The sequence below is a fragment of the Antrihabitans auranticaus genome, from assembly GCF_016481275.1.
Classification (GTDB): Bacteria; Actinomycetota; Actinomycetes; order Mycobacteriales; family Mycobacteriaceae; genus Antrihabitans.
This window is the reverse complement of the sequence record NZ_JAEMNW010000010.1, coordinates 1-113236: the sequence shown is the minus strand read 5'-3', so window position 1 is coordinate 113236 and position 113236 is coordinate 1. Positions and strand designations below refer to the sequence as shown.

The 113236-nt window shown below is 64.4% G+C and carries 115 protein-coding genes and 1 pseudogene (1 of these 116 cut by a window edge); 61 read left to right on the top strand and 55 right to left on the bottom strand.

Annotated elements, in window-relative coordinates; all coding sequences use genetic code 11:
• From JGU72_RS27820 to JGU72_RS27790, 7 genes are all read right to left on the bottom strand, one after another.
• Window positions 1-734: the 5' portion of a 3-methyladenine DNA glycosylase gene (locus JGU72_RS27820; RefSeq protein WP_199687532.1), read on the bottom strand. 157 nt of this gene lie to the left of the window's left edge; only the first 734 of its 891 coding nucleotides appear in the window; the start codon lies at window positions 732-734; its stop codon lies off the left edge, out of view.
• 3 nt (window positions 735-737) lie between these two features.
• Window positions 738-1844: a hemolysin family protein gene (locus JGU72_RS27815; RefSeq protein WP_199687531.1), complete on the bottom strand. Its 1107-nt coding sequence runs from the start codon at window positions 1842-1844 to the stop codon at window positions 738-740.
• Window positions 1837-3210, bottom strand: coding sequence for a hemolysin family protein (locus tag JGU72_RS27810; RefSeq protein WP_199687530.1), 1374 nt, complete (start codon window positions 3208-3210; stop codon window positions 1837-1839). Before JGU72_RS27810 ends, JGU72_RS27815 begins: the two co-directional genes overlap by 8 nt.
• A 226-nt stretch (window positions 3211-3436) precedes the next feature.
• Window positions 3437-4873 (bottom strand): GMP reductase, encoded by a 1437-nt coding sequence (guaB1, locus tag JGU72_RS27805; RefSeq protein WP_199687529.1) that lies wholly within the window; start codon window positions 4871-4873, stop codon window positions 3437-3439.
• A gap of 33 nt (window positions 4874-4906) precedes the next feature.
• A complete protein-coding gene (locus JGU72_RS27800; RefSeq protein ID WP_307828630.1) occupies window positions 4907-5770 on the bottom strand; it encodes a DMT family transporter in 864 nt (287 codons plus the stop codon).
• Window positions 5771-5790: 20 nt separating this feature from the next.
• On the bottom strand, window positions 5791-6732 hold the full coding sequence (locus JGU72_RS27795) for a M56 family metallopeptidase (protein WP_199687527.1): 942 nt from the start codon (window positions 6730-6732) through the stop codon (window positions 5791-5793).
• 39 nt (window positions 6733-6771) lie between these two features.
• On the bottom strand, window positions 6772-7173 hold the full coding sequence (locus JGU72_RS27790) for a BlaI/MecI/CopY family transcriptional regulator (RefSeq protein WP_199687526.1): 402 nt from the start codon (window positions 7171-7173) through the stop codon (window positions 6772-6774).
• A 114-nt stretch (window positions 7174-7287) separates the two neighbouring features.
• Between JGU72_RS27790 and JGU72_RS27785 the strand changes: the two genes are divergently transcribed.
• From JGU72_RS27785 to JGU72_RS27735, 11 genes are all read left to right on the top strand, one after another.
• Window positions 7288-8589 (top strand): alpha/beta hydrolase, encoded by a 1302-nt coding sequence (locus JGU72_RS27785; protein ID WP_199687525.1) that lies wholly within the window; start codon window positions 7288-7290, stop codon window positions 8587-8589.
• Window positions 8590-8737: 148 nt separating this feature from the next.
• Complete coding sequence (locus JGU72_RS27780; RefSeq protein WP_233533142.1) at window positions 8738-11197, top strand: bifunctional lysylphosphatidylglycerol flippase/synthetase MprF; 2460 nt, start codon at window positions 8738-8740, stop codon at window positions 11195-11197.
• 53 nt (window positions 11198-11250) lie between these two features.
• Window positions 11251-11955, top strand: a complete 705-nt coding sequence (locus JGU72_RS27775) for a hypothetical protein (protein ID WP_199687523.1) — start codon at window positions 11251-11253, stop codon at window positions 11953-11955.
• A 186-nt stretch (window positions 11956-12141) separates the two neighbouring features.
• Window positions 12142-12624 carry a PaaI family thioesterase gene (locus JGU72_RS27770; protein WP_199687522.1) on the top strand — a complete coding sequence of 161 codons (483 nt, stop codon included), beginning with the start codon at window positions 12142-12144 and terminating at the stop codon, window positions 12622-12624.
• Window positions 12625-12715: 91 nt separating this feature from the next.
• Window positions 12716-13018 carry an urease subunit gamma gene (locus JGU72_RS27765; RefSeq protein WP_199687521.1) on the top strand — a complete coding sequence of 101 codons (303 nt, stop codon included), beginning with the start codon at window positions 12716-12718 and terminating at the stop codon, window positions 13016-13018.
• Between the two features lie 5 nt (window positions 13019-13023).
• A complete protein-coding gene (locus JGU72_RS27760; protein WP_199687520.1) occupies window positions 13024-13338 on the top strand; it encodes an urease subunit beta in 315 nt (104 codons plus the stop codon).
• Complete coding sequence (locus JGU72_RS27755) at window positions 13335-15056, top strand: urease subunit alpha (protein ID WP_199687519.1); 1722 nt, start codon at window positions 13335-13337, stop codon at window positions 15054-15056. The genes JGU72_RS27760 and JGU72_RS27755 overlap by 4 nt, the downstream gene beginning before the upstream one ends.
• Window positions 15053-15685, top strand: coding sequence for an urease accessory protein UreF (locus JGU72_RS27750; RefSeq protein ID WP_199687567.1), 633 nt, complete (start codon window positions 15053-15055; stop codon window positions 15683-15685). Before JGU72_RS27755 ends, JGU72_RS27750 begins: the two co-directional genes overlap by 4 nt.
• 24 nt (window positions 15686-15709) lie before the next feature.
• Entirely contained in the window at window positions 15710-16381 is a 672-nt protein-coding gene (gene ureG, locus JGU72_RS27745) for an urease accessory protein UreG (protein ID WP_199687518.1), read from the top strand.
• Complete coding sequence (locus JGU72_RS27740; protein WP_199687517.1) at window positions 16374-17045, top strand: urease accessory protein UreD; 672 nt, start codon at window positions 16374-16376, stop codon at window positions 17043-17045. Before ureG ends, JGU72_RS27740 begins: the two co-directional genes overlap by 8 nt.
• Window positions 17042-17413: an ArsR/SmtB family transcription factor gene (locus tag JGU72_RS27735; protein WP_374101164.1), complete on the top strand. Its 372-nt coding sequence runs from the start codon at window positions 17042-17044 to the stop codon at window positions 17411-17413. Before JGU72_RS27740 ends, JGU72_RS27735 begins: the two co-directional genes overlap by 4 nt.
• Here JGU72_RS27735 and JGU72_RS27730 read toward each other — a convergent pair.
• Both JGU72_RS27730 and JGU72_RS27725 read right to left on the bottom strand, forming a co-directional pair.
• Complete coding sequence (locus tag JGU72_RS27730; protein WP_199687516.1) at window positions 17410-18843, bottom strand: NAD(P)/FAD-dependent oxidoreductase; 1434 nt, start codon at window positions 18841-18843, stop codon at window positions 17410-17412. The two genes, JGU72_RS27735 and JGU72_RS27730, sit on opposite strands and share 4 nt — an antisense overlap.
• Window positions 18844-18965: 122 nt before the next feature.
• Complete coding sequence (locus tag JGU72_RS27725; RefSeq protein WP_199687515.1) at window positions 18966-19754, bottom strand: helix-turn-helix domain-containing protein; 789 nt, start codon at window positions 19752-19754, stop codon at window positions 18966-18968.
• 257 nt (window positions 19755-20011) lie between these two features.
• On the opposite strand from JGU72_RS27725, the gene JGU72_RS27720 reads away from it, so the two are divergent.
• From JGU72_RS27720 to JGU72_RS27675, 11 genes are all read left to right on the top strand, one after another.
• The gene (locus JGU72_RS27720) at window positions 20012-20341 is read left to right on the top strand and encodes a hydrogenase maturation nickel metallochaperone HypA/HybF (RefSeq protein ID WP_199687514.1); all 330 of its coding nucleotides are present in this window, start codon (window positions 20012-20014) and stop codon (window positions 20339-20341) included.
• 3 nt (window positions 20342-20344) lie between these two features.
• Complete coding sequence (hypB, locus tag JGU72_RS27715; protein WP_199687513.1) at window positions 20345-21220, top strand: hydrogenase nickel incorporation protein HypB; 876 nt, start codon at window positions 20345-20347, stop codon at window positions 21218-21220.
• A 125-nt stretch (window positions 21221-21345) separates the two neighbouring features.
• Complete coding sequence (locus tag JGU72_RS27710) at window positions 21346-22401, top strand: NADH-quinone oxidoreductase subunit B family protein (protein WP_199687512.1); 1056 nt, start codon at window positions 21346-21348, stop codon at window positions 22399-22401.
• Window positions 22402-22431: 30 nt separating this feature from the next.
• Entirely contained in the window at window positions 22432-24231 is a 1800-nt protein-coding gene (locus JGU72_RS27705) for a nickel-dependent hydrogenase large subunit (RefSeq protein ID WP_199687511.1), read from the top strand.
• Entirely contained in the window at window positions 24228-25121 is an 894-nt protein-coding gene (locus JGU72_RS27700; protein ID WP_199687510.1) for a NifU family protein, read from the top strand. Before JGU72_RS27705 ends, JGU72_RS27700 begins: the two co-directional genes overlap by 4 nt.
• Window positions 25122-25132: 11 nt before the next feature.
• Complete coding sequence (locus tag JGU72_RS27695; protein WP_199687509.1) at window positions 25133-25777, top strand: DUF5947 family protein; 645 nt, start codon at window positions 25133-25135, stop codon at window positions 25775-25777.
• The gene (locus tag JGU72_RS27690) at window positions 25774-26409 is read left to right on the top strand and encodes a DUF6084 family protein (RefSeq protein WP_199687508.1); all 636 of its coding nucleotides are present in this window, start codon (window positions 25774-25776) and stop codon (window positions 26407-26409) included. Before JGU72_RS27695 ends, JGU72_RS27690 begins: the two co-directional genes overlap by 4 nt.
• Window positions 26406-27764, top strand: a complete 1359-nt coding sequence (locus JGU72_RS27685; RefSeq protein WP_199687507.1) for a hypothetical protein — start codon at window positions 26406-26408, stop codon at window positions 27762-27764. Before JGU72_RS27690 ends, JGU72_RS27685 begins: the two co-directional genes overlap by 4 nt.
• Entirely contained in the window at window positions 27761-27880 is a 120-nt protein-coding gene (locus JGU72_RS31475; RefSeq protein ID WP_374101163.1) for a DUF6893 family small protein, read from the top strand. Before JGU72_RS27685 ends, JGU72_RS31475 begins: the two co-directional genes overlap by 4 nt.
• Window positions 27881-28402: a hydrogenase maturation protease gene (locus JGU72_RS27680; RefSeq protein WP_307828629.1), complete on the top strand. Its 522-nt coding sequence runs from the start codon at window positions 27881-27883 to the stop codon at window positions 28400-28402.
• Window positions 28375-28620, top strand: coding sequence for a HypC/HybG/HupF family hydrogenase formation chaperone (locus JGU72_RS27675; protein ID WP_199687506.1), 246 nt, complete (start codon window positions 28375-28377; stop codon window positions 28618-28620). The genes JGU72_RS27680 and JGU72_RS27675 overlap by 28 nt, the downstream gene beginning before the upstream one ends.
• Here the strand turns inward: JGU72_RS27675 and JGU72_RS27670 are convergent.
• Window positions 28577-29578, bottom strand: a complete 1002-nt coding sequence (locus tag JGU72_RS27670) for an isopenicillin N synthase family dioxygenase (RefSeq protein ID WP_199687505.1) — start codon at window positions 29576-29578, stop codon at window positions 28577-28579. The genes JGU72_RS27675 and JGU72_RS27670 overlap by 44 nt on opposite strands.
• A 302-nt stretch (window positions 29579-29880) precedes the next feature.
• Here JGU72_RS27670 and JGU72_RS27665 point away from each other — a divergent pair, with 302 nt between their 5' ends.
• Entirely contained in the window at window positions 29881-31284 is a 1404-nt protein-coding gene (locus tag JGU72_RS27665; protein ID WP_199687504.1) for an HNH endonuclease signature motif containing protein, read from the top strand.
• Between the two features lie 20 nt (window positions 31285-31304).
• Here the strand turns inward: JGU72_RS27665 and JGU72_RS27660 are convergent, their stop codons facing one another.
• From JGU72_RS27660 to hypF, 7 genes are read right to left on the bottom strand one after another with little or no spacing between them, the layout of a single operon-like run.
• Window positions 31305-32066 (bottom strand): DUF6390 family protein, encoded by a 762-nt coding sequence (locus JGU72_RS27660; RefSeq protein WP_199687503.1) that lies wholly within the window; start codon window positions 32064-32066, stop codon window positions 31305-31307.
• Window position 32067: 1 nt separating this feature from the next.
• Window positions 32068-33198 carry a hydrogenase formation protein HypD gene (gene hypD / locus JGU72_RS27655; protein WP_199687502.1) on the bottom strand — a complete coding sequence of 377 codons (1131 nt, stop codon included), beginning with the start codon at window positions 33196-33198 and terminating at the stop codon, window positions 32068-32070.
• A 9-nt stretch (window positions 33199-33207) separates the two neighbouring features.
• The gene (locus JGU72_RS27650; RefSeq protein ID WP_199687501.1) at window positions 33208-33480 is read right to left on the bottom strand and encodes a HypC/HybG/HupF family hydrogenase formation chaperone; all 273 of its coding nucleotides are present in this window, start codon (window positions 33478-33480) and stop codon (window positions 33208-33210) included.
• Window positions 33481-33492: 12 nt separating this feature from the next.
• Window positions 33493-34578, bottom strand: a complete 1086-nt coding sequence (gene hypE / locus JGU72_RS27645; protein WP_199687500.1) for a hydrogenase expression/formation protein HypE — start codon at window positions 34576-34578, stop codon at window positions 33493-33495.
• On the bottom strand, window positions 34575-35276 hold the full coding sequence (locus tag JGU72_RS27640) for a D-sedoheptulose-7-phosphate isomerase (protein WP_199687499.1): 702 nt from the start codon (window positions 35274-35276) through the stop codon (window positions 34575-34577). The genes hypE and JGU72_RS27640 overlap by 4 nt, the downstream gene beginning before the upstream one ends.
• Window positions 35273-36019 carry a phosphoheptose isomerase family protein gene (locus JGU72_RS27635; RefSeq protein WP_199687498.1) on the bottom strand — a complete coding sequence of 249 codons (747 nt, stop codon included), beginning with the start codon at window positions 36017-36019 and terminating at the stop codon, window positions 35273-35275. The genes JGU72_RS27640 and JGU72_RS27635 overlap by 4 nt, the downstream gene beginning before the upstream one ends.
• Before the next feature lie 10 nt (window positions 36020-36029).
• Complete coding sequence (gene hypF, locus JGU72_RS27630; protein WP_199687497.1) at window positions 36030-38351, bottom strand: carbamoyltransferase HypF; 2322 nt, start codon at window positions 38349-38351, stop codon at window positions 36030-36032.
• Between the two features lie 521 nt (window positions 38352-38872).
• Between hypF and JGU72_RS27625 the strand changes: the two genes are divergently transcribed.
• Window positions 38873-39574 (top strand): M23 family metallopeptidase, encoded by a 702-nt coding sequence (locus tag JGU72_RS27625; protein ID WP_199687496.1) that lies wholly within the window; start codon window positions 38873-38875, stop codon window positions 39572-39574.
• 12 nt (window positions 39575-39586) lie between these two features.
• Window positions 39587-39964 (top strand): BlaI/MecI/CopY family transcriptional regulator, encoded by a 378-nt coding sequence (locus JGU72_RS27620; protein WP_199687495.1) that lies wholly within the window; start codon window positions 39587-39589, stop codon window positions 39962-39964.
• Here JGU72_RS27620 and JGU72_RS27615 read toward each other — a convergent pair.
• On the bottom strand, window positions 39961-40686 hold the full coding sequence (locus tag JGU72_RS27615) for a serine hydrolase (protein WP_199687494.1): 726 nt from the start codon (window positions 40684-40686) through the stop codon (window positions 39961-39963). The genes JGU72_RS27620 and JGU72_RS27615 overlap by 4 nt on opposite strands.
• Window positions 40687-40801: 115 nt before the next feature.
• A complete protein-coding gene (locus tag JGU72_RS27610; protein ID WP_199687571.1) occupies window positions 40802-41230 on the bottom strand; it encodes a hypothetical protein in 429 nt (142 codons plus the stop codon).
• Here JGU72_RS27610 and JGU72_RS27605 point away from each other — a divergent pair.
• Complete coding sequence (locus JGU72_RS27605; protein WP_233533121.1) at window positions 41229-41639, top strand: alpha-isopropylmalate synthase regulatory domain-containing protein; 411 nt, start codon at window positions 41229-41231, stop codon at window positions 41637-41639. The two genes, JGU72_RS27610 and JGU72_RS27605, sit on opposite strands and share 2 nt — an antisense overlap.
• On the opposite strand, the gene JGU72_RS27600 is transcribed toward JGU72_RS27605, so the two are convergent.
• A complete protein-coding gene (locus JGU72_RS27600; protein WP_199687492.1) occupies window positions 41640-42029 on the bottom strand; it encodes a DUF1761 domain-containing protein in 390 nt (129 codons plus the stop codon).
• A gap of 179 nt (window positions 42030-42208) precedes the next feature.
• On the opposite strand from JGU72_RS27600, the gene JGU72_RS27595 reads away from it, so the two are divergent.
• Window positions 42209-42589 carry a hypothetical protein gene (locus JGU72_RS27595; protein ID WP_199687491.1) on the top strand — a complete coding sequence of 127 codons (381 nt, stop codon included), beginning with the start codon at window positions 42209-42211 and terminating at the stop codon, window positions 42587-42589.
• Here the strand turns inward: JGU72_RS27595 and JGU72_RS27590 are convergent.
• Together JGU72_RS27590 and JGU72_RS27585 are read right to left on the bottom strand one after the other, a co-directional pair.
• Window positions 42586-42909, bottom strand: coding sequence for an AzlD domain-containing protein (locus JGU72_RS27590; RefSeq protein ID WP_199687490.1), 324 nt, complete (start codon window positions 42907-42909; stop codon window positions 42586-42588). The genes JGU72_RS27595 and JGU72_RS27590 overlap by 4 nt on opposite strands.
• Entirely contained in the window at window positions 42906-43589 is a 684-nt protein-coding gene (locus tag JGU72_RS27585) for an AzlC family ABC transporter permease (protein WP_199687489.1), read from the bottom strand. The genes JGU72_RS27590 and JGU72_RS27585 overlap by 4 nt, the downstream gene beginning before the upstream one ends.
• A gap of 97 nt (window positions 43590-43686) precedes the next feature.
• On the opposite strand from JGU72_RS27585, the gene JGU72_RS27580 reads away from it, so the two are divergent.
• From JGU72_RS27580 to JGU72_RS27545, 8 genes are all read left to right on the top strand, one after another.
• A complete protein-coding gene (locus tag JGU72_RS27580) occupies window positions 43687-44049 on the top strand; it encodes an ArsR/SmtB family transcription factor (RefSeq protein ID WP_199687488.1) in 363 nt (120 codons plus the stop codon).
• On the top strand, window positions 44049-44708 hold the full coding sequence (locus JGU72_RS27575) for an SRPBCC family protein (protein ID WP_199687487.1): 660 nt from the start codon (window positions 44049-44051) through the stop codon (window positions 44706-44708). The genes JGU72_RS27580 and JGU72_RS27575 overlap by 1 nt, the downstream gene beginning before the upstream one ends.
• A gap of 87 nt (window positions 44709-44795) precedes the next feature.
• Window positions 44796-45476 (top strand): DUF6230 family protein, encoded by a 681-nt coding sequence (locus tag JGU72_RS27570; RefSeq protein ID WP_199687486.1) that lies wholly within the window; start codon window positions 44796-44798, stop codon window positions 45474-45476.
• A 9-nt stretch (window positions 45477-45485) separates the two neighbouring features.
• Window positions 45486-45878 carry a DUF6114 domain-containing protein gene (locus JGU72_RS27565; protein ID WP_307828628.1) on the top strand — a complete coding sequence of 131 codons (393 nt, stop codon included), beginning with the start codon at window positions 45486-45488 and terminating at the stop codon, window positions 45876-45878.
• Window positions 45875-46627 carry a DUF6230 family protein gene (locus JGU72_RS27560; RefSeq protein WP_199687485.1) on the top strand — a complete coding sequence of 251 codons (753 nt, stop codon included), beginning with the start codon at window positions 45875-45877 and terminating at the stop codon, window positions 46625-46627. The genes JGU72_RS27565 and JGU72_RS27560 overlap by 4 nt, the downstream gene beginning before the upstream one ends.
• On the top strand, window positions 46621-47169 hold the full coding sequence (locus JGU72_RS27555; protein ID WP_199687484.1) for a DUF6114 domain-containing protein: 549 nt from the start codon (window positions 46621-46623) through the stop codon (window positions 47167-47169). Before JGU72_RS27560 ends, JGU72_RS27555 begins: the two co-directional genes overlap by 7 nt.
• Window positions 47166-47939: a hypothetical protein gene (locus tag JGU72_RS27550; RefSeq protein WP_199687483.1), complete on the top strand. Its 774-nt coding sequence runs from the start codon at window positions 47166-47168 to the stop codon at window positions 47937-47939. Before JGU72_RS27555 ends, JGU72_RS27550 begins: the two co-directional genes overlap by 4 nt.
• Window positions 47936-48610, top strand: a complete 675-nt coding sequence (locus JGU72_RS27545) for a hypothetical protein (protein WP_199687482.1) — start codon at window positions 47936-47938, stop codon at window positions 48608-48610. Before JGU72_RS27550 ends, JGU72_RS27545 begins: the two co-directional genes overlap by 4 nt.
• On the opposite strand, the gene JGU72_RS27540 is transcribed toward JGU72_RS27545, so the two are convergent.
• From JGU72_RS27540 to JGU72_RS27530, 3 genes are all read right to left on the bottom strand, one after another.
• Complete coding sequence (locus tag JGU72_RS27540; protein WP_199687481.1) at window positions 48586-49863, bottom strand: RNA polymerase sigma factor; 1278 nt, start codon at window positions 49861-49863, stop codon at window positions 48586-48588. The two genes, JGU72_RS27545 and JGU72_RS27540, sit on opposite strands and share 25 nt — an antisense overlap.
• A gap of 6 nt (window positions 49864-49869) precedes the next feature.
• The gene (locus JGU72_RS27535; protein WP_199687480.1) at window positions 49870-50214 is read right to left on the bottom strand and encodes a YciI family protein; all 345 of its coding nucleotides are present in this window, start codon (window positions 50212-50214) and stop codon (window positions 49870-49872) included.
• A gap of 97 nt (window positions 50215-50311) precedes the next feature.
• On the bottom strand, window positions 50312-50971 hold the full coding sequence (locus JGU72_RS27530; protein WP_199687479.1) for a TetR/AcrR family transcriptional regulator: 660 nt from the start codon (window positions 50969-50971) through the stop codon (window positions 50312-50314).
• Window positions 50972-51143: 172 nt separating this feature from the next.
• Between JGU72_RS27530 and JGU72_RS27525 the strand changes: the two genes are divergently transcribed.
• From JGU72_RS27525 to JGU72_RS27505, 5 genes are all read left to right on the top strand, one after another.
• A complete protein-coding gene (locus tag JGU72_RS27525) occupies window positions 51144-52679 on the top strand; it encodes a succinic semialdehyde dehydrogenase (protein ID WP_233533134.1) in 1536 nt (511 codons plus the stop codon).
• Window positions 52680-52718: 39 nt separating this feature from the next.
• A complete protein-coding gene (locus JGU72_RS27520; RefSeq protein ID WP_199687477.1) occupies window positions 52719-53549 on the top strand; it encodes an SDR family oxidoreductase in 831 nt (276 codons plus the stop codon).
• Between the two features lie 130 nt (window positions 53550-53679).
• Entirely contained in the window at window positions 53680-54471 is a 792-nt protein-coding gene (locus JGU72_RS27515) for an ArsR/SmtB family transcription factor (protein ID WP_199687476.1), read from the top strand.
• 109 nt (window positions 54472-54580) lie between these two features.
• A complete protein-coding gene (locus tag JGU72_RS27510; RefSeq protein ID WP_199687475.1) occupies window positions 54581-55339 on the top strand; it encodes a hypothetical protein in 759 nt (252 codons plus the stop codon).
• Between the two features lie 37 nt (window positions 55340-55376).
• Window positions 55377-56420, top strand: a complete 1044-nt coding sequence (locus JGU72_RS27505) for an alpha/beta fold hydrolase (protein WP_199687474.1) — start codon at window positions 55377-55379, stop codon at window positions 56418-56420.
• A 24-nt stretch (window positions 56421-56444) separates the two neighbouring features.
• Here JGU72_RS27505 and JGU72_RS27500 read toward each other — a convergent pair whose 3' ends face one another.
• The 3 genes from JGU72_RS27500 to JGU72_RS27490 all read right to left on the bottom strand — a co-directional run bounded on the left by JGU72_RS27500 (window position 56445) and on the right by JGU72_RS27490 (window position 60230).
• Complete coding sequence (locus tag JGU72_RS27500) at window positions 56445-57941, bottom strand: glutamate-cysteine ligase family protein (protein WP_199687473.1); 1497 nt, start codon at window positions 57939-57941, stop codon at window positions 56445-56447.
• Window positions 57942-57972: 31 nt separating this feature from the next.
• Complete coding sequence (locus tag JGU72_RS27495; protein ID WP_199687472.1) at window positions 57973-59412, bottom strand: SDR family NAD(P)-dependent oxidoreductase; 1440 nt, start codon at window positions 59410-59412, stop codon at window positions 57973-57975.
• Between the two features lie 74 nt (window positions 59413-59486).
• Entirely contained in the window at window positions 59487-60230 is a 744-nt protein-coding gene (locus JGU72_RS27490) for a thioesterase II family protein (protein WP_199687471.1), read from the bottom strand.
• 55 nt (window positions 60231-60285) lie between these two features.
• Between JGU72_RS27490 and JGU72_RS27485 the strand changes: the two genes are divergently transcribed.
• The 5 genes from JGU72_RS27485 (at window position 60286) to JGU72_RS27465 (ending at window position 64245) form a co-directional block, all read left to right on the top strand.
• Window positions 60286-60993: a cyclase family protein gene (locus JGU72_RS27485; protein WP_199687563.1), complete on the top strand. Its 708-nt coding sequence runs from the start codon at window positions 60286-60288 to the stop codon at window positions 60991-60993.
• A gap of 23 nt (window positions 60994-61016) precedes the next feature.
• On the top strand, window positions 61017-61787 hold the full coding sequence (locus tag JGU72_RS27480) for an NRDE family protein (RefSeq protein WP_199687470.1): 771 nt from the start codon (window positions 61017-61019) through the stop codon (window positions 61785-61787).
• 64 nt (window positions 61788-61851) lie between these two features.
• Complete coding sequence (locus JGU72_RS27475) at window positions 61852-63000, top strand: acyl-CoA dehydrogenase family protein (protein WP_374101162.1); 1149 nt, start codon at window positions 61852-61854, stop codon at window positions 62998-63000.
• A gap of 41 nt (window positions 63001-63041) precedes the next feature.
• Complete coding sequence (locus JGU72_RS27470) at window positions 63042-63680, top strand: TetR/AcrR family transcriptional regulator (RefSeq protein WP_199687468.1); 639 nt, start codon at window positions 63042-63044, stop codon at window positions 63678-63680.
• 112 nt (window positions 63681-63792) lie between these two features.
• Complete coding sequence (locus JGU72_RS27465; RefSeq protein WP_199687467.1) at window positions 63793-64245, top strand: DUF4396 domain-containing protein; 453 nt, start codon at window positions 63793-63795, stop codon at window positions 64243-64245.
• 1 nt (window position 64246) lies between these two features.
• Here JGU72_RS27465 and JGU72_RS27460 read toward each other — a convergent pair whose 3' ends face one another.
• The 9 genes from JGU72_RS27460 to JGU72_RS27420 all read right to left on the bottom strand — a co-directional run bounded on the left by JGU72_RS27460 (window position 64247) and on the right by JGU72_RS27420 (window position 75746).
• The gene (locus tag JGU72_RS27460; protein ID WP_199687466.1) at window positions 64247-65731 is read right to left on the bottom strand and encodes a TIGR03560 family F420-dependent LLM class oxidoreductase; all 1485 of its coding nucleotides are present in this window, start codon (window positions 65729-65731) and stop codon (window positions 64247-64249) included.
• Between the two features lies 1 nt (window position 65732).
• Window positions 65733-66185 (bottom strand): MaoC family dehydratase, encoded by a 453-nt coding sequence (locus JGU72_RS27455; RefSeq protein WP_199687465.1) that lies wholly within the window; start codon window positions 66183-66185, stop codon window positions 65733-65735.
• 25 nt (window positions 66186-66210) lie between these two features.
• The gene (locus JGU72_RS27450; protein WP_199687464.1) at window positions 66211-67044 is read right to left on the bottom strand and encodes an alpha/beta hydrolase; all 834 of its coding nucleotides are present in this window, start codon (window positions 67042-67044) and stop codon (window positions 66211-66213) included.
• Window positions 67045-67122: 78 nt separating this feature from the next.
• Window positions 67123-68127, bottom strand: a complete 1005-nt coding sequence (gene ligD / locus JGU72_RS27445) for a non-homologous end-joining DNA ligase (RefSeq protein ID WP_199687463.1) — start codon at window positions 68125-68127, stop codon at window positions 67123-67125.
• The gene (locus tag JGU72_RS27440) at window positions 68124-69206 is read right to left on the bottom strand and encodes an ATP-dependent DNA ligase (RefSeq protein ID WP_199687462.1); all 1083 of its coding nucleotides are present in this window, start codon (window positions 69204-69206) and stop codon (window positions 68124-68126) included. The genes ligD (JGU72_RS27445) and JGU72_RS27440 overlap by 4 nt, the downstream gene beginning before the upstream one ends.
• A 48-nt stretch (window positions 69207-69254) precedes the next feature.
• Entirely contained in the window at window positions 69255-70037 is a 783-nt protein-coding gene (locus tag JGU72_RS27435; protein WP_199687461.1) for a polyphosphate kinase 2 family protein, read from the bottom strand.
• Window positions 70038-70057: 20 nt separating this feature from the next.
• Window positions 70058-71377, bottom strand: a complete 1320-nt coding sequence (locus JGU72_RS27430) for a DUF2254 domain-containing protein (RefSeq protein ID WP_199687460.1) — start codon at window positions 71375-71377, stop codon at window positions 70058-70060.
• 124 nt (window positions 71378-71501) lie between these two features.
• The gene (locus tag JGU72_RS27425; RefSeq protein ID WP_199687459.1) at window positions 71502-75446 is read right to left on the bottom strand and encodes an AAA domain-containing protein; all 3945 of its coding nucleotides are present in this window, start codon (window positions 75444-75446) and stop codon (window positions 71502-71504) included.
• 102 nt (window positions 75447-75548) lie between these two features.
• Complete coding sequence (locus tag JGU72_RS27420; RefSeq protein ID WP_199687458.1) at window positions 75549-75746, bottom strand: hypothetical protein; 198 nt, start codon at window positions 75744-75746, stop codon at window positions 75549-75551.
• A 623-nt stretch (window positions 75747-76369) separates the two neighbouring features.
• On the opposite strand from JGU72_RS27420, the gene JGU72_RS27415 reads away from it, so the two are divergent.
• Window positions 76370-77557 carry a lytic transglycosylase domain-containing protein gene (locus JGU72_RS27415; RefSeq protein WP_307828626.1) on the top strand — a complete coding sequence of 396 codons (1188 nt, stop codon included), beginning with the start codon at window positions 76370-76372 and terminating at the stop codon, window positions 77555-77557.
• Between the two features lie 9 nt (window positions 77558-77566).
• On the opposite strand, the gene JGU72_RS27410 is transcribed toward JGU72_RS27415, so the two are convergent.
• A complete protein-coding gene (locus tag JGU72_RS27410) occupies window positions 77567-78004 on the bottom strand; it encodes a hypothetical protein (RefSeq protein ID WP_199687457.1) in 438 nt (145 codons plus the stop codon).
• 154 nt (window positions 78005-78158) lie between these two features.
• On the opposite strand from JGU72_RS27410, the gene JGU72_RS27405 reads away from it, so the two are divergent.
• Genes JGU72_RS27405 through ligD (JGU72_RS27395) form a run of 3 tightly spaced genes read left to right on the top strand, consistent with a single transcriptional unit; the run spans window position 78159 to window position 85367 of the window.
• Window positions 78159-80897, top strand: a complete 2739-nt coding sequence (locus tag JGU72_RS27405) for an MGH1-like glycoside hydrolase domain-containing protein (RefSeq protein WP_233533118.1) — start codon at window positions 78159-78161, stop codon at window positions 80895-80897.
• An 18-nt stretch (window positions 80898-80915) separates the two neighbouring features.
• On the top strand, window positions 80916-84377 hold the full coding sequence (locus JGU72_RS27400; protein ID WP_199687456.1) for a serine/threonine-protein kinase: 3462 nt from the start codon (window positions 80916-80918) through the stop codon (window positions 84375-84377).
• Window positions 84378-84407: 30 nt separating this feature from the next.
• Entirely contained in the window at window positions 84408-85367 is a 960-nt protein-coding gene (gene ligD, locus JGU72_RS27395) for a non-homologous end-joining DNA ligase (protein ID WP_199687455.1), read from the top strand.
• A 52-nt stretch (window positions 85368-85419) separates the two neighbouring features.
• On the opposite strand, the gene JGU72_RS27390 is transcribed toward ligD (JGU72_RS27395), so the two are convergent.
• Window positions 85420-85932, bottom strand: coding sequence for a YkgB family protein (locus JGU72_RS27390; RefSeq protein ID WP_199687454.1), 513 nt, complete (start codon window positions 85930-85932; stop codon window positions 85420-85422).
• 166 nt (window positions 85933-86098) lie between these two features.
• Between JGU72_RS27390 and JGU72_RS27385 the strand changes: the two genes are divergently transcribed.
• Complete coding sequence (locus tag JGU72_RS27385; protein WP_307828625.1) at window positions 86099-86581, top strand: GtrA family protein; 483 nt, start codon at window positions 86099-86101, stop codon at window positions 86579-86581.
• Between the two features lie 12 nt (window positions 86582-86593).
• On the opposite strand, the gene JGU72_RS27380 is transcribed toward JGU72_RS27385, so the two are convergent.
• The 4 genes and pseudogenes from JGU72_RS27380 to JGU72_RS27365 form a co-directional block, all read right to left on the bottom strand.
• Window positions 86594-87406 (bottom strand): pentapeptide repeat-containing protein, encoded by an 813-nt coding sequence (locus tag JGU72_RS27380; protein WP_199687453.1) that lies wholly within the window; start codon window positions 87404-87406, stop codon window positions 86594-86596.
• A gap of 111 nt (window positions 87407-87517) precedes the next feature.
• Window positions 87518-88329: pseudogene (locus JGU72_RS27375) on the bottom strand (SGNH/GDSL hydrolase family protein).
• A gap of 32 nt (window positions 88330-88361) precedes the next feature.
• Entirely contained in the window at window positions 88362-89441 is a 1080-nt protein-coding gene (locus JGU72_RS31355; RefSeq protein ID WP_307828624.1) for a Gfo/Idh/MocA family protein, read from the bottom strand.
• 16 nt (window positions 89442-89457) lie between these two features.
• A complete protein-coding gene (locus JGU72_RS27365) occupies window positions 89458-90330 on the bottom strand; it encodes a LysR family transcriptional regulator (RefSeq protein ID WP_233533117.1) in 873 nt (290 codons plus the stop codon).
• 160 nt (window positions 90331-90490) lie between these two features.
• On the opposite strand from JGU72_RS27365, the gene JGU72_RS27360 reads away from it, so the two are divergent.
• The 8 genes from JGU72_RS27360 (at window position 90491) to JGU72_RS27325 (ending at window position 97175) form a co-directional block, all read left to right on the top strand.
• Window positions 90491-90919, top strand: a complete 429-nt coding sequence (locus tag JGU72_RS27360; protein WP_199687452.1) for a hypothetical protein — start codon at window positions 90491-90493, stop codon at window positions 90917-90919.
• Window positions 90920-90929: 10 nt separating this feature from the next.
• Window positions 90930-91607 (top strand): DUF2510 domain-containing protein, encoded by a 678-nt coding sequence (locus tag JGU72_RS27355; protein WP_199687451.1) that lies wholly within the window; start codon window positions 90930-90932, stop codon window positions 91605-91607.
• A gap of 112 nt (window positions 91608-91719) precedes the next feature.
• On the top strand, window positions 91720-93162 hold the full coding sequence (locus tag JGU72_RS27350; RefSeq protein WP_199687450.1) for a form I ribulose bisphosphate carboxylase large subunit: 1443 nt from the start codon (window positions 91720-91722) through the stop codon (window positions 93160-93162).
• 68 nt (window positions 93163-93230) lie between these two features.
• Complete coding sequence (locus JGU72_RS27345) at window positions 93231-93662, top strand: ribulose bisphosphate carboxylase small subunit (protein ID WP_199687449.1); 432 nt, start codon at window positions 93231-93233, stop codon at window positions 93660-93662.
• Window positions 93659-94666 (top strand): AAA family ATPase, encoded by a 1008-nt coding sequence (locus JGU72_RS27340; RefSeq protein WP_199687448.1) that lies wholly within the window; start codon window positions 93659-93661, stop codon window positions 94664-94666. Before JGU72_RS27345 ends, JGU72_RS27340 begins: the two co-directional genes overlap by 4 nt.
• 118 nt (window positions 94667-94784) lie before the next feature.
• Complete coding sequence (locus JGU72_RS27335) at window positions 94785-95852, top strand: class 1 fructose-bisphosphatase (RefSeq protein ID WP_199687447.1); 1068 nt, start codon at window positions 94785-94787, stop codon at window positions 95850-95852.
• Window positions 95853-95878: 26 nt separating this feature from the next.
• Window positions 95879-96781: a phosphoribulokinase gene (locus JGU72_RS27330; protein WP_374101166.1), complete on the top strand. Its 903-nt coding sequence runs from the start codon at window positions 95879-95881 to the stop codon at window positions 96779-96781.
• A gap of 28 nt (window positions 96782-96809) precedes the next feature.
• On the top strand, window positions 96810-97175 hold the full coding sequence (locus tag JGU72_RS27325) for a hypothetical protein (protein WP_199687446.1): 366 nt from the start codon (window positions 96810-96812) through the stop codon (window positions 97173-97175).
• 144 nt (window positions 97176-97319) lie between these two features.
• On the opposite strand, the gene JGU72_RS27320 is transcribed toward JGU72_RS27325, so the two are convergent.
• From JGU72_RS27320 to JGU72_RS30900, 4 genes are all read right to left on the bottom strand, one after another.
• Entirely contained in the window at window positions 97320-97604 is a 285-nt protein-coding gene (locus JGU72_RS27320; protein ID WP_199687445.1) for a hypothetical protein, read from the bottom strand.
• Between the two features lie 127 nt (window positions 97605-97731).
• Window positions 97732-98958: a fatty acid desaturase family protein gene (locus JGU72_RS27315; RefSeq protein ID WP_199687444.1), complete on the bottom strand. Its 1227-nt coding sequence runs from the start codon at window positions 98956-98958 to the stop codon at window positions 97732-97734.
• Between the two features lie 23 nt (window positions 98959-98981).
• A complete protein-coding gene (locus JGU72_RS27310) occupies window positions 98982-99344 on the bottom strand; it encodes a hypothetical protein (RefSeq protein ID WP_199687443.1) in 363 nt (120 codons plus the stop codon).
• Window positions 99345-99389: 45 nt separating this feature from the next.
• Complete coding sequence (locus JGU72_RS30900; protein ID WP_233533116.1) at window positions 99390-99590, bottom strand: hypothetical protein; 201 nt, start codon at window positions 99588-99590, stop codon at window positions 99390-99392.
• Window positions 99591-99843: 253 nt separating this feature from the next.
• On the opposite strand from JGU72_RS30900, the gene JGU72_RS27305 reads away from it, so the two are divergent.
• Window positions 99844-100551 carry a TetR/AcrR family transcriptional regulator C-terminal domain-containing protein gene (locus JGU72_RS27305; RefSeq protein WP_199687442.1) on the top strand — a complete coding sequence of 236 codons (708 nt, stop codon included), beginning with the start codon at window positions 99844-99846 and terminating at the stop codon, window positions 100549-100551.
• 65 nt (window positions 100552-100616) lie between these two features.
• Here JGU72_RS27305 and JGU72_RS27300 read toward each other — a convergent pair whose 3' ends face one another.
• The gene (locus tag JGU72_RS27300) at window positions 100617-100835 is read right to left on the bottom strand and encodes a hypothetical protein (protein ID WP_199687441.1); all 219 of its coding nucleotides are present in this window, start codon (window positions 100833-100835) and stop codon (window positions 100617-100619) included.
• A 218-nt stretch (window positions 100836-101053) separates the two neighbouring features.
• Here JGU72_RS27300 and JGU72_RS27295 point away from each other — a divergent pair, with 218 nt between their 5' ends.
• Window positions 101054-101905 carry an SDR family oxidoreductase gene (locus JGU72_RS27295; protein ID WP_199687440.1) on the top strand — a complete coding sequence of 284 codons (852 nt, stop codon included), beginning with the start codon at window positions 101054-101056 and terminating at the stop codon, window positions 101903-101905.
• Between the two features lie 13 nt (window positions 101906-101918).
• Here the strand turns inward: JGU72_RS27295 and acs are convergent, their stop codons facing one another.
• The 7 genes from acs to JGU72_RS27260 all read right to left on the bottom strand — a co-directional run bounded on the left by acs (window position 101919) and on the right by JGU72_RS27260 (window position 110214).
• A complete protein-coding gene (acs, locus tag JGU72_RS27290) occupies window positions 101919-103862 on the bottom strand; it encodes an acetate--CoA ligase (protein WP_199687439.1) in 1944 nt (647 codons plus the stop codon).
• Between the two features lie 109 nt (window positions 103863-103971).
• Window positions 103972-105600 carry a solute symporter family protein gene (locus tag JGU72_RS27285; protein ID WP_199687438.1) on the bottom strand — a complete coding sequence of 543 codons (1629 nt, stop codon included), beginning with the start codon at window positions 105598-105600 and terminating at the stop codon, window positions 103972-103974.
• On the bottom strand, window positions 105597-105887 hold the full coding sequence (locus JGU72_RS27280) for a DUF485 domain-containing protein (RefSeq protein WP_199687557.1): 291 nt from the start codon (window positions 105885-105887) through the stop codon (window positions 105597-105599). The genes JGU72_RS27285 and JGU72_RS27280 overlap by 4 nt, the downstream gene beginning before the upstream one ends.
• A 212-nt stretch (window positions 105888-106099) precedes the next feature.
• Entirely contained in the window at window positions 106100-107854 is a 1755-nt protein-coding gene (locus JGU72_RS27275; protein ID WP_199687437.1) for a sodium/solute symporter, read from the bottom strand.
• A 1-nt stretch (window position 107855) separates the two neighbouring features.
• Entirely contained in the window at window positions 107856-108227 is a 372-nt protein-coding gene (locus tag JGU72_RS27270) for a hypothetical protein (protein WP_199687436.1), read from the bottom strand.
• On the bottom strand, window positions 108224-109012 hold the full coding sequence (locus JGU72_RS27265) for a LytR/AlgR family response regulator transcription factor (protein ID WP_199687435.1): 789 nt from the start codon (window positions 109010-109012) through the stop codon (window positions 108224-108226). Before JGU72_RS27265 ends, JGU72_RS27270 begins: the two co-directional genes overlap by 4 nt.
• A 26-nt stretch (window positions 109013-109038) precedes the next feature.
• A complete protein-coding gene (locus tag JGU72_RS27260) occupies window positions 109039-110214 on the bottom strand; it encodes a histidine kinase (RefSeq protein ID WP_374101165.1) in 1176 nt (391 codons plus the stop codon).
• Between the two features lie 117 nt (window positions 110215-110331).
• On the opposite strand from JGU72_RS27260, the gene JGU72_RS27255 reads away from it, so the two are divergent.
• Window positions 110332-112743, top strand: coding sequence for an excinuclease ABC subunit UvrA (locus JGU72_RS27255; protein WP_199687433.1), 2412 nt, complete (start codon window positions 110332-110334; stop codon window positions 112741-112743).
• Window positions 112744-113236 lie beyond the last annotated feature (493 nt).

Genomic DNA, 113236 nt, shown 5'->3' with positions numbered 1-113236 from the left:
CGCACGGGGGAGTAGCCGTACTCCGTCAGGTCGTACGGGCTCGCGCGCATGTCGAGTTCACGTGCGTCCAAGGCCAATCGGAAGCAGTCGAGGGTGAACTCCGAATCGATGAACGGCGTCAGTTTGAAACACCACTTGTAGAGGTCCATCGTCGCGTGGAGGCAGCCTGGTTGCTCGCGTTGGACCTGATGTTCACGCGTGAGGACCTCGACGTTGCGGGGTAGCGCCGCAGGCGTGAAGAAACGGAATGCGTCGTAATGTGTGCAGCGCAAAGACATCGACTCGACGACGGCATCGGTTCCGTCGTGTCCGAGCCGGAGTGCAACGTTCGAGTGCCTGACCTCCTCGGACTTGTAGACCATCGCCCATTCGTGGAGGCCGAAGCAGGACAGGTTCGCGGGCCGCGCGGCCGTGAGTTCCAATAACCGAGCGGTGAACTCCACCGCGCTTCGGCGGCGTTCCAGAAACGCGGGATCGGCGGTGGCGCCCTCGTCGGTACGGCAGTAGCCGCGGAAGCCCGGGTACTCGTCTGCATTCTCGAGGACCACGCCGAAACCGGGATGCCAGCGCAGCAACTGTGCCGGCCTGTGGCTGTAGTAGGTGAACAGGAAATCGATGACCGGATGTTTCTTACCGTCGGCGTGCCGCTGGACATGCGGACCGATGAGCGCGGACACGCTTTCCCGGTGGCGCTCGCGGCGTACCCGCCACTCGGATTCCGGCAGGACCTGCACGGTTCAGCGGTCCTCGCGTGGCACCGCGTTACCGGTTCCCGGTTCGACATCGGTACCGCGGTGCGTGCCGTCGCGAACGGTGCCGACAAATTCCTCGACCAGGTCCTCGAGTGCGACGATCCCGACGGTCTGGCCCTGCCCGTCGACCACGCGACCGAGGTGGCTGCTCACTCTGCGCAGCCTGCCTAGTGCCTCGTACAGCGGAGCACGGAGGTTGACGGTCGGCAGGGTCCGGATGCCGCTGCGCGGAATGATCGTGTCGGGTCCGGCCTGGTCGTCGGCGACCTCGTGCAGGACGTCCTTGAGGTGGATGTAGCCCGCGAGCGAACCGTCGGACGCGCGAACGGGATAGCGCGAGTAACCCGTTTCCACGACCGCGAGCTCGATCTCGCCGAGCGTCGTGCCGCCGCCGATCAGCGGCACCGAGCGGGCCTTGTCGAGCGGAATCAGCACGTCGGCAACGGTCCGTCCGGTCGTTTCGAGTGCCTGCGTCAGACGGCGGTGCTCCTCGGCGTCGAGCAGCCCCTCGGAGCGCGATTCGCCGATCACCTCCGCGAGTTCGATCGCCGAGACGGTTGCGTCGAGTTCGTCCTTCGGCTCGATCCGCAGAATCCGGAGCGTCAGGTTCGCGCAGAGGTTGTAGAACGCGATCAACGGACGCGCGATCCGCAACCAAGCGAGGTGAGTCGGCACGAGCAGCAATGCCGAGCGCTCCGGTCCCGCCAGCGCGATGTTCTTGGGGACCATCTCGCCGAGCAGGATGTGCAGCACCACAACCAGGGCGAGGGCGATCGTGAAGGCGATCGGATGCAGCAGTCCCTCAGGGACGTTCGCCCAGTCCAGCGGTCGTTCGATCAGGTGCGCGATAGCAGGTTCGCCGACCCGGCCGAGCAGGATCGAACAGATCGTGATGCCCAGCTGCGCAGCCGCGAGCATCAGCGACAAGTTCTCGCCCGCTTTGATGACGGTCGTCGCGCGTCGTTTGCCCTGTGCCTCCATCGCTTCGAGACGGTCGCGGCGCGCGGAGATGAGCGCGAACTCGGCGCCGACGAAAAATGCGTTGGCCAGCAGGAGAAGGACAGTAAGTCCGACACCGATGAAGTTACTCATCCGCGTCATCCCCCTTCACCAGCACCGAAGTGGGGACCGGGGTGAGGAGGACCCGATCGATTCGGCGACCGTCCATCCGTTCGACCCGCGCGACCCAGGTGCCGTGGTGCGGACGCCCGTTGTCGGTACCGATTCGCGGCAGCTCGACCTCGTCGCCCGAGGTCGGGATCCGCCCGAGTTGCGTCAGCACGAGCCCGCCGAGCGTGTCGTATTCGCCTTCGGGCGCGCGATACCCGGTCGCGCTGGAGACCTCGTCGATGCGCAGCAGGCCCGAGCAACTCCAGCCGTCGCCGATCCGTGCGACGTCGAGGCTCTGCTCGTCGTGCTCGTCACGAACATCTCCCAGGATTTCTTCGATGAGGTCTTCGAGCGTGATCAATCCCGCTGTGCCGCCGTATTCGTCGACGACGAGAGCCATCTGCATGCCGTCGGACCGAACTCGTTCGAGCACTTCGTCGCCGTCGAGACTGGCCGGAACTATCGGCACCAGCCGGGCAATGGAGTCCAGTGTCGTCGTCTTGCGCTTGGCTGCCGGGACCGTGAAGGCATGCTTGAAGTGCACGACGCCGATGTTGTTGTCGAGGTCGCCGTCGACGATCGGAAACCGCGAGAAACCGGTTCGCGCCGCGGCAGCGATGAGGTCGGCGACGGTATCTGTCGTCTCCAGCGTGACGATCTTGACTCGCGGTGTCATCAGTTCTTCCGCGCTGCGCTCGCCGAATTGCAGTGAGCGGTCCACCAATTGGGCGGTGCGCTGATCGAGGGCGCCCTTCTTGGCAGAGGTTCGGACGAGGGAGCCGAGTTCCTGCGGGGAACGCGCGGAGCGCAACTCCTCGGCGGGTTCGATCCCGAGGCGTCGCACAATCCAGTTCGCCGTGCTGTTGAGGAAATTGATCGCCCATTTGAACGTCGTCGAGAACATCGACTGGGCACCGGCGGTGAAGCGTGCCGTCGACAACGGTTTCGAGATCGCGATGTTCTTCGGCACGAGCTCGCCGTAGACCATCGACAACGACGTTGCGAGCACCAGCGCGATCGCCAGCGCGATGCCGCTGCCGACGGACTCGGAAACTCCGAACGCCGCGAACAGCGGCGAAATCAAGCGTGCGAGAACAGGTTCAGCGATGTAACCCGTGATCAGCGTCGTGATCGTGATGCCGAGTTGGGCGCCCGACAACTGAAACGACAGTGTGCGGTGCGCCTTCTGTACCTGTCGGGCCGGCAGGTCGCCGACGTCGCGAGCGTGCGCGTCCACCGTGCTTCGTTCCAGCGCGGTCAACGAGAATTCGGCAGCGACGAAGAGTGCCGTGCCCAATGTCAAGGCGATGAAGCCGACCAGGCTGAGAATCGTGATTGCTATGTTCATCGGCTATCGCCGCCTGGCGGGGGAGGTCGGGTGGTGCTCGCCGGGTTTCTCTCCCGGCTCCGTAGAGGAGCCCTCCGATGTCGAGCCCTCGTCACTGCGCTCGCCCCCGGAGGCAACTGCACCGGATGATCCTGTGGCGCATCCATCGGGTGCCTCAGGCACCTGGTTTCCTTTCGTAGGGAGACTCGAGAGCAATCATCTTACTAGGAATCTGGCTCGGGTCCGCTCACCAACCGGCCGGAAGCGGCCTGCCTTCCGCGAAGCCCGCGGCCGACTGGATGCCGACCAGTGCCTTTTCGTGCAGTTGGGGCAGGGTCCGCGCACCGGCGTAGGTGCACGTACTCCGCACTCCGGAACAGATATGGTCGAGCAGATCTTCGACGCTAGGACAATCCGGGTCGACGCGCATCTTGGAGCTCGATATACCTTCTTCGAACAGCGCTTTGCGGGCACGATCGAAACCGCTGTCGGACGCGGTCCGCGCGGCGACCGCGCGCTTGGACGCCATGCCGAAGCTCTCCTTGTAGGCATTGCCTTCGCGGTCGACGCGCAGGTCGCCGGGGGATTCGTAGGTCCCGGCGAACCACGACCCGATCATCACGTTCGACGCCCCTGCGGCGAGTGCCAGAGCCACGTCGCGCGGGTGCCGCACGCCACCGTCGGCCCACACGTGGGCGCCGACCTCCCGTGCGGCGGCGGCGCATTCGGCGACCGCAGAGAATTGGGGTCTGCCGACGCCGGTCATCATGCGGGTGGTGCACATGGCGCCCGGTCCTACGCCGACCTTCACGATGTCGGCGCCCGCGGCGACCAGATCCCGGGTACCTTCCGCGGATACGACGTTGCCCGCTACGAGCGGTATTCCCAGTTCGAGGGCGCGGATCGCACTCAGGGCGTCGAGCATCTTCTGCTGGTGACCGTGTGCGGTGTCGATGACGAGCACGTCGGCTCCCGCGGCGGCAAGGCCCTTCGCCTTGGCTGCAACGTCGCCGTTGATCCCGACGGCTGCGGCGACGCGCAGCTTGCCGTTGCTGTCCACCGCGGGACTGTAGATTCCGGCGCGCACCGCAGCCGTCCGGGTGACGACGCCCGCGAGGGTGCCGTCGGCGTGGCAGAGAATCGCTAGCCCGAGGTGGCTGGTTTCGAGCAGTTCGAACAGGGCGCGCGGCGACGCGTCGACCGAATCCTTGACGAAATCGGTTGTCGCGACGGCACGTAACCGGGCGAACCGGTCGACGTCGGCGAACGCAGATTCGGTGACGACGCCGACCGGCATGTCGTTGTCCACGACAACGACGGCACCGTGCGCGCGTTTGTGGAGCAGCGCGATCGCGTCCGACACCGAATCATCGGGGCGCAGGGTGACGGGTGTGTCGGCGACCAGGTGCCTGCTTTTCACGAAACTCACCGTCCGCGCGACCGCGTCGATCGGCAGGTCCTGCGGCAGTACGACCAGCCCGCCGCGCCGCGCAACGGTCTCGGCCATCCGCCGTCCAGCCACGGCGGTCATGTTCGCCACGACGATCGGAATCGTAGTACCCGAACCGTCGACGGTGGCCAGGTTCACGTCGAACCGCGACGTGACGTCGGTTCGGTTGGGAACGAGGAAAACGTCGTCGTAGGTCAGGTCGTACGGCGGGGCATGGCCCGTAAGGAACTGCACGCCTTCGAATTCTACGGGGTTGTCTCGACTGGACTAGTGGGCAGCAACCGCCTCGGCTTTTCCTTGCGACCTCGAGAGGGCAACGGTCGCCACGACGGCGATCGCGACAGCTACGACCGTGGCGGCGATTCCCACGTCGCTCGTGTCCAGGCGCTCATCGAGCACGCTCATGCCGATGAACACGGCGCCGAGGGGTTCGGCGACCGTCACCGCAGGTAGGGAAGCCGCGATATCGCCGACCTGAAACGCCTTCTGCTGCAGATACACCCCGGTTGCGCCGGCACCGACGAGGGCGTAGGTCTGCCAGCTCGACAGTAGTGCGGCGGGACCGTCGCCGACGAGGTCCGTGACGTACTTGGTGACAGCAGCTGCGAGACCGTACAGCAGGCCGCTGGCGACGCCGAGCGACAGTGCCTTCCACTGCCGGTCGACCGGCGCGAATCCGACCGCGGTCGCGATGGCAACGACGGTCAGCAGCAGGGTCAGTGGTATCGCCCACTCGTGCAGGGGTGCATCGGAGTTTCCCTCGGTCGGGTTGCCGATCACGAGAAACGCCGCGAGCGCAATCGTGAGCGCGCCCGCCAGCACCCATGACCGTGGCGTCACCCGCCTACCCGAGTACCGAGTAGCAAGTGGCAACGCGAAGACGAGCGCGACGACGAGTAGCGGTGCCACGACGAGGACCGAACCCAGTGCGAGGGCCAGCACCTGCATTGCGTAGCCACCGCCGTCGCCGACCAGTCCCGCCCACCAGCGCGGACTGCGCAGCAGACTGGTCACGAGTGGTGCGTCGTCGGGTACCTCCGCTGCGGCACTCTGTTGCGCGACGGCGGCGCAAGCGAAGAGAAATGCGGCGATGAGCGCGCACACGATCGAGGCTATGGGGAGTCCTGACACTCGAACAGTGTGCGCCGAGCTCAGAGTCCGTGGAACAACCTGTTCAATTCGACGAGCCATGGGACCGCTACGGCGATCGTAGGAACAACGAGAATCGTGGCTGCGGCGACGTACGCCGCGATGTCTATCCGCAGGTCTGCGCCGGGTCCGCTGAGGCGCTGCACCCGAATCAGCGTCGTCGCACCGCCTGCTGCCAGGGCGCCCGAAGGTGCGGCGGATTGCGCGCATGCGACGAGGGCGCGCGCGAGCGGGCGGCGGCCGGCGACCTTGACCGCCGAATCGTCGGCAAGAAGTTCGACGAGCAAAGTGACGGAACCGAGCGCGGATCCACTACGGACGAACCGCGGGAACGCCTCGTTCACCGCGGTGAAAGCCTCGAGCACCAGATCGTGCCGGGCGCGAAGATGGGAGCGTTCGTGACTGAGGACGGCGGCGATCTCGGAGTCCGAAAGGCTCGCGAACGTGCCCTCGCTCAGCACGACGCGCCGGCGAATTCCTGGAAGGCAATATGCGATCGGCTCGGCTGCATCGAGGACGCGGATGTCCGCTGCGGTTTTGGAACGGTCGCTGCGATCGAGCAGGTCGACCAACCTGCGATGACGGGCCCGCCGCCGCCGTGTCCGCACGCCGACTCGCAGCACCGAGACCATCAGGCGGGCACCGATGAAGAGCGTGATCAAGAAGACGACGACGTAGGTGAGCCACAGCGTGAAGCCGAGCGCGTCGATTTCTTTCGTGGGTGACGTGGTCGGCCGACCGTCGGGGCCGGGGACCAGGAGTTGGCTCGCAATGGCCAAGCCTGATCCGAATGCCGAGAGCACTGCCGCCAAGGCGATCGCCTGCCACAGGACCATGGCCGCGCGGGGTGCGCGAAATGGCCACCGGGCCCTGGCCAGCAATGCTGGAGCAGGACCCGCTAGCGCCAATGCTAGGACGGCGAATGCCACGGCGGTCGTGTTCATCGGTGTGTCGAACCCGCCGGACAGTGTCGGAGTGAGCGATCACCCATTAGTGCCACCGGACCCGGGCGGTGATTCGTGCGCCTTCTCGAGGTTTGCGAGCGCCTCGCGCAGCGCGGCGGCTTCGTCTTCGCCGACCTGGCCGACGAAATGAACGAGCGCGGCGGCACGGCCACCGGACTCGGCCTGCTGCAGAGCATCGACCATCAAGCTCGCCACCAGTTCGTCACGTCCCGACACGGGCGCGTACCGATGGGCGCGGTCGTCGCGTTCCTGAATCACAAGGTCCTTCTTCGCCAACCGCTGCAGGACGGTCATCACCGTCGTGTACGCAAGTTCGCGACGCGCGGACAACGCTTCATGTACCTGACGGACGGTCTGCGGCTCATTCGTCGACCACAAATGATCCATCACCGCACGTTCAAGTTCACCAAGGCCAGCCATCCTTCGAGTCTACGTAGTCAACGACGCAATCGCGTACTACGGGGTGTCGTATTTATGTATCAAATTGTGTGTTATCCCTCATAGTTGCATGTACCAGAATGTGAGGGGGTCGGATTGGGCTGGCTGACAGACCTTTCGCTGCTCGAAGGGTGGCTCCCGCCGCTCGTCACAGTCGCCGGGGTCGCAGGCGCGTGTTGGCTGCTCTTCGGCCGCCGGTCGTGGTGGCGCAGGCGAGCCGTACCGATTGCAACGACAGCCGCCGTCGCGGTGACGATCCTGCTCTTCTTCGTCGTCGAGAAGTGGTGGCGGCCCTTCCCCGACCCGATAGCCACGGAGGTCTACGTCTGGATCGGGATCGGGATCTGCGGGCTGGCCGCGGTAATCCCGCGCGCGCTGTCGGCGGGCGGGTGGGCAGGCCGAATCGCGTCGGTGCTCGCCATGGCGGCCGTCGTCACGATGGCCGCCGTGCAGGTCAATATCGTCTACGCCGAGTTCCCCACACTGCGCGATGCGCTGGGGCTACCCGAAGAAAACCGAATCACGTTTGCCGAGGTTCCCAAGCCGACCTCGACGACTGTCCAGGGGACACCGCTTGTTTCGGTCTGGCGCAAACCTGAGGGCTTGCCGGCGGACGGCAAGGTCACGGAGGTGCCGATACCGGGCGCGAAGTCGGGCTTCGACGCGCGGGACGCGCAGATCTATCTGCCGCCGGCGTACTTCGCGAACCCGCGGCCGTTGCTTCCGGTACTGGTCATGATGGCGGGCCAGCCCGGCGAACCCGCCGACTGGCTCAAGGGCGGCAAACTCGGCGCCACGATGGACGGCTTTGCCGCCGACCACGCCGGGCTCGCGCCCGTCGTCGTCATCGCCGACGCGACGGGGTCGGAGCTCGGCAATCCGATGTGCATGGACTCGCGGCTCGGCAACGTCGCGACCTATCTCGCGACCGACGTGCCCGACTGGGTGAAAGCGAACCTGCAGGTGAACATGGACCCGAAGGCGTGGGCGATCGGCGGGCTCTCCTACGGCGGAACCTGCGCGCTCCAGATGGCGACGAACTTTCCGGACCGCTATCCGACCTTTCTGGACTTTTCCGGCCAGGTCGAGCCCACTCTGGGCGACCGTACGCGTAGCGTCGAAGCCGCATTCGGCGGCGACGAGGCGGCGTACACGAAGATCAACCCGGCGGACCTCATGAGCTCGCGCAAGTATCCGGAGTCGGCCGGCGTCTTCGCGATCGGCTCCGACGATGCCGATTTCAAGCCTGGGCAGCAGAAGATGTTTCACGCTGCGCAGGACGCCGGTATGAATGTGCATTACGCGGAATATCCAGGTGGGCACAGTTGGACGGTGTGGTCTGCCGCCCTGAGCGCACAAATCGATTGGCTGGCACAGCGATTGGGGCTTATCGCATGAACTTGGCTCGTCTCATGAAGTCGGGGCACGTCGCATGAACACTGCTGCCGTGCGGGCGCGAGTCACCGCTGCCGTCGCGCCGATACCGAGATATGGGCGACTCGCTGTGGATACCGTCCGATCCGGCGCGCGTGGTGCGCCCGTCAGCATGGGCGCGCTCGCGTTGCTGTGGGTGCTCGCGATCGCGACCGTCAGCGTGCTGCACGTCTCGTCGTGGGTGGAACGCCACTTCGCTACCGGAATCATGCCCCTCGAGCACGGTCGCTGGTGGACGCCACTGACGGCCGGGCTGTGGGCGCCGAACCTCGTGGGATATCTGGTCGCTACTGTCCTGATCTTCTTGGTGGTTGCGCCGATCGAGCGCAAGATCGGTCCGCGCCGAGTTGCCTTGGCAGCGTTGATCACCCAGATCGCCGGCGCGGCACTCGGTCTGGGTGCGGCAGCGATCGCGAAACTCGTCGACGAGAGTTGGGGCTTCCGGCTGCATCTCGGCACAGCGGTCGGGCCGACTACCTGGATCTTCGGCGTCGTGCTGGTCGCGAGTTCACAGATGGGAACGCTGTGGCGCCGCCGGGTTCGGGTCGGGCTGTTCGCGTTGCTGATCACGCTGGCGTTGTTCGCAGGCCAACTGCAGGACATCATCCGCCTCGCGGCAGCGGTTGTCGGCCTCGCCGTCGGTGTGTGGCTCGTCGGCAAGTCCGAGCGCGGCGAACACATCACAGGCACTCGTCGTGAGGGCAGGGTTCTGGTCGCGCTGATCGTCGCCGCGACCGCGATCGGTCCGGCGCTCGCGGCCCTCTCGCCGCATGCGGTCGGTCCGCTCGCCGTCCTGCGCGACCTCTTCCGTGGTACGCCGTACTCGGCGGCCGAAGTGGCCGAGATCTGCCAGGGCGCACCGGATTCGCTGGATTGCCGGCGTGGAGAGCTGGACCTGCGGTTGTCCGGTGTCGGCCCGACGATCCTCAGCCTGATGCCGTCGCTGTTCCTGCTCGTGCTCAGTGACGGCCTGCGCCGCGGGCGGCGATTCGCCTGGTACGCGAGTGTGGCGGCTCAGCTTGTCCTGCTCGGGTTGTCGATCTTCAACTTCACGATCCGGTTCGTCGACGAACTCGACAGCGAATCGTCCTTCTACGGATTCGACCCGACGACGCACTACATGACGATCGCGCCGTTCCTGACGCCGCTCGCGGTCCTCATCGTCTTGCTCGTCACTCGCAAGTTCTTCGACGTGCGAGCGCCGCGCGCGACCTACGTTCGGCTCGCACTCGCGTTGCTCACCATGACCGTCGGCCTGGCCGTCGTCTACATCGTCGGCGGGCTCGTCGCGCGTAGTGGTTTCAAGCCCGAGCCGACGCTCGGCGGACTGATCGAGGACTTCCCGGACCGGATGCTGCCGCCCGTGTATCTGCAGTGGCTGAATCCGGAATTCCTGCCGGAGAGCTGGTTCGCGACCCTGCTCTACGAGTGGACGGGCGTGGTCTTCTGGCTGTCGGTGACGGTGCTGGTGATGGCTACCTTCCTGGCGCCCGCCTACGGCGCGCTGACCGGGGCGACCGGTCGGGCACGGGAGTTGTTGCGCCGCAGTGGTGGCACGGCGCTGTCGTGGATGACGACGTGGCGCGGCAACAACTATTGGTTTGCCGAGGACGGCGACAGTTTCGTCGCGTTCCGGGTGATCGGGGGAGTAGCGCTCACCACGGGTGATCCGGTGGGTCCGCGCGACCGCTTGCGGGCCAATGTCGTCGACTTCGCCGAGTACGCAGCGGGCAAGGGCTGGACGCCGTGCTTCTACTCCGTCAGCGACGGCGTCCGCCAGATCGCCGCCGATCTGGGTTGGGGTGCGATCCAGGTCGCCGAGGAAACCGTCCTCGATTTGCAGGCCATCGCGTTCACCGGGAAGAAGTTCCAGGACATCCGGACCGCACTCAACAAAGCAAAGAAGTCCGGCGTCGAGGCGGAGTGGGTCACTTTCCACACCGCACCGCTCGAGATCAGCGACCAGATCGTGGCCATTTCCGAGGAGTGGGTCGCTGACAAGGGCATGCCCGAGATGGGTTTCACCCTCGGCGGTCTCGAGGAGGTCGACGATCCGGACGTGCGCTGCCTCATCGCCGTCGACGCGGATCGGCACGTGCACGGTGTGACGTCGTGGTTGCCCGTCTATTCCGAGGGCAGGATCGTCGGCTGGACGCTCGATTTCATGCGCCGCCGCGCGGGTGACGGGTTCCGTCCCGCGATGGAGTTCCTGATCGCGTCCGCGGCACTCAAGCTCGCGGAGGAGGGCGCAGATTTCGTGAGCCTGTCCGGAGCTCCGCTCGCAAAGGTAGAGCAGCCGGAGGGTGGGGACGGCGCGGTCGCGCAGGACTCGCTGACGGCGGCCCTCGATCGTCTGCTCGACGTGCTCGGACGTACGCTCGAACCGGTGTACGGGTTCCGGTCGCTGCTGGCGTTCAAGTCCAAGTTCCAGCCGCGCTACGAACCGATGTTCATGGCGTTCCCGGACCCGGCGGCGCTGCCGAGTATCGGCAACGCGATCGGCCGTGCATATCTGCCGGAAGTGTCCCTCGGACAGGGCATGAAGCTGATGCGGACGATCATCGACCGGTAGCGCTCTGTATGGTAAGCCTAACCTTGCTAAAGGATAGGAACCGAGGAGCCTGGATGCATCCGTCTGCAACCGCTTTTTCGATCGATAGACCACGAGCGGCGTTCGCCGAAGCGGCGACCCGATTGCGTCGGCTGTCGCCGGACTACCCGCGCGTGTACGCGGTGGCTGCGATGGCCGAGCAGGGCAAACGACGCTGGTGGGGACTGCAGGAAGGGCTCGACAGCGGTCGTGTCGACCTGATGTACCGCCGCGCGACCGCCGAGATGTCCTCGGTGAGTGCCGCCGCCGACGTGGTTGCAACATCGCTGATTCATGCCGTGATCGGCCGCGTGGTCGCTTCGCTTGTGCTCGACGGCCGGGCCTGGGATCCGGGTATCGAGAACCTGTCGATCCATCTCGACAGCGACGGTGGCATCGACTGGGCAGGTGTCGACGACACGACCATTCGACTGCTGCCGGACGACTCCCTTGCCGGCCAGACCGGTACCGTCACCGTCCCGTGCGAACAGGCGCTTGCATTGTGGACCGCACATCGGTCCATGACGGCGCTGGACGCAATCTATGAGCGGCTGTCCATGTGCGCAGACCTCGACTATCGGCGTTTCTGGGGCATCGTGGGTGAGGCAGTGGTCGGCGCTGCGACCTACGTGCCGATGCTGGGCAGCGCTCCGGCGACGGTTGGAATGCGAAGGGGCCAGGCGGTTCTCGACGCGATTGCCAATGCCGGCCGTCCCGTGCGCGGCGTCAAGGCTGCGTGACGTGCCCGAAAACGTAGCAGTTGCAAACTTAGGAAAGGCTTGCCTATACTGATCATGGGACGCAATCGGACCGTGCCGGAGTCCAGAGGGCTGCTGAGACCCCCGGTCCTTCCCGCGATGGGCCCCATGCCGGGCAGGCAAGGGGCCCATCGCTTTTCTGGTTTGCGGGGTCGTGTAGTTGTGGAAATGAACTACAACGACAGGGAGAAGCCATTGACCGAGAACGGTGACGTCCGCTTCGAGCACGGCAGCGTGACGCCTGAGCAACTCACCGCATGGGTAGCTACGGGTTTCGACGGTCGCATCGGCCTGCGATACACGGAGTTGACTCCGGATCGTGTGCGTGCCGAATTCGAGGTCACCCCCGACCTGCACCAGCCGGCCGGGCTGCTGCACGGTGGTGTCCACTGCGCGGTGATCGAATCGATCGCCAGTTGCGCCGCCGGCCTGTGGTGGGGGTCAAGGGGCAGCGTCGTGGGCGTGAACAACAACACAGACTTTCTCCGGGCCGCACGCGAGGGCATGTTGTACGGCGAGGCAAGTCCGATTCACCGCGGAAAGACCCAGCAGATCTGGGTTGTGACCATCTCCGACGCTGAGCAGCGCCTGGTTGCACGCGGGCAGGTCCGGCTGCAGAACATTCAGGGGAGCAAGGAGCTGGGGCGCTAACCCGTGCGCGGCAGGGAGTCCCTGGACTCGCTAACCGCGCACGGGTGGCGTGGCGGCCCTACAATTCCCTCACCACGCAGGAGGAGAGGGAATGCGACTGTCGCCGCACGAGCAGGAACGACTGCTGTTGAGCTATGCGGCGGAGCTTGCGCGCCGCCGTCGTGCGCGCGGCTTGCTGCTCAATCACCCTGAAGCAGTGGCGATTATCACCGATCACGTGCTCGAGGGCGCGCGCGACGGTCGGACGGTTGCCGAGCTGATGTCGTCGGGGCGCGAGGTGCTCACGCGCGCCGACGTCATGACGGGCGTACCGGAAATGCTCAAAGACGTACAGGTCGAAGCAACGTTTCCGGACGGCACGAAGCTGGTGACCGTCCATCACCCGATCGGGTAGGACCCATGATTCCTGGCGAAATACTGTGTGCCGAAGGCACGATCGAACTCAACCCGGGGGCGCCGCGAACGGCCGTCGAGGTCCGCAATCTCGGCGACCGCCCCGTCCAGGTCGGTAGTCACGTCCATTTCGCGCAGGCGAACAAGGCGCTCGATTTCGACCGGGACGCGGCCTATGGCAAGCGACTCGACATCCCCGCGGGTACGGCGGTGCGCTTCGAACCCGGCCTGGGGCAGCTGGTTTCGCTCGTACCGCTTGGTGGAGCGCGTGCCGTCTACGGCCTCAGCCTGGACCCGCCAGGCAGATTGGACGACAAGTGACCAGCCTCCCGAGATCGCGTTACGCCGCACTGTTCGGACCCACGACGGGTGACCGCATCCGGCTGGCCGATACGGACCTGTTGGTCGAGATCACCGAAGACCGCTCCGGCGGGCCCGGAAAGGCCGGCGAGGAAGCCGTGTTCGGCGGCGGGAAAGTGCTGCGCGAATCGATGGGCCAGGCCCGTGCGACGCGCGCCGAGGGCGCACCGGACACTGTGATCACCGGTGCGGTGATCATCGATCATTGGGGAATCATCAAGGCGGACGTCGGAATTCGGGACGGCCGAATCGTCGCGATCGGCAAGGCCGGTAACCCCGACACGATGACCGGCGTGCATCCCGATCTCGTGGTCGGGCCCCCGACGGAGATCATCGTCGGCAACGGGCGCATCCTCACTGCCGGGGCGATCGACTGTCACGTCCACTTCATCTGTCCGCAGATCATGGACGAGGCTCTGGGCGGCGGAATCACGACGCTGATCGGCGGCGGTACCGGACCGGCCGAGGGCAGCAAGGCCACGACCGTCACCCCCGGCAGCTGGCACCTCGCGCGGATGCTCGAAGCGACCGACGGGTGGCCGATGAACATCGCGCTGCTCGGCAAAGGTAACACCGTCAGCGCCGAAAGTATGTGGGAGCAATTGCGCGGTGGCGCTTCGGGTTTCAAACTGCACGAGGACTGGGGATCCACGCCCGCGGCGATCGATGCCTGTCTGACCGTCGCTGACGCGGCGGGCGTCCAGGTGGCGCTGCATTCGGACACGTTGAACGAGGCGGGCTTCGTCGAAGACACGATCGCCGCGATCAAAGGCCGCGGAATCCACGCCTATCACACGGAAGGTGCCGGCGGCGGGCACGCACCGGACATCATCACGGTTGCCGCGCACGCGAATGTCCTTCCCAGCTCTACCAATCCGACGCGACCGCACACTGTCAACACGCTCGACGAACATCTCGACATGCTCATGGTCTGCCATCATCTGGACGCGTCGATTCCCGAGGACCTCGCCTTCGCGGAAAGCCGAATCCGGCCGTCGACGATCGCGGCCGAAGATCTGCTGCACGACCTCGGTGCCATTTCGATGATCGGTAGCGACTCGCAAGCGATGGGACGGATCGGCGAGGTCGTCATGCGAACGTGGCAAACCGCGCACATGATGAAACGGCGCCGTGGCGCGCTGCTCGGCGATACGCACGCCGACAACGCACGCGTTCAGCGCTACATCGCGAAGTACACGATCAACCCCGCGATCGCACACGGGCTGGAGTCCGAGATCGGGTCGGTGGAGGTCGGAAAGCTCGCCGATCTGGTCTTGTGGGAGCCGGCGTTCTTCGCGGTCCGTCCGCACCTGGTGATCAAGGGCGGCATGATCGCGTGGGCGACGATGGGCGACGCGAACGCATCCATTCCAACGCCGCAGCCTGAGCTGCCACGCCCGATGTTCGGCGCATCGCCGAAGGCGGCCGCCGCAACGTCGGTGCATTTCGTCGCGCCCCAGGCCATCGAGGACGGGCTTGCCGACCGCCTGAAATGTGATCGAAAGTTCGTTCCGGTCAACGACGTTCGCAGGCGGGGCAAAGCCGACATGCCGCACAACGACGCGCGCCCGACGATCGAGGTCGATCCCGATACCTTCACGGTCCGGATCGACGGCGAAGTCTGGGAAGAGCAGCCGGCCACCGAACTGCCGATGGCGCAACGGTATTTCCTGTTCTGATGCGCCTATCGACGTTGCTGACCTTGGCCGACTCCCGATTGCCGATCGGCGGGCACGTTCATTCGGGCGGCGTGGAAGAGGCCGTCACATCAGGCCTCGTTCGCGACATCGTGACCCTGGAAGCGTTCTTGCGCAGACGGATTCGCACATCGGGTCTCGTCGCCGGCTCGATTGCGGCGGCAGTGTGTGCCGGCCTGGAACCGGCGCTCGCCGACCTCGAGGCGGACGCGCGCACCCCGTCACCGGCGGCACGCGACGCGTCCCGCGCGCAAGGCCGCGGACTGCTGCGATTGGCCAAACAGGTCTGGAGTGGACCGGATTGGTCGAGGCTCGGCGCCCGGCCGCATCTGCCGGTCGTCTGCGGAACGGTCGGGCGAGCCGAGGATGCGAGTCCGTCGGAGACCGCGCTCGTTCTGGTTTATACGACGATGACCGGGTCGGCGACCGCCGCTCAGCGCCTGCTCGCACTCGACCCCGCCGATGTCGCATCCTGCACGTTCCGGCTCGCCGGACTGTGCGACGACACGGCGGACCTCGCTGCGAAAGCCCTCGCAGATCTGTCCGATCCGCTGCTCGACGTGCTGGCGCAGCGCCACGTCGAACGTGACCGCCCACTCTTCGTCTCGTGAATGTCGTTACCGATTGGAGTTTCCATGCCACCGCACCTGATCGACGGCCTGCCGCACACACACGCCCACGACCGGCCGAAACGGGTCCGGCAGGAGGGTGAACCGTTACGGGTCGGCGTTGGCGGGCCGGTCGGGTCGGGCAAGACGGCGCTCGTGGCAGCGCTGTGCCGGCAGTTGCGTGACGAGTTGTCGCTGGCCGTCCTGACCAACGATATCTACACCACCGAAGATGCGGATTTTCTGCGGCGCCATGCGGTGCTGCCGGACGAGCGCATTGCGGCTGTGCAGACCGGCGGTTGCCCGCATACGGCGATCCGGGACGACATCACAGCGAATCTCGACGCGATCGACGACCTCATCGAGGCCAATCCTGGCCTCGACCTGATCCTCGTCGAATCGGGGGGTGACAACCTGACGGCGACGTTCTCGTCGGGGCTGATCGACGTGCAGATCTTCGTCGTCGATGTAGCGGGTGGAGACAAGGTGCCCCGGAAGGGTGGTCCGGGCGTGACCTTTTCGGACCTTCTGGTCATCAACAAGACCGACCTGGCACCGATGGTCGGCGCCGACCTCGTCGTGATGGAAGGCGACGCGGTCCGGGTTCGGGAAGGCCGCCCGACGGTCTTGTTGTCGCTGACCGAAGATCCTGCGGCGAAGCCTGTACTCGAATGGCTGCACCAAGTCAGACATGCGTAGCTGTCTGCGCATCGTCGCGGAGAAGGGCCGACTGCCGCGGATCACTGCGCACGGCGCACTCGCGGCGCGGGTGACCGGCCCGGAAACCGTCCACCTGATCGGTGCTGCGGCGACGCCGCTCGGCGGTGACGTGATCGAGGTGCAGGTCAGCGTTGCGGCGGGCGCGCGGCTTGTGCTGCGCACGGTCGCGGCCAGCATTGCGCTGCCGGGTTCGTCGACAGTGGTCTCGCACAGCGAATGGCGGTTCGACGTAGCCGACGGCGCAACACTCGACGTCGATCCGGAACCGACCATCATTGCGGCTGCCGCCGAGCATCACGCGAAAACCATTGTGCAGCTTACTGAATCGTCCGTGGTCCGAATTCGGGAGCGTGCCCAGATCGGTCGGGCGGGGGAGGGTGAAGGACGCTGGAGCGCGACGTTGGCCGCCGACCTCGCCGGCCGGCCACTCGTCCGGCACCGCCTGGAAATCGGTGCGGGCAGTCCGGGTGACGACGTGATCTCCGCACCGCGGGCCGCCGTCGGCGAGCTCGTCTATCCGGACATACGGCCTAGTGAGGTCCGGGGTATCGACGGTGTGCGGTTGCCGCTCGCGCTCGGTGGCAGCCTGTCGACGTGGCAGGGCTCCCGTCTACCCGCCGACGTCGCTACGGTAGTCGTATGACAGATGGCAGTCGCATGCCAGACGGCCCCGATGAACAGCGGATCTTCGACGCGCACCACGTCGAGCAGGCGCGTGCCGCCGTCGACGCCGCACCCGAACTCGGCCATTGGGTCCGTCGTTTCGAACTGCTCGGAGACCCGACGCGACTGCAGATCCTGCTGGGAATGCACCGCGCGCCGGGAATCTGCGTATCGGACCTCGCGGCCGCGTTGTCCATGAGCCAGACGGCGGTATCGCAAGCGCTACGCCTGCTGCGCAACCAGGGGTGGGTCGCCGTCGAACGGGACGGCAAGAAGATGACCTACAGGCTGGACGACGAGATCGTGCATCGACTGTTGCACGATCTCGGCGCCACGCACGCGCACTAGCCCGCTGCCTGCTCCTTCGTCAGAGCCGCCGGCTCCCCGTCGGCCGATTCGACCGGTGGTGTGCCAGGTTTCGGCCCGACTGCGCCGGCCGCCTTGGCCGATTGCAGCTGCTCCATGGCGAGCCGTGAGTAGATCCAACGCTCGGTGATGGCCAGTTGACCACGTCCGCTACCGATGAACGTGATGAACCACGCGACGACCGTCGTGAAGCGGTTCTTGTGCCCGACCAGGTAGAAGAGGTGCAGGCCGAGCCACGCGAGCCAGGCGAGGAAGCCGCCGAACTCCAGCTTGCCGACCTTGCAGACCGCATTGAAGCGGGACACGGTGGCCATGCTGCCCTTGTCGAAGTACTTGAAGGGCTTGCGCTCGGCAGGGGTGTCGTTGCCCTTCAGGGACGCCTTGATGTGGTTGGTCGCGTACTTGGCGCCCTGAATCGCACCCTGTGCCATACCGGGGACGCCGGGAACCGACATCAGGTCACCGACGACGAAGACGTACGGGTGGCCTTTGACCGTGAGGTCCGGTTCGACGACCACGCGACCTGCGCGGTCCACCTCGGTGCCGTCGGATTGCTCGGCGATCATCTTGCCCAGCGGGTTGCCTTGAACGCCCGCGGACCACACCTTGCACGCACACTCGATGCGCCGCTCGGTGCCGTCCTTCTCCTTCACGGTGATGCCCATGTAGTCGACGTTGGTCACCATCGCGTTGAGCTGGATCTCCACGCCCATCCGCTCGAGCCGGTGCTGCGCCTTCAAACCGAGCTTCTCGCCCATCGGCGGGAGTACCGCGGGAGCCGCGTCCAGCAGGATCACGCGGCAATCGCGTGGATCGATGTTGCGGAACGCGCCGTCCATCGTCCGGTCCGCGACCTCGGCGATCTGTCCGGCAAGCTCGACGCCGGTCGGTCCCGCGCCGACCACCACGAACGTCATGCGCCGATCGCGTTCCTTGGGATCGGTCGTCACCTCGGCAGCTTCGAATGCACCCACGATTCGGCCGCGCAGTTCGAGGGCGTCGTCGATCGTCTTCATGCCGGGTGCGTAGGCGCCGAAGTGGTCGTTACCGAAGTACGACTGCTGTGCACCCGCGGCGACGATGAGGCTGTCGAACGGCGTGACGGTATTCATCTCCATCAACTTGGACGTGACCGTCTTGTTCGCCAGGTCGATCGACTTGACCTCGCCGAGGAGTACTTCGACGTTCTTGTTCTTCCGCAGGATCACGCGCGTCGAAGGCGCGATCTCGCCCTCGGACAGAATTCCGGTCGCCACCTGGTACAACAGCGGCTGGAACAGGTGATGTGTCGTCTTGGCAATGAGTGTCACGTCGACGTCGGCCCTCTTCAGCGCCTTCGCTGCCGTCAAGCCGCCGAACCCCGATCCGATGACGACGACACGGTGCCTTTTCTGCGTAGCTTCTACGCCCATTCTGTGACCCTCCTCCACGATCAAGCGCCGCCACACATGGGACGACCTTTGACAAAACCGTAGTCGGGATCATCCCAAACGTCCTGCCAACGTCCACATCTGCCCGTCGACAAGACGTTTCGTCACCGTTTGAATGCAGCGACCGTAGTTTCGTCTGCGGGGTAGAAGGATTCGACCGCCAATTCCGCCAACGTGACGTCCAGTGGTGTCCCGAACACCGTGGTCGTGCTGAAGAAGGCCAGCTCGGGGCCATCGCCGTCCGGGGCGAGCCGGATCGGAACGACGAGTGCCCGGGTGTCGTGCACGGTGTCGAGGTCGTCACCCGGATAGGTGCGCAGCTCGCGGTGGAGGTCGCGAAGAGCGGCGTCGCCGGTTGCCGAGATCTGGTGGGCGAGGCGGTCGAGGAGGTGCGCCCGCGTCTGCCCAAGATTTTGTATGCGGCGTGCCATTCCTTCCGGGTGCAGCGCCAGCCGCAAGACGTTGATCGGCGGCTCCAGCAGATGCATTGCGCACCCCGCCGTGAACAGCGCGACAGCCTCGTTCCCGTCGACCATGTTCCAGTGCCGGTCGACGACGACGGCGGGGTAGGGCAGGTGGCCGCGCAAAATCTTGCCTATGGCATCGGCGACTGCGGCCATCGGGATGTCGCTGAGTTGATGTTCGGCGTACGCGGGCGCGTACCCGCCTGCGAGCAGCAGCGAATTACGTTCGCGCAGTGGAATATCCAGCTGTTCGCTCAGCTTGAGCAACATCGTCTGCGTCGGCTTGGACCGGCCCGTCTCGACGAAACTCAGGTGGCGTGCCGAGACCTCGGTCCGCGTCGCGAGTTCGAGTTGACTCAGCCGCCGCTGCTCACGCCAATGCTTCAGCAGCACGCCGACCGGTTGGGGTGGGTCCTGGACCATCGTCATGCACCCGAACGTAGTCAGCCGAGGGAAGCAGCGCCATTACCTCGGAGGTAATGACATGCGGGCAGGGGGTCGGGGCCCCGAACACGTCGCTGCTCATCGAGTGCACGGTTCTTCAGGCCCGGGAAGCCGAAAACGGCTGAACAACTATGCGTTCGATGGATGAGCCACTCGACGCATCCGGTCGCCGATCTTGAATTCTCGTTGTGCGTGGTCCGGCCGAGTCCTACTGTGGCACCAGGGGCTGAAACGAGGCCGGAATGCACGAGATGTCGATTACACAGAGTGTTGTCGATGCGGTGTGTGAAGCGGCCGAAGGTCGCAAGGTGCAGTGCGTACGGCTACAGGTCGGAAAACTGTGTGCGGTGGTCCCGCACGCCATGCAGTTCTGCTTCGAACTCGCAACGGCCGGAACCGTCGCCGAAGGTGCAACCCTCGAGATCGAGGAGCCACTCGGCCGGGCGCACTGCCGTGGCTGCGATTCCGATTTCACCCTCGCCGACCTCATCCTTCTGTGTGCATGCGGAAGCGCCGATGTCGAGGTCGTTTCAGGCCGCGAACTGCGGATCACGTCTATGGAAGTGAGCTGAATCATGTGTGCTACCTGCGGATGTGGCGAAGACGAAGCGGTCATCACGGTTCTCGACGAGCGCGGCCACGGTCACGGCCACGAACACGACCACGACCACGGGCAGGTGCACGACCACATTCACGACCACTCGCACGAGCACGGACATGTGCACGACCACAGCCGGGAGCACAGCCACACACACGAGCACAGCCACACGCACGACCACGACGACCACGACCACGCTCCCGAGTTCGTCACGGTCACCCTCGAACAGAACGTCCTGGCCAAGAACGACCTCCTGGCCGAACGAAACCGGGGGTGGCTCGCCGGCCGCGGGATCGTTGCGTTGAACCTGATGAGTTCACCCGGCGCCGGCAAGACGACGTTGCTCGAGCGGACGATTCGGGAGATGCGGGGGGAGCGTCCGGTTGCGGTCGTCGAAGGTGATCAGGAGACGATGCTCGACGCCGACCGGATCAGGGCGACCGGGTGTGCTGTCGTCCAGGTCAACACTGGGGCGGGGTGTCACCTGGATGCTGAGATGTTGCAGGATGCCATGACGGCACTCGATCCGGCGTCCGGTTCGTTGCTGTTCGTCGAGAATGTCGGAAATCTGGTCTGCCCCGCTTTGTTCGATCTTGGCGAGCGCGCCAAGGTTGTCGTCATCTCTGTGACGGAAGGGACGGACAAGCCGCTCAAGTACCCCCATATGTTCGCTGCGGCTGATCTTGTCGTCGTCAACAAGATTGATCTTCTCCCGTATGTCGACTTCGACGTCGAAATGTGCGAAAAGTACGCTCGCTCAATCAATCCCGGCGTGGAAATGATCAACTTGTCGGCAACCACCGGTGCGGGAATCGACGCGTGGTACGAGTGGGTTGCAAGTCGCGCATCATAACGCCTGGATAGCGTTGACAGAACCGATCTTGAGTAGGAGATTAGTGATCAACGCCACACAAGAGGGCCGAAAATCGACTCCGGTGGCGCAGGGACCCCAGCCCAAGTCCCGGAAGGCAGCCAATCATGCCGACAAAGGAAGCAATCAAAGCCGAAGAAACCCTGATTCACGTCCTGTGGATCAATGCGGGTCTCAGTTGCGACGGCGATTCGGTGGCTCTGACAGCCGCCACTCAACCCAGTATCGAGGAGATCGCGCTCGGCGCGCTCCCCGGTTTGCCCAAGATCGCGGTGCATTGGCCGTTGATCGATTTCGAGTGCGGTCCCCAAGGCGGCGCGGACGACTTCCTGGAGTGGTTCTGGAAAGCCGATCGCGGCGAGTTGGAACCGTTCGTTTTGGTCGTCGAGGGGTCGATCCCCAACGAGCAGCTGCACGGCGACGGCTATTGGTGCGGGTTCGGTAACAACCGGGAGACCGGTCAGCCGATAACTACGAGCGAATGGCTCGACAAACTGGCGCCGAAGGCGACCGCGATCGTCGCGGTCGGCACATGCGCGACGTACGGCGGCATTCATGCAATGGCCGGTAACCCGACCGGCGCGATGGGTGTTCCCGACTACCTCGGTTGGGATTGGAAGTCCAAGGCGGGCATACCGATCGTGTGTGTTCCCGGCTGCCCGATCCATCCGGACAATCTGTCCGAGACGCTGACGTATCTGCTCTACATGGCGACCGGCCAGGCTCCCATGATTCCGCTCGACGACGCGCTCCGGCCGCAATGGCTCTTCGGGTCCACCGTGCACGAGGGCTGCGACCGCGCGGGCTACTACGAGCAGGGCGATTTCGCCGACGAGTACGGTTCGCCGAAGTGCATCGTGAAGCTCGGCTGCTGGGGACCCGTCGTCAAATGCAATGTGCCGAAACGTGGTTGGATCAACGGCGTAGGCGGATGCCCCAATGTGGGCGGTATCTGCATCGGCTGCACGATGCCTGGATTCCCGGACAAGTTCATGCCGTTCATGGACGAACCACCCGGTGGGAAGCTGTCGACGAGGGCCTCTGGACTTTATGGGTCTGCGATTCGCAACTTGCGCAAGATCACCAAGAAGACCCTCGACCAAGAGCCGCACTGGCGTGCCAAGGGAACCCAACTCACTACCGGCGCCAAGCGCACCTGGTAATTCCCTGCGCTGAAGATAGGGCAAATTCGAATGACAACGATAATTCCTAACGCTTCCAGTAAGTCGATGGGCGAAGACGGCCTTGTGGAGATGGCCTGGGACCCGATTACGCGCATCGTCGGCAGCCTCGGCATCTACACGAAGATCGACTTCAAACAGAAGGAAGTCGTCGAGTGCCACAGCACGTCGTCGATCTTCCGCGGCTATTCGATTTTCATGAAGGGCAAAGACCCGCGCGACGCGCATTTCATCACGAGCCGCATCTGCGGTATCTGCGGTGACAACCATGCGACGTGCTCGTGCTATTGCCAGAATATGGCCTACGGCGTCCAGCCTCCGGCCCTTGGCGAGTGGATCGTCAATCTCGGTGAAGCCGCTGAATACATGTTCGACCACAACATCTTCCAAGAGAACCTGGTCGGCGTGGACTTCTGCGAGAAGATGGTCGGCGAGACCAATCCGGGTGTGCTCGAGATGGCCAATCGGACCGAATCACCGCATGCCGGTGAGCACGGGCTGAAGACAATCGGCGACATCATGCGAGCGTTGAACCCGTTCACCGGCGAGTTCTATCGCGAGGCCCTGCAAGTCAGCCGCTATACGCGAGAGATGTTTTGCCTCATGGAGGGTCGCCACGTGCACCCCTCGACCCTGTATCCGGGTGGCGTCGGAACCGTTGCGACGATTCAATTGATGACCGACTACATGACCAGACTCATGCGCTACGTCGAGTTCATGAAGAAGGTCGTCCCGATGCACGACGACCTGTTCGACTTCTTCTACGAGGCAATTCCCGGTTACGAGAAGGTCGGCTTGCGGCGGACGTTGCTCGGCTGCTGGGGGTCGTTCCAGGACCCTGCTGTCTGCAACTTCAGCTACAAGGACATGGAGAAGTGGGGCCGGGCGATGTTCGTCACGCCGGGCGTCGTCGTCGACGGCAAACTTGTCACGACATCCCTGGTCGACATCAACCTCGGGATCCGAATCCTCTTGGGTAGTTCGTATTACGACGACTGGACCGACCAGGAGATGTTCGTCAAGAAGGATCCGCTCGGCAATCCGGTGGACCGCAGGCATCCGTGGAACCAGCACACGAATCCGCATCCGCAGAAGCGCGATATGGACGACAAGTACAGCTGGGTCATGTCGCCGCGCTGGTTCGACGGCACGGATCATCTTGCGCTCGACACAGGTGGCGGCCCGCTGGCGCGGCTCTGGTCGACCGCTCTGGCCGGCCTGGTCGATTGCGGGGGGTACGTCAAGTCGACCGGCAACAGTGTGCAGATCAATCTGCCGAAGACCGCGCTGAAGGGACCGGTGTCCTTCGAATGGAAGATCCCGGTGCACGGGAGCAACACGATCGAACGCGACCGTGCCCGTACCTACTTCCAGGCCTACGCGGCGGGCTGTGCGTTGCACTTCGCGGAGAAGGCGCTCGAAGAGATCCGGGCAGGCCGGACCAAGACCTGGGAGAAGTTCGAGGTCCCGGACGAAGGAATCGGCTGCGGGTTCACCGAAGCGGTCCGCGGCGTGCTGAGCCATCACATGGTGATTCGTGACGGCAAGATCGCCAACTACCACCCGTATCCGCCGACGCCGTGGAACGCGAACCCGCGGGACAGCTACGGCACTCCGGGTCCGTACGAGGACGCAGTTCAAGGTCAACCGATTTTCGAGGAGAACGACCGCGAACACTTCAAGGGCATCGACATCATGCGAACGGTGCGGAGCTTCGATCCGTGTCTGCCGTGCGGTGTTCACATGTACCTGGGTGAGGGAAAGACACTCGAGAAGCTGCATTCGCCGACGCAGTCCGTCACCGGCGAATGACAGGGGAGAGCGACTGGCGCACCGCCGGCGAACGCATCGAGTCTTTGCTCGACGCCAGTTCCGCCGGCGGTGTCGTCGCGCGTGAGCGAGCCGAAGAGTTGGTCCGCGAGGTCGTCGATCTGTATGGCGGCGGCCTCGAACGCATGATTGCGATCGCGCGCGACAACCCAGATCTGATCAGGAAGTTCGCTTCCGACGATCTTGTTGCCAGCCTGTTGCTCGTCCATGGTCTGCATCCGGAGGACGTCGAAACGAGGGTGCGTGCAGCGCTCGACAGCGTTCGGCCCTACCTTGGGTCGCACGGTGGCGACGTCGAACTGCTCGGCGTGCACGGCAGTGTTGTCCGATTGCGGCTGACCGGAAGTTGCAAGAGCTGTCCGTCGTCGTCGGTCACGTTGGAGTTGGCGGTCAAGGATGCCGTGCAGGCCGCTGCTCCGGAAACGGACGAGATCGAGGTAGTGGGCGCGGAACCGGCACCGAGCCTGATCTCGGCGGAGTCGCTGATGTCGAAGGTGCACTCGGCACCGGTGCACGTCGCGGGCTCCTGGTATGCAGTCCCCGAGCTTGCCGACCTGCTTCCAGGTGAGGTCGGCGGGTTCGTGGTCGGGGGGTTACCAATCGTGGTGTGCCGGTTGACCGACGACCTGTTTGCCTACCGGGACCGCTGCCCGTCGTGCACGAATTCGATGGCGGGTGCGGTCATGGCGCGCCGGGCCGGGGGAGCGGCCGGTGATGCGATTCTGCGGTGCCCGATCTGTCGGGCGCACTACGACATTCGGCATGCGGGCGCCGGTGTGGACGATGGGACCGACCACCTCGATCCGCTTCCGGTACTTGTCCGCGACGGTGTTCTGTCCATTGCAGTGCCGGTGACGGAGGCCGCCGGGTGACACAGAGCCGGGTGACACAGCAGGCGGGTGGTTCGCCACTCGCAGTGTTGCGGCGGATTGCCAAAGGCCCGCCGAAAGTCGCTGCGGGCGAACGTTGTGAGATGTGTGCTGTGCCGATCCAGGCCGAGCATCAGCACGTCGTGAGCATCGAGAGCCGGCAACTGATGTGTACCTGCCGCGGGTGCTATCTCTTGTTCTCGGATCAGCACGCCACGCTCCGATACCGCGCGGTACCGGAGCGCTACTTGTCTTTTCCTGATTTCGCACTCGCCCCCGGCCGCTGGGATGCCCTGGAAATCCCGGTGGCGTTGGCGTTCTTCTTTCACAATTCGGCAATGGGCCGCACGGTCGCGTTCTATCCCGGTCCGGCGGGCGCGACGGAATCCGAGCTACCGCTCGATGTCTGGAACGACGTCTGCGCCGAAAACCCCGCGCTGGCATTACTTTTACCCGATGTCGAGGCATTGCTGATCCGGGTACCGGAGCGCGGTGGCGATCCGGAGTGCTACCTCGTGCCCATCGATGCCTGCTACCAGTTGGTCGGGAGCCTGCGAAAGGTCTGGCGCGGGTTCGACGGCGGCCAGGACGCGCGTCGCGAGATCGATTCCTTCTTCGCCGATGTCGCGGGGCGTAGCCGAGTCGCGAGGTTGTCGTGACGGCACTGTCGTTCGATGTCCTCGATGTGGCACCTGCAGCTTATGCGGCGACACCGATTCTCAACGCGCGCTTACGCATTGCAGAAACCAGCGGTGCACAGATCCACACGCTTGCGCTGCGTTGTCAGGTGCGGATCGACCCGCACAAACGCCGGTACGACGACGCAGAAGCCGAAGGCTTGCAGGACCTGTTCGGGCCGCGGGAACGTTGGAGTTCCACGGTCCGGAACTTTCTGTGGATGCACGCCAGCGCAATGGTTCCCGGCTTCACAGGATCGTGCGAGGTCGATCTGCCGCTGCCGTGTACCTACGATTTCGAGGTCGGTGCAGCCAAGTACCTGCACGCGCTCCAGTCGAAGGGTGTGCCACTCGAATTCTTGTTCAGCGGCACAGTTTTCGCGAAGGGCGAGACTGGATTCAGCGTCGCGCAGGTACCGTGGGACCGGCAGGCGGCCTACGACATGCCGGTCTCGATCTGGAAAGACCTTGTACGCGAACACTTTCCGAACACGGGCTGGGTGCGGCTGGACCACGAGACGATCGCTGCGCTGGCAAAGTTCAAGTCCGACAACGGCATGCTCAGCCTCGACGATGCCATCACGCATCTGCTTCCGAAGGAAGTGACCGCATGACGACACGGGTGGGTTTGGCGAACGTTCGGGCGGTCGCAGACGCTGTTCTGTACGAGGGCTACCTCCTGTACCCGTATCGATCCACGTCGGCGAAGAATCAATCGCGTTGGCAATTTGGCGTTCTCGGCCCGCCCAGTGCCGCAGCCGACGGACTCGGCGAAGAGTCCGGTATGCGAACGCAGGTGCTGCTGCGGGGGACGGGTCGATTCACTGTCACCTTGCGATGTCTGCAGTTACAGCAGCGTCTGATCGAGCAAGCAGTCGATGGGGGATTTGTGCCGGTTGCCCAGCTGACGGTCGGTGCGACGCAGTGGGTTACGTGGGACGAGGCCGTCGAATGCGAGGTCGAGATCGGTCCCTTCGAACTTGCCGAGATGACGTCGACCTTGGCGTTGCCCGTGCAGTTCCAGGGTGGGTCGGAGTCCGAGCTACTCGCCGATGGGGCCGGACGTGTGGTGCGGCGCCGCTGGCCGTTGCGTGGTGAGGTGAACGTCAGCGCGGTTCCATGCGGCGACCTGACCCGTCTCACCGTCGCCGTGCACAACTCGGCGGTACGGGCGACGACCAAGGACGAGGCGATCAGGACGTCGTTCATCGGCGCACACATGATCATCAGTGCCGAAGGGCCGCAGTTCGTTTCGCTGCTGGAACCGCCGGACGACGCAGCGGCCGCCGTCGCCGGCTGCACCCAGCAGCGTTGCTTTCCCGTCCTCGCGGGCAGACCTGGCGATACCGACGTGATGCTCGCGTCGCCGATCATCCTGTACGACTATCCGGAGGTCGCCGAGCAGAGCAGCGGAGCGCTGTTCGATTCGACCGAGATAGACGAGATCCTCAGCCTTCGCATCATGACGCTCACCGAAGAGGAAAAAGCGCAGGCGCGCGCAACCGACCCCAAGGCAGCGGCGATCATCGACCGCTGCGAGGCCATGACGCCGCAGGACATGGCCGCACTCCACGGAGTGTTGCGCGACCCGCACGCGCGTTTGGTCCCTGAACTGGACGACGAGATCCCATGGTGGTCGGAGGAAGCCGACGGGTCCGTGCAACCGGACGTGGACGGCGTCGTCGTCGATGGTGTTCGGATCGCCAAGGGCAGCCTGGTCACGCTTCGCCCTTCGCGTCGTGCGGATGCGCACGACATGTTCTTCGCAGGTCAGACCGCCAGGGTCGCGCTCGTGCATGGCGACGTCGACGGCGAAATACACGTCGGCGTAATCCTTGTCGACGACCCCGCATCGGAGATGCACGATTGGTACGGCAGGTACCTCTACTTCGCACCGGACGAGCTGGTCCCCTTACAGGGAACTGGAACAGCGTCGGGTGAGAACACTGGAAAGGAGAGTCGACAGTGAGGATCATCGGAGAGATCGCCACCGCTGTCGTGGCGGTCGTTCTTGTCGCCGGCGTAGCGATCGGCATCAGCTCGGTTCCCGACATCAAGCGATATATGCGTATGCGGAAGATGTAAGTGGCCCAACCACTGGGTGAGTCCACACCCGATCGCCGCATTCTTGTCGCCGGCATCGGGAACATCTTCTTGCGCGACGACGGGTTCGGGCCGGAAGTGTTGCGCCGGCTCGTCTCTCGAGATCTGCCTGAAGGTGTGCGGGCGGTCGATTTCGGTATCCGGGGAGTCCATCTCGCCTACGAGTTGCTCGACGGCTGGGACGGGCTCGTGCTCGTCGATGCCGTGCCGAATCGTGGTGCCCCGGGAACGGTCCGGGCGTTCGAAGTGAACGACAGCACCAATATCGGCGTCGGCCAGTTCGATGCACATGCGATGGATCCCGGCGCCGTCTTCGCCAGTTTGCGCGCGCTCGGTGGCGAGCTGCCGCCGACCGTCGTGGTCGGCTGCCAGGTCGAGAGCGTCGACGAGGGAATCGGGCTGTCGCAAGTCGTCCGTGACTCGGTCGAGACTGCTGTGGACGCGGTGTTCGACGTCGTCGAAAGGATGGTGGCGGGATGTGTCTCGGAATCCCCGGCCAAGTAGTCCGCATGCTCGAGGGCTACGGCAACCAGTTGGCTCTGGTCGACGTGGTCGGCGAGCAGCGGCGAGTGAACATCGGGATGCTCCCTGAGGAGGTCACCCTCGAACCGGGGGACTGGATCGTCATTCACATGGGTTTCGCCATGGAGAAGGTCGACAAAGCGGGCGCCGACGCAGCTATGGCGGGTTTGGAGATGATGGGGCGCCCGCGGGACCAGTGATTCCGTGTTGCGCGAGCGCGACGTCGGGGTGCGCACGGAGTCGGCTCTTCCACGCGTTCTCGCCGTAGGTCGAGAAGATCGGATTGTCCGGGTCGTCGGTGATACCGGTTGCCCTGCGCCGAAGTGCTTTCGGTAGGTCCATTTCTGGAATCCGAGCATCGAGGGCGGGATTGAAGAAGAAAGGAATCGAGAGCCGCTGCGCACCTCTGGGTGGCGAAGAGACTCTGTGGCGTGTGGCTTTGAGGTAGCCGCCGGTCGCAACTTCAAGCAGTTCGCCCGTGTTGACGATGAATGTTCCCGGAAGTGCAGGGGCGTCGATCCATTGGCCCTGCGCCTCCACTTGGAGGCCGGTCGAATCAGGCTCCACGAGCAGGAGGGTCAGAACTCCGGCGTCCTTGTGTGCGCCGACGCCCTGCTCGCGACTATTGCTGCCCGGGTAACGGACGACTTTGGTGAGGGTCGCCGGTGCCGTCGCGAAGGCAGCGTCGAAGGTCGACGCGGGTGCGCCGAGCGCAGTTGCCCATGCGCGCAGGAGACGGAGCCCGATCGCGGCGAGCCTGCTGTTCCACTCTTCGATGGCCGGACGGAACTCGGGAAGCTCGACCGGCCACTGGTTCGGTCCCTGTAGATTCCAATAGCCTTGGGCTGCAGGCATAGCCGGACGGTCAGGTCCGATGTCGATCTGCTCCCGCCAATCGATCTGTCCGCCCGTGAGTTCGCGGCCCAGTCGCGTGTACCCGCGAAAATGCGGGCTGTGGCGCATTGCGATCCGGTCTTTCGCGTCTTGCGGAAGCTCGAAGAACCGGCGGGCGAGCTTCAGGACGTCCGTGCTCTCATCTTCGCCGACCCCGTGACCAGTGAGGTAGAAGAACCCGACCTCGTGCGCGGCGTCGCGGAGGTCGGTCCGCGTCGACTCGGAATCCAGCGTTCTCAGGTCGATGACCGGCAATTGCGTCACCCCTCGAACCTAGCCCCGGTTCGGTGGGGTGCCACCCCATGGGATCGGCTCGAGGGTAAGCCTTCCTGTCGGGTGGGTTTGACTGGCGACGACACGCGGGATGGGCCGGCAACGCCCTCTCGACGCGTGCACCCACGCCGCCCGCACCAAGACGCACCCGTTTCAGTCATCCGCAACGTCTGCAGTTGTTGTGTTTGGCTGGAGTCGTTGTGGCTGCGGATCGCTGAATCGCTTGTGCCACAACAGTATCAATTGTCACGGGGTCAAGTTTCTTGTCGGACCCCCGGCGTAGTGTCTCGAATATGAGTTCGAGTGGGGGAATCGACTGCGAGAAGGTGGACGAGCTGCTGTCCGCACTGGATGCGGTGGTCGACTCCCTGTTCGCGACCCGCACCGACACCCTGAGCACACCGGAGCGGTTGGAGTTTCTGCGCCGCGTCGAAACCGTGGCACGCCGGTTGCCCGCACTGGGCCACGAACCGATCATGCGACTGCTCGACACCCCCAGTATCGAAGTCGGGCACCGCCGCATCAAGAACGTCCTCGCCGACCTACTGCGCATCACCCCACCCGACGCCCACAAACGCATCCGAGACGCCGAAGCCCTGACCGTGCGCACCGCGATGACCGGGGAACGACTCGACCCGATCCGACCACACACCGCCGCCGCCCAATCCGCGGGCAGTATCGGGCGCGAGCATGTGAAAGTGATCGACGACTTCTTCCGCCACCTCCCCCGGGAGATCGATCTCCCCACGCGCGACGCGGCCGAGAAAACCCTGGCCGACCTCGCCACCACGCTGCGGCCCGACGAACTGCACAAAGCCGCCGACCGGTTGGATGCCTACCTCAACCCGGACGGCAGCCACGACGAACACGAACGGTCCGTGCACCGCAGCTTCCACCTCGGTAAGCAGGGTGCGAACAAACTGTCCCACGGAACGTTCACGGCCGACCCCGAACTACGCGCGTACCTGGAGGTCATTTTCGCCAAGTACGCCAAGCCTGGGATGTGCGATCCGCGTGAGGAACACCCTGTGGTGGATACCGAACCCACGCAGGAGGCGGCACGCCGGGATTCCAGGACGGTGGCGCAACGTCAGCACGATGCGTTGAAATTGGTGTGCCGCAGCATGCTCGCGTCCGGTCAGATGGGGCAGCATCGGGGGTTGCCGGTGACGGTGATCGTGACGACCACCCTCGATGATCTGCACACCGCGTCGGGGCACGGTGTCACCGGTGGTGGATCGTTGTTGCCGATGCGGGATCCGATCCGGATGGCGAGCCACGCTCTGCATTATTTGGTGGTGTTCGACAACGCGGACGGGCGCCCGCTCTACCTCGGCAGGGACAAACGGTTGGCGAGTGCGGATCAGCGGATCGTGTTGCACGCCTGCGATGGTGGGTGCACGTTCCCCGGTTGTGAGAAACCCGGGTACTGGTGTCAGTGTCATCATTGTCAGGAATGGGTAGAAAAGCAGGGCCACACCGATATTGATCAGTTGACCTTCGCGTGCGATCACCACCACTCCCTGATCGGGGATCACGGCGCCGGGTGGGCAACGATCAAAACCAACGGCCGCACCACCTGGATCCCACCCGCCTACCTGGACCCGGACCAGAAACCGAGGGTGAATCACTACTTCCACCCACACGAATACCTGACGGGCACCGACGACGATGAAGAGCAATCACGTGCGAGCTGAAGGCTTTCGTCGAGTAGCGCCTACATCGTCAGGTGCGCACCGCGGTCTGCGGCAAGGCGACGATTCGTCTGCTCCAGTTGCCAGTGGGTCCAGTACGCCAACTCGTCGGCTTGCTGTGGGGCAAGCCAGTCGCAGACGAAGTCCCAGTGCACGGCAACGATGTCACCGACGTGCAGGTGAGTCACGAACGCGCCCTGCTCGACTCGGTATCGGACTTGGCGGTCGACCGCCTCGTCGAGATACAACTGGCCGTCGAACCCAAGCGGCTTGGATCGAACCGCGAGCAGGTCGTCGCCGACCTCGAGGACCGTGCCCCAGCTGATGCGGCACGAGTCGAGGACCTGCAACGGCTGCGGCATTCCGCTGTCGAGAAGCCGCGACCACGGATAAACACCGAACACATGGAACGCGTGCGTCGGCGCCGCCTCGGCGAGGAGATTCTCGTTCAGGTGTTTCCAGTAGCTGCCGGCCTGCGACGCGAACCGGGTCAGCAGTTCGCTGCCGAACCTGGCGCGGTCGAGGTCGCAGGTCAGTTCGCTACCGGTCCAGTACGCGCGGACCACATGGTCGTCGAGTGGGTCGTCGTTCCCGCTGAGGTCGGCGATCAGCTTCTGGTACGGCCACGCACCGCTGAACTTTCGCGCGATGGCGGTGACGTCGAGGTCGACGTCGCGGCCACACGCGACCGCTTCGAGAGCTTGGGCGTCGGCAGGACCGCAGTAGCCCAAGGCATTCGGGGCATACGCATACTTCGCGAACAGGCGATGGCCCGGGGGGTGCACGTCAGACTCCTGCGCGTTGTCCGACCAGTAGCGACGTTTCGCGGTGCAGGCGGCCGAAGTTGTAGTACGCCGCACAGGCACCCTCCGGCGACACCATGCAGGTGCCGATCGGAGTTTCGGGCGTGCACGCGGTGCCGAACACCTTGCACTCCCATGGCTTGATGACGCCCTTGAGGACTTCGCCGCACTGGCAGGCCTTCGGATCGGCGACCCGGATGCCAGGCATCGAGAACCTCTCCTCGGCGTCGAACTCCGAGTAGTTGCGATGGACCTTCAGTGCACTCTGGGAGATGAAGCCGAGTCCGCGCCATTCGAAATGCGGTCGCAGTTCGAATGTTTCGGCCATCAGCTGCAATGCGGCTACGTTGCCCTCCGTCTTCACGACGCGCGTGTACTGGTTCTCGACCTCGCAGCGGCCGTCACGAATCTGCTCGAGCAGCATGTGCACCGAGGCAAGGATGTCGAGCGGCTCGAAGCCCGCCACGACCATCGGCTTTCCGTAGACCTCCGGGACGAACCGGTACGGGCGGGTGCCCACGACCGTCGACACATGCCCCGGCCCGAGGAACCCGGACAGGCGCAGGTCGGGCGATTCGAGGATCGCCTTGATCGGCGGAACGATAGTGACGTGGTTGCAGAAGACCGTGAAGTTCTTCACGCCCAACTGTTTCGCGCGAACCAGCGTGACCGCGGTCGACGGAGCAGTCGTCTCGAAGCCGACGGCGAAGAACACGACCTCCTTCGACGGGTTGTCGACCGCGATCTTGAGTGCGTCGAGCGGCGAGTACACGAACCTGACGTCCGCACCGCGGGCCTTGGCCTCGATGAGGTTTCCGCGCGAGCCCGGGACGCGCATCATGTCTCCGAACGTCGTGAAGATGACGGCGGGATGCTCGGCGAGCGACATGGCATCGTCGACCCTGCCCATCGGGATCACACAGACCGGACAGCCTGGGCCATGGACCAGTTCGACGTTGGGCGGAAGCAGGTGCTCGATACCGTGCCGGTAGATCGTGTGCGTATGGCCGCCGCAGACTTCCATGAACTTGTACTCACCGGTGGCAAGTTCGTTGATGGACTTCACCAGTGCGCGCGCGGCAGCCGGATCGCGGAATTCGTCGACGAATTTCATGTTGTGCCCTCACGCAATCTGGGAGGAGTTGAATGCGTCGATCTCGTTCACGTAATCGGCGCCCATTTTCTGGACTTGGTCGAGCGTCAGCTGGGCTTCCCGCTCGTCGATCTTCGACATTGCGAAGCCGACGTGGACCAGCACCCAGTCACCTATTTGCAAGCCTTCGTTCACGAGCAGTCGAACGCTGATGATCCGGCGAACTCCATTGACGTCGACTTTTGCGAGGTGTTGTTCGGCGTCGACGATATCCACGACTTGCCCCGGGATTCCCAAGCACATCGCGGTCTCCTTTCAGCAAATACGGGGTAGGGGGTCGCCGACGAGCATGTCGACGATTCGGCTGCCGCCGAACGAGGTCCGCAGGGCGACAATGCCTTGCGGCTCGGCGAGCAACTCACCGATCACAGCGGCATTCTGGCCGAGCGGATGCGCCTGCAACGCGGCGAGCGCCGCGGCGGTTTCTTCAGCCGGAACAACGGCGATGAACTTGCCTTCGTTGGCGACGTAGAGCGGATCGATCCCCAGCATGTCGCACGCGCCGAGGACCTGCGGTTGCACCGGCAGTGTGTTCTCGTCGAGAACGACTGCGATGCCGGCAGTTTGGGCCAGTTCGTTGGCGACGGTGCCGACGCCGCCGCGCGTCGCGTCTCGCATCCAGCGCGTCGAGGGTGCTGCTGCGAGCATTGCCTCGACCAATCCGTTGAGCGGTGCCGTGTCGGAGACGATGTCGGCCTCGATCGCTAGTTCGCCGCGAGCCAGCATCACTGCCATGCCGTGTTCACCGATCGTGCCCGACACGATGACTCTGTCACCGGGCCTGACCGACAACGGTGACAACGATCGGCCCGCGGGCACGAGACCCATTCCGGCAGTGGATATGTAGACGCCGTCCGCGGCGCCCTTGCCGACGACCTTGGTGTCGCCGGTGATGATCTGGACCCCGGCCGCCGCCGCAGAATCGCGCATGTCGTCGACGATCTGCCGCAGGCGCCCTATATCGAAGCCTTCCTCGATCACGAATGCCGCCGAAAGCCATTGCGGGACAGCGCCGGACACCGCGAGGTCGTTGACGGTTCCGTGCACGGCAAGATTTCCGATCGAGCCGCCGGGAAATTCGATCGGTTGCACGACGTAGGAATCGGTCGAGAACGCCATGCGCTCACCCGAAGGCAGCGGGACGACAGCGGCGTCCCCGAGTTGCTCGAGCTCGGGATTGCGGAACGCCTCGAGGAACACAGAATCGATCAACGCCGCGGACGACTTTCCGCCGGCGCCGTGGGCAAGGGTCACGACCGTGTCCAGTAGCCGGGGTCGGCGTTTGCGGAACTTGTCGATTCGCTCGAGGACCCGGCCTTCGCGATCGGCGGTACTCGTCATCGATGCGCCCCTGTCATGGTGTTCGATCCATTTGCTTCGGCTTTGGCTCGAGTGAGTTCGTTCATTCGTTCCTGCATTGCCAGCCACAGGCGGTAGCCCACGACCGCGTGGCTTTCCTGGATCCGGTGGATGCTCTGCGACCGGATGGTGAAACAGAAGTCGAGGTCTTCGGTTTCCGCCATTCGACCGCCGTCGTGTCCGGCGAAGCCGATCGTGAGCAGTCCGCGTTTTTTGGCTTCGGCGAGTGCTGTCAGCAGGTCGTCCGAGTTGCCGGAGGTGGACAGCGCGATCGCGATGTCCCGTTCCTTCGCGTGCGCGATGATTTGTCGTTTGAAGATCAGGTCGAAACCCACGTCGTTGCCGAGAGCGGTGACCACCGACGTGTCTGCTGCCAGCGACCAGGCGGCGACCGGCCTGCCGAGCGCGGGCCGGCTGAACAGTGAGGCCAGCGTTGCCGCATCGGTCGAGCTGCCCCCGTTACCGAGGGTGTACAGGCGCCCGCCGGCGGCGAACCGCTCCGCCATCTTTCGTCCGGCTTCGCGAACGTCGGACCCCCACTCGTCCAGCGAAACGCGTTGCAGCCGTGCGCTTTCGCCCGCTTTCCCGCGCGCGGAAGAAGCGAGGTCGGTGAGCAGCGCAGTCGCGTCCTTTTCCTCGGCGTCGATGAACGGGTAGAGGAAGTTCGTGTTCTCGGTCATGGCCGAGCCTCCGCGCCGGTCGCGATGCGCGTTATCGCGGAACCGCCGTGCAGGAGGATCAGGTCGTCGACGGCGACATCGCCCAGCACGGTGACGTCGGCCAATTCCTCACCGTTCGAGGTCCTGACCAAGGCGCGATCGAACGCGGTCTCGGGCGGCAGTATCACTTCGGCGAGCCGGCCCTCGTCGCTGCATGTCACGCAGACGTCGTCGGTGCACTCGGTCTCGATCGCGGTCATCAGCCCGGGATGTTCGAAGCACACGTGGGTGAGCTCCCACAGCAGGTGATACATCAGCACGAACCGTCCGGTAGCCGGAACCATCGGATCGTCGGATTTCACCCAGAGCGTGTGCGTTGCACTGCCCGCCGCGGGCCGGTCGCCGTAACCGATCCAGATCGTGTCCACGCCCCAGGCCGGTGCGCGGCGCATCGCATCGATCACCTGCAAGTTGTCCGCGGAAGCGACTGCGATGACGACGTCGCCCGGCCGGGTCGCGACTCTGCATTGCGCGACGGGGTCGGGTTCCACCAATGCGACAGACGGTAGGGCGCGTTTACCCATGATCACGGGATGGACGAATTCGACGGCAATGTGGTGGGCGTGGGGTTCCCACTGGGGTGAGATGGTCCAGAGCGTCGCGCCTGCGTTGAATCTTCGGGCCAGGGCCAGCGCGGCTGTGGCGAGATCGGCTGCGAGTTCCTCGTCGATGAGTTCGAGTTCGACGTCTGCGCTGGCTGTCATGGCGATCTTCCTATCCTCGCGATGTCATCGCGATGCCGAGCACGGCTTGGCCGAGGCACAGTCCACCGTCGTTCGACGGCACGGTGTTGTGCGTCAGTACTTCGAATCCGCTGTTCTCCAGCGCGGTCTGCAGTAGGCCCGAGAGCAACCGGTTTCCGAACACCCCGCCCGTCAGTCCGATGGTCGGGATGTTGCGTTCGCGGGCCGATCGGGTCGCAAGCTCGGCAGTCGCCGTAGCGAGGGCATGATGGAAGCCGAGCGCCAGTTCCGCGGCGTCGGCACCCGCGCGGATTGCGGTGAGCAGGCCGTCGAGCATGGGAGCGAAGTCGAGGACGTCGCTTGCCACAGCGATGTCGAGTGGGATCGGTCGGGCGGCGGACCGCGCGAGTGCCTCGAGCTCGATCGCTGCCTGCGCCTCGTAGGAGGCGCGTTGGCACACACCCAAGAGTGCGGAGACGCCGTCGAACAGCCGTCCGACACTGGTCGTGCGGGCGCAGCCCGTACCTGTGCGCAACTGCGAGTCGACGAGTGCACGCTCAGTGTCGTCGAGTGCGCGGCTGCATGCCAGTTCTGCGGTTGCCGGGATCCCGGCTTCGGCCAGGAGTGCGAGCGCGACCCGCGCGGGCGTTCGTACAGCCACGTCCCCACCCGGAAGCCAGAACGAGCGCAGATGCCCGGCGCGCTGCGCGTCGAGAATGTTCGGTCCGACTGCGAGGAATTCTCCTCCCCATACCGTGCGATCGCAGCCGTAACCGGTGCCGTCGAAGGCGACGCCGAGCACCGCCGTCCTGGTCCGGCCGTGTTCGGCCAGCAGGGATGCGATGTGCGCGTGGTGATGCTGGACCGTTCGCAGCGGCACGTCGAGGGCGTCGCTGTAGCGCTGCGCCCAGTGCCGCGTCGAGTAGCCAGGATGGTCGTCGGCCACGACCAACTCCGGCGTCACGGCGTGCATGGCAGTCATCTGCTCGACTGATCTCTCGAACGCGCGCTGACTCTCCAGCGAACCCATGTCGCCCAGGTGCGCCGAGCAGAATGCATAGTCCTGGCGGGTCAGGCAGAACGTGTTCTTGACCTCGGCACCCACCGCCAGCACGACCGGACCCGGGGCGGGTAGCGCCACGGGTAAGGGCGCGAATCCGCGAGATCGGCGGATCGGCACGACGCGACCCCGCGACGTGGTCAGTACCGAGTCCTCGCACGGGACGGCGATCGGTCGATCGTGCAGAAGGAAAGCGTCAGCGATATCGGACAGCCGGTGCAGGGCATCGTCGTTGTCGAAACACAGCGGCTCGTCGGTGCGGTTGCCCGATGTCATCACCAGCAGCGGGGGTGTATCAGGCCCGAACAGCAAGTGGTGCAGCGCGGTGTAGGGGAGTAGGACGCCCAGTTCATCGAGGTGCGGGGCTACCTCGGGTGCGACGAAAGCCTTTGGCCTGCTTGGCAGTAGGACGATGGGGCGCGCGGGCGAGGTCAGCAGGTCGGCCGCCACGTCATCGACCCGGCAGATAGTGTCCACAGTCCGCAGGTCTCGGGCGAGGACGGCGAAAGGCTTGTGCTGCCGACGCTTTCGATCTCGCAATCGCGCCACTGCGGCGGAGGATGTCGCATCACAGACAAGATGGAAGCCGCCGAGTCCCTTCACTGCGACCGTGCGTCCCGCGGCGAGCTCGTCCTGAACGGATCGAAGCACGTCGGCGTCGCCGGTGACCGATGTCCCGTCTTTGCGGAAGCTGATCCGCGGTCCGCAGTCGTGGCACGAGATCGGCTGCGCGTGATACCGGCGATCGGCGGGGTCGTCGTATTCGAGCCGGCAACGCGCGCACATTGGGAAGATCGCCATAGTCGTCGCGGGTCGGTCGTAGGGCAGGTCTGTGATGACCGTGAACCGCGGTCCGCAGTTGGTGCAGTTGACGAACGGGTGGCGGTAGCGGCGGTCTGCCGGATCCGTGAATTCCAGCAGACAGTCAGTACACGTTGCGACGTCCGGCGGGATCAGCGTGCGTGCGTTGCCGAGGTGCCTGCTGTCGACAATCCTGAACCCGCGATCGCCACGGGGTGTAATCGAATCGATCTGTATGTCGACGATCACCGACAGCGGTGGTGCTTCGTTCCGCAGTCGTCGACACATCGAATCGACAGCAGAACGGGGACCTTCGACCTCTATGAAGACGCTGGAATCGTCGTTCCCGCAGTGGCCGCTCAATTCCAGGGCGGCAGCGAGGCGTGCGACGAACGGGCGAAACCCGACACCCTGCACAATCCCACGGACGATTATTCGACGGCGGTCGACCTTGTTGCCGACGACGAGTGCTGGATCCAACTGCGCTGTCATACGCGAGTCCACATCGTTCGAGTCGCCTCGCCGATGGGGCTGAGTCGGCGAAAGCCTCGAACTCGATCTTGCTCCTGTCGACCGAAAGCTGCAAGGGCGCCGGCGTGCCCTACGCTCGGCGTCCCGCCGTGGATTTCCCCCGTGCCGGCCGATTGTTCGGATACGCAAAGTCGAGTAATCCGATGGCTGCCGACACATAGTTTTGCGGGGTGTGTCGCGCATTACGTGACCCGCGTCTCGTCAATCATTTTGTATTGGCTTTGTATTGCATTGTGATCGTATTGAGATGCAACTGCGTTTACCGAAGGAGTCGCGCGTTCTACACCTGTTTGTGACCCGAATTACAGGCGGCTTCTGCTAACGAATGCAATTGATCTTGTAAACGTGCTGGTAAGAGGGCATAAATGATCCGAGAATTCGTCTTTGAATTGGCATCTAAAAGTCCGGATTCACGGCCCGAATCCGCTCGACTATCACGGTCCTATTACAGAAACTATGTTGGTTAGTAGTACGGTCATTTCATGTTTGAAACCGTTTCGTTACCCAGTCGAATTCGTGCAACTGCCGACAACACGCTTGGAAATCGCGCAAGCCGCAGGCGGGCAGGTCGCGTAATTGCAGCGACCGTCGTCGCAGGCGCACTTCTTGGCGCATCGTCTGCCGGCGCGATGCCGATCGGTGCCGCAGAGCATGAGGGGGACGCACCGGTTGTCGACACGCAGGTGCTGCGTAACGATCGCGCCGAGTGGGCCGCGTGGAAGATCGAGCAGGTCGCCGAGGCCACACGTAAGGCGATCGAGGCAGAGGCCATGCGCCCGCACACCGTTTCGCCGGCCATCGCGATCTTGACGTCGGGCTTCGGTGAACGCTGGGGCTCGTTGCACGCAGGTATAGACCTCGCGGGCCCGATCGGAACGCCTATCGGCGCCGTCATGGACGGAACCGTCATAGAAGCTGGACCTGCCTCCGGCTTCGGCCTGTGGGTCCGTGTCCAGCACGCGGACGGCACGATCTCCGTCTACGGACACGTCAACGACATTCTCTCGACTGTCGGCCAGCATGTGCGTGCAGGCGATGTCATTGCGACCATCGGTAACCGCGGTCAGTCGACCGGGCCGCACCTCCATTTGGAGATCTGGCTGCCGGGCGGTCAGAAAATCGATCCGCTGGGATGGTTGGCCGAGCACGGCGTCATGCTCGGACCCGTCGACGCGGCCCACTGATAGGGGCCCGGCATGTTCGAACTCGGAGAACTCGAAACCGAAGTAATGGACAGATTGTGGGCGGCGGACACCATGTTGTCGGTCCACGATCTCGTCGAACGCCTGAGTGAGTCCCGGCGGCTGGCATACACAACCGTCTTGACAGTGGTCACGCACCTGCACGAAAAAGGCTGGGTCGAGCGCGAGAAGCGCCAGCGTGCGTACTTCTATCAGCCGACGAGGGGTCGTGCTGAAGCTGTATCGAACGCAATTCGCGAGATCCTCGACCAGAGCAATTGCTCGATCGTCGCGCTGGAGCATCTGGCCGGCACGCTGTCACGCGAGGAATTCGACGCGGTGCAGCGTGGCTGGGAATCGCGTTCGGCGCAGGTCCCGGGCTCGCTCGGCTAGTCGGAACTTCTGCCCGCAAGTAGTAACTCGGCGAGTGTGGATTCGGTCGCGACACCGTCGTCGTAATCGCCCTCGCCGTTGAGCGAATTCATGATCGCCAGCGTGTAGCGCTGACCGGGACCCGCGAAGCCCACGCTGTTGATGACCCAGCCGGTGTCTTCCTCGGACCAGCCGTCCTTGTTTCCGGGTTGGGCCTCGGGCCCAGCGCCCCAGACGCCCCACTGTTGATTCCAGTCGACCTGTTGCATTTCGCCGATGACGAACGTCCGGTGTTCGGCGTCCATCGACGTCAGGACGTATTGCATCAGTTGGTCGAGATCGTTGGGCGTGCACTTCTGGAAGCCCCAGTAGGGGTAGAAGTCCTCGAAGCCGGGTTGTGGTTCCAGGCCGGTCATGCCCAGCAGCGAGAAGTCGTTGTTGTAGGCGAAGTGATCGTCACCGGCATAGCGGAACCACAGGGCGTCGGCGGCATCGTTGTCGGAGGAATGCAGCATCTGCTGCATCAGATCCAGATCAGAACTACTCAGCGTGATCTCGCCCTCGCTCGACCGTTTGAACAGCGCGGCGACCATCGCGAGCTTGATCGTGGATGCCGTCCAGACCTGGTCGGCCGCACGCTCGTTGCGGTAGACCCCGCCCGTTCGGCGATCACGCAGTACGTAACCGACGGTGCCAGGCCGCGTTTCGAGGTACTCGTTCGCCGCGGCGATTCTTTGCTGCATGTCGCAGTCCAGCCCGGATGCCGCTGCCGCGCACAGTGCCGCGGTTGGCGTGGGAAGCGACAGGGTGGTGGTTGCCGACGAGGTCGACGTTGCAGGCGGCTGAGTGGTCGAGATGTCATCGCGCGTCGTCGGCACTGTCGAGGAGGGTGCAGGCGTGGACGAATTGGCCGCGCGGTCCGAATCGGTCGGAATCGTGCAGCTGGTTGCGAACAACGCAGCGCACGCGGCTATCGCCGCGCAAAGCAGCCAACGATGTGGGGGACGAGCCTGCATAATCGTCGAGTTTTGCACGATCCAAAGCCAGTTGCGTATCGGCACGCTGATCTCTATTGTCGACTTCCATGAAGCGCGTGCTCGTAGTACACCGCCGCAGCGGGGTCTGATTCGGACCGACCCCTCGCTGCGGGTCGTGTGCTACCCCTTCGGTCCTTCCTTCGCTTCGGAAGACCACTTCGATGCAAACAATTTCGCGTATCACTGATTGCCGTCCCTCGATCAGCTCGTCCACCTCGGACCCATTCACCGCGCGCTTCGGCTGCGGCATGCCGCGGGGGCTACGCGCGCAGGCCCAGGGGATGTCGTGGACGGACTTCGTCGATCGCTACAGCCCCAGCCCCAGCTCAGGCGGGCTTCGCCTCGGTTCGTGGTCGATGACCGAAGGCCGCGCGGGCCTGCACGACTACGACGCAATACTCGAATTCGACGGCCGGACGCGCGCGTTTCGCACGTCCGGTCCCGGTCCGATCGGTGCCCTGACCGCTGTTCTGCACGAAGCCGGACGCAGCATCGAGATTCTGTCCTTCCATCAGCAGCCGGTTACCGAAGGCACCGCGACCTTCGTGCATTGCGAGCACGACGGCCGGCGGCACTGGGCGATGGCCATCTCGGACCGCCCGACCGACTCCGCGCTCCGTGCCGTGATCGCCGCCGCGAATATCCTCACCGACCGCTAGCTACCGCCAGACTCCGACGATCGCGCCGATCAACAGGAGCTTCAACAGCCAGTCGCCGCCGTGGAGTGCTGCCAGCTTCCACGGCGTCTTCTCCCACAGGATCGCGCCGGTCCACAGCACGAGCGGGAAACCGGCGAACAATGCGAGGGCGAGCAGCAGGGACGATCCGACGTTGTCGACTCCAATCTCGTTCGCGATTCCTGCGAAGACGAGCGCGACGACGAACTCCCGCACCAGTTCGACGAGCATCTTCCACACCGGCGGTCGCGTTTCCGCTGCTGCGGCGCTGACGGTCTGCAGTTGCGCGGCAAAAATGCTGTAGAACACCGACGCCGCGACGAACCCGGCGAGTGCCGAGACCGCGACCGCCCAATAGTTGATACCGCTCATCGTGGCTCTGCCCTTCGCTCGTTTATTGATCTTTCGGGGAACGTCGTAGCCGCCGGACCGGTCTCGACATATGAGGGGATTGGCAGTCCGGTGCCAGGGTTCGCCCAGGCTTCGCACGTTGACTGAGGTCAGCACGTGCTCAGCGTGTGCACCGTCCGACATGTGAAGGAATGATCGACATGGACATCAAACCCGACAGGGACATCCAAGCTCGGCCCCGACGCGCACGTCGTCTCCTGGCACGACTTGCGGTCACCGGCGCGTTGGTCGCCGTTCCGGTGGCGGCCTTCGCCGCTCCGGCGCTCGCGGACACGACGTCGAGCGTCGTCGCGGTCGACCGGAACTGGCAGGGCCAGGGTGACGACCATCGGGACAACGGCAATCGCGGTGACCAGTGGCGAGACGGCAATCACCGCGACGGCGACTGGAACCAGGGCGATTGGAACCAGGGCGATTGGCAGCAGAACGGCTATCCGAATCCGCCTGCGCCCCAGGTCGCGGACCCGTTCGGAGGACTTTCAGGCTTCCTGAACGGTTTGCTGCCCAGCGGCAGCGGCTAGGCCACACCGAGATACCGCAGGCCGGCGGCGGTCGCTGCCGCGGCGATGACGACGAGGGCGAAGGGTGCCTTGCGCCATGCGAGTACGCCACCGACAGCGACGCCGACCGGCCTGGCGACTCCCGCGAGATCGTGCCCCTCGAACAGGGCTGACGTCACGGCGAGGCTGAGGAGCATGACGACCGCCGCAGTCGCCAGGATCATTTCGAATTGCGGAGAGAGCTGAATCCGGGCACGTAGAACGGGCCCGGCGAACCGAGCGGCGTAGGTGCCGACTGCCAAGGCACAGGTGGCGACAACGAGCGTCGTCGTGGAGATCATGCCGTTGCCGGCTTCGAGCGACGCGGTCGAACGACAAGGAGAACGCCGGCGAGGGACAGCAGTATCGGCAGGCCGGCCGGCGCGAACGACGCAGCGGCGACAGCGACGACGGAACCGGCCAGCGCGGCGTTGCGAGTATGCCGATCGCGCAACGCCGGCAACACCAGAGCAAGCAGGACGGCCGGAAATGCTGCGTCCAAACCGAGGGTGTCGGTGTCTTCGATTGCGGTGCCGCCGAAAGCACCCGCGAGCACTCCTACGTTCCACGTGAAGAACAGCCCGACACCGCAAGCCCAGTAGGCCTTGCGGCGGCGTCCGGCGTCTTTCTCCGCAAGTGCGAAGGCAACCGCTTCGTCGATCATCAAGTGACTGCCGATGATTCGCCGTGGCCAGGATGTGCCGATCGAAGGTCCGACCGCCATGCCGAAAGGGATGTGGCGTGCGTTGACGACCACGCCGGCCAGCACGGCAGCGATCGGGCTACCACCTGCGGCAATGATGCCCACGAACAGGAACTGGGCCGCGCCGGCGAAGACCAGCACGGACAGCAACATCGGGAGCCAGATCGGCAGGCCGGCGCCAACGGTGATGGCGCCGAACGAGATTCCCACCAGTCCGCTCGCGAAGCAGACCAGCGCGACATTGCGGGTGAGGTCACGATCCTTCGGTGCAGACTCCATGACAGCGATGCTTGTCAGGGCGTGTGCGGCCGGTCAAGCCGATTTAGGTTGATTTCATCCGTTGCTTATATAAGCAACGCCTGATATGCTTTCCCTCGTGCACGCATTCGACGTCCTGGGGGATCCGGTGAGACGCCGGATTCTCGAGCTGCTCGCAGAAGGTGAACTGACTTCGGGCGCAATCTGCGCTGTGGTGCGGGACGAGTTCGGGATCAGTCAACCGGCCGTCTCACAGCACCTGAAGGTGTTGCGAGAGAACGGTTTCGCCACTGTCAGGCGCGATGGTGCGCGACGGCTCTACGCCGTCGACGCCGGCCCCCTGCGTGACGTCGATCAGTGGTTGGACGGGTTCCGCAGATTCTGGGCACCCCGTCTGGCGGCGCTGGAGACCGAGCTCGCGCGTGGTAAGCGAGAGCGCCGGCTGCAACAAGAAGAAGACCGAAACCGAGGAGATTCGTGATGACCGACGTAACCGACCAGATCAATTCCGTCCGACGCGTGGTCGGCAGCCGAACGCTCGAGTCGGGCGAAGCGCGCGTGACCAAGATCAGTCAGTCCTACAATTCCGCGATCGACGATGTCTGGGACGCATGTACCAATGCCGAGCGGATTCCGAGGTGGTTCCTTCCGGTTACCGGCGAGTTGCGAATCGGCGGTCGGTATCAGTTGGAAGGCAACGCGGGCGGCACGGTGCAGACCTGTAATCCGCCGGAAAGCTTCACTGCTACTTGGGAATACGGTGGCGATACGAGCTGGATCGAGCTGCGGCTCGTATCCGAGGGTGCGGAGCGGACGCGATTCGAACTCGAACACATCGCGCATGTCGACGACGAGAGATGGACGCAGTACGGGCCCGGCGCGGTGGGGATCGGCTGGGAATTGAGCGTGCGCGGGCTGGCCATGCACCTGGCTTCCGGTGCTGCCGTCGACCCCGCGGCATTCGAGCAGTGGTCGATGAGCCCCGAAGGAATCGAGTTCATAACGGCGAGCGGTGTGGGTTGGAGTGACGCCGATATCGCTTCCGGAACCGATCCTGAGCATGCGCGGACGGTCGGGAACCGGACCATCGCCTTCTACACCGGCGCCGAGAACGACCAAGAGGTGTCTGAGACTCGCTGACCCAGGAAAATAATCAGCAATCGCCACGGCGGGGTGGGCTTGTGCGATAGTTTGTCGGCTATCTGCGACCGACCGCGAGGGGGCACAATGCAAAAAGCAGACCGCGGCCGTACGCGGTGGCGACAGGCGTTGATGCTCTTCATTCCAGCAATTCTGGGCGTACTCGCGCTGACCGTAATGACCATTCAGGGCGTACTTCCACTGCACCTCGCGATTTCCGGTCAGCAATTCAAGCTCACCTCGAACGGCGCCGCTGCGATTGCGCCGCAAGGGCTTTCCGCATATCCGAGCTCGATCAAAATGAAAGACGGTTCGCAGGCGCCTGTCTTGATGGCCGGCCTGCCGGAGGCGGAGCTCACGGAGGGAATGTGTATTTCCCTCGTGCTGACGTTGCCGATCGTCGGAACAAACACGCTGCAGATCAGTAGCAGCGGAAATACGACGGTCAAAGACATGGAGGCCGCGGCCGACAAGATGTATATCCGTGGCGCGTCGCTCAGTGCGTCGACGAACAACGGCGAAGCTCCGGCTACCGACGCGGCCAACGTCGACGCACCGGTGTTGATCAACAAGGACGCTTCCGAACTCAACGACCTGTCCGGCGGGCCTTCGGGAGCCCTCGGGCTCGAGGTGCCGGGGCTCGTCAAGATGGGTGAGTTGCGCGCCTCCGCGAGCGGCGCGACCATCTCGGGAACAGCGCAGCTGAACGGAATCGGGATTCCGAAGATCGGTCACGGCAGTGGCACCGAAAACGGCGAGTGCTACTGAGGTGACAGAGTGAAGAAATTGCTGACGCGTTTCCGCGAGTTCCGCTGGACCAGGCCTTTCTGGGGCGGGCTTTTCATGATCGTCGGCGGCGCAATTATCGGCTGGCTACCGCTTGGCCCGATAACTGAAATCGTTCATCTCGGTATCGGCGGAATCGGCGGCTACCTTTGCAGCCTGCTGCTCATGGCAATGGGTCTGACCGTCTGGTTTCGGTCGGATCTGCGACGGGCTGCGGGCGTCGTCGCCGTGCTCGTCTCGCTCGTCTCGTTTCCCGTGTCGAATCTCGGCGGATTCGTCGTCGGGATGATGCTCGGAATCGCCGGTGGCTGCATGGCCTTCGGCTGGCGGCCGGCCGACATCGAAACACCTGCTCCACGCACGCTGGAAGGATCCACCAAATGAAACTCTCAGTCCCGCGCCTGGCCAGCGGCATCGGCGAAGCGGTGGCCGATCGCGCGCGCGCCTCCCGCGAGCGAGCCACCGCCTCCGTCCATTCCTGGAGCGATCATCTGCTCGAGGAATCCGAAGGCAAAGCCAAGGCTGGGACTCGGTGGGGCCGAGGGTCGCTGGTCTTGATCCCGACCGGTGCGGCGGTTGTCGCGATCGGCACCGCGATCAGCCAAGGTGCGCTCGCCGCGAACTTCAACGTTGCCAATCAGCCGATCGATCTGCACATCAACAAGGTCACGGCCCAGGGCCTCGGGATCGTGATGGCCTCGGCGAGCGTGAAGGACGACCAGGGCAACAGCACGCCCAAGGGCATTCTGCACGCGGCGCTCGGCAGCGGTGAGATCGACGGAATCTGCATGATCGCCAAGCAGTCCCTGATGGGCGTGACGTACTCGGTGGTCCTCTCCGTGCCGGAAGGCGAGCAGAAGGCAACCGGAGCGAACGTGCAGTTCGACGTCGAGGGTCTGGTCGCCCATGACGTGGCGCTGACAAATGCTCTGCTCGGCAAATCCGCGGACGAGATCTCGTTGAACGGGCAGTCGCTCGGTGGCCAGCCCGGTGGCTTCGGCCTCGACGCGACGAACGGCACCGCCGTGCTCAACGACGTCTCCGGTAGTGCCTACGGCGCGAGCATCCTCGGCTCCCTCGAGGCGCCGGTGTTCGAAGCGTCGATCCAGGCGGGGGAGGTCACGAGTTGCTGAGCGCCCACGACACCGAGCAAAGCGACGCGGAGCAGAGCGAAACGGAGTCGGCGCCGGCGAAGAAACTCCCGACCGTCGCTGCCATCGTCGCGCTGGCGAAGCCGCGAGTCGCCCTGGCCAGGGCATGGTTTCGCGGCTTCCGCCGGACCCGGCCGTTCTGGGGCGGCCTCTGGATGATTCTCGGCGGCTGGTTCATCCTGCGGATGTCGATGGTCGAACTGCAGATCATGATGTCTGCCGGTTTGACCGGGTTCGGCGGCTGGCTGTCCGGTGGCGGGCTGATCCTCTGCGGTGTTGCCGCGTGGCTTGCGCCGAGTCAGCGCTTCTTCGCAGGACTCATCGGGCTTCTGCTCGCGGTCGCCTCGTTCGTTATCTCCAATCTGGGCGGCTTCTTCATCGGCATGTTCTTCGGGATCATCGGCAGCGCCATGACGCTGAGCTGGGGTGCGACGAAAGCTCGTCGGCGCGGATTGCGCAAGACGGCGAAGGCGAAGCAAGCCGAGGCCGGGGCGGCGAAGGAACCGAGCGAGTCGACCGCATGATCGGTGAGAAGACATCGAGGTGCGGCAGCGTTCGGCGAAAAGCCACGATCCTCGCAACCGCATCGGTAATCGCGGTCTCCGCGTACGGCCCGGCCAACCTTGCGTCCGGCCTCGGCTTCAAAGAGGCTCCCGCGGACCCGCCCGCATCGATCGGTTATGTGCCGAGCTCGGTTCCGGTCCGGATCGAAGCTCCGACGGCCCGCGTGTACGGACTACAGAAAATCGCAGTCAACCAGGTGCTGCAGCTTGCGGACGGGAGCTTCTCGCCGCCGAGTGTGTACCTGCGCGTGAACCGAATCGACCTCGACGACACGATCATCAGCCACACGGTCGGCGGTCATCGCTTCGCAATCACGAATCCGAACAAGGGTGATCCGGCGCAGGCTGCTATTGCAGGCAACGACCAGGGGTCGATCGTCGAGATGTGGCTTTCCGTCGAGGGTTTCGACCTCTGCGTCACGCCGGACACGTTCTATGCGGTCGCGGTGGGGTACGCGGGAGTTTTCGGCGGCAGATTGAATTCGGTCCTTGCGACGATCGCGCAGATATTCGCGCAGTTCCAGGGCACTCCGCTTGCTGACTTTGGACCGTGTCTCCCGTTGAAGACACTGCTGCCGCTGCTCGAGGTCTTCATCGATGCCGGGGTCCCGCTGCCTGCGATGCTGCCGGCCGAGAACCTCGACGTCTATGCGTACACGATCAAGGTGACGACCGAACCCGGTCTGCCCTCGGTGACCGCCCCGCTGGCGGGCGTGGCGGTGACCCAGTGACCGACCGAGAATCAGCGACTCAGCCGTCGGAATCCGTCGAATACCGGACCCGCTGGGGCCGAGCTTCGATCGCGATAGGCACCGCGTTCCTGCTCGTGTTCGGCATGGCCTACAGCATGGCGACAGGAGCGTTCGGCTCGACATACGTCGCAACGACAAGCCGAGGGCAGTTGGCCGCCGATGGCTTGACCACGGACCACGTCGCAGCAATCGTGCGAAAGGTGCCGGTCAAGAACGTCGACGGCAGCATCTACGACGAGTACGTCGCCTCTTTCCTGATCGGAACCGGCCAAGCGAACGGGATCTGCCTGACCGAGAAAGCGTCGCTGCTCGGTCAGACGGTGACGTTGTTGATCGAGGCGGGCGACGACGATCCGTCGACCGATGAGATCCAGGTCAACGGGCTGGTGCTGAATGTGTTCGACGCGAATGCATTCCTGCAGGCTCAGGGGAACACCTACGTCAACAAGAATCCGCTCGACATCGTGATCGACGGCGCACCGACTGCGCCGGGTTCCGGGACCTCGGAGTTCGGGCTCGAGGCGCAGGGCGTTGTCCTGCAACGTGCGACTGCCACTGTTCAGGACGGCGAGTTGGTCGAAGTACCACCGGGCATCAGCCTCAAGGCCCAGATGCTCATGGGCGACTACGAATGTCCGCCGCCGGGCTGAAGTGCGTGACGCTTCCCTTCCAGAAACCTTCGCTCGGAAGCATTTTCGGCAAGTGTGATCGCCTCGTCGTACTCGGCAGCGGCTTCGGGAATGCGGTCCAGGCGTGCCAAGAACTCGGCTCTCGCGGCGTGGAGCACCTGGTAGCGCGGTAGTTCCAGTGCGTCGACGATGGCGAGTGCGGCTTCGGGGCCGTCGACCTCACCGACCGCTATCGCGCGGTTCAGCGCCACGACCGGCGACCGATCGACCGCAGCGAGTTGGTCGTACAGCGCGAGGATCTGGCGCCAGTCCGTCTGCGCCCCGGTCGGGGCATCACTGTGCACGGCGTTGATCGCCGCTTGGATCTGGTATTGCCCTGGTCGATTGCGGCGCAAGCACTCTCGGACGAGTGCCTGCCCCTCCGCGATCAGGTCGGCGTCCCACAGTCGACGGTCCTGCTCGGCGAGTGTGATCAGGTCGCCGTCCGCGTTCGTGCGGCTATCGCGTCGGGACTCGATGATCAGCAAGAGAGCTAACAGCCCGGTGACCTCCGGCTCGTCCGGCATCAGGGTTGCGAACGCACGACCGAGTCGGATTGCTTCGCCACACAACTCGGCGCGGACCAAGCGATCACCGCTGCTCGCCGTGTAGCCCTCGTTGAAGATCAGGTACACGACCGCCAGCACCGAACGCATGCGGTCCGGGAGGTCGGCGTCGCGGGGGATCCGGTAGGGAATCTTCGCCGCCTTGATCTTGGCTTTGGCGCGAACGAGTCGCTGTGCGACCGTCGTCTCCGGCACCAGGAACGCGCGGGCGATCTCGGTCGTGGTGAGCCCGCCGAGCAACCGTAAGGTAAGCGCCACTTGGGCATTCACCGAGAGCGCCGGGTGGCAGCAGGTGAACATCAGGCGTAACCGTTCGTCGCGCACCGGTCCCTCCTCGGTCGATTCGTTGGCCCCATACAACCCAGGCCCATACAACCCAGGCCCATACAACCCAGGCCCATACAACGCGGCGGCTTCGGCCTGCCGGTCTGTTCGCGTTGCTTCACGACGTAGTTTGTCGATCGCACGATTGCGTGCGGTCGTGATGATCCAGCCGGCCGGACTCGGCGGGAGGCCGGTCGTCGGCCATCGTTCGACGGCGACGGTGAATGCGTCCTGGACGGCGTCTTCAGCGGTGTCGATGTCTTTGAAGACGCCGACCAGAACGGCCACTGCCCGTCCGTGTTCGGCGCGGAAGATGCGTGCGATGTCGGCCTCGGTAACGGGCACGGTCGATCAGGCGCCCTGGAAGGGACGCACCTCGATCGGCAACGGAATCGTTTCTGCGAGCCTTCGTCCCCAGTCGAGGGCGGCATCCAGATCGTCGGCATCGATGATCGTGAAGCCGCCGAGAAATTCCTTGCCCTCTGCGAAGGGGCCGTCTGTCATGAGTACGTCGTTGCCGTTCGGGCGCAGGACGGTCGCGGTGTTCGGTGGGTGCAGTGCGCCCGCGAAGACCCACACGCCCGCCGCCTTCATCTCGGCGTTGAGCGCGTCCAGGCGCGCGCCGATCTGCTCCAGTTCGTCGGCGGGCGGAATCGGCCCTGCCGGCTGAACGACACTGAGTAGGTACTGAGCCATGGTGACTCCTTCGTGGGAATGCCGTACCGGCTGTCTGCCGGTCTCACCCTCTATACGAATGAGTCAACGGTAGATCGACAGTTCACCCGTGATGCCGTCATCGAAAGATGCCGGGTACCGAAAGCGCACGAACCAGGTCGTCGGGCTGGCCCAATGTCGCGATCGCGACGCGAATCATCGCTGACCGGGCGCGGGCAGTGAGGTCGGCATCGGGATTCTCGGTAGCGGCGATGCGATAGACGATGAACTCGCAGGCGTTGAGCAGAGTATCGAGATCGAGTGGATCGGGAACCGGTCGCCCGAGTTCGACCATCCGCGCGACGGCGAGTGTGCGGACCTGATCGAGTGCGCGTTCCCGGTGGACCGATACGGGGGAGGCGGGGTCGTACAGCTCACTGAACAGTGGGCGCAGCGCCGGACCGAAGTGGTCGGCCCACTCGAGGTAGGAATCGATAACGGCGATGGCCATGGCGACGTCGTCGTCAGCTTCGCCGATTGCGCCGACGATGCCTCTGACGAGTGCTTGGTCGGTGCGGTCGAGGAAAACGTTGAGCGGCTCGTCGGCATTGCTGAAGTACCGGTAGAAGGTGGGGCGGGCTATGCCTGCGCGCTCGAGGATCAGCGCGACGCTCATGCCGTGCGACCCGTGTTCGGCGAAAACCTCGGCCGTAGCCGCGACGATGCTCTCGCGGACACGCTCGGCGTCCTCTGCCGATTGTGGCGGTCGGCCACGCTTGGGCTGGCTCTTGACTTCCATCACACCTCCGTGTTTAAACTAACACTAGTGTTAGGTGAACAGCAATGTTCATTAAATGCAGTTCGATCACAAGATCTCGAGAGGCACGAACGTGACCAGCACAGTTGATTCGACCAGCGCAGTGAGTACAGAAACGTCGGTTGCCGAGCTTTCGCAGGTCGCCAGCGGCGGCTTGCGCGTGGAGCTCGTAGAGCGACTCATCGCACGCGCAGTCGCAGGCGGCGCATCGGCGGTCGAGGTTTTCGCTCCCGCGACAGGCGTCAAGTTCGCAGATCTCCCGCAGTCGTCGGTCGCCGACGTCGAAGACGCGTTCGCAACTGCTCGCGCAGCTCAGCAGGAATGGGCGGCTCGCCCGGTCGCCGAGCGTGCCGCGGTTTTCCGTCGCTTCCACGACCTTGTACTCGCTGAGCAGAGCCAGATTCTCGACATCGTGCAGACCGAGACCGGTAAGGCCCGCTCGCATGCATTCGACGAGGTCGGCGACGTGGCGGTCAACGCGCGGTACTACGCCAAAGTCGCGAAGTCGCTGCTCGCCTCGCGCCGCCGCAACGGCGTCATCCCGGGCCTGACCCAGGTGAGCGAGGAGCGCCTGCCCAAGGGCGTCGTGGCCGTGATCTCCCCGTGGAACTACCCGTTGGCACTGTCGGCCTCCGACGCACTGCCCGCGATCATCGCCGGCAATGCCGTCATCTCACGACCCGACAACCAGACCGCGCTGACCACACTGTGGGCCAACGAGGTTGCCGAGCGGGCAGGTTTGCCCCGCGGTGTGTGGCAGGTCGTTCTCGGTCGTGGCGCATCCGTCGGGACAGAGCTCATCTCGCGTGCCGACTACGTCGACTACACCGGGTCGACAGCGACCGGTCGCAAGGTTGCGTCGCAGGCTGCCGAACGCCTGATCGGCTACTCGCTCGAACTCGGCGGAAAGAACCCGTTGCTCGTGCTCGACGACGCCGACATCGCCAAGTCGGCCAAGGGTGCTGTCCGCGCTGCGTTCAGCTCGGCGGGTCAGTTGTGTGAGTCGATGGAACGCATCTATGTCCACACAGACATCTACGACGAATGGGTTGCTGCGTTCGTCGCCGAGGTCGAGAAGATGAAACTCGGCGCGGACCTCGCCTTCAACAGCGACATGGGCTCGCTGACCTTCGATCGCCAGCTGACGACCGTCAGCGCGCACGTCGAGGAAGCCCGTGCCAAGGGTGCGACAGTTCTCGCGGGCGGCAAGGCGCGACCCGATCTCGGACCCTACTTCTACGAGCCGACGGTGCTGGCCGACGTCACGCCAGGCATGGCCGTGTACCGCGACGAAACCTTCGGACCCGTCGTATCCGTGTACCGCGCCACCAGCGATGACGATGCGGTGGCGCAGGCCAACGACACGAGCTACGGACTCAACGCGAGCGTCTGGACGCGCAACGTCGGCCGTGGCCGCGCAGTTGCGGCGCGCTTGCGTTCGGGCGCAGTGAACATCAACGAGGGTTTCATCGCGGCTTGGGGCAGCGTGGATGCGCCGTCGGGCGGTCTCGGTGATTCCGGCACGGGTCGCAGGCACGGCGCGGACGGCATCCTGAAGTACACCGATTCGCAGACGATCGCCGTCCAGCGGCTGCTTCCGATCGCGCCGCTTCCCGGTATGTCGGACGAGACCTGGGCCGCGACCATGACTCTGGCTTTTCGGGCCATGCGCCTGGTCGGCCTCAAGTAATCTCCCAAACGGGCTATCGAAGAACGGACAAGAAACCTTATGAAGAACGTCGCCGACAAGACCGTCCTCGTCACCGGTGCGGCAATGGGCCTCGGCAAGCTTTTCGCCACGCGCGCCGTTGCCGAGAAGGCCAAAGCCGTTGTGCTGTGGGACATCAACGCTGAAAACCTGAAAGAGACCGCAACCGAGCTCGAAGCCGCGGGAGGGACCGTCCACACGTACGTCGTAGACGTGTCCTCGCCGGAGTCGATCGCCGAGGCGGCCAAGCTGGTGCGCGAGAACGTCGGAACCATCGACATTCTGTTCAACAATGCGGGCATCGTCCGCGGAAACTCGTACTTCTGGGAGACCGCGAACCGTCGCGACATCGAGCAGACGGTCGCGATCAACTCGCTCGCGCCGATGTACGTCGCGCTGGAGTTCCTGCCGGGAATGATCGAGTCCGGCAACGAGTCTCGGCTCATCAACATCGCGTCCTCCGCGGGTCTCGTCGCTAACCCGCGCATGGCCGTGTACGCGGCATCGAAGTGGGCAGCTGTCGGCTGGTCGGATTCGGTGCGCTTGGAGCTCGAGCAGGCCAAGCACGACCACGTCCGAGTGACGACGGTCTGCCCGACCTACATCAACACCGGCATGTTCGACGGTGCGAAGAAGATGTTCCTGACGCCGATCCTCGAGCAGGACGACGTGGTGAACGCAGCGTGGGAAGCCATGCAGAAGGGCGAGCCGTTCGTCATCCTGCCGTGGACCTCGCGCCTCAACAAGGTGCTCGGCGGGGTGCTGCCGGTCAAGGTTCGCGACGCCTTCCTCAACCTCGTCGGTGTCTACAGCTCGATGGAAGAGTTCAAGGGGCGCGAAGACAAGAAGTGAGCTGATTCGCGTCCGCGTCGGACGCGATGTCGTGAGTGACCAGGTCGGGTACTTCCGCGGGCAAGAAATGTCCGCCCGGAGTGCCCGACCTTTCGCGTGCTGGAGAGTCGTCGCATTGACATGCAGGTAAATGCCTGCATATTGTGGGGTAGTGCCGGACGAGCTGAACGTCGTATTCAAAGCTCTTGCGGACCGAACGCGGCGCAAGCTTTTGGACAGCCTGCACGAAAGCAATGGGCAGACTCTGGCAGAGCTGTGCGAGCGGGTCGACATGACGCGACAGTCTGCGACGCAACATCTGGACCTGCTCGAAGCCGCGAATCTCATCACCACGGTCCGGCGGGGGAGGGAGAAATTGCATTATCTCAATCCCGTTCCGCTCCAAGATATTCAAGAGCGGTGGATCGACAAGTTCGAACGGCCGCGGCTACGAATGCTCAGCTCGGTCAAACGACTAGCGGAGGAAGAAATGACTGACAAGCCGTCACACGTGTACGTGATCTATATCGAAAGCTCGCCCGAAAAGGTGTGGGATGCGTTGACCGACGCGGACCTCACCGCCCGCTACTGGGGTCACAGCAACGTGTCGGATTGGGCCGAGGGATCACGCTGGGAGCATCGCAGGACCGACGGATCGGGAACGGCCGACGTGGTCGGGACGGTTGTCGAGAGCGCTCGCCCGACCCGCCTCGTCACGACCTGGGCCGATCCGGACAGCGAGTCGGCGGAGGGCACCTCGCGGGTGACCTTCGACATCGCGCCGTTCGGCGATATCGTCCGGCTCACCGTCACACATGAAGACCTAGCTGACGAGGACGAGCGGGCGGATGCCGCGAGCGGCTGGGCGGCGGTACTTTCGAACCTGAAATCGATCATCGAGACCGGCCACCCGCTGCCGCAGGCACCGTGGGAGATGCCGTAGGACCGCCCGATGGCCCGTTCGGGCCAGCGGGATTTGGCCCCTTTGCGCGATGCGAGCGGCCGCCGCGGTGCGGTCAACTTGATGCAACCACAACGCAATCGGAGGCATCATGTACGACGGAATCGCAAGTCACGCAACGGCCCAGGTCGATGCTGGAATCGGTGCGCTCGTCGGCACGCTGGTCATCGACGACCGCTACAACGGCCCCCCGGCGAGCGCGAACGGCGGATACGCCTGTGGTCGGATCGCGGCCTTCGTCGACGGACCGGCACGGGTCACGCTCCGGAAGCCACCGCCACTGCACACCGAACTCCAGGTGCGCGGCGGTAGCGACGGTGTGCTTCGTGTGATCGCCGACGACGTCGTCTATGCCGAAGCAGTCGCCGTCGATCCCGGCGTAGTGGTTGTATCGGCACGACCGACGATGGAGCAGGCACGCGCCGCCCGTGAGAGTCATCCGTGGCTGGGTTCTCGGCACCTGCTGTCGGACTGCTTCGTCTGCGGCCCCGAACGAACGAACGGTCTGCACGTCACCCCCGGACCGCTAGCGGGTGCCCCCGGGGTCAATGCGACGCCGTTCGTTCCGGACGCCTCGGTCGCCTTCAACGGCGTGGTCCGGCCCGAAATAGTCTGGGCCGCACTGGACTGCTCGAGCTATCCACCGGAAGTACTTGCCGCGGGACCGCTCTGCCTGCTCGGCCGGCTGACTGTGGTGCAGCGCAGGCCGATACACGTGGGAGACCAGTTGGTCGCCGTCGGCTGGACTCTTTCGATATCGGGACGCAAGTACCATACGGCCGCTGCGCTGATCGACGGTGCCGGACACACGGTCGCGCAGTCCGAAGCCGTCTGGATCGCGCTGACCTGAGCCGCAGCAAACGGCGCGGGCGTTCTACACTCGCGGTGTGCATGCGGCGGAGCAGCGACTCTTTCGGACCGAGGTCGCGGGACGCGACCTCGCATGGTCCGCTATCGGTAGCGGTCCGCCGCTCGTCGTCGGTGGGTGGTGGTGCAGCCATCTCGATTTGGATTGGCAGAACAGCCTTTTCCGCAGTTTCGTCGGTCGAATCGCAGAGCAGCGCACCGTGATTCGTTACGATCGCCCAGGTATCGGTCTGTCGGGGCCGGCTCCCGGTTACCGAGTCACACTGGCTGCCGAGGTCGACAATCTGAGCGCTGTCATCGAGGCAGCTACCGCAGAATTCGGGTCGTCGCGGTTCGACCTGGCGGGAATGTCGTCGGGCGGCGGTGTGGTGGCCTGCTACGCCAGCCGCAATCCCGATCGGGTTGGGAATCTGGTCATCTACGGTTCGTATATTCGCGGAACCGACATCGCCGATGCGAAGGCCCGGGATGCCATCGTCGCGCTCGTCGCCGAGCACTGGGGTGTTGCGTCGAAGTACTTGGCGGACATCTTCCTGCCCGACGCATCTGCCGACGATCGGCGCGATTTCGTCGAGTTTCAGCGCGCCTCGGCGACTGCGGAGGTCGCTGCGGAGACGTTGCGTGCCGTCTACGATTTCGACGCCGGTGCCTGTCTGACGAGCATCGACGCGCGCACGCTCGTCATGCATCGCAGGCAGGACAAAGCGATTCCCTTCGGACTCGGCCGAAGATTCGCGAGCAGTGTTGCCGGTGCACAGTTCCTTGCGCTCGACGGTCTCGATCACTACCCGTGGCGCGGCGACTCGGTCGCGATCACGGACGCCATCCTCGAATTTCTCGGGGCACCGCGGCAATCCGAACCTTCGGTGCCGAAGGACCTATCCGGACGCGAGCGTGAGGTCGTCGTCCTGATCGCACAGGGATTGACCGACCAGGAGATCGCCGCGCGTCTGACGCTGAGCACCCACACCGTCCACCGCCATGTCGCGAACATCAGGACGAAGCTCGGCGTCTCGTCGCGAGCCGCGGCCGCTGCCCATGCGGTTCGCAGCGGCTGGGTCTGACCCCGAGAGCTCTGACCCCGAGAACTACCAACCCCAGGTGTGGACAGGCTCGCCCTCGGACATATTGGTGACGTAGTCGGCGAGCATGCCCGCGAGGGCGACCTCGCGCGAGTCGCCAGCGCGCTCGCGGGCGACAACCGCTTCTCGCTGCCACCCGGAGCCGGACCGCCTGCTCAGGCATCGGGCCTCGATGACGCCGAGGTAGCGGTCGATGACGTCGGAGTCGACGCCGTAGGCCGCAAGACCCGCCTGCGCCATGGGAAGTAGGCGCCGCAGGACCAGTTCCTGCGGGCTGACCCACCCGACCTCCGGCCAGTAGAGGCGGGCGTCGAAGCTGCAGCGTGCACCGGCGCGGAGGTTCTCTCCCGCGGCGTCGAACGACATCTGCGTCCAGACGGGCCGATCGGCGTGTGCCAGCGAGTGCACGGCACCGTAGTAGAACGCGGCGTCGGCAAGCGTGTCGATTATCGACGGGCAGGCAGGCAGGACGCGATTTTCCAGGCGCAGATGATACTTGCCGTCGACCATGTCGTAGATCGGCCGGTTCCAGCGATACACAGTTCCGTTGTGCAGCTTCAGTTCCGCCAGCCGCGGTGCCTCGCCGCGCTCGAGCATGGCAAGCGGGTCCTCGTCCGAGAACACGGGTAGCAGGGAGGGAAAGTAGCGCGAATTCTCTTCGAACAGATCGAATATCGAGGTGATCCACCGTTCACCGAACCAGACGCGCGGCCGCACGCCCTGGTTTTTCAGTTCCTGGGGACGAGTATCGGTTGCCTGCTCGAACATGGGCAGCCGAGTCTCGTGCCACAGTGCCTTGCCTGCAAAGAACGGCGAATTGGCTGCCAGGGCCACCTGCACACCGGCGAGCGCCTGCGCGGCATTCCAGTGTGCGGCAAAGGCTTCCGGTGCGACCTGGAGATGCAACTGCATCGACGTGCACGCTGCCTCGGGCAGGATCGTGTCACAGATCGTCGAAAGCTCTTCGGTGTCAGTTGCTCCGGGCAACTTCTCGCCGGCGATCTGCAGCTCGATATCTTCGCCCCGTGCGGCGAAAATTTGCTGATTGAGCAAGTCGTACCGGGGATTCGCGGAGATCCACTTGTGTTCGAAGTGCTGCTCGGTCAGCGTCGGCAGCATGCCGATCATCGCGAGCCGGCTACCGACCGACCGTGCCCGTTCGTCGGCGGAATTGAGCGATTTCCGCAGATCGCGCTCGAGTTCGCGAACGTGGTTGCCCTGCAAAAGTCTTGGCGCCACGTTGATTTCAATGTTGAACTGGCCGAGTTCGGTCTGGAAATCGGGGTCCGCGATCGCATCGAGAACCTCAGCGTTCGCCATCGCGGGCTGCATCGCCTCGTCGACGAGATTGAGTTCGATCTCCATCCCGATGCGCGGATCGCCGACCTCGAACTGGCCGTCGGCGAGCATGGAACCGAGTGCCTCCAAACACTGGTTCACCTTGGCCCGGAACCGTTGCCGGTCCTGGCGAGTGAACTTGCGTACCTCGACGTCCTCGCCCATACCCAGGACGGTACCCATGTTTGGTGCGGGTCTACCAGGGAGACGGCTGGAAATCCTTCAGGAAGCACCCGTGCAGGTCGTTTCCGTGCTCGCCCTGGACGATCGGGTCGTACACGCGGGCTGCGCCGTCGACCAGATCGAGCGGAGCGTGAAAACCCTCGTCCGCCAGGCGCATCTTCGTCGGATGCGGGCGTTCGTCGGTGATCCAGCCCGTGTCGACGGCCGTCATCAGAATGCCGTCGACGTCCAGCATCTCCTTGGCGCTCGTCCGGGTGAGCATGTTCAGCGCGGCCTTGGCCATGTTCGTATGCGGGTGGCCCGGGCCCTTGTAGGCACGACTGAACTGACCCTCCATCGCGGAGACGTTGACGATGTACTTGCGGTGCGCAGCTGCGGCCGCCATGACTGGCCGCAACCGCGAGACGAGGATGAACGGCGCGACCGAATTGCAGAGCTGCACTTCCAGAAGTTCGACGGGATCGACCTCGCCGACGGTCTGGACCCAGCTGTTGGTGTGCGCAAGATCGGGGACCAGGCCACCGGCATCGATCGCGATGCCCTTCGAAATGCGTTCCGGTGTAGCGGATTTGGCGACCAGTGCGAGATCGGTGACGTCGAGTACGGATGACAGCGAACTGGTCAGAGATGTCGGGTGGGCCTGCATTGTCTTGCCGAACGTGAGAATGTCCGGCAGTGCGCCGATCGGCATCGGACCGGACTCCGCGTCGACGAGCGCTCCGTAGGAACCCGGTGAGCGTTTCACCGTCTGGGCGGCATTGTTGATCAAGATGTCCAGCGGACCGTGTGCGGCGACGCTGTCGGCCAGAGCGACGACCTGTGCTGGGTCGCGCAAGTCGATTCCGACCACGTGCAGCCGATGAATCCACTCGTCGCTGTCCTCCATCGCCTTGAAGCGGCGGACCGCGTCGTTGGGGAAGCGAGTGGTGATCGTCGTGTGCGCGCCGTCGCGCAGCAGGCGCAGCGCGATGTACATCCCGATCTTGGCCCTGCCACCGGTCAGCAACGCCCGCCGACCGGTGAGGTCGGTGCGAGCGTCGCGCTTCGACCGGCTCAATGCGGCGCAATCCGGACAGAGTTGGTGGTAGAACGCGTCGACCCGCGTGTACTTGGTCTTGCAGATGTAGCAGGGCCGTGGCCGGATCAGGGTGCCGGCGATGGCGCCTTCGGCGTTCGAGGTGAGTGGGATTCCCGCGGTCTCGTCATCGATTCGCTCGGGGGAACCTGTGGCGGTCGCCGCGACGACCGCGCGGTCGGCGGCGGACACCGCATCGCGCGCTGCGTCTCGTCTGCGCTTCTTGAGTTTCTTGAACATGTGCCCGACGGCGCGTTGCACCGCGATCGAATCGGGGTGGTCGTCGTCGAGGAGGGCGGCGGATTCCAGCACTCGCAGACAGGTGTCGAGGTCGGCCGCGTCGATGGTGGCAGGTGCTTGCGGTGTTGTCTCGGCCATCGACTTGGGTGTTCATTCCTCGGCTGATCAGGGCGGATGGGTGCGAACCAGTATCCCATGCCGCCCGCTGTGCTCTAGGCCAGCAATCGTGTGGTGATCGTCTCGGCGACCGCGGGCAGGTTGTCGTCGATGTAGAAGTGCCCGCCGGGAAACTTGACCAGCTCGAAAGCGCCTGTCGTGCGGTCGCTCCACGCCCGCATCTGGGGTTCGGAGGTCGTAGGGTCCGAAGTCGAGAGGAGCGCGGTCAGCGGGCAGGAAACATCGGGTCCCGGGACGAAGGTGTAGGTCTCGACAGCCTTGTAATCGCTGCGGACGAACGGCAGGACCATTTCGGCCAGATCGGGGTTGGCTGTCAGCACCTCGACGACCTGCGAGTCGGGTCCGCCAAGACGGCGCATGTCGTCGAGCAGCGCAGTGTCGGACGCGAGGTGCAGGCGCGCAGCTTCGGGGATCTGTGGCGCGGGCCGACCGGACACGAACAGCGAGGTCGGGTGGGTGCCGCGCTGCTCGAGCAGGCGGGCGGCCTCGAATGCGACGGTTGCACCCATGCTGTGGCCGAACACACCGAGTCGTCGCGTGGGATCGACCTGCAGTTCGTCGGCGACGGCGGCGGCCATGGCCACGAGGTCGGCGACCATGGGATCCATGAGGCGATCCTGCCGACCGGGATATTGGACCGTCAGCACCTCGACCTTGGGTGTCAGCGCCGCAGCCAGAGCCCGGTATGCCCCGGCAGTTCCACCGCCGTGCGGGAAGCACAGCAGCACGCCGCGAGCCGATGGGAGGGACTGGGCGGTGCGAATCCACTGTGACGTCACGGATCAACGTCTACCAGGGGTTGGCAACGCACCGCATCTGGGATTGGATCGCGTGATGAAGCCTGGACAGGTTTTCGACCTCACACACACCCTTCATACGGGGTTTCCGCTGTGGCCGGGCGATGCGCCGTTCGAGATGACCGAAGTCGCGTCCGTTGCCGACGACGGCTTCGAGATGAACGAATTGCGGTACTGGGAGCATGTCGGCACCCATGTCGACGCGCCTTCGCACCGTGCCGCCGACGGACTGTCCACGGACCTCATTCCCGCCGCAGACCTGGTCGCTCCGCTGGTCGTCATCGATATCTCCGGACGCGCGGCCGACGATGCCGACACCGTCCTGACGGTCGGTGACATCGCCGACTGGGAGCGCGCCAACGGCTGTGTGCCGAACCGCGCCTTCGTCGCCATGAACTCGGGGTGGGATGTGCGGCTCGGTACTCCCGGCGCGTTCGTCAACCTCGATTCCGAAGGCATCGCACACGCGCCGGGCTTCAGCGCGGAAGCGGTCCGATTTCTCGTGCGCGAGCGCGACATCGTCGGATTAGGTGTCGACACGTTGAGTATCGATTGTTCGAGCAGCCGCGAATTCGGCGCTCATTCGGCGCTACTGAGCGCAGGCCGGTACTGCGTCGAGGCTCTGGCAAATCTGTCGGCCGTTCCTGCGATCGGCGCACTTGTCGTGGTCGGCGCGCCGACGCATCGTGGCGGGTCCGGCGGACCGTGCCGGGTACTCGCGATCGTCGACGCCGACCTGGGGTAAGGCCGATGGTGTAGACAGGCGGTATGTGTCTGATCCTGGTTTCGTGGCACGCGCACCCGGACTATCCGCTGGTGTTCGCCGCGAACCGAGACGAGTTCTACGCGCGCGAGTCGGCTCCGGTGCATTGGTGGGATACGCAACCGCCCGTTCTCGCGGGTCGCGATCTTGCTCCCGGCGCGCACGGCACCTGGATGGGAATCACGGCGGACGGGCGAGTCGCCGCGGTGACGAACGTACGCGAGCCGGGCCGGGAGGTCGCCGATCCCCGTTCGCGCGGGGAACTCGTTGCGAATTATCTACTGTCGCAGGATGACCCGGCGACGTACCTCGAGCGGGTGCAAGCGGCGGGGGAGCAGTACAACGGATTCAATCTACTTGTCGCCGATCACGACGAATTGTGGTGGTACAGCAACCGTTCCGGGGATCCGCAGGTGGTGAAGCCGGGTGTGCACGGAGTCTCGAACGCGGCTCTCGATACCCCCTGGCCGAAGGTGGTCAACGGGATCGCGGGTTTCACATCGGTGCTCCAGACCGATCACGGTGACGGGCCTGTCGACCCGTACCTCGGGCTGCTGGCCGACGACACCCCGGCGCCGGATGCCGAGCTACCGGCGACAGGCATTCCGCGTGAGTTGGAACGCGCCGTCTCGTCGCTGTTCATTGCGACGCCGGAGTACGGGACCAGGGCGAGCACAATCCTGCGGATCCGGAACGACGGGTCGTTCGACATGACCGAGCGGGTGCATTCGAATACCGGGGAAGCGGTGACCAGAGACTTCCGACAGGGTTATTGACGGATTGCCAATAGCGTGTCACGCTGGTGTTCATCAACGTCGATGAATGCAGTGGAGGTTTTCCGTGTCGGTACGTGCGCCGTGGAGTGACGACGAGGTAGAGGCAGTTCGCGATCTTGCGCGCAGCTTCTTCGTCAAAGAGGTCGTCCCGAACGAAGAGAAGTTCGTCAAGCAGGGCTATCCGGATCGGAACCTGTACAACCGTGCCGGCGAACTCGGCCTGCTGTGCGTGATGATCCCCGAGGAGTACGGCGGCGGTGGCGGCACGTTCGCGCATGAGGCGGCAATTCTCGAAGAGCAGATGTACAGCGGCGACGGATCGCTCGGCATCGCTGTCCACAGCGGCATCGTCGCGCCGTACGTCTACCACTACGGTTCCGAAGAGCTGAAGCGGAAGATCCTGCCGAAGGCCGCATCGGGGGAGTACGTGCTCTCGATCGCAATGACCGAGCCCGGTACCGGATCGGATCTGCAGAACATCCAGACTCGCGCGGTGCGCGAGGGCGACGAGTACGTCATCACCGGTTCGAAGATGTTCATCACCAACGGTTTCCACTGCGACGCTGTGATTATCGCCGCGAAGACGGACCCGTCCAAGGGCGCGGCGGGTGTGTCGTTGATCCTCGCCGAGGTTTCCGATGACACTCCGGGCTTCCAGCGTGGCCGCGTGCTGTCGAAGATCGGTGGCAAGAGTCAGGACACCGCGGAACTGTTCTTCGACGGTCTCCGGGTGCCGGTCGGCAACCTGCTCGGCGAGGTCGAAGGTCAGGGCTTCGTCCAGCTCATGCAGCAGCTGGTCCAGGAACGTCTGATCACCGGGTTGATGGCGGTGCCGATGATGGAAGAGGCGGTCCGCATGACCGTCGACTACACCAAGGGTCGCACCGCCTTCGGTAAGCCGCTGTTCGCGCTGCAGAACACCAAGTTCGAGCTTGCGGAATGCAAGACCATAGCCACGATCAGCCGCACGTTCATCGACGACTGCGTCCAGAAGCACCTGGCGGGCGAGCTCGACGTCCAGAAGGCCGCCATGGCCAAGTACTGGCTGACCGACCAGCTGGGTATCGTCGCGGACCGCTGTCTGCAGCTTTTCGGTGGCTACGGCTACATGACGGAATACCCGATCTCGGGCATCTACACGGGCGCCCGCATTCTGCGCATTCTCGCTGGTAGCAACGAAATCATGAAGGACCTCATTTCGAGGACCCTGTAGCCGGTCGGGAATCTCGGTGATCGCTGTGCGAACGTAATGCCATGAGCACGACCGAGACGCAACGCCTACCCGAGACCAAGCGGCGCAGGCTCGAACCCGACGAGCGCAGAGGGCAGATTCTCGACTGCGCCATCCGGATGTTCGGCGAGCGCCCCTACGCTGCCGTGTCGACATCGGACCTCGCCAAAGAGGCCGGTGTCGCACGAGGGCTGATCAACCACTATTTCGGCACCAAGCGCGACCTGTATCTGGTCGTCGTCCGAAAGATGGTCAAACTGCCCGACGACGACCGGACCGAACTCCCGGCAGGGTCGCTGCGCGGGCGGATCGAGGCCATGATCACCTGGCTGCTCGACAACATCGAGGAACACGGCCGGACCTGGGTGGTCGCCGTCGGTGCCGAAGGCGTCGGCGACGATCCCGAAGTGCAGCGAATTCTCGACGAAGCAGACGAAGTCGCCGCCGAACGGGTCCTGCAGTTGCTCGGGCTCGCCGGAAGCGAGCAGGCAGACGAGCTGCGCGCGATGACCCGCGCCTACGGTGGGCTCGTGAAAGCTGCTGGGCGCGAATGGATCGCGCGTGGCTCGCTGACCCGCGACCAGGTGCACCTGCTGCTGTCCGATGCCGCTATGACGCTGTTCAGCGTGACCGCCGCTAAGGTCTCCGGCCCGGCGCAGTAGAAAATTTGGATACCCCCCTGGCGTATGCCGCCAGGGGGTGCTATCGTGCGTTCGTGGATACCCCCCATGGGTACGCAAATCTACGAATGGTGGTGACGCGTTGGCTTCTGAGATGACTCATATGCAGCACGGCAGTTCCTGGTCGATGGCGATATCGGCAACGCTGCACTGCTTGACCGGTTGTGCGATCGGTGAAGTGCTCGGCATGGTCATCGGTACCGCGCTGGGTTGGCCCGGTGCCGCGACCGTTGTACTCGCCGTGGCGCTTGCCTTCGTGTTCGGCTACGCGCTCACGATGCGCGGCGTGCTCCGCGCCGGAGTCGGCTTCAAGCAGGCGGTGAAGGTTGCGCTCGCTGCCGACACGGTGTCGATCCTCGTAATGGAAATCGTCGACAACTCCATCATGGTCGGAGTACCGGGCGCGATGGATGCAGGAATCGACGGCTGGCTCTTCTGGACCGCGTTGGCGTTCTCACTCGCCGTCGCCTTCGTGGTCACAGTGCCGGTCAACAAATGGATGATCGGACGTGGCATCGGGCACGCGGTGGTGCACCAGTACCACTGAGTCAACGAAAAGCGTTGATGACGTGAGCAATACGTTCGAGTGGCGCGGGGTCGGTGAGGTCTGCAACACGCACGATGACCTCACTGGCCCCGGCTTCCCCGAGTTCGCGAAAGCGCCCGATGTGGTCGGCGACTGTCCCGGCGTTGACGGATGCCGCGTACCGGCCCGGTGTCCAGCGACGGGGCCGCAACTTCTCTACGAGGCCGGTCACTTCCGCCTGATCGGCACCCACGAGAACTGTCGACAGATGCGTCATGGCGACGTCTGCGGGATCGCGGTCGACCGCCCTGCAGTGCTCGACCAAGATTTCGCGCTTGTGGCGAACGTTCGCCAGGTCGCCGAAAACGTTTGCGGCGTCGGCATATTGTGCGGCCAAGCGGAGCGTCTTGCGTTCGCCGGAGCCGCCGATCACGATCGGGATGTGGTCCTGCAGAGGCCGCGGATAGCAGCTCGTGTCGGGTAGGGCGAGTTTCGCACCGGCGAACGGCTTGCTGCCGGGACCCCACAGTCGACGCAATGCCACTACGGCGTCTTCGAGGATGACGTAGCGCTCCCGCTCGGAAGGAAACTCCCACCCGTAAGCCGCATGTTCTTCGGCCCACCACCCCAGGCCCAGTCCGCAGACCGCGCGCCCCTGGCTGAGTACATCCAGCGTGGCGACGATCTTGCCGAGGTGGCCGACATTTCGGTAGGTGATGCCGGTGACCAGAGCGCCGAGCCGCACGCGGTCGGTGTGCGCCGCAAGGTAAGCGAGCGTCGTATAGCTCTCCAGAAAGTCGTCCCAGGCCCGCCCGATCTGCGGGATCTGGCGGAAGTGGTCCATGACGTAAACGGCGTCGAAGCCGGCATCCTCGGCCGCGCGGGCGATGTCACGAAGGTTGCCGGCGGTTGTAGCGGCACCGCCCGGAAACGTGTAACTGCCCAGATGCAGGCCGAACTTCAACACGGTCGGGTCGGTCGCCTGTCGGGTCGCCGCAGCCGTCGCGGTCTCGAACGGCTTCGCCACGATACGGAGCGGTTCCGGAGTGAGGACCTCGTCGAAGCCTTCGGTGTCCAGCGTCGCGCGCACCGCGCGCCACGATCGCAGCTGCGCGGTGAGTGCTTCCGCCGGAATCTTCTTGTCCCGCTGCCGGTTACGGCTGCGCGCCTCGTCGGCTCCGATGTCGAACGCGACTGCGATGCACGGAACTTTCGCCTGTCGCGCTGCATCGAGCCACGACTTGCGGCGCTTCGGATCGAGGCCCAGTGTGTCCACGACCGTGGTGAGCCGACGACCGATCCGTTGCGCGACGACGGTGTCGAGAAGTGCGAAAGCATCGGTGCTGGCCGCGATGTCGTCTTCACCGGCACCGACGAGTGCACGCAACCGGTCGCTCGACACGATCGCGTCCGCTGGGAAATGCGCCGCGGCCCAGGTCGATTTCCCGGCCGCGCCTGGACCGACCAGAACGATCAGAGCCGGGTCGGGAAAGGTCCGTGTGGTCACGTCACCCGATGAGGCGGACGATGGACTCCGCGATGCACGCGGGCTTCGCGGCGCCTTCCAGTTCGATGGTCACGTTGATCTGCGCCTGCACGCCGCCGGAGACCTGGGCGACAGGTCCCACGATCGCCGATGCACGCAGTCGGGAGCCGGCGGGCACCGGTGTGATGAACCGAACCTTGTTGAGTCCGTAGTTGATTGCCATCGCAACGCCGTCGACCGAATACAACTGGTGGACGAAGATCGGCAGCAACGACAGCGTGAGCAGGCCGTGCGCGATGGTCGTGCCGAACGGTCCGGCGGCGGCTTTCTCGGGATCGACGTGGATCCACTGATGGTCGCCCGTTGCTTCAGCGAACGTGTCGATCCGTTTCTGGTCGACGGTCAGCCACTCGGTCGTGCCCAAGTCCGTACCTTCGGCGGCCGCGAACTCCGCGATGCTGGAAAAGGTCTTCATACTTTGGAGGCTACTTCCCCCTCGCTCAGTTGTGCGCCTTCAGCCACGCGACGACGTCGTCGATGACGGCTTCTTTCTCCGGCTCGTTGAGGACTTCGTGGTAGAGACCCTCGTACTCCTTGTGGGTGAGGTCCGTGGACGCCACATTGTCGGCGACGATCTTCGAGCTGCTCGGCGAAACGAGTTTGTCGTCGGAGCCGTGGAGCACGAGCAGTGGAAGCGTGACGTTGGACAGGCGAGATTGGAGCTTCTGCGCGGTAGCGAGGATCTCGGCGCCGGTGCGGGCGGGTAGCTTGCCTCGAAAATTCAGCGAGTCGTTGTCGTAGTCTTCGACGACTTGCGCGTCCCGGCTGACTTCGGACGAATCGAGCTTCAGCACACCGAGATTCGGGAGCAGGCGTGACAAGATCGGTGCCGCGGTAAGCGTGACGATGTTGCCGACCTCGACCTCTACGGCGGGCGCGATGATGACCGCGCCCCGCAGGTCGTATGCCGATCCGGACAGATACTGCAGCGCGATCAAACCGCCCATGCTGTGGCCGAGCAGGAAGACGGGAACGTCAGGGTGCTTCGCAGCGGTAGCGCGGATCAGTGTGTCCAGGTCGGCGACCACACCGCTGACGCGATCGATATTCGACCGCACGCCCTCGGACTTGCCGTGGCCGCGATGGTCGATTGCGTAGACCGCGTAGCCGTTCTCCGTGAGGCGGGTGCCGACGTGCTCGTAGCGGCCGCCGTGCTCGGCGACGCCGTGCGAGATGACGACGATGCCGATCGGCGCGCTGTCCGGTAACCAGCCCTGCCAGTAGATCCGGCCGCCGGCCGAACCGGTGAAGCCACCCTCGATATGTTCGCTCACGTTGCACTCCGTTCTGAATCTGCCGCCCACCCAGCGAGCGCAGCGAGCCATGACACGGCAAACTGCAGCGCCAACAGGTTACGTCTTCTTCGCGCGACTGGGTGCAACACGTGGTGGTTCGTTCGGCATCTTGGGATACACGGGCGGCCACGGCGCGTCCATCATGCCGGCGGCCATGTCGCGGTCCGACATTTCCAGAAGCGGTGCGATCGACTGCGGATCCTCGGCGATGCCCGCCCATGGGTCGCCGCGTTCCGCAACCAGCGCAGGCACGGTGGCCAGCGTCAACTCTTCGGGTACGACCGTGTCCAGCTCGTCCCACGAGATCGGTGTGGACACCTGTGGCGACACCCGAGGCCTGACGCACCAGGCGCCGAAGACTGTCTTGTGGGGCGCATTCTGGTTGAAGTCGACGAAAACACGAGTGCCGCGCTCCTCCTTCCACCATCCGGCTGTCATCTTCGTCGGGTGGCGACGCTCGAGTTCCCGCGCCAACGCGACGGCCGCGGCCCGGACCTGATAGCTGTCCCAATTGGGTTGCAGGGCCGCATAGATGTGGAGCCCGCGGGAGCCGGACGTCTTCACCTGCGCCCTGATGCCCAACTCGTCGAGCAACTCGCGGGTCAGCACGGCGCCCTCGCGGAGTTGGTCGAAGCCGATTCCCGGTGACGGATCGAGGTCGATCCGAAGCTGATCGGCGAACTCGGGCGTAGCCGCGTGGTAGGGCCAAACGTGAAATCCGATGCAGCCCTGATTGACTCCCCACACGATGTGTGCGAGGTCGGCTGCCACCAGCGCATCGCTTTCGGTGCCGTTCGGTGTCGAGACCACCGTCGTCTGCAACCACGCCGGTGCGCTTTTTGGTACTCGCTTCTGGAAGAACGACTTTCCGCCCGCGCCCTCGGGATAGCGCTCGAGCAACAGCGGCCGACCGCCCAGTGCGGCGAGCAACGGACCCTTCACGGCCTCGTAGTAGCGGACGACGTCGAGTTTCGTATGCCCGGTCTTCGGGAAAAACACCTTGTCCGGATTAGTCACGGTTGCTTCGTTGCCGCCATCGGCTATAACCACCGAGTCGGTCATGGCTGCACCTCATCGAAGATGGCCGCCAATTCCGCGGGAGCTACCTCGTCGAGCTGCGCATAGGTACATGAATCGGGCGTCCGATCCGCCCGGAACCGGGAGAGTCTGCCGCCATGGCGGAATCGTCCCGATTGCACGTGCTCGTACCGGACCTCTGCGACCAGCTCGGGTCGCAGTGCCTCCCACGAGAGGTCCTTGCCGCCTGTCCAGCGGCTCATTCCGCCGGGCATCTTTCCCGAGGACTGGGCCTGTGCCATGGCGTCGGCCCAGTCGCGCCACGGATGGTTGTCGAGCGCGTTCTCCCGCAACGGCGCCAGCTCGGTGAGCAGCGACTTCCGCTTGGCGGCGGTGAAACTGCTCGCGACTCCGACGTGATGCAGGTTGCCTTCGTCGTCGAACAGACCGAGCAGCAAAGACCCGACCCCTTCGCCGTCCTTGTGCATCCGATACCCGGCCACGACGCAATCGGCGGTGCGCTCGTGCTTGACCTTCAGCATCACGCGTTTGTCCTGGAGGTAGGCCTGATCGAGCGACTTGACCATCACACCGTCGAATCCAGCACCTTCGAAGCGCGTGAACCAGTCCTGAGCGACGTCGGGATCGGTGGTCAGCGGCGTCACGTGAACACGGGCGAGCTTTGTATCGACGATCCCTTCGAGCAGATTGCGACGCTCGGAGAAGGGTTGCGGGGTCAGGTCCCGGTCGTCGAGCGCGAGCAGGTCGAACGCGACGAAACTCGCCGGAGTTTCCTTGGCCAGCTTGCGAACCCGGGAATCGGCGGGGTGCAGGCGTTGCTGGAGGGTGTCGAAGTCCAGCCCGTTGTCGGTGACGATGACGATCTCGCCATCGACCACACAGCGCTGCGGAAGCGCGTCCCTGAGCAACTCGACAAGTTCGGGGAAGTATCGCGTCAGCGGCCGGTCGTTGCGAGAACCCAGCTCGATTTCGTCACCGTCCCGGAAGACGATGCAACGGAATCCGTCCCACTTGGGTTCGTAACTGAGGTTCTCGCCGCGCGGAACTTCGGGCGCGGCTTTCGCGAGCATCGGCTTCACAGGGGGCAGCACGGGGAGGTCCACCAGTCGATCGTATGCAAACGCTCCGACAAACCGGTCGAGATGGCCAACCTAGGACGGGCGCTTCGGCACCTCGAGCCCCCGCGCGGCCATTCCGTCCTCCATTGCAGCGGCAACGGATTCGACGACCTTCACACGGGCCCAACGCTTGTTGTCGCCCTCGATCAGGGTCCACGGGCCCGCTTCGTGGTCGGTGCGCGCGAGCATTTCTTCGACCGCTTCCTCGTAGGCGGGCCGCTTCTCGCGGTTGCGCCAGTCCTCTTCCGTCAGCTTCCAGCTCTTCATCGGATTGTGTTCGCGCGCTTCGAAACGCTTCAGTTGTTCCTTGGGGGACAGGTGCAGCCAGAACTTGACGAGGATCATTCCTTCGTCGGCGAGCGTGCGCTCGAATTCGACGATCTCGCGGTACGCGCGCTGCCACTGCTCGACCGTTGCGAAGCCCTCGACGCGTTCGACGAGCACCCTGCCGTACCAGGAGCGGTCCAGCACCGCCATCCCGCCCCAGCCCGGGAGCACCTTCCAGAAGCGCCACAGGAAGTGATGCCGTTTCTCGTCGTGTGTCGGCGCTGCGAACTGAACGACGCGGACGTGACGCGAATCCAGCGGCGCGACGAGGCGTTTGATCGCACCGCCTTTTCCTGCTGCGTCCCAGCCCTCGAAGACGATGCACAACGGCGGACCGAGCGTGCCCTCCGGATCCAGCTGCCCGCCGAGCGCAAGGCGCAGGTGCAGTAGGCGATCCTGTGCCGCGGCCAGTCGTTCGGCTTCTTCCTCGCGGCTCAGTCTCGCCGACAGATCGAGCGCGTCGAGGCGCAGTTTGTCCGATTTGCCCATGTGCGACTGACCTTTCCGGTTCAGCAAGCAATCTGGCGTAGTGCCGTCTGCGCTTCAGTCTGCACCCGCGCGACGTCGGCGGCGTCAGGAATGGATCGGGTCGCAGTTTCGGCGAGTGTTGCGATCTGTGCCGCGATGCAGGCGCGCCGGTCCTCGCTCGCGACCATGGAGCCGAGGTCGCGCAGCATACCGAGCAGCGCGCTCAGCACAACGGGCTCGTTTGCGCCGCGCCGGCGGATCTGACCGACGGCGATCTCGACGAAGTCTTCGAAGCGGCGGCCCGTCACTACGACGCGCTCGATGCCGTCCCTGCAGGAGAACGCTTCCGGACCCAATGCCTTGGTGTTGAGCTTGTTCAGCAGAATCGCGAGTTCGTTCGTCGACTGAACCGACGTGTGGAAGTCGAAATTGTGCATCGACAGCAGGGCGATGTCGACGATCTGCTCGAGCCCGACGGCGACGTCCTGGCGCATCGTGCGTTCGAAACCGATCTGGACACCGTCTTCGAGGGCGGCCTCGAGAGAATCGACATGCGGCAGGTTCTCGAGCGAATTGGGCCAGACCCAGGCGAGAACCGCACCGGCGACGGTGTGCGCACCGACCGGCAACACGGTCCGGATCGTGACGTTCTGCTCGACGGCGATCGCGAGCAACCGATTCGGGCGAATGATCTGCACATATCCCGAGTGACGTGCGCGCAGGGGTGCGGCGCCGGGCGGGAGGTCGTCGGCCAGGTCCGCCGCATCCCCGGCCGATCCGCCGATGCCGGGTGGTTCGAGTGCAATGGTCTTTGCCGTGGTGGTGCCGATCCGGGCGAGCACGGTGTCGATCTGAATCGAATGGACCATGTGGTCGAGGTAGAAGATCAGGGCGCCGATGGACACGAACAACGAGGCGAGTCCCGCGGTCACAGCGAGGCGCGGATACTCGTTCTGCTCGATCCCGACCGTGTACAGGCCGGCAGCGTTGTAGGTGAACGCACCGACGAAGACGCCGAGTACGAACTGAACCGGTCTGTCGCGCAGGAAGTTTCGGAGTAGCCGGGGGGAGTAGCGGTTCGTCGCCATCTGAATTGCGACCATCGACAAACCGATGACGAGGGCCAGAATGCCGACGATGGACGTCGCGACAGTCAGTAGCAGGCGGCGCGCTTCGTCGTGGTCGCCCTTGAACAGAACCGGGCCGAGCAGCGAATCGGGGTGCACCCGGATCCGAGAGAGCACACTGCCCGCAATCAGGGCGACGACGACCATCGACGCCGGTAGCACCCACAACGCGCCGCCGAGGCGTTCACGGCGCTGATCCCACTGGGCCTGTCGCGCAAGACGTTGCCGGTTCACCGTTCACCTAGGTACGAGTCGTTCAGCTGGCGTTCGACTGCAGTTCAGGTTCTGCTGCCGTTGAAGATTCTGCACCGGCGGCGGCGACGCCTGCCTCGTTTCGCGGAAACGAGCGCGGCCGGGGTCATCTGATTCGGGCGTATCGGACTGCCCGGTCGAACCTGGCACGAATGCGGGCGCCCGCCTTGGCGAAGCCGAGTTCGGCCATGAAGTCCTTCAGCAGTTCGTCGTCGCTGCGCTGCCGGCCGTCGGCGTTGATCCACTGCACGACAGCGACAAGTTCACCGTCGCTGTAATCGGTGATCGGCCTGCCCGGGTCGAACGGCTTTGCGTCCGTGCCTGCGATCGCGCGGAAGTACGCGGCCTGCGCACGTGCGATACAACCCTCGGCGTCGGTGAACCAGTCCGTCGCCCAGATGCGGTGATAGGACCACCCGAGCCGACCGAGTTGTTCCTGCCGCAACCGATCGCGATCACGTGCGGTGGGGGAGGAGTGATAGTGCGGTCCGTCGGATTCGATCGCGAGGACCATCGCGCCGGGAGTTGTCGGGTGCTTGGCCGCGAAATCGATGCTGTGGCCGGTGACGCCGAACTGCGCTACCACTGGAATACCCGCAGCCGCAAGGCGATCCCGCACCGCGATGTCGAAGGGAGTCAGCACTTCCTCGCGGTTACGAGCGCCGACCGCGCCCTTGGTAGCAGCGTATTGCAGGTAGCCGCGAAGCATCGCGACGCCTGGGGCAGTGGATCGTTCGGGGTCCATATCGAGGTGGCTGAACGAGCTGACAACGGTCATCCGACTGCGGGCGCGAGTGATCGCGACGTTCAAACGCCGATGTCCGCCTTCCTGATTGAGCGGACCGAAGTTGTGGCTGAGGCTACCGTCCGGGCGCTTACCATAGCCGATCGACAGGATGATCGAATCGCGTTCGTCGCCCTGCACGCGTTCGAGGTTCTTCACGAAGAAGGGCTCGCCGGGCGGGTCGTCGAAGAACCCGCGCAGACGCGGTTTCGTCCGGAGCCGTTCACGCAGTCTGCGGTCGATCCGTTCCATGTGGTTGATACCCATCGTGATCACGCCAAGGGACATGTCCGGTCGCGTGGCCGCATGGTCGAGAATCCTCGTGACGACGCGGTCGACCTCGGCCGCGACGCTGTCGTCTTCGTCGGTGACGGTGCGTGGTCTGCGCACCAGGTCGAGGGACAGGCAGTCGCTACCCGCCACGCCGGGGAAGGTGGTCAGCGAGTCGTCGTAGACCCACGTGTTGGAGAACGCGATCAGGCGCTCGTCGCGGCTGCGATAGTGCCAGGTCAGCGGTCGCGCGCGAGACGTGCTCAGCGCGGCTGTCAGCACGTCGAGAATCGACTCGAAACCTGTTGTCAGCGCGAGGTTTATGCTTCCGTCCTCGTTGACGACGTGCTCGCCCTTGTCTTCGGCGTCGACGGCGAAGAACTGCGTGGGTGGCAGCTGTTTGCGGTCGCCGGCGACGATGACCCGGTTGGCGCGCGAAATGGCGGCAATGGCGTCGGCGGGGATGATCTGGCTGGCTTCGTCGAATACCACGACGTCGAAATACGGCCGGTCGCCCGGTAACAGGTGACTGACGACGAGCGGGCTCATCGCCCAGCACGGTTTGAGTGCAGTCATGAGATCCGGTGCGGCACCGAACAATTGGCGAAGCGGCAGATGGCCGCGTTTGCGTGCCGCCTGCGCGGCGACCAGTCGACTCTGTTCCGGCTCCGCCGCGCCGACCGCGACCAGACGCTGTGCGACCCGGTCGAGAACGCGCGCGCTGGCCTGCTTGATGTGGCGGGCGTCGTCTGCCCGGAATTCCGCGGCATAGCTGTCTTGCCTGCCGCCGTCGAAGTTCGCGATCGCCGGATCTTCGAACCCGACGCTGTCCAGAACCGAGCTGTACCAGCAGACTTCGAATGCGGCGGCCGCCAGTTCGGGGTCGAGGCGCCGGGCTCGCATCTCCGCCAGCAGCGGGTCCAGCCCCAAGCGGCTGAACTCGGTGGCGAGTTCGTTGAGCCGGGGGAGTTTGCGCAACGTGCGTTCGTCACTGGCCAGTGCCGCGAGCAGGTGGACGAGTTGGGGCCGGGGCAGCGACTCGAAATCGACCCAGGCCAAGGACTTTCCGAGTTCGCGCAGTTCGGCGGTCAGTCGATCGACTCTGCCGATTGCGCCGCTGAGGTTGGCGGGCAGGCGAGGAGTGGTCGGGCTGCGGTCGGCCCAGTGTTGCTTCGCGGCCTTGGCCCGCACGAGCGCTGCGTGGAGGTCCTTGCGCTTGGGCTTGTCGGTGGCGGTCCACAAAGCCGCTGCGGTGGAGCGGATCTGGCGCCGGGAGAGGTCGCTGGACATCGTTGCCACCCGCGAGCGACGCGGCGCGGTGGCCGCGATCATGTCGTCCAACGGAGCGCCGAAGACATCCGCGCCGAGTTCGCCGATCGTCCTCGCGACATCCGCGAGCAGGTCCAGGACCTCTCGCCAAGCGGCGATCGTCTTCGGCCCCGTCAGGCGCGTCTGCTGCGCGACCTCGTCGAGCGCCCGCCACGCTTCGGGCAACGTCTTCGTCTGAATGTTGGCAGCGATTCGCAGCGCGGCTTCGCTTTGCTCGGGGGCGTCGATCGTCGCGCCGGACCAGGCGCTGTCGGCGATGCTCAGGGTCAAGCCGCCGAGGGTCGCGAACTCCGAAAGCTGCTCGCGGACTTGCCGCATGGTGGCGGCGTCGAATGATCCGACTTCTTCGCTGCCGAGCCGGACACCGGTCTTCGCTTTGTCGCCATACCGAGCGTCGAGGCCCAACAGAGCGCTCTGCGCGTCGAAGACACTGATCGACCATGGCTGCCGACGCCGGTTCATCGCATCGTCGTGTGTGTTGAGACGGCTGCGTCGCGTAGACAGATGCTGATGCAGCGCAACATGATCCGGCTCGGGACCGATAGGCTGTGCGCGCAGGCCGCTCGTCAGCGTCTGGACCAGTGCCGCACGCGAACCGCCGCCGTCGTGCACGTCGAACACCAGCTCGCCGAGGCCGGTGTGTGTCAGGCGGTCCAGGACGGCCGAAATGGCGGCGCGTTTCTCGGCGACGAAAAGCACGCTCTGGCCGTGCGCGACGAGGGTCGCGATCATGTTTGCGATCGTCTGGCTCTTACCCGTTCCGGGCGGTCCGGAGACGACCATCGACTGCCCGGCGACGGCCGAGTTGATGACGTAACTCTGCGACGAGTCGGCGTCGAGGACGAGGTATTCGTTTTCGGGCGGGTTCTGGTCGGGGTAGTCGATCGCGACTTCGGTTCCGGCCGTTGCGATTGCGCGTGCTGCGGGCTGATGTCCGGCGATCGCGGCGACCACGTCATGTCGGATCAGGGCATCGAGGTTGGCGGCCAGGTCCTCGACCATCGGCATCTTGGTATAGGAGAACGTGCCGAGTACCCGGCGGTCGTTGATCGCGAGACCGGGTACGGAATCGCATCTTTCGAGCAGTCGATCGAACACCGGGCGCGGATCGAACCCGGGACCGTCCAGCAAGCCGACGAGGTCGTCGCCGTCGAGACCGATCTTGAACTGCTCGGACAACAGGTGCAGGAACGCGGGATTGACGACCGGTTCGCCTGTCACGGTCAGCTCGAAGTCGTCCTCCGCCGCTCCTGTCGCGACGATCGCGGCTTCGAGCAGGAGAACCGGAGCCGCGGGCGTTGCGGCGCCGGCTGCGTTGCGCCACGTCGCCATTCCGACCGCGATGTAGCAAATTCCGATGCCGCGCTCTTCGATTGCCTCGCGCGCTTTGTTGCGGATGGCGCGTGCGCGTTTCATGCGGTCGGCGAGTAGCTGCCTGCGGAAGAGCTTCGACAGCGTGACAGCTCGCTTGCTCAGCAATTGCTCCACGGCGAGGTAGTCGGCATCAGCCAGGTCGAGAGTGCCGAAGCGGAGGTCGCGGTAGAAGAGCAGCTGGTTGCGCCAACTGAGGTCGATCAGCTGGCCGCGCCAGGTGTTGACTGCGTCTTTGACCTGGCGGGCGCGCATCTGCGCCGTACCGGCGTCGGGCTCGGCCGTCGTGGGCTCCATGATCTCTGCGGTTCTCGCTCTCGGCTAGCGGTGCCGCAGAAGCCTATCTCGCGACCGCCGAACTCGACGTGACGATGTCGGCAGATTGAAGGTTCAGGCAGCTCAGGCGGTGCGAAGAGTGAGCGCGTGCGCCCGGGCGATGGCTGCATAAACCCGCTCGTGCTCGGCGTCCGTGCCGTCCTGCACGAGCTGCTCGTGGAGCCGGGCCTTGCGTTCGTACCACGCTGCCGCAACCGAGCGCGGCGCATCGGGCGACGGACGGCTGAGCGAAAGCGCCGTCATCTCGATCATGATGTTCATGGCTGCGTCGTCCCTTCTGCCCGTACCTATATCTTGGTGCGGTCGAGTTGCAGCTACGTTGCAGGGCGTGGCCCAGTGTGACATCTTCGTGACTATTCCGATACCGTTCTGAGATATTTTGGGAGCGTGCGTGTCGAGCAGGCTGTTGCGGGGTGGGTGTGTCGGGCGATGCTCAGGTAACAGCCTTGTCGGCGCTGCTGGTCGGCGCGTCGTGCGGCGCCACGCGGGGACTTCGCGCAGCCGGCAGCCTTGTCGGCGATGCTGGTCGGCGCCGGGTGTCGAGGGGGCTGTTGCGGGGTGGGTGTGTCGGGCGATGCTCAGGTAACAGCCTTGTCGGCGCCGCTGGTCGGCGCGTCGTGCGGCGCCACGCGGGGACTTCGCTCAGCCGCACCCCTTTTCGGGATTCGCACCCCGACTTGCCGTGCGACACGCCGTGTGACACCCGAAAAGGGGTGCGGCTCAGCGGGTTCGGCGACCAACGCAGACTATCGATGCCCCGCGCGGGGTCTGCGGCAGTTCGGGATGTGTCGGACCCCTCGTGTTCAATGATGTCAGTCAGGGGGAAGGGAACCGGATCGCACGCTGGTTCGTCCAACGAGGTAAGCACAGCAGGGGGGACGATTGTGATCGATCTACACGAGCTCGCGCAGCCGATCATCGGATTACTGACCAGTTTCGGGACAGGTCTGCTGCAGAGCGGTGGACCCAGTGATGCGTTGCGCTCGACTTCGGTGACGCTCGATTCGGTGCAGACCATCGGACGAAACGGCATGGCCGCGCTCGCTGTCACGTGGGACGGCCGAGCGGCGGACAATGCACTCGCGACGGCGACGTCGGCGCAACGCTCGACAACCACGCTGTCGGACCGCGGAAATTCCATCGCCGACGTCGTGAACGTCGCGTCTGCGGACGTGAATGCCGGGTTGGTGGAACTCGAGGGCATTCTGGAGTCGTTCGTGTCGATCGTGGTCGCGGCCGCACCCACCTTGGCGACGCCACCGGGGCAGCTGCTGGTCGTCAACGCCGCGATGGAACATCTCGGGCGCGCACTCGGCGTGGTCGGAAAAGTCCGCGCGCAATTGGCTGAGCACACCGCGAACATGACGATGTTGACGCCGGGCTTTGTCGACTCGACCGTTCCTGCGACGACCGCGCCTGTTGTGCCCGCGATCCAAGCGCTGGTCAGCGACGCGGGCGCAAAGTTGACGAGCGCTCTGGGGCAGCTGTCGCCTGCGGCAGAGTCGCACGCATCGCCGGTCTCGTACCGCAGCGGCGGCGGGGACAGCACTGGCGGCGGACTCACTGGCGGCGGGCTTTCGCTCAGCGGCCACGGCGGCGGCCACGGCGGTGGAGGCGGCGGCCACGGCGGTGGAGGTTACGGCGCGATGTCCCAGAGCTACGCGGGCGGTGGAATGGGGTCGAGCGGCGGACCGCCGACCGGTCCGATGCCGGCCGGTGCGATGGGTGACTGGATCCGCGAAGCACTCGAAGTCCTTCGCAGCATGGGTTACGACACCAGTCAGATCGATCCGCGCCAACTCGCGATGATCATCGAGCACGAGTCCGGTGGAGACCCGCGTTCGATAAATCTCTGGGACTCGAACGCGGCCGCCGGGACCCCGTCGAAGGGCATCATGCAAACCATCGACAGCACATTCGACGCGTACAAAGCGCCCGGCCACGACGACATCTGGAATCCGGTCGACAACATCGTGGCCGCCACGCGCTACGCGATCGATCGGTACGGCGCGGTCTCGAATGTGCCTGGGATCGTGGGTGTTTCGAACGGGGGCGGGTACGTCGGGTATTGACGCCGGGCGTCAGCCCATGGATTCGTCGTCCTTGAAGCAGACTTTGAATCCGTAGTTCTCGAGATCTTCCACGCCCTTGGGGTCGACGGACGCGCTGAATTCATCGAAGGTGGTGACCGAGTCCAGCTCGTCGGCCCAATCGTCGACCGCGTCGTAACCGGAGTTCAGTTTGTCCGCGTCAGCCGTGGGGGGTGTGATCTTGCGGAGGTCAGTTGTCAGATCGCGTAAGGACTGAGAAATCTCGTCGGCGAACTTTTCGATTCCCGCGTCCGTGAATTCCGGCTCGCCCAGCGCATCGACCTTCTTGTCCCAGTCGGTGCACACCTCGTCTGCCTCGGTGATGTATTCGTCCTTCGTCGGCGCCTTACTACCGCTGTCGTCGGAGCTGCAGCCGCCGATCAGCAGTGCCGTCGCAAACACGGACCCCGCAAGAATTTTCGTGAGCATGGTTCGCCTGCCAATCTGGAAAGGTCTTCCGACGAGAATTGTCGACTCCATAATGCGTCCACGTCCTGCCGGTATTGCGAATATTCGCCGAATCGACCAGTCGGTCCGCGTCTGAAGATCTGCGCAACCGAGCTTCATCGGTCACGATACTTGCGTGAGCATCCCCGATTCCCGCAGTTCTGCCGAGCACGCGCGCCTCGCGGAATCTCCGAAGCCCAGCAGTCCATGGCGCCGCTGGGGACCGTACGTGTCGTCGCGGCAGTGGGGGACTGTGCGAGAAGACTATTCGTCCGACGGTGACGCGTGGTCGTACTTCCCGTTCGAGCACTCTCACTTGCGGGCATACCGCTGGGGCGAGGACGGAATCGGCGGGCTATGCGACCGCTATGGGTTTCTCAATGTCGCGGTAGCGATGTGGAACGGCAAGGATCCGGTACTGAAGGAGCGCCTCTTCGGCCTCACCAACGGTGAGGGCAACCACGGTGAGGACGTCAAAGAGTATTGGTGGGCACTGGATTCCACGCCGACGCACTCGTGGATGCAACTGCTGTACAGATACCCGCAGGCCGAGTTCCCGTACGCGAAGCTCAAGGAGGAGAACGCCAAACGGGACCGCGACGAGCGTGAGTACGAGCTCGCCGACACCGGGATCCTCGACGAGAATCGGTTCTTCGACGTCACCGTCACCTACGCCAAGGCGAGCCCCGACGACGTGTGCATGGTGGTCGAGGCCACCAACCACGGACCGGACGCCGCACCGCTGCACCTCCTGCCGCAGGTCTGGTTTCGCAACAGCTGGACGTGGGGACGGGACTCCCGCAAACCCACATTGCGGCGCCTCGATCCGCCGGAGTTGTTCGCGTCGAATCTTTCGGCGGTGGAATGCACGCACGATTTCCTCGGCCGCATCTACGTCAGCGCAGAATCTGTCGACCAGCCGACGAGGGTGCTCGTATGCGAGAACGAGTCCAACGCCGCGGTGCTCTGGCACGCCCAGAACGAGACGGCGACAACGAAAGACGGCGTGAATCAGCGCGTCGTGCACGGCGACGAGTCCGCCGTCGCGGCCGACGGCGTCGGCACGAAAAGCGCTTTCTGGTACGTCTTCGATTCGGTCGAACCAGGGCAGACAGTGTCGGTCCGGTTGCGCATGTCGCCGGATCAGCCGGGCGAAGACACGTTCGGATCCGGTTTCGATGCCGTGCTTGCTGACCGCAGGTCCGATGCGGAGGCGTTCTACGACGTCGTGTTGCCGAACCGGCTCGACGACGAGGAGCGCTTCATCGCGCGGCGCGCGTTCGCCGGACTGTTGTGGGGCAAACAGGTGTACCGATACACCGTCGAACATTGGATCGACGGTGATCCCGCCGAACCGATGCCGCCGGCCGAGCGCGCAGACCGGCACGCGCGCAACGCAACCTGGAGGCACCTCGCGCTAGCGGACGTCATCTCCATGCCCGACGACTGGGAGTACCCGTGGTTCGCCGCGTGGGACCTGGCATTTCACTGCGTCGCGCTCGCGCATGTGGATCCGGCGTTCGCCAAGGAGCAACTACTGCTGCTGTGTCGCGAATGGGCTATGCATCCGAACGGGCAACTGCCCGCGTACGAATGGGCGTTCGGCGACGTGAATCCGCCCGTGCACGCCTGGGCGGCATGGCAGGTCTACATCATCGACGGGCTGCGCGACCGCGACTTCTTGATCCGCATCTTCACCAAGCTGCTGCTGAACTTCGGTTGGTGGGTGAACCGGAAGGACCTCGACGGTTCGTCGGTCTTCGAGGGCGGATTCCTCGGTATGGACAACATCGGGCTCTTCGACCGATCCGCTCCGCCGCCGGAAGGCTGTCGTCTCGAACAGTCGGATGCGACGAGCTGGATGGCGTTCTACTGCCTGGAGATGCTGAAGATCTCGGTCGCTCTCGCGCTCGAGGTCAAAGCGTGGGACGAGTGCGCAACGAAGTTCCTCGAACACTTCCTTTCGATTGCACAGGCGATGCGGCGATTCGGTTCGCGCGATATTTCCCTGTGGGACGACGAGGACGGCTTCTACTACGACGTCCTCGTTCACCCCGATCGCTCGTACCAGCGCCTGCGGGTGCGCTCGATGGTCGGTCTGCTGCCGATTCTCGCTGTCGCGCACGCACCCGCGTGGACGGCGGAGCACCTGCCCGACTTCACCGCGCGGCTGCGCTGGTTGCAGGCCCGGCGTCCCGACCTGGTCGACGGGTTGCTGGACCAGTCGGGCGACGACGGCAACCACGCCATGCTTTCTCTGATGGACCCCGAGCGGCTGGAGAGGGTGCTGAGCCGCATGTTCGACGAGGGCGAGTTCTTGTCCCCGTTCGGCATTCGGTCGCTGTCGGCGTCGTACAAGGAGCCGTACTCGACCGAGGTTGTCGGTCAGCAGATGGAGATCGACTATCAACCGGGGGAGTCGCGCAGTTTCATGTTCGGCGGTAACTCCAACTGGCGTGGGCCGATCTGGTTCCCGGTCAACGTGCTGCTGGCGGACTCGCTGCGCATCTACGACGACTACTTCGGCAATGCAACGACATTCGAGGTACCGACCGGATCGGGCACACGCCTCACCGCGGCGCAGGCCGCGGCCGATATCGACCGTCGCCTGATCAGTCTGTTCCGCAAGGGACCGGACGGAAAACGCCCGAGCGACGGAGAGCGGATCGAATCGAGCACCGACCCGTTGTGGGACCACATCACCTTCTCGGAGTACTTCGACGGCGACACCGGCGAAGGTTTGGGCGCAACCCACCAGACCGGTTGGACTGCTTTGGTCGCACATCTGCTGTGCCGTAGAAGAACCGGCGGTGAGATCGCTCGGTCCGAACCGGTGAAGGCAGCAGCGGACTATGGTGGAGGTACTGGTCACTAGTCCGTATCGGGGCCGCCGATGGCGAATTTCGATTCCACGCAGCGAGACCTGACATCTGGATTCGCTGCTGAACTCGACGCCGCCGGTTTCGCTGACGCCCAGGCGATAGGGAGCGGCGGATTCGGCGTCGTATATCGCTGCCACCAGCGCGCGTTGGACCGCACGGTGGCGATAAAGGTGCTCACCGCAGACCTCGAGCCGGAGAATCTGGAACGGTTCGTCCGCGAGCAGGTCGCGATGGGTAAGTTGTCGGGCCACCCGCACATCGTCAGTGTCTTCGAGGTGGGTGCGACGGCGACCGGCCGACCGTACATCGTCATGCAGTACCACCCGCACGGTTCGCTGGATGCCAGGATCCACGACGTCGGCCCCATCGGCTGGCAGGAGTCGCTGCACATCGGGGTGAAGATCGCGGGCGCGCTCGAGACCACGCATCGCCGTGGCATGCTGCACCGCGACGTGAAGCCGGCCAACATTCTGCTGACCGAGTACGGCGAGCCGCAGCTGACCGATTTCGGGATTGCGCGGGTCGCGGGCGGATTCGAGACGTCGTCGGGCACGATCGCCGGCTCGCCGGCCTTCACCGCGCCCGAAGTGCTACAGGGCCGGATGCCGGGTGTGTCCTCCGACGTGTACAGCCTCGCGTCGACACTGTTCTGCGCGGGGACAGGGCATGCAGTATTCGAGCGGCAGCGCGGCGAGCAAATGGTTGCGCAGTTTCTCCGGATCACCAAGCAGCCGATACCGGATCTGCGTGATTCCGGCTTGCCCGGTGACGTGTGTGCGGTAATCGAGACCGCGATGGCACGCGACCCCGGCGATCGGCCCGGCAGCGCCGCGGAGTTCGGTGACATGCTGCGCGACATACAAAGTCAGCACGGCCTGCCCGTCGACGAGATGCCGATTCCGGTCCCGGCGTCGGAACCGGGCAGTGCGCCACTGCGGCACATGTCGCTCGTCTCGGGCAACAGTTCGTCGCGGACCTATATGGCCAGGCAGACGTCGCCGCCCACCCCGGCGACGAAGTATCGCCCGCCCGCACCGACTCGGACACTGGTGGGTCGCGACCGGCTGATTGCGACACTGCAGTCCGGGCGCTCCCGTCGGCTGACGGTGTTGCACGCGCCGACCGGCTTCGGAAAGAGCACGCTGGCAGCCCAGTGGTGTGACGTGCTGAAGCTGCAGGGTGTTGCGGTTGCCTGGCTGACCGTCGACCAGGACGACAACAACGTGGTGTGGTTCCTCGGCCATCTCATCGAAGCGATCCGCACCGTTCGTCCCATGCTCGCGCAGGAACTCGGCAAGGTCCTCGAAGAGCATGGCGACGAATCCGAGCGGTACGTGCTGACGTCGTTGATCAACGAAATTCACGACACCTGCGAGCCGATGACGGTGGTCATCGACGATTGGCATCGGATCATCGAACCCGCCACGATCGGGGCGATGGCGTTCCTGCTCGAAAACGTCTGTCCCGGACTGCACGTCGTCGTCACGAGTCGCAGCAAACTGGGACTGCCGTTGAGCAAGATGCGAGTTCGCGACGAGCTGATCGAAATCGACGCCACTGCATTGCGATTCGACGCCGACGAGTCTCAGCAGTTTCTGGTGGACCTGGGCGGTCTGGATCTGGACCGCGTCGACGTCGAAGAACTCACCGAGTCGACCGAGGGTTGGGTCGCGGCACTGCAGCTTGCGTCGCTGTCACTGCGGGCGTGCGAGGATCCGTCGGAACTGATCGGCAGCCTGACTGGCCGGCACCACGCCATCAGCGAGTTTCTCGCTGACAACGTGCTCGATACGCTCGAGCCCGCGACTCTCGACTTCATGCTCGCGACCTCGATAACCGAGCGGATCTCGGGATCGCTGGCGTCGGCGCTTGCCGGAGTGCCGAACGGGCATGCGATGCTCGCCGATATCGAGGAGCGCGATCTCTTTCTGCACCATCTCGACGACGGCCAGTGGTTCCGCTATCACCACATGTTCGCCGAGTTCCTGCGTCAGCGATTGGAACGCGATCAACCCGAACGCGTCGCGCGATTGCATGCCGTCGCGTCGGAGTGGTTCGCCGAACACCATTTGGTTCGGGACGCTGTCGACCACGCATTGGCAGCGGGCGAACAGCAGCGGGCAGTCGATATCGTCGAGCGCGATGGGATCTACCTTCTCGAGCATTCCCAGATGGCGACATTGATCGGGCTGGTCGAAAAACTCCCGAACGCGATCGTCGAATCCCATCCGCGCCTGCAACTAGCGCTCGCCTGGGCGAATATTTTGCTCCACCGGGCAGGACCTGCGAAGCGGGCACTTCGCCTGACCGAACGGACCCTGGCAACGTGCGGCCTGCCGGAGGAAGAGGTTGATGACCTGCGCATCGAGGTCGGCGTCCTGCACAGTGTCGTCGCGCTGCGGGCTGACGGAATCGCCGGGCTGTCGGACCTCATCGAGCCTTGCCTCGAGCGTGCGGACGTGTTGAGTCCCTGGGTTGTCTCCATCGCTGCCAACGTCGCGACCTTCGCGGCCGCCTACCGCTACGACTATGCCGAGGCGCAACGACTGCAGGCCTGGGGCGCGCAGTACTTCCGGCAGGGTAAGGGCACATACAACGAGATCCACGGCCTGTGCTTTTTGGGTCTGGCGGCCAGCCTGCAACTCGACATTGCAACCGCCGAGAAGTGCTTCCGCCGGGCACTGAAGATCGGGCGCAAATCCGGCGGCAGCCATTCCTATACCGCTCGGCTCGCAGGTTCGCTGCTCGGCGAGTTGCTCTACGAGCGCGGTGAGCTCGACGAAGCTCGCAAGCTTCTCGACGAGGGCTACAAGCTCGGCCCCGAAGGTGGCTCGGTCGATTTCAAAATTGCCCGCTACGTCGTCGGCGCCCGTATCAAAGCCCTGCAGGGCGACCGCGCCGGCGCTATTCGCCGACTGAACGAAGGCGGGCGTATCGCCCGCTCGATGTCGCTGTCTCGGCTGCGCGCCGAGGTGGAGAACGAGCGCATTCGCCTCGGTCTGCCACCGCACCCGGACTACGGCGCGCTACCCGTCGTCGCGTATGACTCACGGCGCCGGCCCGTCGACGAAATCGACGAAATCACCGTTCTCTACGAGGAATTCACCGCGATCCGGTTGTTGCTCGCCGACGGCGAGGCCGAACTTGCGTGCACGTGGGCGCAGGAATGGGTCGACCGGTTGACCGACAACGAGCGCCCACGGGAGCTGCTCAAGGCGCGGCGGATGTTGGTCGCCTGCCTGGCGGCCACAGGACGGATCGACGACGCGAAGAAGATCCTCGCGACCATCGCGGCACAGTGCGCCGAGGCTGGTTCCAAGCGGTACATCTTCGACGGCGGCCCGCACGTAGTTTCGCTGCTCCGCGCCCTGTACGAAGACCAGCAGGGCGGCCGGTGGCGCCACGAATGGCCGGAGGTCCCGGAGGCCTTCCTGGCAGAGCTGGTTAACGCCGAAGCGGCACAAACGATCTGATCAGCGGGCCACGGCGCCTAAGGTGAAGAAGTGGCCAGCAAAAGCGACGAAACCCGCGCAGGCGTGCCGCTGACGAACCTCGATCAGCCGTTGTTCGACGGTGCGGACGCACACAAGCGCGACCTCGTGGACTATCTGGATGCGGTTGCCGATCAGATCATCGGAGGACTGCGCGATCGTCCACTGTCGGTGATCCGGGTGCGCCCTGGTCAGGAGCCGTTCATGCAGAAGAACGTGCCGAAGTACACCCCGGAATGGGTGGAGACGACAAAAGTCTGGGCGGAGGCGTCCAAACGCGAGGTGTCCTACGCCCTGTGCAATGACCGGCGCACGCTGCTGTGGTTCGCGAATCAACGTGCGGTCGAGTATCACCCGACCCTCATGCGCGCGCAGCGGTGGGACCATGTCACCCAACTCGTCCTCGATCTCGATCCGCCCGAGGGGTCCGAAGCGTTCGGGCTGGCAGTGCAGGCGGCACAGCTCGTACGGCAAGCGCTTTCCGACTGCGGGCTCGCCGGTGCAGTGAAAACCAGTGGTGCGAAAGGCGTGCACGTCTATGTGCCGATCGACGACACGGTCTCGATCGAAGACGCAGCAGCGGCCACCCGTGCGATCGCCGTCCGTGCCGAGCGAATCGACCCGGTCCTTGCCACAACGGAATTCGTCAAGGACAACCGGCACGGAAAGGTTTTCGTCGACTCGACGCGGGCGGGCGGAGCGACCGTCGTCGCCGCGTACAGCCCGCGGATCCGGCCCGGGGCGCCGGTGTCCTATCCCGTCGGCTGGGGTGATCTGGACCGAGTTGCCCCGTCCGACTTCACGATTCGCTCGGCCCCGAAGCTCATCGGTGCCGGCGATCCGTGGGCAGACCAGCTGCCGGAGCCGCAGGCGTTGCCCGAAGAGCTTGTGGCAGAGGGACATACGATCCCCGTTGCGCGAGTTGCCGCGATGCACGAAGGGAAGCGCCGGGCGCGCGCCAAACGCACGTAGCGAACGACCGGCCGGTGGTACCGGCCGGCCGCTACGCCGGAGTGGGCCCGGATCAACGGTCCTGCACAGCGCGCTCCTGGACAGCGCGGTCATCGATGATCGACGCCCACGACCGAGCGAAGATCAGCACGGCCGCGCCGAGGAGGACGACGTCTTTGATGATGAAAGATCCGCCCGGCGAAAAGAACGGCAGCGTGTGTTCGTAGGTGGTCGAGGTGACGAGGAACGACAACGTCGTCAGGAACGTGCCGATTGCGAGGAGGCCGCCGACGACGCCGAGGATCGGGCGCCATGCGCCGAATGCGATCAGCACCGCCGTAACCACCTCGATGACACCGATTCCCGACGAAACGGATCGGAGGTCGAAGACGTCGAGCAACCAACTCATGATCGGGCTGTTGCTGATCAGCGATTCGATTCCCTGGGCCTCGGCGACGGTGAATTTCATTGCGCCGATCCAGCCGATTGTGACGACGAGACCGATTCTCGCAATTGCGAATCCGATTCTTTCGACTTTTCTGGCTGCGTCGGTGCTGGTCACAATTGCCGGAAGTGTTGCGGTCATGACATTCCTCGATTCGTTGTCGTTTATCAGCGGCGAAGTGTGAGGTGCTGCTCCCGGGAATTGCTTACGACTTCGAAGGCATAGTGGTGCGCTGGCCCGAAACCGTTACACCAGTTGGTTACCTGCGCGACGGACCCCGGCCATCCTGGCTTGCAAAGCTTGTCCGGTGGTGGTGGAGGACAAACGGTCCGCGGCGCGGATCGACCGAGGTCAGCGGTTTGCGCAGCTGTGTGCAGGCGTGGTTCGCCGCCTACCGTTCGGGTTGGGCAGCATCGTCGCACCGACTCTCGTCGGGTTCGCGGCCATCAACGGGTTCACGTTCGCAGTCGACCTTCTGCTGCTGACGGTGTTTCGTGGGTTGCTCGACTGGCCGATTCCCGTCGCGATATCGGTCGCGTATGTGGTGGCCCTCAGCCTGAGTTTCGTCTTGAATCGGACCTTCAATTTCCGGTCGCACGCGCCGGTCGGCACGCAAGCAGAGCTGTATGCCGCCGTGATCGCGATCAATTTCTTCGCGCTCGTACTCGGAGTCGGCAGTGGACTCGTCGCGGTCGGCGTCGAATACCACGTCGCCCGCTTGGTGGCGGGCGCGTGCGAAGCGGCGTTCATGTATTCCGCTATGCGGTGGGTGGTATTTCGCCGCGAATGATTCGGGCGTGCGTCAGCCGGCGCAGAAGCGTGAGCCGGGTGCCGCGGAATCGGGGGGAATGGGGGAGTTCGTCAGATCTGCGCCGGTGAGGATCGCTCCGCTCCACTGGCTGTCGCGAGCGTCCACTTCGACGATGCTCGCGCCGGTGAGGTCGGCACCGCACAGGTCGGCCTTGCGAAGTGACGCGCCATCGAGGATCGCCCCGACCAAGAGGGCGCGTTGCATATTCGCGCTGGTCAGATTCGCGCGGCGCAGGTCGGCGCCGCAAAGGTCGGCACCCCGAAGGTCGACGCCGGTCAGGGTTGCACCCACGAGTTTCGTGTTGCGCAGCTTCGCGAAATCCAGATCGACGTTGGTGAGGTCGGCTCCACTCAAGTCGGCGCCGCTGAGGTCCGCGCGGGTCGGAATCGAACGATGCAGGTCGGCGCCGCACAGCGTCGCGTTGACCATGCTGACTCGACCCAGCCATGCACCGCTCAGGTCTGCGCCACTCAGTTGTGCGCCGCCCAATTCTGCCGAACCAAGATTTGCGCCACTCAGGTTGGCACCGGACAACTGCGCGTTGCGGAGGTTCGCACCCTCGAGGATCGCACCGATCAGCATTGCACCGGCGAGGTCGGCCGCCTCGAGGTCGATCGGCTCACCCGTGGCGTGATTGTTCGACAAGACGTCGACCGAATCGAACGGACCGCCCAACCTGTCAGCCTTGTCCGCATCGGAAAGGTCGTCTTCGGGTTCCGCGGCGCTGGGGTTCTGCTCTTTGCGCCACAGATTCCACTCGTGCACGCTGCGATTGAGGAGTTTCACCTGGTCGGCATTCGCCATGATCGCGGTTGCCTCCTGTTATCGATCAAGTGAGTTGTGTGGTACTGGTTGTATCATTCTCTGCGTTCGACCGCCGCACCGCTACTGTTCGTCGATTTGCTTCCAGGTCGATTACTTCGGGATCGTTTGCCAATAATTCGGAGCAGGTACCGCCAGGGATGCCGCCGGAACCGGTTCTGGGAATCGTGGCGCGATGCTGTCGCCGGAAGAGACGCCACGAAGGCGTCGAATTATCCATGGCATAAGGAAAGACTTCGCCCATTGCACGTTCTGCACCTGCGTAACCAAGGCAGACGAGGTCCGCATCGGCGGTAGGGGCGGGATCTCGATCTCGTGCTCGATTTTCAGCGCGCGGAGGACCTCGAAGGCGATTCGTTCATGGCCGCGCGAACTGAGATGCAACCGATCCCATGACCACATTCGGACGTCGTCGAAGCCGCTCACTTCCCAGAAGTCGACAAGAACGGCACTGTGGCGATCGGCAATCCGGCGGATGCGGTCGTTGTACGCGATGGCGCGACCGCCCAGCCGCCGGAACAACGGGTCGAACGACCGATTGAACGTCGTGAACATGACGACCCGGGCGCCGCCGGCTGTCAGCTTCGCAATTGCGGCTTCGTAGCGGTCGGCCAACTCGTCGACCTCGAACCGGGGTCGCAGAATGTCGTTGCCGCCTGCCGCGATCGTGACGAGGTCCGGATTCAACGCGAGCGCGGGTTCGATCTGTTGCTCTGCGACTTGGCGCAGCAGCCGGCCACGCACTGCAAGGTTGGCGTACTCGAGGTCGGGGACGTGCTGGCGAGCGCGAGCGCCACGCGGTCTGCCCAGCCCGCGCAGCCGTTGGGGCTGTCAGGGCTTTCGTCGCCGACGCCCTCGGTGAAGGAGTCGCCGAGCGCTACGTACCTGCGAATCGGTTCGGTCACCGTTAGGACTGAATACGACGCGCTGGGTGGTGTCAAACGATGGCTTCCCACTCAGTGGATCGCGCCGAGCGCAGAACGGCGTCCACGATTCGAGCCGACCGGACGCCGTCGGCAAAGGTCGGCAAGCCCGCAGGGGACGCACCGCCGATTGCCGCGTAGGTATCGGCGGCGAAAGCCTCGAAGCATTGCGCGTAGCCCTGCGCGTGGCCAGCCGGCAAGTGGGAGAGGCGGCGCTGCTCGGCGGATCCCCGCACGGGATCGCGTGCGAGGACGCGAGCGCCGTCCGCGTCGCCGAACCATGCGGTTTCGGGGTTTTCCTGATCGAACACGGCGCTCGCCCGCGTTCCGTCGAGTTCGAACCAGAGCCGATTCTTTCGACCGGCGGCGACCTGCGACACAGTGCAGGATGCAAGCACTCCGGCGGTCGTGCGAAGCAGCAGCATCGCGGAGTCTTCGGTCGTCACCGGTGCCGCAGCGCGATCGTGGTACGCGATCGCTACCTGCGCGGTCAACGCCTCGAACCGTTGCCCGCCGACCCACTCGACGAGGTCGCACCAATGCGATCCGATATCGGCGAAGGCGCGTGATTCGCCGCCGAGAAGTGGATCGACGCGCCACCCGCGAGTCGCGACATCCAGCATCCAATCCTGGAGATAGCTGCCGTGAACGAGGACGAGTTCGCCCAGTTCTCCGGTCTGCCGGCGGGCACGGATCTCCCGCACCATCGGGTGATAGCGGTAGACAAAAGGGACCGTTGCAACTACGCCGGCGGCGGTCGCAGCCCGTTCGAGTGCGATCGCCTCGGCCAGGTTCATTCCGAGCGGCTTCTCGCAGACCACGTGCTTGCCCGCCTCGATCGCGGCGAGAGTGTACGGCGCATGCGTCGAGTTGGGGGTTGCGATGTGTACGACGTCGGCATCGGACGCGACAAGCGCTTCGAGATCCGCCAGGGCCGGTACCGACCAGCGCGCTGCTGTCTGGGCCGAGCGGTCCGGGCTCGAACCGAGCACGCCGACGATTCGAGCGCCTGCGAGGAGCGCGCCGCGCCGATGGAGGTCGGCCGCCATGCCGGCGCCGACGATGGCAACACGAAGTGGACCGGATACGCGCACGGACTGAACCTAGCCGCTAGCGGACGAACGCCGCTCGGCCCACGACGTCAGCGTTCACGATGTGCTCGATGAACAGCCGTGCAGTCGGCGGTGGCGATTTTGCGGTGACTACGTGCCACGGCCGATCGAGGGGAGTGCCGTCTACGTCCAACACCTCGAGCAGGCCGTTCGCGAGGTCCGGCTCGACGGCGTCGTTGTGGGTGAGCGTGACACCGAGCCCCTCGCGCGCGGCGGCGACGACGGCGCCGTGCGCGCCCAAGGTGAGCGTCGGCGGGCTGATCTGGAGTTGGTCCAGCAGGCTCAGTGTGGTGTCGCGAGTTCCTGATCCCGGGCCGCGAAGCAACCATGTCGCTGCGAGGGGGTCCCTGGCGTGTCCCGGTGAGCCGACGACGACGAGGCTGCTCGGGCGCGTGGCCGCGACGACGAGTCCCGCACCGCGTGGTGGTCGGCCGGCGACGACCAAGTCGGTCTCATGATGGCGGAGTTCGACGAACAGTTCGTCGCGCGGATGGATCGAGAGGCTGAGGTCGACGTCGGGATAGCGGTCGCGGAACGAAGCGAGCAAGGCAAGCACGACGCTTTCGCCCGCTGTGGCGACGACGCCGATGCGGAGTCGGCCCTGTTCGGCGTTCTGCACGGCTGCGTGCGCTTCGTTCATGAGACCGAGAATTGTGCGGCAGTAGTCGGCGTAGATGATTCCCGCCTCGGTCAGTTGGATGCCGCGCCCGGACTTCGCGATGAGTTTGGCGCTGAGCTGTTTCTCGATGTGGGTCACTGCGGCGGATACCGCGGCCTCCGTGATGTGCAGCGTGGCGGCCGCTCGACGAATACTGCCTTGCCCGGCGACGGCGAGAAAGGTTTCCATCCGGGTCGAGCTGACGGCTGCCATGCGGAAGACAATAGCAACCTTAACCGTGACTTTAAGCAAAGTACTGATTGGTCAAAGTAATCGGCAGGTGTGGAGTTCTCCACCCTGTAGCCGCTATCAACGATCTCGCGATCGACCGAAGCTAAGGGAGACAAGTCGCCCAAGCAGACAAAGGATCGCCATGCACCGAATTACTCGAGTCGCACTCTCGGCCCTCGGTGCGGGAGCAGCAGCCGCGGCAATCGTTGGAGCAGCTCCCGCTGGTGCCGAACCCAACGCCGGCTCTGATCCGGCATGGGTCGTGACGACGTATCTCGACTACCGGCTGAATCAGTCCCCGCTCGTACCCGACTATCCGTACGTGTGCGCGGCCGGCAGCGAGTGGAGTCCCGCGGGGATGACGGTTCCTGGTGGGCCGCCGCTCGCGCTGCAACCCGACGCGGTCCTCGACATCAGGACGTACGACCCGAGCTCGGTCCAGGTCTTCGAATCCCGCGACCGTCGCTATCACGTGGTCACGGTCGACGTTGCCGGTTACGAGCGGGCGGAGACCCGCTACTTCCTACTCGGTCCCTCTGCGGAGGGCTTCTGCATCGGCGAGATCAACTGAGGGAACTGGAATGACGAATGCGCTCGCAGCTCCTGGTTGGTATGCCAACGGCGGATTGTTGCGCTGGTGGGACGGTACGAAATGGACCGAGCACACCGCGCAAGCGCCGCTTCGCGCGGCGGCATCGGGTCCCGCGGACCGAGCTATGTTCACCGAGCAGGTGCTGGTCTTCAAGAACAAGCCGGTGCTGATTCCGATCAGCGAGTTCACGCTTTTCGACGGCGACGGACGACACCTCGGGAACGTCGTTCCTCGCGGGCAGAACGTTCTTCAGCGGGCGTGCGGTCAACGCCTGGATTTCCTCGATCCCGCCGGTCGCGGTGCTCTGCTGCTCACTCAGGTCAAGAACAGAAACGCCTACACCGTCGAACGGCCGAACATCGGCGAAGTCGGCACGGTCGAGGCTCCGAGGGTGATGGTGAGAGACCGATACAGCCTGACTGTCAACGGCGTGCAGATCGGTGAGGTCGCACGGCCGGGAGGGTGGTCGAAACGCTTCACCGTCCGCGACGAGTGTGGGGAACAGGGGGGGACAGTGACGTTCGGTGTCGAAAAGGCAAATGCGCTCATCATTTCCCACTACTACGCGACCGTTCGGTTCCACGCTCGACCGACCGAGAATCTCGCGACCATGGTTGCTGCGGCAGTCCCGATGGCGTTCAGATCGTTCCTGTCGCGTAGAAGCTGACCGCTCGACACTTAATCAAATAATTCAGTGTCAGAAGAAATATTCAAATTGTGCGTTGAGTCATCGACCGTAATGCTGTGTCCAGAGAGCCACGACGAGCCTGGAGGCATCGATGACCGAAGAAGCAGTGAAAGACCGCTGGGATCCGGGCGTTCAGTCCTATGCGTCGATGGGGTACTACGCGCCGGACTACGAGCCCAAGGACACCGACGTTCTCGCGGTCTTCCGCGTGACCCCGCAGGACGGCGTCGACCCGATCGAGGCAGCAGCGGCGGTCGCGGGCGAGTCTTCCACGGCCACATGGACTGTCGTATGGACGGACCGGCTGACCGCCAACTCGCACTACCAGGCGAAGGCCTACCGCGTCGATCCGGTCCCCGGTCGTGAGGGCGAGTACTTCGCCTACATCGCCTACGACATCGACCTGTTCGAAGAGGGTTCGATTGCGAACCTGACGTCGTCGATCATCGGCAACGTGTTCGGCTTCAAGCCGCTCAAGGCGCTTCGCCTCGAGGACATGCGGATCCCGGTCGCATATGTGAAGACGTTCCAGGGTCCCGCGCACGGAATCGTCATGGAGCGCGAGTATCTCAACAAGTACGGCCGCCCTTTGCTCGGCGCGACGATCAAGCCGAAGCTGGGGCTGTCCGCGCGCAACTACGGTCGCGTCGTGTACGAGGCATGCAAAGGCGGCCTCGACTTCACGAAGGACGACGAGAACATCAACAGCCAGCCGTTTATGCGGTGGCGTGACCGCTTCCTGTTCGGTATGGAAGGCGTCAACAAGGCAATGGCCGCGACCGGTGAGGTCAAGGGCCACTACATGAACGTCACGGCGGCAACGCTCGAAGACATGTACGAGCGTGCCGAATTTGCGAAGGAACTCGGCAGCGTCGTCGTCATGATCGACCTCACGGTCGGTTACACCGCCATGCAGTCGATGGCGAAGTGGGCGCGTCGCAACGGCGTACTGCTGCACCTGCACCGAGCCGGGCATTCGACGTTCACCCGGCAGAAGACGCACGGCGTCAGCTTCCGCGTGCTCGCCAAGTGGTGCCGCCTGATCGGTGTCGACCACGTGCACGCCGGGACTGTCGTCGGCAAGCTCGAAGGTGACCCCGCTACAACCGCCGGCTACTACGACACCCTGCGGGACGACTTCATCCCGACCAACATGGGCAACGGCATCTTCTTCGACCAGCACTGGGCGAGCATGCCCGGTGTCATGCCGGTCGCATCGGGCGGTATCCATGCAGGTCAGATGCATCAGCTCGTCGAACTCTTCGGTGACGACGTGATCCTGCAGTTCGGTGGCGGAACGATCGGGCACCCTCTGGGTATCGCCGCGGGTGCCGAGTCCAACCGGGTGGCCCTGGAAGCCGTGATCAAGGCGCGCAACGAAGGCAAGGACCTGCTGCGCGAGGGGCCGGACGTGTTGCGTAAAGCTGCCGAAACCTGCCGACCGCTCGAGGTCGCGTTGGCGACCTGGGGCGACGTCACCTTCGACTACACGTCCACCGACGCACCCGACGCTGTCCCGACCCCAAGCCGCTGACCTCCCCGTGTGCGGTTGGGGAGTCCATAGACCCGCCAACCGCGCACGGGCTCCAAAGGAGCCAACTCATGACTCTCCGCCACGGAGCCTTCTCCTACCTGCCCGACCTGACCGACGACGAGATCGCGGCCCAGGTTCGATACGCCCTGCTCAACAACTGGCCGGTGTCGATCGAGTACACCGACGATCCGCATCCCCGCAACATCTACTGGGAAATGTGGGGCCTTCCGCTCTTCGACCTGGACGAGCCGGACGGTGTGCTTGCCGAGATAAATGCCTGCCGTGCAACGTTTCCCAACCACTACGTACGCGTCCTGGCGTACGACGCAAGGCTCGGTCGGCAAACGACGGCGCTCAGCTTCCTGGTTCAGCGACCGGCGACTGAGCCCGGCTTCCTCCTCACTCGCACCGAAGGCAGCGACCGTCGGCAGACCTACGGTGTGCAGTCCTACGCGACGACATCGCCCGAAGGTAGCCGCTACGGCGCCGATCCGCGATGACGGGCGCAGCGCCCGGGTTCACGCTGCATCGCCCCGGCGCCGCCGCGAAGGCGGCACGGGAGGCTGTGGTCGAGGAGGTCCCGCCGGTAATTCTCGATGACGACGCCGAACTCGACCTATCGGCCGACTCGGCCCGAATCCACGTCGAGGAGACGCTGCACAAGCTGGACTCCGAGCTGGTGGGACTAGCCAACGTGAAGCGGCGCGTCCGGGAGATCGCAGCGTTGCTGCTGATCGATCGGGCGCGCGGCCAGTTCGGGCTCGCCTCGTCGCGCCCGACGATGCATATGAGCTTCACCGGGGGACCGGGCACCGGAAAGACGACGGTCGCCCTGCGCATGGCCGAGATGCTGCATGCGCTGGGCTACATCCGGAAACCGAAGGTGCACACGGTCACTCGCGACGATCTGGTCGGTCAGTTCATCGGGCACACGGCACCGAAAACGAAGGAAGCGCTCGCGAAAGCCGCGGGCGGAGTGCTGTTCATCGACGAGGCCTACTACCTCTTCCGGCCGGAGAACGAGCGCGACTACGGCCAAGAAGTCATCGAGATCCTGCTGACGGAAATGGAAAGCGAACGCTCCAGCCTCGTCGTGATCTTTGCGGGGTATCACGACCGGATGGAGACGTTCTTCTCGGCGAATCCGGGGTTGTCGTCGCGCGTCGCGCACCACATCGCGTTCGAGGACTACACGCGCGACGAACTCGTCGAGATCTCGGAGATCATGGTGTCGAACGAGAACTTCCGGTTCGACCACGCGGCACGGGGAGCGTTCTCCGAGTACCTCGATGTCCGCATGCAACAGCCACGCTTCTCGAATGCGCGAAGCGTGCGCAATGCGGTGGAACGGTGCCGGTTGCGGCAGGCGAAGCGGCTCGTCGAGCTGAGCCGTCCGCTGACCAAGGACGATCTGATGACACTGACAGCAGCGGACGTGTACGGGAGCAGTGTGTTCGAAAGCAAAGTGTCGAGCGAGCGGTTGGATCGCGAGGCGCAGATGTGAAAGTGTGTACCACTTACCGGTCCGATGTGACGGCGGACACAAACAATGTCGTCACCAACAACGTCACAGCCGCACCCCTGCAGTGACCGCCATGTCCGCGTGACGAGAACGAGACGCCATGCCTACACGTTTGAAGACACTGACGCGCTACACCATCGAGGAGGAGCATCGCCATCCCGGATCGACAGGTGATTTCTCGGCATTGGTGAACGTTCTCGCGACGGCAGCCAAGATCATCTCCAATCACGTCACGCGCGGCACGATCATCGGCATCTCGGAGAACGGCGAGGGCAGGAACACCCGCCGCACGGTCCAGCACAAACTCGACGCGATCAGTAACGACGTAGTGCTGCAGGAAACGCAGTGGGCGGGCCACCTCGCGGCGATGCTGTCGCAGCAGATGGAGACCTTCTACCCGATTCCGCGTGAGTATCGGCGCGGAAAGTACCTGCTCGCATTCGACGCGCTGGATGGTTCGAGCAACATCGACGTGAACCTGCCGATGGGCACGGTGTTCAGCGTCCTGCACGCGCCCGACGCCGGACCGGAGCCGTGTGCGGACGACTTCCTGCAGGCCGGCGTCGAGCAGGTCTGTTCGGGTTTCACCATGTACGGACCGTCGACGATGCTTGTCCTGACGACTGGAAACGGGGTCGACGGGTTCACTCTCGACCGCGAAATCGGTGCCTTCGTTCTCACCCACCCCCAGATGCGGATTCCGGAGAGCACGTCGGGATTCGCTATCAACGCAGCGAACGAGCGGTTCTGGGAACAACCGGTTCGGCGGTATGTCCAGGACTGCCTGGACGGCGCCGCCGGCCCGCGCGGCAAGGACTACAACATGCGCTGGGTTGCCTCACTGGTCGCCGAGGCGTTCCACATCCTGACTCGAGGCGGCGTCTATCTCTATCCGCGCGACACGAAGGATCCTGCGACCGCCGGGCGGGTCGCATTGCTCTACGGCGCGAACCCGATCGCTTACATCATCGAGCAGGCGGGCGGCGCTGCCAGTACAGGCCGGGAGCGAATCATGGAGATCGCGCCCGAGTCTCTGCACCAGCGTGTCCCGCTGATCTTCGGGTCGAAGAACGAAGTGATGCGCATCGAGAACTACCACCTCGACCCGGCCGCAGAAACGATCGGTTTCAACACGTCCCTGTTTTCCACGCGGTCCCTGTTTCGCTAGTCGGGCGAAGCAGCAGCCCGCCGTCCATTCCAGTCCGAGGAGGAGCCATCTCCGTCAAGCATCCGGTTGTTGCGATAACTGGTTCGTCCGGCGCCGGTACGACTTCGGTGACGAAGACGTTCCAGCACATCTTTCGGCGTGAGGGAATCACGCCCGCGATCGTCGAGGGCGACTCGTTTCACCGATTCGACCGGGAGCAGATGAAGCTCGCGATGGCCGCCGAGCCCGACGACGGCAGCGAGAACACGCTGTCGCATTTCGGGGAGGAGGCGAACCTGCTGAAGGAGCTCGAGTCGCTGTTCCGCGACTACGGCAAGGCGGGGACAGGTCAGGTTCGCAAGTACCTCCACGACGACGACGAAGCGAAGCCGTACGGGCAGAGGCCGGGGACCTTCACACCCTGGGAGGACCTCGCTCCCGGCACGGACCTCCTCTACTACGAGGGCTTGCACGGTGCCGCGGTCACGCAGAACGTGAACATTGCCGCGCACGCCGACCTCATCGTCGGGGTCGTTCCGATCGTCAACCTCGAATGGATCCAGAAGGTTCATCGCGACAAGACGACACGCGGCTACTCCGACGAGGCGATCATCGACACGATCCTGCGACGGATGCCGGATTACGTCACCTACATCTGTCCGCAGTTCTCCCGCACGTACATCAATTTTCAGCGCGTCCCCACTGTGGATACGTCGAATCCTTTTGCCGCGCGGACGATTCCGACGGCCGATGAGAGCTTCGTCATCATCAAGTTCTCCGACCCCAAAGGGATCGATTTTCCGTACCTGCTGTCGATGCTGCACGACTCGTTCATGTCGCGAGCGAACAGCATCGTGGTTCCCGGCGGCAAGATGGAACTTGCCATGCAGCTGATTTTCACCCCGTTGATCCTGCGTCTCATGGACAAGCGGCCGCGCCGCACCAGGTAACTCACGGCTGTAGTACTACGCTGCGTAGATGGACATCGTCTACGACGTTTTCGTCATTGCACATCTCCTCGGTATGGCGGCAATAGTCGGCGGTTACGCGTCGGTCTACTTCGGTGGCGGCGAACCGCGGGTGTCCGAGGTTATGGTCTGGGGTGCCCGCGCCCAGATCGTGACCGGTCTGATCTTGGTCGGCCTCGCCGAGTCGGTGGATTCGCTCGGCAAGGATCCGGACCACGCCAAGATCGCTGTCAAACTCGTTGTGGGACTCGCTGTTGCGGCGACGGCCGAGATCGGCCGCGGCAAGGCGAAGCGTGGCGAACTGGTGCCCGCGCTCACGCACGCGGCGGGTGGACTGGCGATCCTGAACGTGCTGGTTGCAGCGGGCTGGAACTGATCGGAATTACCGCTGCCGCGCACGCCGTTCGGTGCCTATGATCGTGCGCGACCAGTCGACACCGTTGCTCGTGACGCGTCGACAAAGGCCTGCGCAACGCGGACCGGGCCATGATCGCGAAGAAGCACACCTGACCGCAGACGGTCAGCTGGTGTATTCGTGGACGAACTCGCCGTCGACGTAGACCCGGTACTTCAGCTTCGCAAACACAGAGTTGGTTACCAACCACCAACCGCCGCGGTCCCTGTCGATCTGCACGACATGGCGACCGGCCTCGAACGAGTACGAGCCCAGCCGGGACCATTGGTTGCAGTACTCGAATACGCGAGGGACTCCGTCGACGAGAATCGACACGAATTCGAGCGCGAGATTGTGCGAGAAGTCGATGCGATGGGCGCGGCCGTGACCGACCTCGAAAGCGAAGTTCATTGTTCGGATCCCCGGTGACGTTGCCACGTTCGGTAGCGGTGGCGTTGTCCACCAATCATCCGAGACCCGCCCGCACCCAAACAGGCCCCATAGGTGTGGGTCGTTCACACCTGCGCGAATCGCTGAATCAGCGAATGTTCGATTTTCGCAAGGACATATCGCTGATCGCCGTGCGTAGGCCGCGCCGCGTTCCCTGGCCAGAAGGGGCCGAACGCGGCGGATCGGGCCGGTCGGTGCGGAACTTCAGTTCGGAGGCCGTTTCGGGAGCATCGTCCGAGGTCGCGGTCAAGAAACTATCGGGGAGCGCGAGCTTGAAAATGGTTCGCAAGGTGAGCATGTACTGGTGCGGAAGCGAACCGGTCGTGTACGGCAGGTCGTACTTGTCGCACAGTGCGCGTACGCGAACAGCTATCTGCGCGTACCGATTGCTCGGCAAATCCGGAAAGAGATGATGCTCGATCTGGTAGCACAGGTTTCCGCTCATGAAGGCGAGCAGTCGGCCGGCGTCGAAGTTCGCGGTCCCGAGCATTTGTCGCAAATACCATTCGTCGCGCGTTTCCTGTTCGAGCGCGGCCGTGGTGAATTTTTCGGCGCCGTCCGGGAAGTGTCCGCAGAATATGACGACGTACGCCCAGAGGTTTCGCAGTAGGTTCGCGGTCGCGTTTGCGCCGAGTGTCCGCCGCCACCGTCGGCCGCTCAGCGCCGGAAAGACGACGTAGTCCTTGCCGACCTGTCGACCGATCTTGCGGATGAAGCTTTTCGTCTGCCCAGACTTGTCCGCGCCGGAATCCCGTTTCTGCGCGGAGTACAAACCTTGCAGAGCGATGCCCCACTCGAAGGTGGCTGCCAGCAACAGGTTTCGCAGCGGTTGCGCGAGATGGCTGGGCTGCCACTGCTGGTCACGCGTCATCCGGATGACGCCGAAACCGATGTCTTCGTCCATGCCGAGAACGTTCGTGAACACATGGTGGCGATAGTTGTGGGAGTAGCGCCACTGCGACGACAGGCCCGCCATATCCCACTCCCATGTGTTGGAGTGGACTTCCGGATCGTTCATCCAATTCCACTGACCGTGGCAGATGTTGTGGCCGAGTTCCATGTTCTCGATGCTTTTGGCGGTCGCGAGTGCCGCAGTACCGAGTAACCATCCTGTCCTGTGCTTGGCGGTCAGAATCAGGGCACGTGACGCGCCGTCGAGAATCCGCTGCAGGGCGATGGTCCGATAGATGTAGTTTGCGTCGCGCTGGCCCAGCGACTCCTCGACGTCGCGCCGGATTGCGTCGAGCTCACCGCCCAGTGCCTCGATGTCCGCGCGAGTCAGGTGCGCATACTCTGCGACTTCGGTGATTGCCATCGCGTTCTCCGGTGGTTGTGCTGTCAGTCGTTGTGTTGGGTTCGATGTCGGCCATTGCCTTGGGGGAGCCGCGCGTATGCGACAAGGGACCGCGCGTCGATCGTGAGGCCGCCGTCTTCCGTCAAGGTCGCGGTGTAAGTCGTCACCCCGGACTCGTCAGGCAGTCCGTCGAACATGTCCTGGTCATGAACGGTCACGCAGGTGACGGCGCCGAAGTTGATCAGTAGATACCGGTTGTCTGTCGGGCTTGAATCGTCGCGCACAGTGACCGTGAAGATCTGTCCGCGCGAAATCCAGTCCTGCGTCGCTGCGGCGACCTCGGGCGGTTCGTTGCCGGGAAAGTGCAAGATGAACGGCAGACCGGGCGAGTTGAGATACGTTCCCATGTGTGTCTTCACATTCGATTGGATTGGTAGCGCATGGAATTCGGCTCAGGGGCTGGGTTGGGGCAATTCGCAATCCGTAACTTGTGGATTGGCGCCGATGTAGTTCAAAGGGCCGGCAATGACCGTCAACGCGATGGTTCCGAAATCGGCGCAGTTCTCCGAAGCGTTCGAAAAGTAGTCGCGTTGGCCGCAAGCGATCGCTCCGATGAGCAGCCAGACGAGTAGTAGGACCGTTGCAATTCGCATTTCACACACCCATGCATCCAGCGGCTGTCGGGATTTCTCTCGAGCAACCGTCATGTTCTTACCGACCGGCCGAGAAACCTCGGTCCGGTCACCGAGCCTGACGCACAGTGGTGGCCAGTCAGCCCGGCCGTGGCGAGGGTGACAACCTTTGGAACGCAACAGATTCGATGAAGCTAACTTCAATATACACTGTCTGTCAACGGTGTAGGTCTACACTGCAGATAGAGCAATAGTTCGACGGAGGGTGTGCTGAATGGTCGAACCGCCTGGAAAGAGTGGAATCGACGCGCCGAACGAGTCCGGCGGGGTCACTCGTGATGCGATTTTGGCGAAAGCGTTGGAACTCATCGACCGTGACGGAGTCGACGGCCTGTCGATGCGCCGCCTAGGGCAGGCGCTCGGCCGAGATCCGATGGTCCTCTACCGGCAGGTCCCGAGCAAGGCCGCGCTTCTGGACGGTGTTGCCGAGCTGGTTCTCGCGCAGTTGTCGGTCGACTCCACGGACCGGGACTGGTCAGGGCAGTTACGTATGGTCGCAAGGGATTTTCGCCGCCTTGCCCTTGTTCATCCCAACGTCGTTCCGCTGTTGGTCACTCGACCGTTGTCGACGCCGCTGGGGCTGCGCCCACTGGGAACACTCCGGCCGCTGGAAGCGGTGCTCATGCTGCTCACCCGGGCAGGTTTCACCGGGTCCGACGCCCTGCATGTCTATCGCGCGCTACTCGGATTCCTCTACGGCCACGTGCTCAACGAGCTGCAAGAGTTCGTCGAACGTCCAGAAGAAACCGACGACCTGCTGCGGCTCGGATTGCACCGACTGCCGATCAACGAGTTTCCGTTGGTGCGCAGCCTCGCGTCGGCGTTTGCGGCATACGACGGCGCTGCCGAATTGGAACGCGGTCTCGATATTTTGCTGACCGGGCTCACCGCAACATTGCCGCGACCCAGTGGGCCCGCATGACGAGTCGTGGCGAAACGAAGGCGACCGGGTCGAAACCCGGCCGCCTGCGTCGAACTTCGGTGGTGTCAGAGCCTGGATGTCGCCCGCAAAGGTGGTTTCCCGGTTGCGGGATCGACCGAATTACCGTATGCGTCGATCCAGTCGTTGACCGCGGTGCCCGAAACGGTTCCGTTCGAACCGGGCAAAATTACGCATGTCCGGGCGTCCGGCGCGTACGGGTCGACGAACGTGACCGCTTCCTGTTCGGGAGCGGTATCCGTGGCAGCCCGATGATTTTTGCGCATTATTTTGTACGTCCGTTCCATTTGTTCCCCAGGCTCGACCGTACGCCTATTCGCGGTAAGATCGTGCAGGGATTTCAAAGCCGTTCTGTACCAATGCAAAATGTCGGTCCCGGGCTCCGAATGCGCACGATTGGCTTGACCTCGAATTCGCTCGAGGTCGGACGATGGTCATGTAACCGGATCAAGATTCGTCCAACAAGAAATCGGAAGGCCGCCTGATGGCACCCCAACGGAAGATCCTCGTAATCGGCGCGACTGGACATGTCGGCAGAGAAGTCGTGAAGCAACTCGCGGAGGCAGGCGCAGATGTTCGTGCGCTCGTCCGCGCTGCGGGCTGGGCAAAGTTTCCGCGCGGCGTTGAAGTGGCTCGCGGCGACCTGTCCGATCCCACCACCCTGCAGGAGCCGTGCCGTGACGTCGACGCTGTGTTCTTGATGTGGCCGTTCCTCGGCGCCGGCACCGCGACCCGAGTGCTCGAAGTGATCCGGCAGAGCGCTAGTCGCGTTGTCTATCTCTCTGCGGCCGGCGTCGATCTCGAACGCGAAGAGCAGATCAGCCCGATCCACCGCATGCACGCAGCCGTCGAACGGGCAGTGCTCGCCACCGGATTGGACTGGGTCGTCCTCCGGCCGTACAGCTTTGCGAACAACAACCTCGCGTGGGCGGACCAGTTGCGCGAAGGACTCGTCCGCGCACCGGGTGCTGCCGAGGCCAGGACGCTGATCCACGAAACCGACATCGCCGCGGTCGCCGTTCGTGCACTGCTGGGCAACGACCTCGTCGGCAAGCGTCTGGAATTGAGTGGACCCGCCGCACTCACGACAGTCGAACAGGTGAACATCATCGGCGAAGCTCTCGGCAAAGAGGTTCGCTACGAAGAGATCTCACGCGAAGCAGCGCGGTCGGACGCTTTAGCGGCCGGGCACCCGGAGGAACTCGTCGAGGCGTTGTTCGACAGTTCGACGGTGTTCGTCCCACAGTTGGTCACGAACACCGTCGAGCAGGTCACTGGCAAAGCCCCGAGATCGGTCCATCAGTGGGCACTCGACCACGCCGAGGCCTTCCAGTAACTCCTCCGGGCGCCTACTTCCGCTTCGGTCCCGCGATGTCCTCGAACACCTTCGGATCGACGAGAGTCGAGGTGTCGCCGAGATCGCGGCCTTCGGCGATGTCACGCAGCAATCGACGCATGATCTTGCCACTGCGGGTCTTCGGGAGCTCGGGGACGACGTGGATCTCGCGTGGCTTTGCGATCGGGCTGATCTCGCGCGATACCTCGGCTTTGAGTTCGGCGACCAGTTCGTCGCCGGTTGTGGTTGCGCTGCCCTTCATGATGACGAAGGCGACGATCGCCTGACCGGTCGTGTCGTCGGTCGCGCCGACAACCGCTGCTTCGGCGACACCACTGTGGCCGACCAGTGCGGACTCGACTTCGGCGGTGGAGATCCGGTGTCCGGATATGTTCATGACGTCGTCGACACGGCCGAGAACCCACAGCGCGTTGTCCTCGTCGATCCGAGCACCATCGCCGGCGAAGTACCAGCCCTGCTCGGCGTAACGCTCCCAGTAGGTTTCGCGGTAGCGGTCCATGTCGCCCCAGATGCCGCGCAACATAGCAGGCCAGGGTTTGTCGAGCACGAGGTAGCCGTTGGCCTCCTTTTCACCCAGCACGACGTCTGTGCCGTTTTCGTCGACGACTTTGGCGCTGATGCCGGGTAGAGGTCCCATGGCTGCGCCGGGTTTGGTCGCGGTCACTCCGGGCAGCGGGGACATCATGATGGCGCCGGTTTCCGTTTGCCACCAGGTGTCGACGATCGGTGCCGTGTCGGCGCCGATGTATTTGCGGTACCAGCGCCAGGCTTCGGGGTTGATCGGTTCGCCGACCGAGCCGAGGAGGCGGATCGAGGACAGGTCGTGGGCGCCGGGGATGGTGTGTCCCCATTTCATGAAGGTGCGCACGAGGGTGGGGGCGGTGTAGTAGATGGAGACTTTGTATTTTTCGACGATGTTCCAGTGGCGGTGTTCGTCGGGGGAGTTGGGGGTGCCTTCGTAGACGACTTGGGTGGCGCGGTTGGCGAGGGGTCCGTAGACGATGTAGGAGTGGCCGGTGACCCAGCCGATGTCGGCGGTGCACCAGTAGACGTCTTTGCCGGGTTTGTGGTCGAAGACGTAGTGGTGGGTGTAGGCGGTTTGGGTGAGGTAGCCGCCGGTGGTGTGGATGATGCCTTTGGGTTTTCCGGTGGTGCCGGAGGTGTAGAGGATGAACAGTGGGTGCTCGGCATCAAAGGCAGTGCAGGCGTGTTCCGGCGAGGCCTTGGCGACGGTGTCGTGCCACCACAGGTCGCGACCTTCCGTCCAGTCGACGTCGATGTCGGTGCGTTTGACAACCAGCACGTTGCGAACGGATTCGGCTCCGTCCACGGCCGCGTCGACGGCGGTTTTCAAGGACACGGGCTTACCCCTGCGGAACTGGCCGTCGGTGGTGACGACCAATTTGGCCTGTGCGTCGTCGATCCGCGAACGTAGCGCCGACGAGGAGAACCCGGCGAAAACGACTGAGTGGGTGAGACCGAGGCGAGCACACGCGAGCATCGCGATGAGGGCTTCGGGGACCATCGGCATGTAGATGGCGACGCGGTCACCGGCTTCGAGACCGAGGTCGGTGAAGGTGTTCGCGGCCTGGGAGACCTCGGCGAGGAGATCGTTGTAGGTGAGGTCGCGGGAGTCGCCGGGCTCGCCTTCCCAGTGGATCGCGACCTGGTCGCCGTGGCCGTCGAGGACGTGGCGGTCGACGCAGTTGTAGGCGACGTTGAGTTTGCCGCCGACGAACCATTTCGCGACCGGAGCGTCGGACCAGTCGAGCACCTGGGTGAACGGTTCGTGCCAGTGCAGGCGGTTGGCCTGTTCGGCCCAGAATGCGTCGCGGTCGGCGTCGGCAGCGTCGAACAATTCCTTGCCCGCATTCGCCTGCGCCACGAACTCCGCGCTCGGTGAGTAGGTGGTGGGCTCTGTTGTGCTGGTGGTCATGCGATTCCTTCTGACTGATGAGGGTCGGGCCCGCCTCGCCGAGTGTGCACTTGCTGTCGCGAACATCGAGTAGTCGCGTCAACAACTGCACACTCGGCGGGGGTAAACTTCAGTGAACGACGGCCTTTTCGGCGCCGACGCCGGTAAGTGAACGAACTTCCATTTCTGCGTCTTTGGCGGTGTTGTCGGTCCGTCCGCCGGCGATCGTGCCGACGACGCCGAGCACGAAAGCCAATGGGATGGAGACAATTCCGGGGTTCGAGAGCGGGAACCAGGCAAAGTCGGAGCCGGGGATCATCGCAGTCTTGGAACCGGAGACCGCAGGGGAGAACACGATCAGCACGATCGTCGAGATCAAACCGCCGTACATGCTCCAGAGCGCGCCGGTCGTGTTGAAACGCTTCCAGAAGAGCGAGTACAGAATCGTCGGCAAGTTCGCCGCTGCCGCAACCGCGAAGGCAAGTGCGACAAGGAAGGCGATGTTCTGCCCGTTCGCGAGGATGCCTAGGCCGATTGCGAGCACACCGATGACGACTGCGGTGATCCGGGAAACGCGCACCTGCTCGTTCTCGTCGACGTCACCCTTCTTGATGACGCTCGCGTAGATGTCGTGAGCGAAGGACGCCGACGCTGTAATCGTCAGTCCCGCAACGACTGCCAGGATGGTCGCGAACGCGACCGCCGAGATGATTCCGAGCAGGACCACACCGCCGAGCTCGAATGCGAGTAGTGGCGCGGCCGAGTTCTGACCGCCTGCAGCGGCGAGGATCTTGTCCGGTCCGACGATTGCCGCGGCGCCGTAGCCGAGCACCAACGTGAACAGGTAGAAGGCGCCGATCAGCGCGATTGCCCACACCACCGACCGACGAGCTTCCTTTGCGGTCGGCACGGTGTAGAAGCGCATCAGAACATGTGGCAGACCTGCCGTGCCCAGCACGAGAGCGAGTCCGAGGGAAAGGAAGTTGAGCTTCGACGTGTTGCTTCCGCCGTACTGCGCACCCGGTTCGAGCACGTCACGCGCTGCTGCCGCCTCGTTGGCCGAGCCTGAAACCGTCTCCTGCGCGGAGCCGAGAATTTCGGAAAGATTGAAGCCGTACTTGGCAAGGACGAGCACAGTCATGAAAGCTGCACCCGCGATGAGCAGGACCGCTTTGATGATCTGCACCCAGGTCGTGCCCTTCATGCCGCCGACCAGGACGTACACGATCATCAGCACGCCGACGACGGCGATGACGACGGACTGACCCGCCCGGCTCGAAATGTTGAGCAGCAGAGCCACAAGTCCGCCCGCACCCGCCATTTGTGCAAGTAGGTAGAACAACGAAACGATGAGCGTCGACAACGCGGCCGCAGTACGGACCGGTCCCTGCTTCAGCCGGAAACTGAGGACGTCGGCCATCGTGAACTTGCCTGTGTTCCTGAGCAATTCGGCCACAAGAAGCAGCGCGACCAACCAGGCGACGAGGAACCCGATCGAGTACAGGAAGCCGTCGTACCCGTAGACCGCAATCGCACCGGCAATGCCGAGGAAGCTCGCGGCGGAAAGATAATCGCCAGCGATGGCGACGCCGTTCTGTGGTCCGGAGAACGAGCGACCGCCGGTGAAGAAGTCTGCGGCGCTCTTGTTGTTGCGGCTGGCGCGGATGACCACGACCATCGTCACGGCAACGAACAGCGCGAAAATGCCGATGTTGGCAGCGGGGTTTCCGACTGCTGCATCGGCGGCGAGGGTCGTCATGAGCGGGGTCCTTCGAGTTCGTTGCGGATCGCTTCGGCGCGCGGATCGAGTTCACGGTTTGCGAACCGCACATAGATGCCGGTAATCGCGAAAGTTGTGACGAACTGCCCCAGCCCGAGCAGAAGTCCGAGATTGATGTTGCCGAAAACCCTCGTGGACATGAACTCGTGCGCGTAGGTGCTGAGCAGGACGAACAGGATGTACCACGAGAGGAAGAAGGCAGTCATCGGAAAAACGAAGCGCCGCAGCCGGCTCCGCAACTCCTGGAACTCCGGGCTGGCCTGCATGTCGACGAAGTCTTGCGCAGTAGGCGTTCGCGCTGGTGGCGACGCCTCGGTATCGATAGAGGTCACGGGTTCTCCTGCGGGAGGAATGGGCGGTTTCCTTGACCGTATTGAGATGCCTGTCACAGGGACAGTGTGTGGCGCCGATCACGCGGTGAGCTGCACGGCCTTTGCGACGAGCGGTCGATTCTGTGCGACGAACGGCACGCCTCGAGCTACGCGGAACGCAGTCCCTGCTCGCGGTCGGAGCCCATGCCGAGCCGTTCGGGAACGTGCAACCGAGTAAAGATTCGGCTGACGTCGGCAGGCGACTGGCCGCGAGTGACCTTGCTGATCAGCACCATCGATGCGAACGCGACCGGCACGCTCAGCGCTGCCGGATAATCGAGCACAGCTGCAGGCCACCCTCGCCACACGTCCTCGCTAACTCCGCCGAGCAACGAAGCCACAGTAGCGCCGGCGGCGACGAAGCCACCCGCCACGAGTCCGGTCGCGGCGCCAGCCGCGGTCAGCCCGCGCCACCAAATTCCGAGGACCAAGAGTGGGCACAGTGTCGACGCGGCGACACCGAACACCAGCCCAACCGCGCGCGACACGTCGAACGAGGAGACGGCGAGCGAGAGCACGAGGGGTACCGCGCCCGCGAGCACCGCGGCTGCCCGGAAGTCTCGAATTCGGCCCCTGAGGACGTCGGTGCTGAGGACTCCGGCGATGCTGACGAGCAGACCCGACGACGTCGACAAGAACGCCGCGAGTGCGCCTGCCGCGACGAGAGCAGCGAGCAACTGACCCGGGAGGCCGGACAGCACCGAACCGGGGAGCAGAAGTACCGCGGCGTCGGAGGTCCCCGTGATGAGCAGTTGCGGCACGTACAGGCGAGCGAATACGCCCAGCAACGTCGGGAACAGATAGAACACGCCGAGCAACCCGATCACCGCCAATGCCGTTGCCCGCGCGGCTTTTCCATCTGGGTTTGTATAGAAGCGGACCAGGACGTGCGGTAGGCCCATGGTGCCGAGGAACGTCGCGAGGATCAGCGAATAGACCTGATACGTCGGGTGCGGACCGCCGAAACCGTTGCCGGGCCCAAGCCAATCAGAGCCTGCCGCGGGAGCGCCGGAAACAACCGGAACCGACGACCCCGCCGCAAGCCGCAACTCCGTGCCGCGGGAGAGTTCGTGCTCACCGGGCAGCAGAAGGACCTGACCGTCGGCGGCCCGTCCGTCGACCGTTCCGGTGATCCACATCAACTCCCGGTCGGCAATCTGGACGACGACGTCCGTCGTGATATCGACCGTGGTTTGCTCGGTGACGACGGGCGGCGCCGGGGTGCCGAGCGAGCGGTCCTCGCCGAAGAAGTGGAACAGGAGTACCAGTGCAGGGATGGCTACGGCGGTGAGCTTCAGCCAGTACTGGAACGCCTGGACAAAGGTGATGGACCGCATTCCGCCGCCGACGACGTTTGCGATCACAATCGCACCGACGACGACCGCGCCGACCCAGTAGGGAGCGCCGAGAAGAATATTCAGGGTCAGGCCCGCGCCCTGAAACTGTGGGATGAGATAGAGCCCGCAGACGAGCACGACGACGACCGTTGCCAGCGTACGCAATCGGCGTGAGCCGAGGCGGAACTCAGCGAAGTCGGGAACGGTGTACGCACCGGACCGGCGCAACGGTGCGGCGACGAACAGCAGCAGCCCCAGGTAGCCCGCGGTGAAGCCGACCGGGTACCACAGTGCGTCGGCCCCGTACTTGGCGATGAGCCCGGCGACACCAAGAAACGATGCGGCGGACAGGTATTCACCCGAGATGGCAGCGGCGTTCCAACGCGGGCCGACGCTCCGCGACGCAACGAGGAAGTCCGACGTCGTGCGAGCCAAACGGACGCCATAGATTCCGATGACGACCGTCGCCAACGCCGCACAGGTCAACGCGATGACAGTCAGCGCTGAGATCGGCTGCCCGTCCACGTCAGTCGTCGACCAGGTCGCTGAAATCCTGCTCGTTGCGTTCGGCAAGCCGCACGTATAGCTTCCCGACGCCGAAGAGCAAGGGGTAGGCGGCAATACCGAGCAGCAACCACGGCAGTCTGATACCCAGCAACGCGGTTGTCCCGAAGCTGGGGAACGCGATGCCCAGCAACGGGATTGCGCACAGGGCAACGACCGTCACCAGAGCGAGGCGGACTGCCAGACCGAGTTGGGCACGCACGAGGCCGCGGACAAGAGCGTCGCCGATCGCAGTGTGTTCCTGCACCTCGACCCGAGTTCGGACCGCCCGCGCACCCCGGCGCTGTGACAGAACGACACGCTGGCGTGCCGGCCGCTCACCGGGGGTTGTCATCGCGCGGGCCTGCTCTGGAGCGGGCCGCGGATCAGGCGGTCCTTGAGCTCCCGGGTATGGCGGCGGCTGACCGGCAGTTCGATGGCAGGGGACTTTCCGTTTGCGCGCACCGAGACGACCAGTCCGGTCCCGACGGTCCGAATGCCGCTGACGGCGGCTACCGCGACCAGATACGAACGGTGAACCCGGAGAAACCCCGCGTCCGACCATCGTGACTCCAAGGTGGACAGCGGGATTCGGACGAGGTGTGATCCGGTGTCAGTGTGCAGACGGGCGTAGTCGCCCTCTGCCTCGACCCAACTCACGCTTGCTCGCGACACCAGCCGGGTCACTCCGCCGAGCTCGACGGGGATGACGTCATCCGGTTCGGCGGGTGGCGGCTCCGGCTGGGTTCGCGCGGCAAGGATCCGGCGCACCGATTCGGCGAGTCTGTCTTCACGCAGCGGCTTCAATAGGTAGTCGACGGCACCCAGATCGAACGCCGCGACGGCACGGTCGTCGCGAGCCGTCACGAAGACCACGGCGGGCGGACTCGCGAAGTCCGACAAGATGCCCGCCAATTCAAGCCCGTCCAGGCCGGGCATGTTGATGTCGAGGAAGACGGCGTCCACACTCTGTGCGCGGAGCAGCCGGAGAGCCGTTGTCGCGTCGCTCGCAGTGTGGATCTCACCGACGCCCGACTGAGCGCGCAGCAGAAACGCCAGCTCGTCGAGAGCGGGCTTTTCGTCGTCCACCGCGAGCACGTTCAGTGTGCGCCGCGGTAGCGCTGGGGAGGGCTGGGTCACAACAGATCCATCGTAGGGCGCGCTCCTCACGGTTGAATGCCTGCTCGAAACTTGGGTACTCGCATGCTGACCTTGGTTCCCGCACCCGGCGCGGTTTCGACCACCAGGCCGTAGTCGTTGCCGAAGGCCGCCCGCAATCGGTCGTCGACGTTGGCGAGCCCGACGTGGGCCGATTCGCCGGACGATGGCTTGCCTGTGCCGGTTTCGACTGAGTCGAGCGCACCCGAGCGCAGCAACTCGGGGTCCATGCCCAAGCCGTCGTCCTCGACGCTGATCACGCAGTCTGTGCCTTCGTCGACGGCGACGACACTGACCGTTCCGAGGTCCGGTTTCCCGGCGAGCCCGTGCCGAACGGCGTTCTCGACGAGCGGTTGCAGTGCCAGAAACGGAAGGACGACATTGAGAACCTCGGGTGCGACCTGAATCTTGACCTCCAGCGCCGCGCCGAAGCGGGCACGCTCGAGCGTGAGGTAGCGATCCACGTTGCGAAGTTCGTCGGCCAGCACGGTGAATTCGCCGGCAGTCCGAAAGGAGTACCTGGTGAAGTCGGCAAACTCGAGAATCAGTTCGCGCGCAAGGTCCGGATCGGTTCGGACGAACGATGCAATCGTGTTGAGGGCGTTGTAGATGAAGTGCGGACTGATCTGCGCTCGCAGCGCACGGACCTCAGCTCGGTCGAGACGTGCACGGGACGCATCGAGTTCCGCCAGCTCGAGCTGCCCGCAGGCATAACGCGCGACTTCGCTCAGGGCGGTCAGCATTCCCGGCCCGGGCTCTGCCACCGCGACGACGCCGAGCACACCGACCACACCGGCGTCCTCGATCAGCAGTGGCTGCGCGATCAGTGCCCGGACGTCGGGGCTCGGATTGGAGACGAGCACGCGGCGGCTGTCGTCGATTGCCTTCTGCGCGAGGTCAGCGAAGCGGTCGGCGAGGTCGGTGTGCGGACCGTCCCAGGCGAGCACTCGCCCGTTCTCGTCGGCGATCGCCAATGCGTCAGCACTGGTCAATACCCGAAGATGTGGCGCAGCCTCGGCAGCCGATTCCGCGGTGAGGCCCTGGCGCAGCGGGTGTGCGGCGAGAGAGGCGGTGTGCAATGTTGCGTGAATCGCGCGTTCCGCAGGCGTTGTGAAGACCCGTCGCGTGCGCAACCACGCTATGACCGCAGCCGCAATCGCCAGTACTACGACGGCGACGACAATTGCGGCTGTGATGGCGGATCCTTTCGCTCGGTGCGCACGTACTGATTGTCGGGCGTCGTGCGCCGACTTAGGCCGAGAACCGGGACAACGGTGCGCGATTGCAAGAGAGTAGTCGGTATGGTTTCGGATCCGCCGTGGTCGATCGTCAAAGTGCGCGGTGCCAGAGAGCACAATCTGAAGGACATCTCCGTCGATATCCCGCTGCATCGGCTGATTGCCGTCACGGGTGTTTCTGGTTCGGGCAAGTCGAGTTTGGCGATGGGCGTGTTGTACGGGGAGGGCAGCCGGCGCTATCTCGAGGGTCTGTCGGCGTACACGCGGCGACGTCTGGATCAGTCGGAGCGACCGGCCGTCGACGCCGTGGAGAATCTTCCGCCTGCTCTGGCACTCCGGCAGCGGCCGCCCGTGCCGGGTCCGCGGAGCACTGTCGGCACCGCATCCGAGCTGCTCAACGGCCTGCGACTGCTGTTCTCGCGCATCGGTGTCCGGCACTGCGTCAACGGTCACGGCGTCGAGCCGGCGTACTTCGACCTGCCCGACGTCCCGAAGCCATGCCCGGTCTGTGCTGAGCCAGTGGCGAATCCGTCGGCAATCGACTTTTCCTTCAACAGCCCGCAGGGTGCGTGCCCGGCATGCGGCGGTCTCGGGGTGCGCGATGAAGTGGACCCGAGTTCGGTGGTACCCGATGAGGCGTTGTCGATCGACGACGGTGCGGTCGTGACGTGGCGCATCGCGGGCCGGCCGTTTCTCGCATCGGCGGCCAAGGAACTCGGTGTTCGGACAGACGTTCCGTTTCGCGACCTCTCGGATAATGAGCGTCGGATAGTCCTGTCGGGTCCGTCGACTCATGTTCCGATCACCGTAGTTTCGAAGGCGGGCAACCCTTTTGCGATGAACGCCGCGTACGACAACGCCGTCGTCGCATTGGAATTACTGGCCGCGAAGACGACGAGCGAGGCGACCCGCACCCGAATCTCGCGGTTCATGCATCGGTCGACGTGCACGGTATGTCACGGCTCGAAGTTGAATCCGACTGCACTGGCGGTGACGGTCTGCGGTAGAAACATCGCTGAAGCAAGCGAATTCACCATCGCGAGCATCGAGGAGTTTCTCCGCGAGGTCGGCGGGCATTCGCAAGGAGCTGTTTCCGACATCGTTGCGACGTTGAGTGCGGACATCCTTCGGCTGCGAGCTCCTTTGGTGGAGTTGGGTGTCGGCTATCTGCCATTGAGTCGGTCGGCGGCGACGCTTTCGACTGGCGAGCGGCAACGGCTGCAGCTCGCCGCGGCGACTGTGAACGACTCCACTGGAGTCCTGTATGTGCTCGATGAGCCATCGTCGGGGATGCACGCCGAGAACGTCTCGGCGTTGGTGACGATGTTGCGGCGCATGGTTGCCCGTGGCCACAGCGTCATCGTCGTGGATCACAATCTGGACCTCGTTCGGCAGTGCGACGTCGTGATCGAACTCGGTCCAGGCGCGGGGGATTACGGCGGGTCGGTCATATCGGTCGGCAGCCCGGGCGAAGTTACCGGTTCGACGGCAGACTTCTTGTCGGGACGGCGAAAGGTCACCGGTATCGACGGTTACGCGCCGCGATCGGTTGGCCGGGTGGCAGTGCGTGATGTTCGCTTGCACAACGTATCCGGGGCGGATCTAGAACTATCGCTCGGTGCGATCACGTGCGTGACCGGCGTGTCGGGCGCGGGAAAAAGTGTTCTCTTGCTGCAGTCAGTAGTGCCTGCACTGGTGGCCCGCCTCGCTGGTGATTCGCCGCCTCGGCACGTTGGCTCGGTGGAGATCGAGGGCGAATTGCGGCGTGTGAAGGTGATCGATGCGACGCCGATTGGGCGCAATTCCCGATCGACGCCGGCGACCTACAACGGTGTGTTCGACAAGATTCGAGCGCTGTTCGCGCTGTCGAACAGTGCGAAGCGAAACGGTTGGGGCGCAACGCGATTCTCCTACAACACTCCCGAGGGCCGTTGCCCGGAATGTGACGGCCTCGGCGAACTCGTGATCGACCTGCAGTACTTGCCCGATCTGCGGACTGTGTGTCCGACATGTCGCGGAATGCGTTATAACGCAGAGACATTGACCGCAACCGTGCACGACCTGACGATTGCGGACGTCCTCGCCCTCAGCGTCGATCGTGCGGTCGAGGTGTTCGCGCAGGAGGAACTGATCCGCCGCGATCTGGAGAACCTGAAGCGGGTCGGCCTTGGCTACCTGCACCTTGGCGAGCCGGCTCCGCAGTTGTCGGGTGGCGAGGCCCAACGGCTTAGGTTAGCGACCGAACTGCCCGCAAAGGGCAGCGGCGCAACACTTTACGTGCTCGATGAACCGACCACAGGGTTGCATTTGTCCGACGTCGACGTGCTGCTGTCGGTTCTGCAGCAGTTGGTGCTGGACGGCGGTACCGTCGTCGCGATCACCCACGAGCAGCAATTGATAGCGGCGGCCGATCATGAGATCCGCCTGGGACCCGGCGGCGGGCCCGAGGGCGGTCGGGTCGTCTACACGAGGTGAGTGAGGCGCCGCGGTTCGCGGGCGGGGGTGGACATGCGGGGCGGGACCTGCCGACCCGCGGCGCCGAGCAGGCGGTTGTCGGGGCGTCGGGCGAGTGGCGTCGAATGGGTTTGGTGCGCAGGTGAACTCGACCCACCAACCCCCGCGGGCGACCAGGCGGTTGTCGGGGCGTCGGGCGAGTGGCGTCCCCGGTAGGAGCCTTCTCGGCGGGCGGGGGTGGACATGCGGAGTGGGACGCGCCAACCTCTGCGGGCGACCAGGCGGTTGTTGGGGCGTCGGCCGAGTGTCGTCCCCGGTAGGAGCCTTCTCGGCGGGCGGGGGTGGACATGCGGGGCGGGGCACGCCAACCTCTGCGGGCGACCAGGCGGTTGTCGGGGCGTCGGGCGAGTGGCGTCCCCGTTAGGAGCCTTCTCGGCGGGCGGGGGTGGACATGCGGGGCGAAGCACTGCAACCTCTGCGGGCGACCAGGCGGTTGTTGGGGCGTCGGAGATCG

What these genes read in the sequence shown, in the direction of transcription:
- JGU72_RS27815 (WP_199687531.1), bottom strand. Translation starts at nt 1,844, where the DNA reads ATGAGTAACTTCATCGGTGTCGGACTTACTGTCCTTCTCCTGCTGGCC.
- JGU72_RS27810 (WP_199687530.1), bottom strand. Translation starts at nt 3,210, where the DNA reads ATGAACATAGCAATCACGATTCTCAGCCTGGTCGGCTTCATCGCCTTG.
- JGU72_RS27795 (WP_199687527.1), bottom strand. Translation starts at nt 6,732, where the DNA reads ATGAACACGACCGCCGTGGCATTCGCCGTCCTAGCATTGGCGCTAGCG.
- JGU72_RS27790 (WP_199687526.1), bottom strand. Translation starts at nt 7,173, where the DNA reads ATGGCTGGCCTTGGTGAACTTGAACGTGCGGTGATGGATCATTTGTGG.
- JGU72_RS27780 (WP_233533142.1), top strand. Translation starts at nt 8,738, where the DNA reads ATGGGCGCGCTCGCGTTGCTGTGGGTGCTCGCGATCGCGACCGTCAGC.
- JGU72_RS27775 (WP_199687523.1), top strand. Translation starts at nt 11,251, where the DNA reads ATGCATCCGTCTGCAACCGCTTTTTCGATCGATAGACCACGAGCGGCG.
- JGU72_RS27770 (WP_199687522.1), top strand. Translation starts at nt 12,142, where the DNA reads ATGAACTACAACGACAGGGAGAAGCCATTGACCGAGAACGGTGACGTC.
- JGU72_RS27765 (WP_199687521.1), top strand. Translation starts at nt 12,716, where the DNA reads ATGCGACTGTCGCCGCACGAGCAGGAACGACTGCTGTTGAGCTATGCG.
- JGU72_RS27760 (WP_199687520.1), top strand. Translation starts at nt 13,024, where the DNA reads ATGATTCCTGGCGAAATACTGTGTGCCGAAGGCACGATCGAACTCAAC.
- ureG (WP_199687518.1), top strand. Translation starts at nt 15,710, where the DNA reads ATGCCACCGCACCTGATCGACGGCCTGCCGCACACACACGCCCACGAC.
- JGU72_RS27740 (WP_199687517.1), top strand. Translation starts at nt 16,374, where the DNA reads ATGCGTAGCTGTCTGCGCATCGTCGCGGAGAAGGGCCGACTGCCGCGG.
- JGU72_RS27735 (WP_374101164.1), top strand. Translation starts at nt 17,042, where the DNA reads ATGACAGATGGCAGTCGCATGCCAGACGGCCCCGATGAACAGCGGATC.
- JGU72_RS27730 (WP_199687516.1), bottom strand. Translation starts at nt 18,843, where the DNA reads ATGGGCGTAGAAGCTACGCAGAAAAGGCACCGTGTCGTCGTCATCGGA.
- JGU72_RS27725 (WP_199687515.1), bottom strand. Translation starts at nt 19,754, where the DNA reads ATGACGATGGTCCAGGACCCACCCCAACCGGTCGGCGTGCTGCTGAAG.
- JGU72_RS27720 (WP_199687514.1), top strand. Translation starts at nt 20,012, where the DNA reads ATGCACGAGATGTCGATTACACAGAGTGTTGTCGATGCGGTGTGTGAA.
- hypB (WP_199687513.1), top strand. Translation starts at nt 20,345, where the DNA reads ATGTGTGCTACCTGCGGATGTGGCGAAGACGAAGCGGTCATCACGGTT.
- JGU72_RS27710 (WP_199687512.1), top strand. Translation starts at nt 21,346, where the DNA reads ATGCCGACAAAGGAAGCAATCAAAGCCGAAGAAACCCTGATTCACGTC.
- JGU72_RS27705 (WP_199687511.1), top strand. Translation starts at nt 22,432, where the DNA reads ATGACAACGATAATTCCTAACGCTTCCAGTAAGTCGATGGGCGAAGAC.
- JGU72_RS27700 (WP_199687510.1), top strand. Translation starts at nt 24,228, where the DNA reads ATGACAGGGGAGAGCGACTGGCGCACCGCCGGCGAACGCATCGAGTCT.
- JGU72_RS27685 (WP_199687507.1), top strand. Translation starts at nt 26,406, where the DNA reads ATGACGACACGGGTGGGTTTGGCGAACGTTCGGGCGGTCGCAGACGCT.
- JGU72_RS27675 (WP_199687506.1), top strand. Translation starts at nt 28,375, where the DNA reads ATGTGTCTCGGAATCCCCGGCCAAGTAGTCCGCATGCTCGAGGGCTAC.
- JGU72_RS27665 (WP_199687504.1), top strand. Translation starts at nt 29,881, where the DNA reads ATGAGTTCGAGTGGGGGAATCGACTGCGAGAAGGTGGACGAGCTGCTG.
- hypD (WP_199687502.1), bottom strand. Translation starts at nt 33,198, where the DNA reads ATGAAATTCGTCGACGAATTCCGCGATCCGGCTGCCGCGCGCGCACTG.
- JGU72_RS27650 (WP_199687501.1), bottom strand. Translation starts at nt 33,480, where the DNA reads ATGTGCTTGGGAATCCCGGGGCAAGTCGTGGATATCGTCGACGCCGAA.
- hypE (WP_199687500.1), bottom strand. Translation starts at nt 34,578, where the DNA reads ATGACGAGTACCGCCGATCGCGAAGGCCGGGTCCTCGAGCGAATCGAC.
- JGU72_RS27640 (WP_199687499.1), bottom strand. Translation starts at nt 35,276, where the DNA reads ATGACCGAGAACACGAACTTCCTCTACCCGTTCATCGACGCCGAGGAA.
- JGU72_RS27635 (WP_199687498.1), bottom strand. Translation starts at nt 36,019, where the DNA reads ATGACAGCCAGCGCAGACGTCGAACTCGAACTCATCGACGAGGAACTC.
- hypF (WP_199687497.1), bottom strand. Translation starts at nt 38,351, where the DNA reads ATGACAGCGCAGTTGGATCCAGCACTCGTCGTCGGCAACAAGGTCGAC.
- JGU72_RS27625 (WP_199687496.1), top strand. Translation starts at nt 38,873, where the DNA reads ATGTTTGAAACCGTTTCGTTACCCAGTCGAATTCGTGCAACTGCCGAC.
- JGU72_RS27620 (WP_199687495.1), top strand. Translation starts at nt 39,587, where the DNA reads ATGTTCGAACTCGGAGAACTCGAAACCGAAGTAATGGACAGATTGTGG.
- JGU72_RS27615 (WP_199687494.1), bottom strand. Translation starts at nt 40,686, where the DNA reads ATGCAGCAAAGAATCGCCGCGGCGAACGAGTACCTCGAAACGCGGCCT.
- JGU72_RS27605 (WP_233533121.1), top strand. Translation starts at nt 41,229, where the DNA reads ATGCCGCGGGGGCTACGCGCGCAGGCCCAGGGGATGTCGTGGACGGAC.
- JGU72_RS27610 (WP_199687571.1), bottom strand. Translation starts at nt 41,230, where the DNA reads ATGCCGCAGCCGAAGCGCGCGGTGAATGGGTCCGAGGTGGACGAGCTG.
- JGU72_RS27600 (WP_199687492.1), bottom strand. Translation starts at nt 42,029, where the DNA reads ATGAGCGGTATCAACTATTGGGCGGTCGCGGTCTCGGCACTCGCCGGG.
- JGU72_RS27595 (WP_199687491.1), top strand. Translation starts at nt 42,209, where the DNA reads ATGGACATCAAACCCGACAGGGACATCCAAGCTCGGCCCCGACGCGCA.
- JGU72_RS27590 (WP_199687490.1), bottom strand. Translation starts at nt 42,909, where the DNA reads ATGATCTCCACGACGACGCTCGTTGTCGCCACCTGTGCCTTGGCAGTC.
- JGU72_RS27585 (WP_199687489.1), bottom strand. Translation starts at nt 43,589, where the DNA reads ATGGAGTCTGCACCGAAGGATCGTGACCTCACCCGCAATGTCGCGCTG.
- JGU72_RS27575 (WP_199687487.1), top strand. Translation starts at nt 44,049, where the DNA reads ATGACCGACGTAACCGACCAGATCAATTCCGTCCGACGCGTGGTCGGC.
- JGU72_RS27570 (WP_199687486.1), top strand. Translation starts at nt 44,796, where the DNA reads ATGCAAAAAGCAGACCGCGGCCGTACGCGGTGGCGACAGGCGTTGATG.
- JGU72_RS27560 (WP_199687485.1), top strand. Translation starts at nt 45,875, where the DNA reads ATGAAACTCTCAGTCCCGCGCCTGGCCAGCGGCATCGGCGAAGCGGTG.
- JGU72_RS27550 (WP_199687483.1), top strand. Translation starts at nt 47,166, where the DNA reads ATGATCGGTGAGAAGACATCGAGGTGCGGCAGCGTTCGGCGAAAAGCC.
- JGU72_RS27535 (WP_199687480.1), bottom strand. Translation starts at nt 50,214, where the DNA reads ATGGCTCAGTACCTACTCAGTGTCGTTCAGCCGGCAGGGCCGATTCCG.
- JGU72_RS27530 (WP_199687479.1), bottom strand. Translation starts at nt 50,971, where the DNA reads ATGGAAGTCAAGAGCCAGCCCAAGCGTGGCCGACCGCCACAATCGGCA.
- JGU72_RS27520 (WP_199687477.1), top strand. Translation starts at nt 52,719, where the DNA reads ATGAAGAACGTCGCCGACAAGACCGTCCTCGTCACCGGTGCGGCAATG.
- JGU72_RS27515 (WP_199687476.1), top strand. Translation starts at nt 53,680, where the DNA reads ATGCCTGCATATTGTGGGGTAGTGCCGGACGAGCTGAACGTCGTATTC.
- JGU72_RS27510 (WP_199687475.1), top strand. Translation starts at nt 54,581, where the DNA reads ATGTACGACGGAATCGCAAGTCACGCAACGGCCCAGGTCGATGCTGGA.
- JGU72_RS27500 (WP_199687473.1), bottom strand. Translation starts at nt 57,941, where the DNA reads ATGGGCGAGGACGTCGAGGTACGCAAGTTCACTCGCCAGGACCGGCAA.
- JGU72_RS27495 (WP_199687472.1), bottom strand. Translation starts at nt 59,412, where the DNA reads ATGGCCGAGACAACACCGCAAGCACCTGCCACCATCGACGCGGCCGAC.
- JGU72_RS27485 (WP_199687563.1), top strand. Translation starts at nt 60,286, where the DNA reads ATGAAGCCTGGACAGGTTTTCGACCTCACACACACCCTTCATACGGGG.
- JGU72_RS27480 (WP_199687470.1), top strand. Translation starts at nt 61,017, where the DNA reads ATGTGTCTGATCCTGGTTTCGTGGCACGCGCACCCGGACTATCCGCTG.
- JGU72_RS27470 (WP_199687468.1), top strand. Translation starts at nt 63,042, where the DNA reads ATGAGCACGACCGAGACGCAACGCCTACCCGAGACCAAGCGGCGCAGG.
- JGU72_RS27465 (WP_199687467.1), top strand. Translation starts at nt 63,793, where the DNA reads ATGACTCATATGCAGCACGGCAGTTCCTGGTCGATGGCGATATCGGCA.
- JGU72_RS27455 (WP_199687465.1), bottom strand. Translation starts at nt 66,185, where the DNA reads ATGAAGACCTTTTCCAGCATCGCGGAGTTCGCGGCCGCCGAAGGTACG.
- ligD (WP_199687463.1), bottom strand. Translation starts at nt 68,127, where the DNA reads ATGACCGACTCGGTGGTTATAGCCGATGGCGGCAACGAAGCAACCGTG.
- JGU72_RS27435 (WP_199687461.1), bottom strand. Translation starts at nt 70,037, where the DNA reads ATGGGCAAATCGGACAAACTGCGCCTCGACGCGCTCGATCTGTCGGCG.
- JGU72_RS27425 (WP_199687459.1), bottom strand. Translation starts at nt 75,446, where the DNA reads ATGGAGCCCACGACGGCCGAGCCCGACGCCGGTACGGCGCAGATGCGC.
- JGU72_RS27420 (WP_199687458.1), bottom strand. Translation starts at nt 75,746, where the DNA reads ATGAACATCATGATCGAGATGACGGCGCTTTCGCTCAGCCGTCCGTCG.
- JGU72_RS27410 (WP_199687457.1), bottom strand. Translation starts at nt 78,004, where the DNA reads ATGCTCACGAAAATTCTTGCGGGGTCCGTGTTTGCGACGGCACTGCTG.
- JGU72_RS27400 (WP_199687456.1), top strand. Translation starts at nt 80,916, where the DNA reads ATGGCGAATTTCGATTCCACGCAGCGAGACCTGACATCTGGATTCGCT.
- JGU72_RS27390 (WP_199687454.1), bottom strand. Translation starts at nt 85,932, where the DNA reads ATGACCGCAACACTTCCGGCAATTGTGACCAGCACCGACGCAGCCAGA.
- JGU72_RS27380 (WP_199687453.1), bottom strand. Translation starts at nt 87,406, where the DNA reads ATGGCGAATGCCGACCAGGTGAAACTCCTCAATCGCAGCGTGCACGAG.
- JGU72_RS27365 (WP_233533117.1), bottom strand. Translation starts at nt 90,330, where the DNA reads ATGGCAGCCGTCAGCTCGACCCGGATGGAAACCTTTCTCGCCGTCGCC.
- JGU72_RS27360 (WP_199687452.1), top strand. Translation starts at nt 90,491, where the DNA reads ATGCACCGAATTACTCGAGTCGCACTCTCGGCCCTCGGTGCGGGAGCA.
- JGU72_RS27355 (WP_199687451.1), top strand. Translation starts at nt 90,930, where the DNA reads ATGACGAATGCGCTCGCAGCTCCTGGTTGGTATGCCAACGGCGGATTG.
- JGU72_RS27350 (WP_199687450.1), top strand. Translation starts at nt 91,720, where the DNA reads ATGACCGAAGAAGCAGTGAAAGACCGCTGGGATCCGGGCGTTCAGTCC.
- JGU72_RS27345 (WP_199687449.1), top strand. Translation starts at nt 93,231, where the DNA reads ATGACTCTCCGCCACGGAGCCTTCTCCTACCTGCCCGACCTGACCGAC.
- JGU72_RS27340 (WP_199687448.1), top strand. Translation starts at nt 93,659, where the DNA reads ATGACGGGCGCAGCGCCCGGGTTCACGCTGCATCGCCCCGGCGCCGCC.
- JGU72_RS27335 (WP_199687447.1), top strand. Translation starts at nt 94,785, where the DNA reads ATGCCTACACGTTTGAAGACACTGACGCGCTACACCATCGAGGAGGAG.
- JGU72_RS27325 (WP_199687446.1), top strand. Translation starts at nt 96,810, where the DNA reads ATGGACATCGTCTACGACGTTTTCGTCATTGCACATCTCCTCGGTATG.
- JGU72_RS27320 (WP_199687445.1), bottom strand. Translation starts at nt 97,604, where the DNA reads ATGAACTTCGCTTTCGAGGTCGGTCACGGCCGCGCCCATCGCATCGAC.
- JGU72_RS27315 (WP_199687444.1), bottom strand. Translation starts at nt 98,958, where the DNA reads ATGGCAATCACCGAAGTCGCAGAGTATGCGCACCTGACTCGCGCGGAC.
- JGU72_RS27310 (WP_199687443.1), bottom strand. Translation starts at nt 99,344, where the DNA reads ATGGGAACGTATCTCAACTCGCCCGGTCTGCCGTTCATCTTGCACTTT.
- JGU72_RS30900 (WP_233533116.1), bottom strand. Translation starts at nt 99,590, where the DNA reads ATGCGAATTGCAACGGTCCTACTACTCGTCTGGCTGCTCATCGGAGCG.
- JGU72_RS27305 (WP_199687442.1), top strand. Translation starts at nt 99,844, where the DNA reads ATGGTCGAACCGCCTGGAAAGAGTGGAATCGACGCGCCGAACGAGTCC.
- JGU72_RS27300 (WP_199687441.1), bottom strand. Translation starts at nt 100,835, where the DNA reads ATGCGCAAAAATCATCGGGCTGCCACGGATACCGCTCCCGAACAGGAA.
- JGU72_RS27295 (WP_199687440.1), top strand. Translation starts at nt 101,054, where the DNA reads ATGGCACCCCAACGGAAGATCCTCGTAATCGGCGCGACTGGACATGTC.
- acs (WP_199687439.1), bottom strand. Translation starts at nt 103,862, where the DNA reads ATGACCACCAGCACAACAGAGCCCACCACCTACTCACCGAGCGCGGAG.
- JGU72_RS27285 (WP_199687438.1), bottom strand. Translation starts at nt 105,600, where the DNA reads ATGACGACCCTCGCCGCCGATGCAGCAGTCGGAAACCCCGCTGCCAAC.
- JGU72_RS27280 (WP_199687557.1), bottom strand. Translation starts at nt 105,887, where the DNA reads ATGCAGGCCAGCCCGGAGTTCCAGGAGTTGCGGAGCCGGCTGCGGCGC.
- JGU72_RS27270 (WP_199687436.1), bottom strand. Translation starts at nt 108,227, where the DNA reads ATGACAACCCCCGGTGAGCGGCCGGCACGCCAGCGTGTCGTTCTGTCA.
- JGU72_RS27255 (WP_199687433.1), top strand. Translation starts at nt 110,332, where the DNA reads ATGGTTTCGGATCCGCCGTGGTCGATCGTCAAAGTGCGCGGTGCCAGA.